Source organism: Nocardia sp. CS682 (assembly GCF_004634405.1).
Taxonomy (GTDB): Bacteria; Actinomycetota; Actinomycetes; order Mycobacteriales; family Mycobacteriaceae; genus Nocardia; species Nocardia ninae.
This window is the reverse complement of sequence record NZ_CP029710.1, coordinates 2178865-2292448: the sequence shown is the minus strand read 5'-3', so window position 1 is coordinate 2292448 and position 113584 is coordinate 2178865. Positions and strand designations below refer to the sequence as shown.

114 protein-coding genes (2 of these 114 running past the window's edge) are annotated in these 113584 nt (G+C 66.1%); 92 read left to right on the top strand and 22 right to left on the bottom strand.

From position 1 onward, the window contains the following. The 4 genes from DMB37_RS10245 to DMB37_RS10235 form a co-directional block, all read left to right on the top strand. On the top strand, positions 1-770 hold the 3' portion of the coding sequence (locus DMB37_RS10245; RefSeq protein WP_135232498.1) for a glutathionylspermidine synthase family protein. It extends 412 nt beyond the left edge of the window; 770 of the gene's 1182 nt are visible here — the last part of the coding sequence; the start codon falls outside the window, past its left edge; its stop codon occupies positions 768-770. Beyond that, positions 767-1222, top strand: a complete 456-nt coding sequence (locus DMB37_RS10240; protein WP_135232497.1) for a DUF350 domain-containing protein — start codon at positions 767-769, stop codon at positions 1220-1222. Before DMB37_RS10245 ends, DMB37_RS10240 begins: the two co-directional genes overlap by 4 nt. A gap of 215 nt (positions 1223-1437) precedes the next feature. Next, complete coding sequence (locus DMB37_RS40445; protein ID WP_167768798.1) at positions 1438-1593, top strand: hypothetical protein; 156 nt, start codon at positions 1438-1440, stop codon at positions 1591-1593. A 25-nt stretch (positions 1594-1618) separates the two neighbouring features. After that, the gene (locus tag DMB37_RS10235) at positions 1619-1939 is read left to right on the top strand and encodes a helix-turn-helix domain-containing protein (RefSeq protein ID WP_135232496.1); all 321 of its coding nucleotides are present in this window, start codon (positions 1619-1621) and stop codon (positions 1937-1939) included. An 80-nt stretch (positions 1940-2019) separates the two neighbouring features. Here DMB37_RS10235 and DMB37_RS10230 read toward each other — a convergent pair whose 3' ends face one another. From DMB37_RS10230 to DMB37_RS10220, 3 genes are all read right to left on the bottom strand, one after another. After that, positions 2020-3180, bottom strand: a complete 1161-nt coding sequence (locus DMB37_RS10230; RefSeq protein WP_135232495.1) for a Cmx/CmrA family chloramphenicol efflux MFS transporter — start codon at positions 3178-3180, stop codon at positions 2020-2022. Between the two features lie 244 nt (positions 3181-3424). Further along, positions 3425-4048, bottom strand: coding sequence for an MBL fold metallo-hydrolase (locus DMB37_RS10225; RefSeq protein ID WP_135232494.1), 624 nt, complete (start codon positions 4046-4048; stop codon positions 3425-3427). Next, the gene (locus tag DMB37_RS10220) at positions 4045-5130 is read right to left on the bottom strand and encodes an S-(hydroxymethyl)mycothiol dehydrogenase (RefSeq protein WP_135232493.1); all 1086 of its coding nucleotides are present in this window, start codon (positions 5128-5130) and stop codon (positions 4045-4047) included. The genes DMB37_RS10225 and DMB37_RS10220 overlap by 4 nt, the downstream gene beginning before the upstream one ends. Positions 5131-5327: 197 nt before the next feature. On the opposite strand from DMB37_RS10220, the gene DMB37_RS10215 reads away from it, so the two are divergent. Next, complete coding sequence (locus tag DMB37_RS10215) at positions 5328-5753, top strand: DUF1707 domain-containing protein (protein WP_135232492.1); 426 nt, start codon at positions 5328-5330, stop codon at positions 5751-5753. A gap of 108 nt (positions 5754-5861) precedes the next feature. Here DMB37_RS10215 and DMB37_RS10210 read toward each other — a convergent pair whose 3' ends face one another. Further along, the gene (locus DMB37_RS10210) at positions 5862-8033 is read right to left on the bottom strand and encodes a hypothetical protein (RefSeq protein WP_135232491.1); all 2172 of its coding nucleotides are present in this window, start codon (positions 8031-8033) and stop codon (positions 5862-5864) included. A gap of 487 nt (positions 8034-8520) precedes the next feature. Between DMB37_RS10210 and smc the strand changes: the two genes are divergently transcribed. Beyond that, on the top strand, positions 8521-12135 hold the full coding sequence (gene smc, locus DMB37_RS10205) for a chromosome segregation protein SMC (protein WP_135232490.1): 3615 nt from the start codon (positions 8521-8523) through the stop codon (positions 12133-12135). Between the two features lie 95 nt (positions 12136-12230). Here smc and DMB37_RS10200 read toward each other — a convergent pair whose 3' ends face one another. Continuing rightward, positions 12231-13142: an NmrA family NAD(P)-binding protein gene (locus DMB37_RS10200; RefSeq protein ID WP_135232489.1), complete on the bottom strand. Its 912-nt coding sequence runs from the start codon at positions 13140-13142 to the stop codon at positions 12231-12233. 105 nt (positions 13143-13247) lie between these two features. Here DMB37_RS10200 and DMB37_RS10195 point away from each other — a divergent pair, with 105 nt between their 5' ends. Further along, positions 13248-14036 (top strand): TetR/AcrR family transcriptional regulator, encoded by a 789-nt coding sequence (locus DMB37_RS10195; protein ID WP_135232488.1) that lies wholly within the window; start codon positions 13248-13250, stop codon positions 14034-14036. Positions 14037-14201: 165 nt separating this feature from the next. Here the strand turns inward: DMB37_RS10195 and DMB37_RS10190 are convergent, their stop codons facing one another. Continuing rightward, complete coding sequence (locus DMB37_RS10190) at positions 14202-14591, bottom strand: DUF2237 family protein (RefSeq protein WP_040737431.1); 390 nt, start codon at positions 14589-14591, stop codon at positions 14202-14204. A 119-nt stretch (positions 14592-14710) separates the two neighbouring features. On the opposite strand from DMB37_RS10190, the gene ftsY reads away from it, so the two are divergent. The 14 genes from ftsY (at position 14711) to trmD (ending at position 29065) form a co-directional block, all read left to right on the top strand. Continuing rightward, complete coding sequence (ftsY, locus tag DMB37_RS10185; RefSeq protein WP_135232487.1) at positions 14711-16438, top strand: signal recognition particle-docking protein FtsY; 1728 nt, start codon at positions 14711-14713, stop codon at positions 16436-16438. Between the two features lie 296 nt (positions 16439-16734). After that, positions 16735-18114: an ammonium transporter gene (locus DMB37_RS10180; RefSeq protein WP_167768797.1), complete on the top strand. Its 1380-nt coding sequence runs from the start codon at positions 16735-16737 to the stop codon at positions 18112-18114. A gap of 5 nt (positions 18115-18119) precedes the next feature. Further along, positions 18120-18458, top strand: a complete 339-nt coding sequence (locus DMB37_RS10175; protein ID WP_107660780.1) for a P-II family nitrogen regulator — start codon at positions 18120-18122, stop codon at positions 18456-18458. Positions 18459-18543: 85 nt separating this feature from the next. Further along, positions 18544-21021 carry a [protein-PII] uridylyltransferase gene (locus DMB37_RS10170; protein ID WP_370465359.1) on the top strand — a complete coding sequence of 826 codons (2478 nt, stop codon included), beginning with the start codon at positions 18544-18546 and terminating at the stop codon, positions 21019-21021. A gap of 117 nt (positions 21022-21138) precedes the next feature. Beyond that, on the top strand, positions 21139-21453 hold the full coding sequence (locus tag DMB37_RS10165) for a hypothetical protein (RefSeq protein WP_306796301.1): 315 nt from the start codon (positions 21139-21141) through the stop codon (positions 21451-21453). Positions 21454-21623: 170 nt separating this feature from the next. Beyond that, positions 21624-23189 (top strand): signal recognition particle protein, encoded by a 1566-nt coding sequence (ffh, locus tag DMB37_RS10160; RefSeq protein ID WP_135232486.1) that lies wholly within the window; start codon positions 21624-21626, stop codon positions 23187-23189. A 136-nt stretch (positions 23190-23325) separates the two neighbouring features. Continuing rightward, positions 23326-24420: an amidohydrolase family protein gene (locus DMB37_RS10155; RefSeq protein WP_135232485.1), complete on the top strand. Its 1095-nt coding sequence runs from the start codon at positions 23326-23328 to the stop codon at positions 24418-24420. An 85-nt stretch (positions 24421-24505) separates the two neighbouring features. Further along, a complete protein-coding gene (locus DMB37_RS10150) occupies positions 24506-25489 on the top strand; it encodes an LLM class F420-dependent oxidoreductase (RefSeq protein ID WP_135232484.1) in 984 nt (327 codons plus the stop codon). Positions 25490-25551: 62 nt separating this feature from the next. Continuing rightward, positions 25552-26298 (top strand): class I SAM-dependent methyltransferase, encoded by a 747-nt coding sequence (locus tag DMB37_RS10145; RefSeq protein WP_135232483.1) that lies wholly within the window; start codon positions 25552-25554, stop codon positions 26296-26298. Positions 26299-26409: 111 nt separating this feature from the next. Next, entirely contained in the window at positions 26410-26961 is a 552-nt protein-coding gene (locus tag DMB37_RS10140; protein ID WP_135232482.1) for a dihydrofolate reductase family protein, read from the top strand. A gap of 205 nt (positions 26962-27166) precedes the next feature. Then, the gene (rpsP, locus tag DMB37_RS10135) at positions 27167-27604 is read left to right on the top strand and encodes a 30S ribosomal protein S16 (protein ID WP_135232481.1); all 438 of its coding nucleotides are present in this window, start codon (positions 27167-27169) and stop codon (positions 27602-27604) included. Beyond that, on the top strand, positions 27604-27846 hold the full coding sequence (locus DMB37_RS10130) for an RNA-binding protein (RefSeq protein ID WP_011210690.1): 243 nt from the start codon (positions 27604-27606) through the stop codon (positions 27844-27846). The genes rpsP and DMB37_RS10130 overlap by 1 nt, the downstream gene beginning before the upstream one ends. After that, positions 27847-28371: a ribosome maturation factor RimM gene (gene rimM / locus DMB37_RS10125; protein WP_135232480.1), complete on the top strand. Its 525-nt coding sequence runs from the start codon at positions 27847-27849 to the stop codon at positions 28369-28371. It abuts the gene before it with no gap. Positions 28372-28378: 7 nt separating this feature from the next. Further along, on the top strand, positions 28379-29065 hold the full coding sequence (gene trmD / locus DMB37_RS10120; protein WP_135232479.1) for a tRNA (guanosine(37)-N1)-methyltransferase TrmD: 687 nt from the start codon (positions 28379-28381) through the stop codon (positions 29063-29065). A 27-nt stretch (positions 29066-29092) separates the two neighbouring features. Here the strand turns inward: trmD and DMB37_RS10115 are convergent, their stop codons facing one another. Next, positions 29093-29941, bottom strand: coding sequence for a LuxR C-terminal-related transcriptional regulator (locus DMB37_RS10115; RefSeq protein WP_135232478.1), 849 nt, complete (start codon positions 29939-29941; stop codon positions 29093-29095). Between the two features lie 86 nt (positions 29942-30027). Between DMB37_RS10115 and DMB37_RS10110 the strand changes: the two genes are divergently transcribed. From DMB37_RS10110 to DMB37_RS10085, 6 genes are all read left to right on the top strand, one after another. Then, a complete protein-coding gene (locus DMB37_RS10110) occupies positions 30028-31650 on the top strand; it encodes an AMP-binding protein (protein WP_135232477.1) in 1623 nt (540 codons plus the stop codon). Further along, positions 31650-33275 (top strand): AMP-binding protein, encoded by a 1626-nt coding sequence (locus DMB37_RS10105; RefSeq protein ID WP_135232476.1) that lies wholly within the window; start codon positions 31650-31652, stop codon positions 33273-33275. Before DMB37_RS10110 ends, DMB37_RS10105 begins: the two co-directional genes overlap by 1 nt. Before the next feature lie 133 nt (positions 33276-33408). Then, complete coding sequence (locus DMB37_RS10100) at positions 33409-33876, top strand: hypothetical protein (RefSeq protein ID WP_135232475.1); 468 nt, start codon at positions 33409-33411, stop codon at positions 33874-33876. Between the two features lie 207 nt (positions 33877-34083). After that, the gene (locus DMB37_RS10095) at positions 34084-36483 is read left to right on the top strand and encodes a Tex family protein (RefSeq protein WP_135237472.1); all 2400 of its coding nucleotides are present in this window, start codon (positions 34084-34086) and stop codon (positions 36481-36483) included. Between the two features lie 24 nt (positions 36484-36507). Then, complete coding sequence (locus DMB37_RS10090; protein WP_135232474.1) at positions 36508-37425, top strand: hypothetical protein; 918 nt, start codon at positions 36508-36510, stop codon at positions 37423-37425. A gap of 146 nt (positions 37426-37571) precedes the next feature. Then, the gene (locus tag DMB37_RS10085) at positions 37572-37991 is read left to right on the top strand and encodes a DoxX family protein (protein WP_135232473.1); all 420 of its coding nucleotides are present in this window, start codon (positions 37572-37574) and stop codon (positions 37989-37991) included. Positions 37992-38084: 93 nt separating this feature from the next. Here DMB37_RS10085 and DMB37_RS10080 read toward each other — a convergent pair whose 3' ends face one another. Further along, positions 38085-38528 carry a hypothetical protein gene (locus tag DMB37_RS10080; protein WP_135232472.1) on the bottom strand — a complete coding sequence of 148 codons (444 nt, stop codon included), beginning with the start codon at positions 38526-38528 and terminating at the stop codon, positions 38085-38087. 74 nt (positions 38529-38602) lie between these two features. On the opposite strand from DMB37_RS10080, the gene DMB37_RS10075 reads away from it, so the two are divergent. From DMB37_RS10075 to DMB37_RS10035, 9 genes are all read left to right on the top strand, one after another. Further along, positions 38603-39169, top strand: coding sequence for a helix-turn-helix domain-containing protein (locus DMB37_RS10075; protein WP_135232471.1), 567 nt, complete (start codon positions 38603-38605; stop codon positions 39167-39169). Positions 39170-39331: 162 nt separating this feature from the next. Next, positions 39332-39673, top strand: coding sequence for a 50S ribosomal protein L19 (rplS, locus tag DMB37_RS10070; protein WP_029893064.1), 342 nt, complete (start codon positions 39332-39334; stop codon positions 39671-39673). Between the two features lie 366 nt (positions 39674-40039). Next, positions 40040-40822 carry a signal peptidase I gene (gene lepB, locus DMB37_RS10065; protein ID WP_370465358.1) on the top strand — a complete coding sequence of 261 codons (783 nt, stop codon included), beginning with the start codon at positions 40040-40042 and terminating at the stop codon, positions 40820-40822. A gap of 80 nt (positions 40823-40902) precedes the next feature. Then, the gene (locus tag DMB37_RS10060) at positions 40903-41658 is read left to right on the top strand and encodes a ribonuclease HII (RefSeq protein ID WP_135237470.1); all 756 of its coding nucleotides are present in this window, start codon (positions 40903-40905) and stop codon (positions 41656-41658) included. A gap of 46 nt (positions 41659-41704) precedes the next feature. Beyond that, a complete protein-coding gene (locus DMB37_RS10055) occupies positions 41705-42010 on the top strand; it encodes a DUF2469 domain-containing protein (RefSeq protein WP_011210678.1) in 306 nt (101 codons plus the stop codon). A gap of 145 nt (positions 42011-42155) precedes the next feature. Next, on the top strand, positions 42156-42512 hold the full coding sequence (locus tag DMB37_RS10050; protein WP_135232470.1) for a YraN family protein: 357 nt from the start codon (positions 42156-42158) through the stop codon (positions 42510-42512). After that, the gene (locus tag DMB37_RS10045) at positions 42512-43945 is read left to right on the top strand and encodes a YifB family Mg chelatase-like AAA ATPase (RefSeq protein WP_135232469.1); all 1434 of its coding nucleotides are present in this window, start codon (positions 42512-42514) and stop codon (positions 43943-43945) included. Before DMB37_RS10050 ends, DMB37_RS10045 begins: the two co-directional genes overlap by 1 nt. A gap of 5 nt (positions 43946-43950) precedes the next feature. After that, positions 43951-45375 carry a recombinase family protein gene (locus DMB37_RS10040; protein ID WP_167768796.1) on the top strand — a complete coding sequence of 475 codons (1425 nt, stop codon included), beginning with the start codon at positions 43951-43953 and terminating at the stop codon, positions 45373-45375. Positions 45376-45622: 247 nt separating this feature from the next. Beyond that, a complete protein-coding gene (locus DMB37_RS10035) occupies positions 45623-45904 on the top strand; it encodes a hypothetical protein (RefSeq protein WP_135232467.1) in 282 nt (93 codons plus the stop codon). A gap of 17 nt (positions 45905-45921) precedes the next feature. Here DMB37_RS10035 and DMB37_RS10030 read toward each other — a convergent pair whose 3' ends face one another. From DMB37_RS10030 to DMB37_RS10020, 3 genes are all read right to left on the bottom strand, one after another. Beyond that, the gene (locus DMB37_RS10030) at positions 45922-46545 is read right to left on the bottom strand and encodes an AAA family ATPase (RefSeq protein WP_135232466.1); all 624 of its coding nucleotides are present in this window, start codon (positions 46543-46545) and stop codon (positions 45922-45924) included. A 116-nt stretch (positions 46546-46661) separates the two neighbouring features. Next, entirely contained in the window at positions 46662-47462 is an 801-nt protein-coding gene (locus DMB37_RS10025) for an inositol monophosphatase family protein (RefSeq protein ID WP_135232465.1), read from the bottom strand. Further along, positions 47459-48319: a DUF5919 domain-containing protein gene (locus DMB37_RS10020; RefSeq protein WP_135232464.1), complete on the bottom strand. Its 861-nt coding sequence runs from the start codon at positions 48317-48319 to the stop codon at positions 47459-47461. Before DMB37_RS10020 ends, DMB37_RS10025 begins: the two co-directional genes overlap by 4 nt. A 187-nt stretch (positions 48320-48506) precedes the next feature. Between DMB37_RS10020 and DMB37_RS10015 the strand changes: the two genes are divergently transcribed. From DMB37_RS10015 to DMB37_RS09905, 23 genes are all read left to right on the top strand, one after another. After that, positions 48507-48740, top strand: a complete 234-nt coding sequence (locus DMB37_RS10015) for a helix-turn-helix domain-containing protein (protein ID WP_167768795.1) — start codon at positions 48507-48509, stop codon at positions 48738-48740. 306 nt (positions 48741-49046) lie between these two features. After that, on the top strand, positions 49047-49499 hold the full coding sequence (locus DMB37_RS10010) for a hypothetical protein (RefSeq protein ID WP_135232462.1): 453 nt from the start codon (positions 49047-49049) through the stop codon (positions 49497-49499). Further along, positions 49496-49831 (top strand): hypothetical protein, encoded by a 336-nt coding sequence (locus DMB37_RS10005; RefSeq protein WP_135232461.1) that lies wholly within the window; start codon positions 49496-49498, stop codon positions 49829-49831. Before DMB37_RS10010 ends, DMB37_RS10005 begins: the two co-directional genes overlap by 4 nt. Further along, positions 49828-50178, top strand: a complete 351-nt coding sequence (locus DMB37_RS10000) for a hypothetical protein (RefSeq protein ID WP_135232460.1) — start codon at positions 49828-49830, stop codon at positions 50176-50178. Before DMB37_RS10005 ends, DMB37_RS10000 begins: the two co-directional genes overlap by 4 nt. Continuing rightward, positions 50175-50561, top strand: a complete 387-nt coding sequence (locus tag DMB37_RS09995; protein WP_135232459.1) for a hypothetical protein — start codon at positions 50175-50177, stop codon at positions 50559-50561. Before DMB37_RS10000 ends, DMB37_RS09995 begins: the two co-directional genes overlap by 4 nt. After that, positions 50558-51676 carry a hypothetical protein gene (locus DMB37_RS09990; protein WP_135232458.1) on the top strand — a complete coding sequence of 373 codons (1119 nt, stop codon included), beginning with the start codon at positions 50558-50560 and terminating at the stop codon, positions 51674-51676. Before DMB37_RS09995 ends, DMB37_RS09990 begins: the two co-directional genes overlap by 4 nt. Beyond that, the gene (locus tag DMB37_RS09985; protein ID WP_135232457.1) at positions 51673-53685 is read left to right on the top strand and encodes a hypothetical protein; all 2013 of its coding nucleotides are present in this window, start codon (positions 51673-51675) and stop codon (positions 53683-53685) included. The genes DMB37_RS09990 and DMB37_RS09985 overlap by 4 nt, the downstream gene beginning before the upstream one ends. Positions 53686-53723: 38 nt before the next feature. Beyond that, entirely contained in the window at positions 53724-54368 is a 645-nt protein-coding gene (locus tag DMB37_RS09980) for a hypothetical protein (protein WP_135232456.1), read from the top strand. A gap of 20 nt (positions 54369-54388) precedes the next feature. Then, positions 54389-55009 carry a hypothetical protein gene (locus DMB37_RS09975; protein ID WP_135232455.1) on the top strand — a complete coding sequence of 207 codons (621 nt, stop codon included), beginning with the start codon at positions 54389-54391 and terminating at the stop codon, positions 55007-55009. A 312-nt stretch (positions 55010-55321) separates the two neighbouring features. Beyond that, on the top strand, positions 55322-55693 hold the full coding sequence (locus DMB37_RS09970) for a hypothetical protein (protein WP_135232454.1): 372 nt from the start codon (positions 55322-55324) through the stop codon (positions 55691-55693). Between the two features lie 36 nt (positions 55694-55729). Continuing rightward, complete coding sequence (locus tag DMB37_RS09965) at positions 55730-57631, top strand: hypothetical protein (protein ID WP_135232453.1); 1902 nt, start codon at positions 55730-55732, stop codon at positions 57629-57631. A 1-nt stretch (position 57632) separates the two neighbouring features. Next, complete coding sequence (locus tag DMB37_RS09960; RefSeq protein ID WP_135232452.1) at positions 57633-57980, top strand: hypothetical protein; 348 nt, start codon at positions 57633-57635, stop codon at positions 57978-57980. 1 nt (position 57981) lies between these two features. Beyond that, positions 57982-58344: a hypothetical protein gene (locus DMB37_RS09955; protein ID WP_135232451.1), complete on the top strand. Its 363-nt coding sequence runs from the start codon at positions 57982-57984 to the stop codon at positions 58342-58344. A 6-nt stretch (positions 58345-58350) separates the two neighbouring features. Further along, positions 58351-59382, top strand: coding sequence for a toprim domain-containing protein (locus DMB37_RS09950; protein ID WP_135232450.1), 1032 nt, complete (start codon positions 58351-58353; stop codon positions 59380-59382). 28 nt (positions 59383-59410) lie between these two features. Further along, positions 59411-60622: a helix-turn-helix domain-containing protein gene (locus tag DMB37_RS40955; RefSeq protein ID WP_206055224.1), complete on the top strand. Its 1212-nt coding sequence runs from the start codon at positions 59411-59413 to the stop codon at positions 60620-60622. Next, complete coding sequence (locus tag DMB37_RS09940) at positions 60622-61458, top strand: DUF5131 family protein (protein ID WP_135232449.1); 837 nt, start codon at positions 60622-60624, stop codon at positions 61456-61458. Before DMB37_RS40955 ends, DMB37_RS09940 begins: the two co-directional genes overlap by 1 nt. Before the next feature lie 734 nt (positions 61459-62192). Continuing rightward, a complete protein-coding gene (locus tag DMB37_RS09935) occupies positions 62193-62900 on the top strand; it encodes a hypothetical protein (protein ID WP_135232448.1) in 708 nt (235 codons plus the stop codon). 130 nt (positions 62901-63030) lie between these two features. Then, positions 63031-63543 carry a hypothetical protein gene (locus tag DMB37_RS09930; RefSeq protein ID WP_135232447.1) on the top strand — a complete coding sequence of 171 codons (513 nt, stop codon included), beginning with the start codon at positions 63031-63033 and terminating at the stop codon, positions 63541-63543. Between the two features lie 57 nt (positions 63544-63600). Further along, the gene (locus tag DMB37_RS09925) at positions 63601-63819 is read left to right on the top strand and encodes a hypothetical protein (protein ID WP_135232446.1); all 219 of its coding nucleotides are present in this window, start codon (positions 63601-63603) and stop codon (positions 63817-63819) included. Between the two features lie 929 nt (positions 63820-64748). Then, complete coding sequence (locus tag DMB37_RS09920) at positions 64749-65660, top strand: hypothetical protein (protein ID WP_135232445.1); 912 nt, start codon at positions 64749-64751, stop codon at positions 65658-65660. Between the two features lie 1100 nt (positions 65661-66760). Next, positions 66761-67114 carry a hypothetical protein gene (locus DMB37_RS09915; RefSeq protein ID WP_135232444.1) on the top strand — a complete coding sequence of 118 codons (354 nt, stop codon included), beginning with the start codon at positions 66761-66763 and terminating at the stop codon, positions 67112-67114. Then, the gene (locus DMB37_RS09910; protein WP_135232443.1) at positions 67095-69101 is read left to right on the top strand and encodes a sigma-70 family RNA polymerase sigma factor; all 2007 of its coding nucleotides are present in this window, start codon (positions 67095-67097) and stop codon (positions 69099-69101) included. Before DMB37_RS09915 ends, DMB37_RS09910 begins: the two co-directional genes overlap by 20 nt. 271 nt (positions 69102-69372) lie before the next feature. After that, positions 69373-69867 (top strand): hypothetical protein, encoded by a 495-nt coding sequence (locus tag DMB37_RS09905; RefSeq protein ID WP_135232442.1) that lies wholly within the window; start codon positions 69373-69375, stop codon positions 69865-69867. Between the two features lie 105 nt (positions 69868-69972). Here the strand turns inward: DMB37_RS09905 and DMB37_RS09900 are convergent, their stop codons facing one another. Beyond that, positions 69973-71073: a hypothetical protein gene (locus DMB37_RS09900; RefSeq protein WP_135232441.1), complete on the bottom strand. Its 1101-nt coding sequence runs from the start codon at positions 71071-71073 to the stop codon at positions 69973-69975. A 573-nt stretch (positions 71074-71646) separates the two neighbouring features. On the opposite strand from DMB37_RS09900, the gene DMB37_RS09895 reads away from it, so the two are divergent. The 3 genes from DMB37_RS09895 (at position 71647) to DMB37_RS09885 (ending at position 76887) form a co-directional block, all read left to right on the top strand. Beyond that, the gene (locus DMB37_RS09895; RefSeq protein ID WP_135232440.1) at positions 71647-71964 is read left to right on the top strand and encodes a CU044_2847 family protein; all 318 of its coding nucleotides are present in this window, start codon (positions 71647-71649) and stop codon (positions 71962-71964) included. Then, positions 71961-76418 (top strand): tetratricopeptide repeat protein, encoded by a 4458-nt coding sequence (locus DMB37_RS09890; protein ID WP_135232439.1) that lies wholly within the window; start codon positions 71961-71963, stop codon positions 76416-76418. The genes DMB37_RS09895 and DMB37_RS09890 overlap by 4 nt, the downstream gene beginning before the upstream one ends. Positions 76419-76605: 187 nt before the next feature. After that, positions 76606-76887 (top strand): hypothetical protein, encoded by a 282-nt coding sequence (locus DMB37_RS09885; RefSeq protein WP_135232438.1) that lies wholly within the window; start codon positions 76606-76608, stop codon positions 76885-76887. 1 nt (position 76888) lies between these two features. On the opposite strand, the gene DMB37_RS09880 is transcribed toward DMB37_RS09885, so the two are convergent. Beyond that, a complete protein-coding gene (locus DMB37_RS09880; protein WP_135232437.1) occupies positions 76889-77209 on the bottom strand; it encodes a type II toxin-antitoxin system PemK/MazF family toxin in 321 nt (106 codons plus the stop codon). Continuing rightward, entirely contained in the window at positions 77202-77408 is a 207-nt protein-coding gene (locus DMB37_RS09875; protein WP_135232436.1) for a hypothetical protein, read from the bottom strand. The genes DMB37_RS09880 and DMB37_RS09875 overlap by 8 nt, the downstream gene beginning before the upstream one ends. A gap of 393 nt (positions 77409-77801) precedes the next feature. On the opposite strand from DMB37_RS09875, the gene DMB37_RS41900 reads away from it, so the two are divergent. The 5 genes from DMB37_RS41900 to DMB37_RS09850 all read left to right on the top strand — a co-directional run bounded on the left by DMB37_RS41900 (position 77802) and on the right by DMB37_RS09850 (position 80893). Next, complete coding sequence (locus tag DMB37_RS41900; protein ID WP_135232435.1) at positions 77802-77897, top strand: hypothetical protein; 96 nt, start codon at positions 77802-77804, stop codon at positions 77895-77897. 71 nt (positions 77898-77968) lie between these two features. After that, entirely contained in the window at positions 77969-79147 is a 1179-nt protein-coding gene (dprA, locus tag DMB37_RS09865) for a DNA-processing protein DprA (RefSeq protein ID WP_135237469.1), read from the top strand. A 60-nt stretch (positions 79148-79207) separates the two neighbouring features. Continuing rightward, positions 79208-79450, top strand: a complete 243-nt coding sequence (locus DMB37_RS09860; protein WP_135232434.1) for a CopG family transcriptional regulator — start codon at positions 79208-79210, stop codon at positions 79448-79450. Beyond that, positions 79447-79881 (top strand): PIN domain-containing protein, encoded by a 435-nt coding sequence (locus tag DMB37_RS09855; RefSeq protein WP_135232433.1) that lies wholly within the window; start codon positions 79447-79449, stop codon positions 79879-79881. Before DMB37_RS09860 ends, DMB37_RS09855 begins: the two co-directional genes overlap by 4 nt. 88 nt (positions 79882-79969) lie before the next feature. Further along, a complete protein-coding gene (locus DMB37_RS09850) occupies positions 79970-80893 on the top strand; it encodes a tyrosine recombinase XerC (protein WP_107658377.1) in 924 nt (307 codons plus the stop codon). Between the two features lie 337 nt (positions 80894-81230). Here DMB37_RS09850 and DMB37_RS09845 read toward each other — a convergent pair whose 3' ends face one another. Further along, positions 81231-82691, bottom strand: a complete 1461-nt coding sequence (locus DMB37_RS09845; protein WP_255508373.1) for an MFS transporter — start codon at positions 82689-82691, stop codon at positions 81231-81233. A gap of 54 nt (positions 82692-82745) precedes the next feature. On the opposite strand from DMB37_RS09845, the gene DMB37_RS09840 reads away from it, so the two are divergent. The 7 genes from DMB37_RS09840 to DMB37_RS09810 all read left to right on the top strand — a co-directional run bounded on the left by DMB37_RS09840 (position 82746) and on the right by DMB37_RS09810 (position 88419). Beyond that, positions 82746-83477, top strand: coding sequence for a TetR/AcrR family transcriptional regulator (locus tag DMB37_RS09840; RefSeq protein ID WP_135232432.1), 732 nt, complete (start codon positions 82746-82748; stop codon positions 83475-83477). A gap of 138 nt (positions 83478-83615) precedes the next feature. Then, positions 83616-84347 carry an acetoacetate decarboxylase family protein gene (locus DMB37_RS09835; RefSeq protein WP_135232431.1) on the top strand — a complete coding sequence of 244 codons (732 nt, stop codon included), beginning with the start codon at positions 83616-83618 and terminating at the stop codon, positions 84345-84347. Between the two features lie 170 nt (positions 84348-84517). Further along, positions 84518-85189, top strand: coding sequence for a DUF3159 domain-containing protein (locus tag DMB37_RS09830; protein WP_135232430.1), 672 nt, complete (start codon positions 84518-84520; stop codon positions 85187-85189). Next, entirely contained in the window at positions 85186-85551 is a 366-nt protein-coding gene (locus DMB37_RS09825; protein WP_135232429.1) for a YidH family protein, read from the top strand. Before DMB37_RS09830 ends, DMB37_RS09825 begins: the two co-directional genes overlap by 4 nt. Then, entirely contained in the window at positions 85548-85856 is a 309-nt protein-coding gene (locus tag DMB37_RS09820; RefSeq protein ID WP_135232428.1) for a DUF202 domain-containing protein, read from the top strand. The genes DMB37_RS09825 and DMB37_RS09820 overlap by 4 nt, the downstream gene beginning before the upstream one ends. A gap of 238 nt (positions 85857-86094) precedes the next feature. Then, positions 86095-88011, top strand: coding sequence for an alkyl/aryl-sulfatase (locus DMB37_RS09815; RefSeq protein WP_135232427.1), 1917 nt, complete (start codon positions 86095-86097; stop codon positions 88009-88011). A 54-nt stretch (positions 88012-88065) separates the two neighbouring features. Then, positions 88066-88419: a hypothetical protein gene (locus DMB37_RS09810; RefSeq protein WP_240772321.1), complete on the top strand. Its 354-nt coding sequence runs from the start codon at positions 88066-88068 to the stop codon at positions 88417-88419. Positions 88420-88454: 35 nt separating this feature from the next. On the opposite strand, the gene DMB37_RS09805 is transcribed toward DMB37_RS09810, so the two are convergent. After that, positions 88455-88973 carry a DUF1990 family protein gene (locus tag DMB37_RS09805; RefSeq protein ID WP_135232426.1) on the bottom strand — a complete coding sequence of 173 codons (519 nt, stop codon included), beginning with the start codon at positions 88971-88973 and terminating at the stop codon, positions 88455-88457. Positions 88974-89057: 84 nt separating this feature from the next. Then, the gene (locus tag DMB37_RS09800) at positions 89058-89582 is read right to left on the bottom strand and encodes a M23 family metallopeptidase (protein WP_135232425.1); all 525 of its coding nucleotides are present in this window, start codon (positions 89580-89582) and stop codon (positions 89058-89060) included. Between the two features lie 1067 nt (positions 89583-90649). Between DMB37_RS09800 and rpsB the strand changes: the two genes are divergently transcribed. The 7 genes from rpsB to DMB37_RS09765 all read left to right on the top strand — a co-directional run bounded on the left by rpsB (position 90650) and on the right by DMB37_RS09765 (position 96838). After that, on the top strand, positions 90650-91528 hold the full coding sequence (gene rpsB, locus DMB37_RS09795; protein ID WP_135232424.1) for a 30S ribosomal protein S2: 879 nt from the start codon (positions 90650-90652) through the stop codon (positions 91526-91528). Positions 91529-91691: 163 nt separating this feature from the next. After that, positions 91692-92516: a translation elongation factor Ts gene (gene tsf / locus DMB37_RS09790; protein ID WP_135232423.1), complete on the top strand. Its 825-nt coding sequence runs from the start codon at positions 91692-91694 to the stop codon at positions 92514-92516. Positions 92517-92769: 253 nt separating this feature from the next. After that, entirely contained in the window at positions 92770-93498 is a 729-nt protein-coding gene (gene pyrH / locus DMB37_RS09785) for a UMP kinase (RefSeq protein ID WP_107658365.1), read from the top strand. A gap of 50 nt (positions 93499-93548) precedes the next feature. After that, a complete protein-coding gene (gene frr, locus DMB37_RS09780) occupies positions 93549-94106 on the top strand; it encodes a ribosome recycling factor (RefSeq protein WP_107660775.1) in 558 nt (185 codons plus the stop codon). A 423-nt stretch (positions 94107-94529) separates the two neighbouring features. Further along, positions 94530-95372: a phosphatidate cytidylyltransferase gene (locus DMB37_RS09775; RefSeq protein WP_135237466.1), complete on the top strand. Its 843-nt coding sequence runs from the start codon at positions 94530-94532 to the stop codon at positions 95370-95372. A 51-nt stretch (positions 95373-95423) separates the two neighbouring features. Continuing rightward, on the top strand, positions 95424-96110 hold the full coding sequence (locus DMB37_RS09770; protein WP_135232422.1) for a MarR family transcriptional regulator: 687 nt from the start codon (positions 95424-95426) through the stop codon (positions 96108-96110). Next, on the top strand, positions 96107-96838 hold the full coding sequence (locus tag DMB37_RS09765; protein ID WP_135232421.1) for a hypothetical protein: 732 nt from the start codon (positions 96107-96109) through the stop codon (positions 96836-96838). Before DMB37_RS09770 ends, DMB37_RS09765 begins: the two co-directional genes overlap by 4 nt. Positions 96839-96869: 31 nt before the next feature. Here DMB37_RS09765 and DMB37_RS09760 read toward each other — a convergent pair whose 3' ends face one another. Then, positions 96870-97238: a lipopolysaccharide assembly LapA domain-containing protein gene (locus DMB37_RS09760; RefSeq protein ID WP_135232420.1), complete on the bottom strand. Its 369-nt coding sequence runs from the start codon at positions 97236-97238 to the stop codon at positions 96870-96872. Between the two features lie 125 nt (positions 97239-97363). On the opposite strand from DMB37_RS09760, the gene rlmN reads away from it, so the two are divergent. The 3 genes from rlmN to DMB37_RS09745 all read left to right on the top strand — a co-directional run bounded on the left by rlmN (position 97364) and on the right by DMB37_RS09745 (position 100693). After that, complete coding sequence (rlmN, locus tag DMB37_RS09755) at positions 97364-98473, top strand: 23S rRNA (adenine(2503)-C(2))-methyltransferase RlmN (protein WP_135232419.1); 1110 nt, start codon at positions 97364-97366, stop codon at positions 98471-98473. A 289-nt stretch (positions 98474-98762) separates the two neighbouring features. Further along, positions 98763-99953 carry a Fic family protein gene (locus DMB37_RS09750; RefSeq protein ID WP_135232418.1) on the top strand — a complete coding sequence of 397 codons (1191 nt, stop codon included), beginning with the start codon at positions 98763-98765 and terminating at the stop codon, positions 99951-99953. Positions 99954-100327: 374 nt separating this feature from the next. Continuing rightward, positions 100328-100693, top strand: coding sequence for an Rv3235 family protein (locus DMB37_RS09745; RefSeq protein WP_135232417.1), 366 nt, complete (start codon positions 100328-100330; stop codon positions 100691-100693). Between the two features lie 241 nt (positions 100694-100934). Here the strand turns inward: DMB37_RS09745 and DMB37_RS09740 are convergent, their stop codons facing one another. Next, a complete protein-coding gene (locus DMB37_RS09740; RefSeq protein ID WP_135232416.1) occupies positions 100935-101411 on the bottom strand; it encodes a DUF6194 family protein in 477 nt (158 codons plus the stop codon). A gap of 61 nt (positions 101412-101472) precedes the next feature. Between DMB37_RS09740 and DMB37_RS09735 the strand changes: the two genes are divergently transcribed. Together DMB37_RS09735 and DMB37_RS09730 are read left to right on the top strand one after the other, a co-directional pair. Further along, entirely contained in the window at positions 101473-102222 is a 750-nt protein-coding gene (locus tag DMB37_RS09735) for a MerR family transcriptional regulator (RefSeq protein WP_135232415.1), read from the top strand. A gap of 214 nt (positions 102223-102436) precedes the next feature. Continuing rightward, a complete protein-coding gene (locus DMB37_RS09730) occupies positions 102437-102727 on the top strand; it encodes a hypothetical protein (RefSeq protein ID WP_107658355.1) in 291 nt (96 codons plus the stop codon). A gap of 85 nt (positions 102728-102812) precedes the next feature. On the opposite strand, the gene DMB37_RS09725 is transcribed toward DMB37_RS09730, so the two are convergent. Further along, positions 102813-103763 carry an alpha/beta fold hydrolase gene (locus tag DMB37_RS09725; RefSeq protein WP_135232414.1) on the bottom strand — a complete coding sequence of 317 codons (951 nt, stop codon included), beginning with the start codon at positions 103761-103763 and terminating at the stop codon, positions 102813-102815. Between the two features lie 177 nt (positions 103764-103940). Between DMB37_RS09725 and DMB37_RS09720 the strand changes: the two genes are divergently transcribed. From DMB37_RS09720 to DMB37_RS09710, 3 genes are all read left to right on the top strand, one after another. Then, the gene (locus DMB37_RS09720) at positions 103941-104636 is read left to right on the top strand and encodes a TetR/AcrR family transcriptional regulator (RefSeq protein ID WP_135232413.1); all 696 of its coding nucleotides are present in this window, start codon (positions 103941-103943) and stop codon (positions 104634-104636) included. 195 nt (positions 104637-104831) lie between these two features. Beyond that, positions 104832-106646, top strand: a complete 1815-nt coding sequence (locus tag DMB37_RS09715; protein ID WP_135232412.1) for an ABC transporter ATP-binding protein — start codon at positions 104832-104834, stop codon at positions 106644-106646. Then, a complete protein-coding gene (locus tag DMB37_RS09710) occupies positions 106643-108367 on the top strand; it encodes an ABC transporter ATP-binding protein (protein WP_135232411.1) in 1725 nt (574 codons plus the stop codon). Before DMB37_RS09715 ends, DMB37_RS09710 begins: the two co-directional genes overlap by 4 nt. 54 nt (positions 108368-108421) lie before the next feature. Here the strand turns inward: DMB37_RS09710 and DMB37_RS09705 are convergent, their stop codons facing one another. Further along, positions 108422-110416, bottom strand: a complete 1995-nt coding sequence (locus DMB37_RS09705) for a glycosyl hydrolase family 18 protein (RefSeq protein ID WP_135232410.1) — start codon at positions 110414-110416, stop codon at positions 108422-108424. Positions 110417-110994: 578 nt separating this feature from the next. Here DMB37_RS09705 and DMB37_RS09700 point away from each other — a divergent pair. The 3 genes from DMB37_RS09700 to DMB37_RS09690 all read left to right on the top strand — a co-directional run bounded on the left by DMB37_RS09700 (position 110995) and on the right by DMB37_RS09690 (position 113309). Next, on the top strand, positions 110995-111231 hold the full coding sequence (locus tag DMB37_RS09700) for a hypothetical protein (protein WP_135232409.1): 237 nt from the start codon (positions 110995-110997) through the stop codon (positions 111229-111231). A gap of 115 nt (positions 111232-111346) precedes the next feature. Beyond that, the gene (locus DMB37_RS09695; RefSeq protein ID WP_135232408.1) at positions 111347-112198 is read left to right on the top strand and encodes an inositol monophosphatase family protein; all 852 of its coding nucleotides are present in this window, start codon (positions 111347-111349) and stop codon (positions 112196-112198) included. Between the two features lie 13 nt (positions 112199-112211). Beyond that, entirely contained in the window at positions 112212-113309 is a 1098-nt protein-coding gene (locus DMB37_RS09690; RefSeq protein WP_206055223.1) for a hypothetical protein, read from the top strand. Positions 113310-113336: 27 nt separating this feature from the next. Here the strand turns inward: DMB37_RS09690 and DMB37_RS09685 are convergent, their stop codons facing one another. Then, positions 113337-113584: the 3' portion of a DUF5997 family protein gene (locus tag DMB37_RS09685; RefSeq protein WP_135232407.1), read on the bottom strand. The gene runs 166 nt beyond the window's last position; the window shows 248 of its 414 coding nt (coding positions 167-414); its start codon lies beyond the right edge, outside the window; it ends in the stop codon at positions 113337-113339.

The window sequence follows — 113584 nt, the reverse complement described above, 5'->3', positions numbered from 1 at the left end:
ACTGGCTGACCGCGGTCTACCCCGGCGGCGATCAATGGAATTCGTTGCACGAGAAGCTCGTCGAGCGCTGGACCGAGCTGCGCGACACCCTGCCGACCGCTCAGCTGCACTTCAGCTGGTCCGGGGCCGACGCCACCGGCGAGGACAACGTCACCACCGCCTATATGCAGGAGACCGCGGCCGAGGCCGGGTTCGACACCATCGCGCTGCCGATCGAAGAGGTCGGATTCGACACGGAGCTGGAGCGTTTCGTCGATCTGGCCGAGGCGCCGATCGAGGCGATCTTCAAGCTCTACCCGTGGGAGTGGGCCCTCGACGACGACTTCGGCAAGCGGGTCGTCGGCAGTCTGCCGCAGACCATGTGGATCGAACCGCTGTGGAAAACGTTGCTCAGCAACAAGGCGATCCTCGCGATCCTCTGGGAGATGTATCCCGGGCATCCGAATCTGTTGCCCGCCTACCTCGACCAGCCCAACGAGCTCACCGAGTACATCCGCAAGCCGAAGCTGGGTCGCGAGGGCGCCAACATGACCATCGTCGGCGCCGGCCTGGAAACCGCCACCGGCGGCATCTACGGCGAAGAGGGTTACGTCTACCAATTGCTGGACCCGCTACCGGAGTTCGACGACATGCGCCCCGTGCTGGGCGCCTGGATGGTCGGCGACACCGCGGCGGGGCTCGGCATCCGGGAGACCGCCGGACTCATCACCGACGACGGCTCGGCCTTCGTCCCGCACCGCATCGTCACAACCACTTCGGAAGGATCATGATGACAGTCGCCCTCGAATCGGGGTACTGGAGCTCGCTCGGCGAGGGCGTAGGAGCCATCATCCTCTATGCCCTCATCGGTCTGGTCCTGATGCTCGTCGGGTTCTACGCCATCGACCTGACCACCCCCGGCCACCTGCGCGGGCTCGTCGTCGCGGGCAAACCCAACGCGATCATCGTCACCGCCGCAGGCATGATCAGCATGGCCTTCATCGTCGTGCTCGCCATCCTGGCGGTCGGCAGCGGCGGCAAACTCTCCGAAGGCCTCATCGCCGCCCTCGTCTACGGCCTCGTCGGCATCATCGCCCAGGTGATCTCGGTCCGCGTCCTCGAAAAAGCCCTCGGCATCGACATCGGCGCCGCCCTGCACGCCGACACCTACACCACCGAAGTCCTGGTAGTAGCCGCCGCCCACTTCGCCCTCGGCCTCGTAGTAGCCTTCGCCATCCTCTGACCCCCCGCATTCACCACGCCGCCGAGCACCGGCACGAATCGTCCGCGCGGCGGATCTGACGCGCCCACCTGGCCCAGCGGGAGCTGCTGTCGCAGTCTCCGTCGATGCTGATCAAGCGCTACGTGTCGGACCCGCAACTTACCCTGCAACGTGATTCGCTCGATCAAGCCTGTTAAGGAAATCCTTGAATTGCGGACGTGGGGGAGGTACCGTCAATGGACGAGTGGGAGATCTTCATAACCGACGAGGTAGAGCAGTTCCTCGATGCTTTATGGCAGTCCGACCGTGCAACGCACACCCTGGTCAACCAAGCGATCCTGCTGCTGGAGCGAAGCGGTCCCGCGCAGGGACGGCCGCCGACGCTTACCTGATCGAGCGAGCTGAGGAGTCGCACCAATGACTACACATCGTCGCTGGCGCGACACTGGTCATCTCGAACGCGCAGTCGACACAGCGGGCGGGCCCGAACGTTTCGAAGAAGGTGTCGAGCACCTGCAAGATCGTGCGCGCGGGTGGCGGCTTGCGGAACTGCGGAAGCATCGTGGCCTCAACCAGAAGCAGGTAGCGGAACAGATGGGTGTGTCCGTGGCCAGGGTGTCGCAGATCGAGCAGGGTGAGGTGTCCACTCGGGACGTGCTGGATCGGTATGTGTCCGCGCTCGGCGGTGTGCTGAAGCTCGTCGCCGACTTCGGCGACGAGCAACTGCGGGTGGGCTGACCGAGACGCAACCTCGAGCGGCGCACCACGGTGTGCGCCGCTCGAGGTTTGCCACTGTCAGGTGGCACTCACGGACGTGGTCAGCGTGTGCAGGGTTGTCGCGTGGGAGTGAAGAGGGTGAGGGCGGTGGCGGCAGCGGATAGTGCTGCGCTGGTCCATAGGGCGGATGTGGTTGTGCCCGTTGCGCTGATGGCCAGGCCTGCGGTGGCTGGGCCGAGGGCGGCACCGATGTTGAGTGCGGCGGTGGCGAAGGCGCCGCTCAGGTGCGGGGCGGTCGGTGTTGCGGTGGTGACGATGCGGCCGATCACGGTGGAGCCGACGGCGAAGGATGCGGCACCGCTGATCGTTGCCATGACGAGCAGGCCGGGTAGGTAGGCGGCGGTCAGGGCGGTTGTGGTCCAAATCGTCAGCAGTGCAACCGATCCCGTCGAGAGAATGATCTGGGCGGATCGATCGGCGTAGTGGCCGGCGAGTGTGACGCCGAGGAAAGATCCGATTCCGAAGAGTGCAAGCATGATCGGCACCCATCCGGGTCCTGCATCGCTGATGTTGGTTGTGATCACCGCGAGATAGGTGAAGGCGGCGAAGGTCGCTGCGTTAACCACGGCACCGAGCATCAGTACGACCCGCACGTGCGGCAGGCCGAGCGTGCGCCACTCTCCCCAGAGGGAACCTCCGTCGGTCGCCGCCTTCCCGGTTTCCGTTCGAACCAGCGACCAAATGCCCAGCAGCGCAGGCACACTCACGACGACGACGGCCCAGAACGCCGATCGCCAGCCGAGTGCCTGACCGAGGAAGGCGCCCGCGGGGACGCCGGCAATGCAGGCGAGTGTCACCCCGGACAGGATGATGGAGGTCGCTCGACCGACTCGATGCGGACCGGCGAGGGCGGGCAGCGCGGCGAGTGCGACCGCGAGGAATCCGGCGTTCGCTATCGCCGCGACCACGCGGGTGGCGAGCAGCACGCCGAAGGTGGTGGTGAGCGCGCCGACGACATGCGCGGCAATGAACAACGACAAGCATCCGGTCAGCGCGTACCGGGCAGGCCAGCGACCGGCGACCATCGCCATCAGTGGCGCGCCGACGATCATTCCGACGGCGAACAACGCCGTCAGCAACCCGGCCGAGCCGAGCGAAACCCCGACCTCCGCTGCGACGGGCTCGAGCAGCCCCGACAACATGAATTCCGATGTCCCCTGCGCGAACACGGCGACACCCAACACGAAAATGACAACAGGCATGCAAAGACTCCCAGACTCTGTTCGACACCACGCCGCCCTCCGGCGCACAGCGGCAACGGAGGGAGGCAGAGCAGAAGTCGCCCCGATGGGACGACGCTCAGGGCCGAACGACCGGGTCGGCAGGTCGATTCGCGCACGGCGAGGGACGCCACCTGGTCGTTCGACAGGTGGCTAGAGTCTGGACGCCTCGGGAGAAGTCACGTCCGGCACCATAGCAACGGCACCGTGGGTGACGGCAAGGGAATTAGTGGCCGCGGGCGATCCAGTCGGCGAGGGACGGCTTTTCGGTGCCGATGGTGGTGGTGTCGCCGTGGCCGGTGTGCACGGTGGTTTCGTCGGGGAGGGTGAGCAGGCGGTCGCGGATCGAGGCGATGATGGTCTCGAAGTCGGAGTAGGAGCGGCCGGTGGCGCCGGGACCGCCGGAGAACAGGGTGTCGCCGGTGAAGAGGGCGGCGGCTTCGGGCAGGTGCAGAGAGACCGAGCCGGGAGAGTGGCCGGGGGTGTGCAGGAGGTCGATGTCGGTGTCGCCCACGGTGATTCGAGGGGTGTCGGCCAGTGAGCGGTAGTCGACGTCGGGGTGGGTCATCCGCCACAGCGGGTCGTCGGCGGGGTGCAGCAGGATAGGGGCGTCGAGCCGGGTGCTCAATTCCGGTGCGACGGTGACGTGGTCGTTGTGGCCGTGCGTGCACAGGATGGCGACGACGTTGCGGGTGCCGACGGCCTCGGCGATCGCGTCCGCATTGTGTGCGGCGTCGACGACGAGGACGTCGTGCTCGTCACCGATGAGCCAGACGTTGTTGTCCACGTCCCAGGTGCCGCCGTCGAGGGAGAAGGTGCCGGAGGTGACGACGCGTTCGATGTTCGTCACAGGACCACCACCGAGCGGAGCACATCGCCGGTGTGCATCGCGGCGAACGCCGCCTCCACCTGGTCGAGGGAGATGCGTTCGGTGACAAAGCGTTCCAGCGGCAGGCGGCCCTGCAGGTGCAGGTCGACCAGGGTCGGGAAGTCGCGTTCGGGCAGGCAGTCGCCGTACCAGGAGGACTTCAGCGCGCCGCCGCGGGAGAACAGGTCGATGAGCGGCATGTCGAGGGTCATGTCCGGCGTGGGGACGCCGACCAGGACCACGGTGCCCGCCAGGTCGCGGGCGTAGAACGCCTGCTTCCAGGTTTCCGGGCGGCCGACCGCCTCGATGACGACGTCGGCGCCGAAGCCGTCGGTGTACTCCTGGATCTTCTCGACCACGTCCTCGCTGGTCGCGTCGACGGTGTGGGTCGCGCCGAAATCGGTGGCCCAGTCCAGCTTCTGCTTGTCCCGGTCGACCGCGATGATGGTCTTCGCGCCTGCCAGCCGCGCACCGGCGATGGCCGCGTCGCCGACACCACCGCAGCCGATCACCGCGACGGTGTCGCCGCGGGACACGTTGCCGGTGTTCATGGCCGCGCCGATGCCTGCCATCACGCCGCAGCCGAGCAGTCCGGCGACCGCGGGGTCGGCGGCGGGATCGACCTTGGTGCACTGTCCTTCGTGCACCAGCGTCTTGTCGACGAAGGCGCCGATGCCGAGCGCGGGGCTCAGTTCGGTGCCGTCGGTGAGGGTCATCTTCTTGCTCGCGTTGTGGCTCGCGAAGCAGTACCAGGGACGGCCGCGCTTGCAGGCCCGACACTCGCCGCACACGGCCCGCCAGTTCAAGACCACGTAATCGCCGACCTCGACGTGGGTGACCGCATCGCCGACGGTCTCGACGATGCCCGCCGCCTCGTGCCCGAGCAGGAACGGGAACTCGTCGTTGATGCCGCCCTCGCGGTAATGCAGGTCGGTGTGGCAGACACCGCAGGCCTGCACCCGCACCACCACGTCGTGCGGGCCGGGATCGGGGATCACCACGTCGACGATCTCGACCGGCGCGCCTTTGCTGCGGGCGATGACACCGCGCACGGTTTCCGACACCTATGCCTCCTAGGAGATTTCGTCGACGCGGACCGTGTGTGCCCGCGAGCTGAGCACCGTCCATACTGCCGCGCTCGGCAGGGCGGCACCACCGCCGGGTGGCATCGGGCGGCCGAAGGGTTGACATTCCATAGTGGAGGGTTCATGCTTGAAGATATTCCACTGTGGAGGGTGGAACCGTCGACAAGGAATTCGGTATGGACATATCGCCCGGTACCCGCGCCTCGAACGCCGAACGTGAGAAGGTGGTGCGCTTGCTCACCCGGCACCTGGAGGACGGCCGGATCGACCTCGCCGAGTACGACGAGCGCGCCGCGAAGGTGTACGCGACCACAACCACGGACGATCTGCAGCTGGTGCTGTCGGACCTGCCCAAGCTGCCGAAAGAGACTGCGGCGAAAGCGGACTCAGGGTCTCGCATCCCGATCTGGCAGAAGATCGAAGGCAGCAGCTGGCTCGGTGTCAGCGTGCTCGTCCTGCTGATCTGGGGTGCTATCTCGCTGAGCGTTGGCGAGTTCACCTATCCGTGGCCGATCTGGGTGATCGGGCCGTGGGGTGCGGTTCTGGTGTTCCGCATGCTGACCGGGTTCGAGTCGGGTCGGTGCTCGCGCTACCTGCGTTGAGTGCGTTCGCTTGGATCGAGGTGCTCACCTCAGTTGAGCGGGGTCACCTGAGGTGAGCATGGTCGCCCGACTGAGGCAGGTCGGTTGAGATGAGTGTGGTCTCCCGGCTTACGGCCAGCGTGGCGTAGCGCCGTGCGATTGCGCGTGCCGGCCGGAGCCCGCGGAATTCGGTGGCGGGCTCGACCGGCGGTGCCTGCGTGCGGGCGGCTCGTCGTACTCGGCGGGCGACTGGTCCGTCCAGCGGGAGTATTCGTCGCGCTGCCGTGGCGGCTCGGGCGGCGCCTGCCGCTGTCGGGGCATCGATCGCTCGGGCCAGGACGGCTCGGCAACCGGCGTGGGCCGTTGCCGGGACGACGAAAGCGGCTCGTAGCGCGGGGCTGCCGGATAATCGTCCGGCAGCGGGGAACTGCCTCTGCGCTGCAACGGCAGGGGATCGTCCGATTCCCTGCGTCGCGAATGGTGCTGGGGCTGAGCGGCATCCCTGCGATACGGCCGCTCCGTCGCCGCGAGCGAGGGGTTTTCCAGCTGCGCCTGGATCGCGTCGAGACGCTCCCGCCGCGCCCGGGCGGCGGCTGGGTCCTCGTACGGCGACCGCGCGGGTTCGGAGTCGTGGTGCGGCCATTCGGTGTCCGGCTGCGCGTGCTGAGACCGTTTGGAGTTGCGCCGCTCGAGTGGGGGACGTGCGGTCTCGTCCCGGGTCGGCCAGTGTGGTGCGGGGTCGTCGTACGACACTGCGGAACTCTCGTAGGCCGGTACGGGATTCTCGTAGGGCAGTGCCGGATTGTCATAGGGCGGTGCGGGATCCTCCTGCCACACTGCCGCAGCCTCGTACGGTGGTGCCGCGGGCGCGAAGTCGTCACGCGGCGAGTATGTCGGTGCGGCGGAATGCCACTGTGTGCGAGCGGGTTCTGGTTCCCCGTAAGGTGACCGGGCGGGTTGCAGATCTTCGTGAGACGGATACGCGGCGAGGCTGGAATTCCACTGTGCGCGTGTAGGTTCCGGCTGCGCGTGAAGTGACCGGGCGGGTTCGTAGTCTTCGCGAGGCGAATACGGGGCGACATCGGAATCCCACTGTGTGCCAGCTGGTTCCGGCAGCCCATAAGGTAACCTGGCGGGCTCGTAGTCTTCGCGGGGTGGATATGCGACGGCCCCGGAATTCCACTGTGCGCGCGCTGGTTCCGGGACCTCGTACCGCGGTCGGACGGGCTCGAAGTCTTCGCGTGGAGTGGGAACCGAGGAGCGCCACCGTGCGGGTTCCGCATGGGGTGTGGGCGCAATGTCGTCATACGGTGCGCCCTCGTCGGCGCGCCACCGCGAGTGCACGGGCTCCGGATCCCGTTGTGGCCAGCCGGGGCCGGCGTCTTCATCCTGAAATGTCGCGGGTGCGAGAGCCTCTCGCCGTGCGCGCACGGGTACGTCCGGCTCGACGGAGTCCTCATCGAATACTGGTGCGACATCGCGGTACTGGCGACCGAGCTGCGCTCGCGCGGAAACGGGTACGTCGCGCCGGGGCGCCGGTTGGGGGAGACCGGGCTGCAGGATCGGCAGTTCCCGAGTTTCCTGAGTGGCGCTGACACCCTTCTCGCGATAGGTAGCCGGAATGTCGTGCGCGCGCAGCCAAGCGCCGGGATCATGCCTGCCGTGCCGATCGAGTTGCGGCACAACCTCTTCGAGCAGTTCCAGGATTTCGCCTTCGTCATCACCGAGGGCGGCGCGGATCTCGGGAAAGGTATCGGGGTGGAAGATCCACATCCATTCGTAGGCCGGATAGGTGCCGCCCAGATCATGACCGTGGAAGATGAGATCACCGGACCGGGCGATCTTGGCGCGCATCGACCAGCCCTCCGATTCGACCAGGAACTCCCGGTTTTCGGCGCGGTCCTTGCCCGCCCCGGCGCGACTTCTCGCCCCCGCGAGACCGTGTGCCCCTGTACGGCCCTTCGCCCTCGCACGACTCGTCGCCACCGCAGGATCTTTGGCCACCGCACGATCTTTGGCGCGCCCCCCGCGCATCTCCGCCCGCCCACTACGGCTTTCGGCCCGCACCGACTGAATCTCGTCCGCATCCTCATCGAGATAGTCGGTCAACTTGACCTCGAACCAGGCCGCCCCCAACCCGGCGGCCAACAGCGTGCCCGCGATGGCGACCTCAACCCACTTGTCCGCCAGCAGCGCGCTCTTGCTGTTCTCACACGCGTAGAGGAACAGCAGGCTACCGAGCAGCAGCAGCGCGATGCGGGCAAGCCGGAACGCCGTACTGGTCCCGGCTGGGGCTGGCATCCTGTGGCGCTCCAAACATTCCCGCTGGCGAATCAGACTGGATCGTATGCGGCGACGTCGCCGTATGGCAGGGTGTGCGGCGAGTCGGTCGGTCTATTGGTGTAAAGGTTCCGCTGAGGTCGAACAAGATGCCCGCATTCGTTACCTGCGAGCGGCACGCGTGTCGCCCGCGCGCGCTATGGTCCCGCATGTGGTGGGCGCGTCGGTCGCGGCATCGGATCCGGTGCGGTAGACACTAGGGACGACGCGTCCGGCAAACTTCGGGCACATCGAAATACGGGATATCGCCGGATGACTCGATAACCTACGTGTGTCGCCGAACCGCCGCGCGGCCACGGGGGTCGTCCCGCGTCCGCGGTGCTCGGCACTCGATGGATACCATGACTGGTCGCCCGCCTCTGTTGATCAGGCAGAACGGGTCGGCGTGCGCGACGGGCCCGGCAACGGGCAGCTTGCGGAACCGACGAAAACGGAAAGGTCGTCGAACTTGCATCTCAAGAGCCTGACGTTGAAGGGCTTCAAGTCCTTCGCGTCCGCGACGACGCTGCGGTTGGAGCCGGGGATCACCTGTGTGGTCGGCCCGAACGGCTCCGGCAAGTCCAATGTGGTCGACGCGTTGACCTGGGTCATGGGCGAGCAGGGCGCGAAGGCGCTGCGCGGCGGCAAGATGCAGGACGTGATCTTCGCGGGTACCGCGGGCCGGGCGCCGCTCGGCCGCGCCGAGGTCACCCTCACCATCGACAACTCCGACGGCGCGCTGCCCATCGACTACGCCGAGGTGTCCATCACCCGGCGGATGTTCCGCGACGGCGCCGGCGAATACGAGATCAACGGCAGCTCCTGCCGGCTGATGGACGTGCAGGAACTGCTCAGCGACTCCGGCATCGGCCGCGAGATGCACGTCATCGTCGGACAGGGTCAGCTCTCGGCCATTCTGGAATCGCGCCCGGAGGACCGGCGCGCGTTCATCGAAGAGGCCGCGGGCGTGCTCAAGCACCGCAAGCGCAAAGAGAAGGCCGTCCGCAAGCTCGAGGCCATGCAGGCCAACCTGGCCCGCCTCACCGACCTCACCACCGAACTGCGCCGCCAGCTCAAACCGCTCGGCAGGCAGGCCGAGGTGGCCCGGCGCGCGCAGACCGTGCAGGCCGACCTGCGCGACGCGCGCCTGCGCCTGGCCGCCGACGACCTGGTGACCCGCCGCGGCGAACTGGAGAGCCAGCAGAGCAAGGAAGCCTACGCGCGCGAACAGCACATCAACGTGCAGAGCGAACTCGACGCAGCCAATGCCGCACTGGCGCAGCAGGAGTTCCAGCTGTCCCGGCTGACCCCGAGCGCCGAGGCCGCCGCCCAGATCTGGTTCCAGCTGTCCGCGCTGGCCGAGCGGGTCAACGCGACCATCCGGATCGCGCAGGACCGAGCCCGCCACCTCGACACCGAGACCCCGGTCGGCAGCGGGCGCGACCCGGAGCAGCTGGAGGCCGAAGCCGAGCGGGTGGAGGCCGAGGAGGCCGAGCTGCGCGAGGCTGTCGAGATCGCCACCGAGACGCTGGAGGCGGCCCGCGACGCGCTGGCCGAACGCGAGCAGTCCGCCAAGGCCGCCGAGCAGGCGCACCTGGCCGCGGTGCGGGCCATCGCGGACCGGCGCGAAGGTGTCGCGCGGCTGGTCGGCAAGGTCGACACGCTGCGCACCCGGGCCCAGTCCTACGACGGCGAGATCGCCCGGTTGACGACGGCGATCGCCGACGCCAGGAACCGCGGCGAGGCCGCACAGACCGAATTCGACGCGGTACAGGCCGAACTCAGCGAGCTGGACGCCGGCGAGGCAGGCCTGGACGCCCAGCACGAGCACGCGGTGCAGGCACTCGCGCTGGCCGATCAGCGGGTGACCGAACTGCGCGAACAGGACCGGGAGGCGAGCAAGCGGGTCGCGTCCCTGACGGCGCGGATCGAGGCGCTCGGCATGGGTCTCGCCCGTCGCGACGGTGCCGCCTGGCTGGTGGAGCATCGGTCGCAGGGTCTGCTCGGGCCGCTGTCCGGACTGCTGCGGGTGCACGGCGGGTTCGAGGCCGCGGTCGCCGCCGCGCTCGGTCCGCTCGCGGACGCCGTCGCGGCGGACACCGGCGAGTCGGCGCACGACGCCATCCGCGCGTTGAAGGACGCCGACGGTGGACGCGCCGCACTGGTATTCGGTGCCGATGGCGTTTCCCGTCCGCAGCTCGGCCCGCTGCCGGGTGCGGCGCGCTGGCTCACCGACGTGGTCGAGTGCCCCGACAGCGTGCGCGGCGCGATCACGGCACTGACCGCCGGTATCGCCGTCGCCGACGACCTCGCCACCGCCAGGGCCGTGGTCGCGGCCCGGCCGGACGTCCGCGTGGTCACCCGCGACGGCGACCTCACCGGAACCGGTTGGCTGCTCGGCGGATCCGATCGCGCACCGAGTCAACTGGAGATCCAGGCCGACATCGACAACGCCAAGTCCGATCTCGTCGCGGCACAGCGGCGAGCCGAAGAGCTCGAGGCGGCGCTGTCCGGCGCGCTCGCCGAACAGGCCGATCGCAAGGACGCCGTCGACCAGGCACTGCTCGCGTTGCACGAATCCGACCAGTCATTGGTCGCCATCTACGACCGGCTCGGCAGGCTCGGCCATGCCGCCCGCACCGCGCAGGCCGACAGCGAGCGGCTGCTCGCGCAACGCACGGAGACCGAGACGGCCCGGGAGGAAGCGCTCACCTCGCTCGCCGAGATCGAGGACCGGCTGCGCAACGCCGAGCTCGAACAAACCGAGATCGACTCCGACGGCGCCACCGCGGGCACCGAGTCCGCGGGCCGCGAACGCGAGGAGGCCGCGGCCGCGCTGGCCGAGGCCCGGTCGATGGAGGTGGAGGCGCGCCTTTCCGTGCGCACCGCCGAGGAACGCGCGGAATCGGTCCGCGGCAAGGCGGATTCGCTGCGCCGGGCGGCGCGCGCCGAACGCGAGACACGGGCCCGCGCCGAACGGGCCCAGGCCTCGCGCAAGAAAGCCGCCGAAGTCGCCGCCGCCGTCGCGGAATCCGGGGCCAAGATCGCCGCAGAACTGGAAAAGGTGGTCGCCGAGGCCGGTACCCGGCGCGACGACCTGGTCCGCCGCCGTGGCGAAGCAGCCGCCCAGGTCGAGCAGGTCAAGGAGCGGGTACGCGCGCTGTCCACCCAGCTCGCCCAGCTCACCGACGCGGTGCACCGTGACGAAGTGGCGAAAGCCCAAGCGGCGCTGCGCATCGAGCAGCTCGAGACGACCATCTCCGAGCAGTTCGGCATCGCCCTCAACGATCTGATCGCCGAGTACGGACCCGACGTGCCGCTGCCGCCGTCGGACCTGGAGTGGCAGGAGTACGAGCAAGCCAAGGAGCGCGGCGAACAGGTCACCGCGCCCGCGCCGATGCCGTACGACCGGCCCACCCAGGAACGCCGCGCCAAACGCGCCGAGAAAGACCTCGCCACCCTCGGCAAGGTGAATCCGCTTGCGCTGGAAGAATTCGCCGCACTCGAGGAGCGCTACAACTTCCTGGCCACCCAGCTCGAAGACGTCAAGAACGCGCGCAAGGACCTGCTCGAGGTGGTCGCCGAGGTGGACGCGCGGATCCTGCAGGTCTTCACCGAGGCGTGGGAGGACGTCGAGCGAGAGTTCGTAGGCGTGTTCGCCAAGCTGTTCCCCGGCGGCGAGGGCAGGCTGCTGCTCACCGACCCGTCCGACATGCTCACCACCGGCATCGAGGTGGAGGCCCGGCCACCCGGCAAGAAGGTCAAGCGGCTGTCGCTGCTCTCCGGTGGCGAGAAGTCGCTCACCGCGGTCGCCTTGCTGGTGGCCATCTTCCGTGCCCGCCCGTCCCCGTTCTATGTGATGGACGAGGTCGAGGCCGCGCTCGACGACACCAACCTGCGTCGTCTCATCGGGCTGTTCGAGCAGCTGCGGGAGAAGAGCCAGCTGATCGTCATCACCCACCAGAAGCCGACCATGGAGATCGCCGACGCGCTCTACGGCGTCAGCATGCGCGGCGACGGCATCACCCAGGTGATCTCGCAGCGGATGCGCGGGGAGAACCTCGCGCCGGTGGGCGCGGCGTAACCGCGCTCAGTGCAACAGCTCATCCACCTCGGTGCGCCCGCCGTCGTCCCCGCCTCTTCTGCTCGAAGGTGCGCCGTCGCCGCTCGGGCGTGTTGTCAGGGCAGCGTGCTCACGCTGTCCAGGAGGGATTTGATCTGAGCGGCACCGGTTTCGGCGAGCCAGGTGTCGAATGTGCGCAGGCCAGGGTGGATTTCGCGGGTGGCCGCGATGTCGGCGCGCCAGCCGCCGGTGGCGCGCACGAGACGCCAGGTGTGCGCGATCATCTCGCCGAGTTCGGCGGCGGCTGCTTCGTCGAGTTCCTGATAGCGAACGGGGTGGCCGGTCGCCGCGGTGATCGCTGCGGCGGCGGCCGGTGGGGTGAGGGCATCGCCCGCGAGCTCGAGGGTTCGGCCGTGGAAGCGGTCGGGGTCGGCGAAAGTCAGCGCGGCGATGTCGGCGATGTCGTCCAGGGCAATGACTTTCAGCGGTCGGTCCGCCGGGAACAGGTGCCGGTGGACGCCGTCGACGATGCCGTCTATCGGCATACCGCGCATGAGGTAGTTCTCCATGAAGCGGACCGGGCGCAGCAGGGTGTAGCGGGCACCCGAGGCGGCGACGGCCTCCTCGATGCGGGTCTTGCCGTCCGCACCCCAGGCGTCGTCGGAGTTGAACGAGGCGATTCCGGTGAACACGATCTGTTCGACCCCGGCCCGGCGCGCCGCGTCGACCAGGGCGATGCCGCGCCGCGCTTCGCGGTCGACATCCCAGCCCTGCGGGTCGTAGACGGCGGGCGGCACCGCGAAAAGTGCTGTGGCACCGGCGAGTGCGGCGGAAAGGGTGTCGGGGGCGTCGAAATCGCCGACGGCGAGCTCCGCGCCGGCCGCGGCCAGGGCCTGGGCGGCGGGGGCGTGCGGGTCGCGGACCAGCGCCCGCACCGCCGTGCCGTCGGCCAGCAGCCTGCGGGCGGTCGCGCCGCCCTGCTTGCCGGTGGCTCCGGTGACCAGGACGAGGTTGTGCTGAGGGGACATGCGTGCCTTCTCTGTCGATAGAATCGGGTCGGGCGACCCGCATTCCGGACCATACGGGCGCTGAGACCCGGTTCGCCAGGTCATGCAAGGAGAGGGCGTAACGAAATGACTGCTCCTGGCGAGGCTGTGTCGAGTCCTGCTGCTCCGAGCCCCGCCGCACGGGCCGACGCCAGGCGTAACCGCGCGCTGGTGCTGGCGGCCGCGCAGCGGGCGTTCGCCGAACAAGGCCCGTCGGTGTCGCTGGCCGAGGTGGCCCGGCGGGCCGGCGTCGGGGCGGGCACCGTCTATCGGCACTTTCCGACGAAATTCGATCTGCTGGAAGCGGTTATGCAGCAGCGGGTCGACCGGCTGGCGAAGCTGGCCGCCGCCTACCTCGATGCGCCGGATCCGGGTGCGGCCTTCTTCGAGTTCTGCACCGAGGTGGTGGTGTCCACACCGGGTAATGAGGCGCTGTGCGACCTGGTGCAATCCGACGACGGCTGGCCGCGGGCTTTGCTGATGAGCGCGGGGGAGCGCTTCCATCGGGCGCTGGGGGCGTTGCTGCTGGCCGCGCAGCGGCAAGGCACGGTTCGCAGCGATATCGAGGTGCCCGATGTGCTGGCCATTTTCACCGGCTGTGTTGCCATTCAACGGCTTCGGCGATCCGTTGGGCGGATCGACCGCGCGGCCGTGTTGGTCCTCGACGCGATGCGCGCCACCCCGGCCGTAACGAATCGCTCGGCGGACGCTGATATGCGTAACGAATCAGCGGATAGTAACGAAACCGGCGACCCGCACTGCCCGGTATGCGACGCGCGGGTTCGGCACACCGGAACCGGCCGTCGCCCCCGCTACTGCTCGGCGGCGTGCCGGCAAAAAGCGCACCGCCGACGCGCCGCCGCCCGGCGACCGTGATCGACGGGGCATAGCGGCGGGCCGGAGCGGCTTGTCGCCGACGCTATGTCCCGTTGATCGTGAAGGGGTTCGGGGCTGTGATGTGAATCGCTTTGTCTGGGGACGGGACCCGATGGCGCATAAGCGACATGTGCCATCGGCGGTCGTGGCCCGGATGGGCGGGCTTTACAAGAGGTCGCTGACGTCGTTGGGGACGTCTACGGCGTACTTGCGCAGGATGTCCATCGAGATCACTTCCAGGGCGTTTTCGTGCGTGGCGGCCAGCACTACGGGTGCGGCGACACCGTCCTCATGCGCGTGTAGCCACCGCACGGCCACAACGCACCACCGGTCTCCTGGCTGCAAGCCCGGAAAGTTGTTCTCCGGGCGCGGCGTACTCAGATCGTTGCCGATAGACGCCTGGTGCTCCAGGAATTCGGCCGTGACGACGGTGCACACGGTGTGGCTACCGAGATCCTCCGGCCCGGTGCTGCAGCAGCCGTCCCGGTAGAAGCCGGTGAGAGGATCGGTGCCGCACTCTTCCAGCGGCCCCCCAAGCACGTTTCGATCGGTCACGTCGCCGATCCTATTGCCACCTCGCGAGAAGTTCCGCAGGACAAGAAATCTCGGGGGTTGTGTCTCTGCGCCGGGGCGGCGTGGTAAAGCGGGTCGGTCCGTTCTGCAAGGATGGGCGCGTGAGTGCCGAAGCCTGGATCCTGATCGCCGTGGCCGCTGCCCTGCTGCTCGTGGTGCTTGTTGTCGGTTTTGTCCGATACAAGCGCTCGCGGGTGTCACTGACGCCGCCAGCCGCCGACAAAGAGCTGACCGACAAGTCGGGTGGCTATGCGGCGTCCGGTGGGTTCAGTTTCAGTCAGGGTGGCACCGCGACCAAGCCCGAGCCGTTGTCGGTGGAGCGAACCGACACCGACGGGCAGCCGCACGTCGGTGACGACGCGGCCATCCCGCGGGATGCGCACAAGCGGGGGATCACCAACGTTCCGCTGCCGGAGGCCGACATTGTCGAGGCGCCGGAAACCGAGTCGGCCGGTGCCGATACCGCCGCTGACACGGAAACCGCGCCGATGGGGACCGCAGGGTCGGTAGAGGCCGGATCGGAAACCGCTTCCGCCGGACCGAGTACTGCCTCCGCGGGTTCGAGCGCCACGGCTGCTGAATCCGATGCTGCGGCGGCAGAGCCTGGCACGGCGGCCACCGGATCCGGCGCTGCGGCTGCGGAATCCGGCACTGCGCCGGTCGAGTCGGGCACCGCGCCTGCTGAGTCGGCCACTGCTGAATCCAGCACCACCCCTGCCGAATCCGCCACCACCGCCGCTGACTCGGGTACCACCCCGGCCGGGCCGAAAGCCCCGACCGGACCCACCAAAGCCCGGAAGGGCACCGGCACGGCTCCGTCCGGCACGGACGCGACCGCAGCCGGTACCGCTCCCGCCGCGCCCGACACCGCCGCCGGTGCCGAAGCCCCCATCCCGCTCGAAGACATCGACCCCACCGCGGGCCGTCTCGTCCGCCTGCGCGGCCGCCTGTCCCGCTCCCAGAACGCGGTCGGCAAGAGCCTGCTCGGCCTGCTCGGCGGCGGCGACCTCGACGACGAGTCGTGGGAGGAGGTCGAGGACACCCTGGTGCTCGCCGACCTCGGCACCGCAAGCACCGCCGCCGTGGTCGCCCGGCTGCGCGCGGAGATGGCCTCCCGCAGTGTCCGTACCACCGAGGCGGCGCGCGCGGTGCTACGCGACGTACTGATCGAGGCCCTGCGACCCGAACTCGACCGCTCGATCCGCGCCCTCCCGCACCCCGACCACCCGTCGATCCTGCTCGTCGTCGGCGTCAACGGCACCGGAAAGACCACCACCACCGGCAAACTCGCGCGCGTGCTCGTCGCCGACGGCCGTCGGGTGCTGCTCGGCGCGGCCGACACCTTCCGTGCCGCCGCCGCCGACCAGCTGCAGACCTGGGGTGAGCGCGTCGGCGCCGACACCATCCGCGGCAAGGAGTCCGCCGACCCGGCCGCCGTCGCCTTCGACGCGGTCACGGCGGGTATCGAACGCGGCGTCGACGCTGTCCTCATCGACACCGCGGGCCGCCTGCACACCAAAACCGGCCTGATGGACGAGCTGGGCAAGGTCAAGCGCGTCGTGGAGAAGAAGGCCGCCGTAGACGAGGTGCTGCTCGTCCTCGACGCGACCGTCGGCCAGAACGGCCTGATGCAGGCCCGCGTCTTCGCCGAGGTGGTCGACATCACCGGCGTGGTCCTCACCAAGCTCGACGGCACCGCCAAGGGCGGCATCGTCTTCCAGGTCCAGCACGAGCTCGGCGTCCCGGTGAAACTGGTCGGCCTCGGCGAGGGCGCCGACGATTTGGCACCCTTCGAGCCGGGCGCGTTCGTGGACGCACTGCTCGGCTGAGTCGGCCGCGCCGAAATATTTCTCCGCGCCCGTGGTGTTTGCGGCGAAACGCATCGCAAACGGAATGTTTGCTAGCTCTACTCGCCAGTAGCCGCAAATCCCTTTTGTCCGGCCTCGCCTGCCGACCGGCGCGAAAACTTGCCGGGAAAACCACGAAACGTGGAAGCAACACAACTGGCCCATCCGTTCACGCAGGCGAAACACGCCAGCTCTGTGGATGAAACACCAAGTGAGGACCCTTCTGTGCAGGTCCATTTGCCGGAGTCGGCAGGGCCCGAGATGAGGAGGACTTCAAGGTGGCATTTCCCCTTACCGGTGCACCGGACACCGGTGACACCGCATGGATGCTGGCGAGCTCAGCGCTCGTATTGTTGATGACGCCCGGTCTGGCATTCTTCTACGGCGGCATGGTCCGTTCGAAGAACGTGCTGAACATGATCATGATGAGCATCAGCGCAATGGGCCTCGTCGGCGTGCTCTGGTCGCTGTACGGATACTCGATGGCATTCGGTGACAACAAGTTCGGCGTTATCGGCGATCCCGCGCAGTTCTTCGGACTGAAGGGACTCATCGGCGGTAACGCGGTAGCCGAGGTCAAGGACGCGAGTGGCACCGTCACCACGGCGGCCACCGACATTCCGCTACTCGGCACGATTCCGATGACGGTGTTCGTCGCGTTCCAGCTGATGTTCGCCATCATCACGGTCGCCCTCATCTCGGGCGCGGTCGCCGACCGCCTGAAGTTCGGTTCCTGGCTGCTGTTCGCCGGCATCTGGGTCACCGTCGTCTACTTCCCGGTCGCGCACTGGGTGTTCGACTTCGACGCCAAGGACGCCGACGGCAACGTCATCCACGAGGGCGGCTGGATCGCCAACAAGCTGATGGCGGTCGACTTCGCCGGTGGTACCGCGGTGCACATCAACGCCGGTGCCGCCGCGCTCGCCCTCGTACTGGTACTCGGCAAGCGCAAGGGCTGGCCGACCACCCCATTCCGCCCGCACAACCTGCCGTTCGTCATGCTCGGCGCCGGTCTGCTGTGGTTCGGCTGGTTCGGCTTCAACGCGGGCTCCGCGCTCACCTCGGGCGGCCTGGCCGGCTCCACCTTCGTCATCACCGCCATCGCGACGGCGGCGGGCCTGCTGGCCTGGATCCTGGTGGAGAAGTTCCGCGACGGTAAGCCGACCTCGCTCGGCGCGGCCTCGGGCATCGTGGCCGGTCTGGTCGCCATCACCCCGGCCTGCTCCTCGGTGAACGTGCTCGGCGCGCTCGCCATCGGCGGCGTCGCCGGCGCGCTGTGCGCCCTCGCGGTGGGCCTGAAGTACAAGTTCGGCTTCGACGACTCGCTCGACGTGGTCGGCGTGCACCTGGTCGGCGGCATCGTCGGCACCTTGATGATCGGCCTGGTCGCCGCGCCCGAGACCGGTGCGGCCAAGACCGGCCTGTTCTACGGCGGCGGCATCGACCAGCTGTGGCGTCAGGCGGTGGGCGCCGGTGTGGTGCTTGCCTTCTCCTTCGTCGCCAGCCTGATCATTGCCTATATCGTGAAGTTCACCATTGGGCTGCGCGCGAGCGACGAAGCCGAGTCGGTGGGCTTGGACGAGTCCGAGCACGCGGAAACCGCCTACGATTTCGCCGCTGTGGGCAACACGGCACGTTCGGCCGTCAAGGAGGCATGACGAACATGAAACTGATCACCGCAATCGTCAAACCGTTCACACTCGAGGACGTCAAGACCGGGCTCGAGCAGGCGGGCGTGCTCGGCATGACTGTCAGCGAAGTCCAGGGTTACGGCCGCCAGAAGGGGCACACCGAGGTCTACCGCGGTGCGGAGTACTCCGTGGATTTCGTGCCCAAGGTGCGGGTCGAGGTGGTCGTCGACGACGCGTCCGTGGAGAAGGTCGTCGAGGTGATCGTGGAGGCCTCGCGCACCGGCAAGATCGGTGACGGCAAGGTCTGGGTGACTCCGGTCGACACGATCATCCGAGTGCGGACCGGCGAACGCGGTACCGACGCTCTGTAGGACAGATATCGATCGAGCGGCGGCCCCGCCTCCCACCGGCGTACCGGTCGGGGCGGGGCCGCGGCGCATGGATGGGCGGTGGGTTGTGGGTAGTGACGAGCACGGCGGTGACCGAACGGTGGCCGCGGACGCCAACGGCGGCAAGGTATCCAATGGAGCGGCCGATCTGGTCCGCGCTCGAACCCAACTACTCGACGGCGGCATGCCGCGCAATCCACGCCTCGATGCCGAGTCCCTGCGGCAAGCCCTGGTCGATCTCTACGAGCTGTGGCTGACCAGCAAAGGCACCGAACTCGGCATCACCAGGGACAGCGGCCTGGCCGTCGTCGCGGTGGGCGGGCTCGGCCGCCGGGAAATGCTGCCGTACTCCGATCTGGACCTGGTGCTGCTGCACGACGACGTGGACCCGGCCAGGGTCGCCGAGGTCGCCGATCAGCTCTGGTATCCGCTGTGGGACGCCCACATCAAGCTTGATCACAGCGTGCGGACCGTCCCGCAGGCGCTGCGGGTGGCCTCCGACGATCTCATCGCCGCGCTCGGCATGCTCGAGGCCAGGCACATCGTCGGCGACCAGGATCTGAGCGACCTGCTGATCGGCGGGGTGCGCCGGGAATGGCGGACCGGCATCCGCACCCGGTTCGAAGAGCTGATCGCCCAGGCCGAGGCGCGCTGGCAGCGCAGCGGCGAGATCGCGCACCGTGCCGAACCCGACCTGAAGAACGGGCGCGGCGGCCTGCGCGATATCCAGCTGCTCGACGCACTCGCCATCGCCCAATTGACCGATGCCATGCCGGGACTCGGCCCCGAGGTGCCCGGTGGTGGTCTGCGCCAAGCACATCGGCGTTTGCTGGATGTTCGCACGGAGCTGCATCGGGTGGCCGGTCGTGCCCGGGACCAGCTGCGCGCCCAGGATGCCGACGAGATCGGGGCCGCGCTGCGCATCGGCGACCGGTTCGATCTGGCGCGCACGCTCAGCGATTCCGCGCGCACGGTGAGCTACTCGGTGGACGTCGGATTGCGTACCGCGGCAAACGCATTGCCGCGCCGCGGCCTGGCTCGACTGCGCCGCATGCCGGTGCGCCGACCACTCGATGAGGGGGTGGTCGAGCACGCGGGCGAGGTGGTGCTGGCCAGGGACGCGCGGCCGCAGCGCGACCCCGGGCTCATCCTGCGGGTGGCGTCCGCCTCGGCGCAGACCGGGCTGCCGATGTCGGCCACCACGCTGAACCGGCTCTCCGAGGACGCGCCCGAACTGCGCGAGCCGTGGCCCAAGGACGCCCTCAACGACCTGCTGGTCCTGCTCGGCGCGGGCCGGGGTGCCATCGATGCGATCGAGGCACTCGACCGAACGGGCTTGTGGGGCAGGCTACTTCCGGAATGGGGTGCCGTCCGCGACCTACCGCCGCGCGACGCGCTGCACACCTGGACCGTCGACCGTCACCTGATGGAGACGGTGTCCTACGCCAGCGCGATGAGTACTCGCGTCGCCCGGCCGGACCTGCTCGCTCTGGGCGCGCTGCTGCACGACATCGGCAAGGGCCGCGCGGGCGACCACAGCGTCGTCGGCGCGGAATTGGCCACCCACATCGGCCGTCGGCTCGGTCTCTGGCCGTCGGATGTGCGCACGCTCAGCGCCATGGTGCGCCATCACCTGCTGCTCCCGGACACCGCGACCCGCCGCGACCTGGCCGACCCGGCCACCGTCCAGCGCGTGGTCGACCTGCTCGACGGCGACCCGGAACTGCTGGAGCTGCTGCACACCCTGGCCGAGGCGGATTCGCTGGCCACCGGCCCCGGCGTCTGGGGCGACTGGAAGGCCTCGCTCATCGGCGACCTCGTGCGCCGCTGCCGCCTGGTGATGGCAGGCGGCGAGCTACCCGAGCCGGAACCGATCGCGCCGGAACTGGTCGCCAAGGCCGCGTCGGGCGGCGTGCACGTCGAATTGAAGCCGGGGGAGGGCAAATACATCTACACGGTCACGGTGATCGCGCCCGACGCCGCGGGTCTGCTCTCCGACGCCGCCGGGGTGCTCGCGCTGCACTCGTTGCGGGTGCTTTCGGCCTCGCTCGGCGTCGAAGGTGACTCCGCCATCGACACCTTCGTGGTGTCGCCGAAGTTCGGTGACCCGCCGGATGCCGGACTGTTGCGCCAGGAACTCATCCGCGCCATCGCCGGTGACCTGGACGTGGCGGCGGTGCTGGCGAAGCGCGAGCGCGAGGCCGGTGGCGTCGGGCCCGGCCAGTACGCCCAGGCGCAACCCAGGGTGCTCTGGTCCGGCACCTCGGTCCCCGGTCAGGTGCTGCTCGAGCTGCGCGCCGAGGACCGGATCGGCGTATTGAGCCGGCTCGCCGCCGCGCTGGAGGCCTGCGGAGCCGACGTGCGCTGGGCAAAGGTGGTGACGATGGGCTCGGCGGTCGTCGATACCTTCTGTGTGGACCTCGGTAGCGAGGACACCCCGGACCGCCGGGCGGCCATCGAAAAGGCGATGCTCGCGGTCGTGCCGCGGCCCGCGCCGAAGAAGCCGGAGAACGGGATGCCGGGACCGGAGATCATCGGTTCCTGACCGGTACCTGCGGTAACCAATCTGTTGCACGTGATTTGCTGGAACCCATATCTCGAGGCCCCCTCACGTTCTAGTATCAGAGCGTCTGGCTATCGCTAGCATGAGGGGAGCACGTCGGTGGCAATTGAAGTTGTTTCGGCGTCGATGATGACGAGCGACGAGACCACGCATATGGCGCGGTGCGTCGGCGGAGATCGCTGGGTCGTTTCCTGGCTACCCGGTCGCACATTGTCCGGACAACAGGCTGTGACCGCCATGACCATCGCCTCCACGGTCGCCAACTCACGAATCCCCACGACCACGGAATGGGCCATTCTCGACGACCTGGCTCTCGAACTGGGATTGACCGCCCGCGAGGCGGTCTACATGGTTGCCCAGGAAAATCACGACTATCGCAAGACCGTCAAACCGCGTCGCCGTTCACTCGAATAGGCGCGCCGCTCGAGTGGGAAACACCTCGACCGGGAAGCGAAGCGGCCCGGTCGATTTCTCGCGTGTTCGCGCAGAGCGCGAATGCGCGAGACCGCCCCGTGCGCGGCCAGGCGGGTGATCCCATTACCCTGGGAGACAATTGACGTCCCCCGAGATCAGGAGCGCGATCGGTGTTCGAATCCCTGTCCGACCGGCTTACCGGTGCCCTCAAGGATCTGCGCGGTAAGGGGCGTCTGTCACCGGCCGACATCGACGCCACCTGTCGCGAGATCCGGCTAGCCCTGCTCGAAGCCGACGTCGCGCTGCCGGTGGTCCGCGGTTTCATCGCCCGGATCAAGGAGCGCGCCAAGGGCGCCGAGGTCTCCGCGGCGCTGAATCCGGCCCAGCAGGTCGTCAAGATCGTCAACGAGGAACTCGTCGGGATCCTGGGCGGCGAGACCCGGCGGATCACCCTGGCCAAGACCCCGCCGACCGTGATCATGCTCGCCGGTCTGCAGGGTGCCGGTAAGACGACCCTCGCGGGCAAGCTCGCCAAATGGCTGAAGGGACAAGGACATCAGCCGTTGCTGGTGGCCTGTGATCTCCAGCGGCCCGGAGCCGTCACCCAGTTGCAGGTGGTCGGTGAGCGCGCGGGCGTGCCCGTGTTCGCCCCGCACGGCGGCACCTCCATCGGCGGTGGCGACAACGCGCTTGGGGTCAGCGCCGCCGACCCGGTCGAGGTCGCCCGCGGCGGTATCGAAGAAGCCCGCGCCAAGCAGTACGACGTGGTCATCGTCGACACCGCCGGTCGCCTCGGCATCGACGAAGAGCTGATGCGCCAGGCCGCGGGCATCCGCGACGCCGTGCAGCCGGACGAGACGCTGTTCGTGCTCGACGCGATGATCGGTCAGGACGCGGTCAGCACCGCCGAGGCATTCCGCGACGGCGTCGGCTTCACCGGTGTCGTGCTCACCAAGCTCGACGGCGACGCCCGCGGTGGCGCCGCGCTGTCGGTGCGCGAGGTGACCGGCGCGCCGATCATGTTCGCCTCCACCGGTGAGAAGCTCGAGGACTTCGACGTCTTCCACCCGGACCGGATGGCCAGCCGCATCCTCGGCATGGGCGACGTTCTCAGCCTGATCGAGCACGCCGAGCAGATCTACGACCAGGAACAGGCCGAGGAAGCCGCCCGCAAGATCGGCAGCGGCGAGATGACGCTCGAGGACTTCCTCGATCAGATGCTCGCCATCCGCAAGATGGGCCCGATCGGCAACCTGCTCGGCATGCTCCCCGGCGCGGGCCAGATGAAGGACGCGCTCGCCGCCGTCGACGACAAGTCGCTGGACCGGGTGCAGGCCATCATCCGCGGCATGACCCCGGCCGAACGGGCCAACCCGAAGATCATCAACGCCTCCCGCAGGCTGCGCATCGCCAACGGCTCCGGCGTGCAGGTCTCCGAGGTCAACCAGCTCGTCGACCGCTTCTTCGAGGCGAAGAAGATGATGGCGATGATGGGCCGCCAGATGGGCATGCCCGGCTCCCGGCGCGCCAACAACAAAAAAGGCAAGAAGGGCAAGAAGGGTGGCCGCGGCCCCACGCCGCCGAAGGTGCGCGGTGGCATGCCCGGCCTGCCCGCGGGAATGCCAGGGATGCCCGCCGGCATGCCGGACCTCTCCAACATGCCCGCCGGGCTGGACCAGTTGCCGCCCGGACTCGAAGGGTTCGACCTGTCGAAGTTGAAGTTCCCGAAGAAGTAGCCGTTCGTCCGCCGCCCCGCACCGAGATCGCCGGTGCGGGGCGGTGTTCTGTCTTACGGGTTCTGCCTGCGATGCGTGACTGTCAGGGGGCGTGGACGTTAGGTTGGAAGGCAGCCGACGTCGTCTGGAGGTTGCTGTGCATCTGCGAGGTGTGGTTCTCCCCGGTGAGGAAGTCCGCGATCTGTGGGTGCGGGACGGGCTGGTGTCGTTCGAACCGGTGCCGGGCGCTGAAACATTGTGCCGCACAGGATGGATCGTGCCCGGCCTGGTCGACGCGCACTGCCACGTCGGGATCCGCTACGGCGGCGGCGACGAGGATCACGACGGCGCCATCGCGCAGGCCGAGACCGAACGCGACGCCGGTGCGCTGCTGCTGCGCGACGCCGGTTCGCCTATCGACACCCGGTTCATCGATGACCACGAGGAACTACCCCGGATCATCCGCGCGGGCCGCCACATCGCCCGCCCGCGCCGCTACATCCGCGAGCTCGGCATCGAACTCGACGACGAACGCGACCTGCCGGAGATCGTCGCCGAACAGGCCCGCTTCGGCGACGGCTGGGTGAAGATCGTCGGCGACTGGATCGATCGCTCCGTCGGCGACCTGCGTCCGCTGTGGAGCGACGCCATCCTCAAGGAGGCGATCGCCGCCGCTCATGCCAACGGCGCCCGCGTCACCGCCCATGTCTTCGGCGAGGACGCGCTACCCGGCCTGATCGACGCGGGCATCGACTGCCTCGAGCACGGCACCGGCCTCACCGACGACACCATCGAGATGATGGTGGAGCACGGCACCGCCCTGGTGCCGACCCTCGTCAATATCGACACCTTCCCCGAAATCGCCGACAGCGCAGGCAAATTCCCCACCTACGCCGCGCACATGCGCGACCTGCACCGCCGGGTCCGCGGCACCGTGGCCAACGCCCACGACGCGGGCGTGCCGATCTTCGCGGGCACCGACGCGGGCGGATCCATCCGGCACGGTCGTATCGCCGACGAGATCACCGCCCTCGCTGGAGCGGGCCTGTCCGCGCACGACGCCCTCGGCGCCGCCTCCTGGAACGCCCGCAGGTGGCTCGGCCGCCCCAGCATCGAACCCGGCACCCCCGCCGACTTCGTTGTCTACCAAGAAGATCCGCGCACCCATCCCGAAACGCTCACCACCCCGTGTGCGGTAGTCCTGCGCGGCCGCTTGTATGCCGATCACACGCCCGTCACCGGCCACCGGTAGTCGACCGGAAACTGGCGGTGCGATTACCGCCACCATTCTCCCGTGATCATGATCGCGTCTCGGGTGCCCGCGTAGGGTCAGGTGAATGAGCATTCGCCTCGGTTATCAGATGCCCAACTTCAGTTACGGCACGCCAGTTCGCGAGTTGTTCCCGACCGTTGTCGCGCAGGCCAGTGAGGCCGAGGCGGCGGGGTTCGACACGGTGTTCGTGATGGACCATTTCTATCAGTTGCCCGGCCTCGGTGAACCGGAGGATCCGATGCTGGAGGCCTATACCGCGCTGGCCGGAATCGCCGCCTCGACGGAGCGAATTCAATTGTCCGCGTTGGTGACCGGCAATACCTATCGCAATCCGGCTTTGCTCGCGAAGACTGTCACCACGCTCGATCTGGTCAGTGCCGGCCGCGCGATTCTCGGCATCGGCGCGGGCTGGTTCGAGCTGGAGCACAGGTCCTATGGCTTCGAATTCGGTTCCTTCACCGAGCGTTTCGAGCGGCTCGGCGAGGCGTTGCAGATCATCGAGCCGATGCTGCGCGGCAAGCGGTCCACCTTCGACGGCAAGTGGTATCACACCGACGACGCCATCAACGAGCCGCGGTTGCGCGACGATCTGCCGATCATGCTCGGCGGAGCGGGGGAGAAGAAGACCTTCGCGCTGGCCGCCCGCCATGCCGACCACCTCAACATCATCTGCAATGCCTCTGAACTGCCGCGGAAGATGGCGGCTTTGCATCAGCGCTGCGCCGAGATCGACCGTGATCCGGCCACGCTGGAAGTCAGCTACCTGTGCTTCCTGATGGTCGACGAGGACGGCGACCAGGCGCGCGAACAACAACGGGACTTCTTGCGCAGCATCGATATCGATCTGTCCACGCTGTCCGAGGAGGAACGCAAGCAGACCGTCGCCGACCGTCAGTTCGTCGGCACGCCCGATGAGGTTGCCGAACAGTTGCAGACCAGGGTGCTCGACCATGGTGTGCAGGGCATCATCGTGAACATGGTGACCAACGGTCACGAGCCCGGCGCGGTCGAACTCGCCGGACGCACCCTTGCTCCGCTGGTCCGCTGAGTATCGAAGGCCCTGAAAAGTGTTGGGGCGCGAAAACTTTTAGGCTCGATAGAATCGGTGTTGTGACGACGACCACCCCGCGGCGCGCGTCCTACGGCTTCGACGCGCCGCCGGTCATGCTCACATTGGGTGTCCTCGCAGTCGGCTTTCTCGCAGCCGCCGTCGGCAACGCGGTGGTCGGCAATGCCGCACCGGCCTGGCTGACCCTGCTGGGCGGTCTCGCCATGGCCGTGCAGTTCGGGCTCTTCCTGCACGCGACCCGGCGCGGGAAGTTCCGCGCCTGGGAACGCCTGCTCGACGATCTCGGCTTGCGCGGCGACGAGCGCCTGCTCGACCTGGGCTGCGGTCGCGGTGCGGTGCTGCTGGCCGCCGCGAAACGGCTACCCGAGGGGCGCGCGGTCGGCATCGATTTGTGGCGCTCCGTCGACCAGTCCGGCAACAGTCTCGCAACCACCGAGCGGAACGCCGTGGCCGAAAACGTCGCCGACCGCATCGAATTGCACACCGGCGACATGACCGCCCTGCCGTTCCGCGACGGCGAATTCGACGTGATCGTCTCCAGCCTCGCCATCCACAACATCAAAGCCCCCGCGCGCCGGGCCGCCGCCGTGCGCGAGGCGCTCCGGGTGTTGCGCCCCGGCGGCCACCTGGTGCTGGTCGACATCGGCCGGACCGGCGAATACGAGTCCACGTTGTCTGCCAACGGTGCGGAGACGCTCACCGCGCGCACCCTCGGCTGGCAGCTGTGGTGGGGCGGGCCATGGACGAAGACGCACGCGCTCACTGCCGAAGCTCCGCCCGCGACTTGAGCGCGAGGCACGGCGGAAATCCGCGGCACCGATGAACCCGCGGCACCGATGAATTCCGTTGGCGCGGCACGTCTCGAGTAGAAGACGCATTCCCGACCGGCAGGAGCAGCGATGCGGGACCTGATAGTGACCGAGAACATCACCCTGGACGGCGTGATCGAAGCCGCGGACTGGTTCGCGGTGGCCAACGCCGACGGGGTGGATCAGTCCGACCTCACGGCGGTGCTCGGCACGCACATGGCGAGCTCCGACGCGGTGCTGTTCGGCCGGGTCTCCTTCGAGCAGATGCGCGGGTACTGGCCGAAGCAGACCGACGACCCGACCGGCGTCACCGACCACCTGAACAAGGCGACGAAATACGTCGTGTCGAGCACCCTGGAAGGCCCCGAGTGGGAGAACACGGTGATCCTGCGCGGTGTGGACGAGCTCAGCGCGGTGCGTGCGCAGCCGGGTAAGGACATCGTCGCGACCGGCAGCATCCAGCTGGTGCACGCCCTCATCGCCGCCGATCTGGTCGACGAGTACCGCCTGTTCGTCTACCCGGTGGTCCAGGGCACGGGCCGGCGATTGTTCGCCGACGCTGCGCGGATCCCGGCGTTGCGCCTCATCGAGACGCAACCGTTCAAATCCGGGGTGGTGCTGCTGCGCTACCGGCGGCGGTAGCGGGCCGGCCTGTCTCGAGGTACGCGATTTCTGGTGGCGGTGACCCATCTGGCACAATGAACAACCGTCCTTCCGGACAAGTGTCAGCCCGTCTCCGGTTACGTACCGCGCGGCGGTCACACACTCCATGCGCTAAACCGGGCTCGCAGACCGTGCGGGTCGCTGAATTGCGCCGTGACCAACCTACGAAAGAGGCAGAACAAGCATGGCTGTTCGCATCAAGCTCACCCGCCTGGGCAAGATCCGCAACCCGCAGTACCGCATCGTCGTCGCCGACGCGCGCACCCGCCGGGACGGCCGGTCCATCGAGTCCATCGGCCTGTACCACCCGAAGGAAGAGCCGTCGCTCATCGAGATCGATTCCGAGCGCGCTCAGTACTGGCTGAGTGTCGGCGCGCAGCCGACCGAGCCCGTCCAGCGCCTGCTGGAGATCACCGGTGACTGGCAGAAGTTCAAGGGCCTGCCGGGCACCGAGGGCACCCTGAAGACCAAGGCGGAGAAGACCTCCAAGCTGGACCTGTTCAACGCCGCGCTGGCCGCCGCCGACAACGCCCCGACCAACGAGGCCGTCACCCCGAAGAAGAAGGCCGCCAAGAAGGAAGAGGCCGCCGAGGCGCCCGCCGCTGCCGAGGCCGCTGAGTAATGAGTGCCGTCGTCGCCGATGCCGTTGAACATCTTGTTCGCGGCATCGTCGCCAATCCCGATGACGTCCGCGTCGAGCTGATCACCGGCCGCCGCGGACGCACCGTCGAGGTGCATGTGCACCCCGACGACCTGGGCAAGGTGATCGGTCGCGGCGGTCGTACCGCGACCGCGCTGCGCACCCTCGTCGCCGGCATCGGCGGCCGGGGCATCCGGGTCGACGTGGTCGACACCGACCAGTAGATGGAACTTGTCGTAGGACGGGTCGCCAAGTCGCACGGCGTGCGCGGTGAACTGGTCGTCGAGATACGCACCGATGATCCTGCGGCCCGGTTCGCGCCGGGCAGCACGCTGCGCGGACGGCTGCCGCGATCCAAAGAAGTCCGCGACTTCACCGTGGAGTCGGCCCGGGAGCACTCGGGCCGGCTTCTGGTGTTTCTCGCCGGTGTCGCCGGCCGGGACGCGGCCGACGCATTGCGCGGCACGCTGTTCGTGGTCGACAGCGAGGACCTGCCGCCGTCCGACGACCCGGACGAGTACTACGACCACGAACTCGAGGGGCTGACCGTCCAGCTCACCGACGCGACCGTGGTCGGCACCGTGCGCGAAGTGCTGCATTCCGCTGCGGGAGAACTGCTTTCGGTGACCGCCGCGGAAGACGGCCGGGAGATCCTGATCCCCTTCGTCACCGCCATCGTGCCAACGGTGTCCCTCGCGGACCGGCTGATCGTCATCGATCCGCCCGAAGGACTCCTCGATCCGGAATGAGGTCGGCGTGAAACTCGATGTCGTCACGATCTTCCCGGAATACCTGGAGCCACTGCGAACGGCGTTGCTCGGCAAGGCAATCGACAAGGGCCTGCTCTCGCTCGACGTGCACGACCTGCGCCGCTGGACCCACGACGTGCACAAGTCCGTCGACGATTCGCCCTACGGCGGCGGACCGGGCATGGTCATGAAGCCGACGGTCTGGGGTGACGCCCTCGACGAGGTCTGCCCCGACGACGCGCTGCTGGTCGTCCCGACACCCGCCGGTGTGCCGTTCACCCAGGAAACCGCGCACCGCTGGGCCGCCGAAGACCACCTCGTTTTCGCCTGCGGCCGCTATGAAGGCATCGACCAGCGCGTCTTCGACGACGCCGCCCGCCGAGTCCGCGTCGAAGAGGTCAGCATCGGCGACTACGTCCTCATCGGCGGCGAGGCCGCCGTGCTCGTCATGACCGAAGCCGTCGTCCGCCTGCTGCCCGGTGTGCTCGGCAATCAGCAATCGCACCAAGAGGATTCGTTCTCCGACGGCCTGCTCGAAGGGCCCAGCTATACCCGCCCCGTCGTCTGGCGTGACCTCGAGGTCCCCTCGGTGCTGCTGTCCGGCGACCACGCCAAGGTGGCCGCCTGGCGCCACGAGCAATCCCTCGAGCGCACCCGCGCCCGCCGCCCGGACCTGCTTCCCGACACCGACTGAAGGTGCTCTCGGGTCGAGAGCACCTGTCTACGGCAGCAAGCCGTGCCGGCGCGCGGTGACCACGGCCTCGTGGCGGGTGTGCGCGTCCAGTTTGGTCATGGCGTTGCGGAGGTAGCTCTTGATGGTCTCCGGTCCGACCGAGAGGCGTTGGGCCGCTTCCTGATTGGTACAGCCGAGCGCGATCTGGGCGAGCACGTCCAACTCGCGCCGGGACAGGTGTGGAGCGTCCGTGGCCGGGTCGCCGACCATCACGCGCGTCAGGCGTTCGCAGACGGTGTGCAGGCGATTGCGGAGGTGGTCGTCGGCCGAGTGGACCATGCCGCGGAGTTCGGCGTGGATGTCGCGCAGCTCCTCGGCCATGGCGGGTGCGGTGTCGGAGGCCGGGTTGGTCGCCTCGAGCAGCCGCAGGCGCCGATCCACCTCGTCGCGGATGGCGATCTCGGTGGCCAGCCGGCGACCCGCCTGGACAACGAGGTCGGCGGTGCGATCGCCCAGCGGGCTCGCACCGCGTGTCGCCGCGTAGAGCACCGCGCGCGAGCGTTGGCCGACCACCACCGGCACCGCGACGATCGAGCGGAGCCCTTCGCCGGAGACCGGCCCGTCGTAGTGGTGGGTGATGCTGGAGGTGTTGAAGTAATCCGAGACCGAGGCGGGGCGGCCGGAATCCATCACGCGCCCGCCGAGGCCCGAGGTGCGCAGCACCGAGAGTCCGCGCAGGCCGTTGGTCAGGGTACCGACGAATTCTGATAGCAGCAGTGCATCACCGTGCACTTCGCCGCCGAACGCCACCGGCACCCGCGCCGTGCCCGCTACCCAGCGGATTTCGGCGCGCAAGGCGTCGGCGTCGCGTGGACGCAACAGTGGACTGTGGGTCATGGGACTCACCCCTTTTCGGGGTAGTGGGTGATCGATGTGACCCACATCCTATTGGGTGAGCTGGATCATGATGAGGAGTGGCGGAAATGGGCACCGACCTGACTGCGCGGGTGCGCGAACTGCTGGACATGTACGACCGGCCCGACGCGTGCGCAGCGGATCTGCTGTGTGACCGGCATCCGGCGGATGCGATCGCCTGCACCATCGTCGATCGCGACCTGTCCTCGATCGATCTCACCTACGGCGAACTGCGGGAACGTTCGGCGCGTTTCGCCACCGGCCTGGCCCAACTGGGGATCCAGCAGGGCGACCGGGTGGCGACACTGATGGGGAAATCCACCGATCTGGTGGTGGCGTTGCTCGGGATCTGGCGCCGCGGCGCGGTGCATGTTCCGTTGTTCACCGCGTTCGCGCCGCCTGCCATCGCGTTCCGGCTGGAGGCGAGCGGCACCTCGATCGTCATCGCCGATGCCGATCAAGCGGCCAAACTGGCGCCCGGCCCCGACATGCCCGCCGACCCGCCGTGGCAGCTCATCGTCAGCGGCGACGCGCCCGAGGGCACGCTGGGCATGGTGGATCTGCTCGCCGAAGACGCGCAGCACGAACCGGCGGCGGTGATCGGCGGCGACGGTCTACTGGTCGAGCTGTTCACCAGCGGCACCACCGGAACGCCCAAGGGCGTGCCGATTCCGTTGCGCGCACTCGCGTCGTTCCAGGCGTATCAGGAGTTCGCGCTGGACGTGCGCGCGGACGACGTCTTCTGGAACGCGGCCGATCCGGGCTGGGCGTACGGCCTGTACTGGGCGATCATGGCGCCGCTGGCCAGCGGTGTGCGCAGCATCCTGTTGCACGCCGCGTTCTCACCGACGCTCACCTGGCAGGTGCTGGAACGCTTCGGCGTCACCAACTTCACCGCCGCCCCGACGGTGTATCGCGCGCTGCGCGCCGACAGCGCCGGGGCGGCGCGGCATGCCGCACTGCGCCGCGCCTCGTCGGCCGGTGAACCGCTGACCCCCGAGGTGGTCGCGTGGTCGCAGGAGCATCTGGGTGTCGCCGTGCGCGACCATTACGGGCAGACCGAGCACGGCATGCTGATCTGCAACTCCTGGCACGAGGCGCTCGACGCCGAGGTCCCGGCCGGCTCGATGGGCCGGGCGCTGCCCGGGTGGACGTGCGCGGTGCTGTCCGATGACAGCGACACCATCGCACCCACCGGCGAGCTCGGCCGGGTGGCCATCGACACCGAAAACAGCCCGCTGCTCTGGTTTCTCGGCTATCTCAACGCCCCGGAGCGCACCGCCCAGCGCTACACCTCCGACGGCCGCTGGTACCTCACCGGCGACGCGGGCTCGCAGGATGAGAACGGTTTCTTCCGCTTCTCCGCGCGTGACGACGACGTGATCATCATGGCCGGCTACCGGATCGGCCCGTTCGAGGTCGAGAGCGTGCTGGTGTTGCACGACCAGGTCGCCGAGGCGGCGGTGGTCGGCATGCCCGACGAGCTGCGCGGTGAGGTGCTCGAGGCGTTCGTGGTGTTGCGCGACGGGTTCGCCGGTAGCGTCGAGCTGGAGGCCGAGCTGCAGGATCTGGTGAAGAAGAAGTTCGCCGCCCACGCCTACCCGCGCACGGTGCACTTCGTCGAGAGTCTGCCGAAGACGCCGAGCGGCAAGGTGCAGCGATATGTGTTGCGGCAGAAGGGAAACAAGTGATGTCGCTCCCGAGTTACGCGTCCGGCACCTCGGAAACCCCGCTGCTCGGTGACACCATCGGCGGCAACCTCGACCGCACCGTCGCCGCCTACCCGGACCGGGAAGCGTTGGTGGACAAGCCCACCGATCGGCGCTGGACCTACCGCGAGCTCGGCGCCGCGATCGACGCGCTGGCCACCGGACTGGCCGCGCGCGGCATCGGGAAGGGCGACCGGGTCGGCATCTGGGCGCCCAACTGTGCGGAATGGTTCTTCGTGCAGTACGCGACGGCGAAGATCGGCGCGATCCTGGTCAATATCAATCCCGCCTACCGCACCAGCGAGCTGGAATACGTGCTGTGTCAAGCGGGTGTACGGGTGCTGGTCGCGGCCCCGGAATTCAAGACGTCGAACTATGTCGCGATGATCGAGCAGGTCCGGCCGAACTGCCCGGCACTGGAGCAGGTGCTGGTGCTGGGTACGCCGGAATGGGATGAGCTGGCGGGCACCGCGATCGACGCGGATCGGTTGGCCGCGCTGGGCGCGGAACTGTCCATCGACGACCCGATCAACATCCAATACACCTCGGGGACAACAGGTTTCCCCAAGGGTGCCACACTCAGCCATCACAACATCCTGAACAACGGCTTCTTCGTCGGCGAACTGTGCGGCTACACCGAACAGGACCGGATCTGCGTGCCGGTGCCGTTCTATCACTGCTTCGGCATGGTCATGGGCAATCTGGCCAGCACCAGTCACGGTGCGGCGGTGGTGATTCCGGCACCGGCGTTCGATCCGGTGGCGACCCTGGCCGCCGTCGAGTCCGAGCGCTGCACCTCGCTCTACGGCGTGCCGACCATGTTCATCGCGCTGCTCACCGAATTGGATTCCGCCACACCGGATCTGTCCAGCCTGCGCACCGGCATCATGGCGGGCTCGCCGTGTCCCGTCGAGGTGATGAAGCGGGTCATCGACCGGATGGGCATGCACGAGGTGTGCATCTGTTACGGCATGACCGAGACCTCGCCGGTGTCCACCCAGACCCGCCGCGACGACGGCATCGACCGGCGCACCGCCACCGTCGGCCGGGTCGGCCCGCACCTCGAGGTCAAGATCGTCGATCCGGCAACGGGTCTCACGGTGCCGCGCGGCGAGCCGGGCGAACTCTGCACCCGCGGCTACTCGGTGATGCTCGGCTACTGGAACGACCAGGACAAGACCGCCGAGGCGATCGACACCGCACGCTGGATGCACACCGGCGACATCGGCGTGATGGACGACGACGGCTACCTGGCGATCACGGGCCGGATCAAGGACATGGTCATCCGCGGCGGTGAGAACGTCTACCCGCGCGAGATCGAGGAGTTCCTCTACACCCATCCCGACATCCTGGATGCGCAGGTGATCGGCGTGCCCGACCCGAAATACGGTGAGGAGCTGATGGCCTGGGTCCGGATGCGCGACGGCGCGGCACCGTTGGACGCCGAGGCAGTGCGCGAGTTCTGCGCGGGCAAGCTGGCGCACTTCAAGATTCCGCGCTATGTGCACGTGGTCGAGGAGTTTCCGATGACTGTCACGGGCAAAATTCGCAAGGCGGAGATGCGCGAATTGTCGCGTGGGCTCCTCGGTTTGCCGCAGGAAGTCTGATATCGCTGCTGGTGAGAGACGTTAACGTCGCGGATGCCCCGAATTGTGTGGTCATGTGAGTTGTCAGTGATCCACATATGGTGGAACAAGGTCATTTTCGGGGATTGACAAATCTGATATCGAAAGGTCTTGCATGTCCATCGGTTCGTTATCACGTGTCCTGACTGGCGTTTTCGTCGGCGCCGCACCGCTGCTCATGGTCGCACCGGTCGCCTCCGCGGCGCCGGACAGCCCCTACAGCTGCTCGGGTATTTATTTGACGAGTGATGGCTCCGCGGAAGTGGAGTCCTGCATTTATGCCGAGAACGGCGTGCCGCGGGCATTCGGTGGAATCACTTTCAAAAACGATTCCATCAATTCGAAGAATTGCACCATGGTGGTGACCGTCGTGGATAAAGACGCGTACGCGAACGGGGGCACCGATGAACACGTCGCAACCAGCGGTCCATTCCCTTGCACCAACGGCAGATACCCCTCCCCGCCGTTGACCGTGGACCAGGCATTGGCGAAGCCGGGACATCGGTATGTCAGTTTCACCGAGGTCACCAAGGACGGCAACGGGATCATCCGGATGTACAGCCCGGAATTGATCTTGCCGTAGGCAATTGGGTCCAGTCGCGCGAACTACCGAACCAGGCCGAGTGTGCTCGGCCTGGTTCGGTGCGTCGTGCCGAAGGCCGGGACCAGCGGTGACACGGCACGTGCGACCCGGTTCCACTGGGTGCGGGCCCCTTGTCGGGTGGTCCCGGTAGTGTCTGCGGACGTGACGACAGCGCCCGAGACTGTAAGTGCAGAGTCCGACCCCGCCGTGCTCCCACCCGCGACGCCCCTCGGTGTCGCGAGCCAAGCGAGCGTGAACCGTCGCATCGCCGACGAGCTCGCGGTGCGGGAAAGCCAGGTGCGTGCCACCGTCGAGCTACTCGACGCAGGCTCGACCGTGCCGTTCATCGCGCGATACCGCAAGGAAGTCACCGGCGGCCTCGACGATGCGCAGCTGCGCCTGCTCGACGAGCGTCTGCACTACATTCGCGAGCTCGACGAGCGCCGCGGCGCCATCCTCGAATCCATTCGCGGCCAGGGCAAACTCGACGACGCGCTGCACCAGCAGATCATGCTCGCCGAGACCAAGGCCCGGCTCGAGGACATCTACCTGCCCTACAAGCCGAAGCGGCGCACCAAGGCGCAGATAGCGCGCGAGGCGGGCCACGAGCCGGTCGCCGACGCGCTGATCAACGACCCGACCACCGATCCCGCGCAGTACAACGCCGAGCAGCTCGACGGTGCGCGGTCGATCCTGGTCGAGCGGTTCGCCGAGGACGCCGACCTGGTCGGCGAGCTGCGCGAGCTGATGTGGAACCGTGGCCAGGTCCGGTCGACGGTGCGCGCGGGCAAGGAGGAGGCCGGCGCCAAGTTCGCCGACTACTTCGAGTTCAACGAGCCGTTCACCAAGCTGCCCTCGCACCGCATCCTGGCGCTGCTGCGCGGTGAGAAGGAAGACGTGCTGTCGCTGCACCTCGAGCCGGACACCGAAGAACTCGAGCCGGGCGAACGCTCCATTTATGAGGGCCGCATCGCCATCAAGTTCGGCATCGCCGACAAGGGCCGCGCCGCCGACTCCTGGCTGCTGGATACCGTGCGCTGGGCGTGGCGGACCAAACTGCAAGTGAGCCTTGGCATCGACACCAGGATGCGGCTGCGGCAGGCAGCCGAGAAGGACGCCGTCGACGTGTTCGCGGCGAACCTGCGCGACCTGCTGCTCGCCGCGCCGGCCGGCACCCGCACCACCATGGGTCTGGACCCCGGCTACCGGACCGGTGTGAAGGTGGCCGTCGTCGACGCCACCGGCAAGGCCGTCGCGACCGAGGTGATCTACCCGCACAAGCCGCAGGGGCAGACCGAGAAGTCCCTCGCCGTGCTCGGCGCGCTGGTCGCCCGGTTCGGGGTCGAGCTCATCGCCATCGGCAACGGCACCGCCTCGCGGGAGACCGATGCCCTTGCCACCGAGCTCATTTCGCGCATTCCGGAGAACAAGCCGACCAAGATCGTGGTGTCCGAGGCGGGCGCGTCGGTGTACTCCGCCTCCGCCTACGCCACCCAGGAACTGCCCGACATGGACGTGTCGCTGCGGGGCGCGGTGTCGATCGCGCGTCGCCTGCAGGACCCGCTGGCCGAACTGGTGAAGATCGATCCGAAGTCGATCGGCGTCGGCCAGTACCAGCACGACGTGTCCGAGACGCTGCTGGCGCGTTCGCTCGGCGCGGTGGTCGAGGACGCGGTGAACGCGGTCGGCGTCGACGTGAACACCGCCTCGGTGCCGCTGCTGTCGCGGGTGTCCGGCATCGCCGGATCGGTGGCGGAAAGCATTGTGGCGCACCGGGATCAGAACGGGCCGTTCCGCAGCCGGACCGCGCTGCTCGAGGTACCGCGGCTCGGACCCAAGGCGTTCGAGCAGTGCGCGGGCTTCCTGCGGATTCGCGGCGGCGACGACCCGCTGGACACCTCCGCGGTGCACCCCGAGGCGTACCCGGTGGTCCGGCGGATCATGGAGAAGACCGGCCGCGACATCACCGAGGTCATCGGCAACACGACCGTGCTGCGCTCGCTGCGCGCCGACGAGTTCACCGACGAACGCTTCGGTCTGCCGACCGTCACCGACATCATCAGTGAGCTCGAGAAGCCGGGCCGCGACCCGCGACCGGAGTTCAAGACCGCGGAGTTCGCTGCGGGCGTGGAGAAGGTCGCCGACCTCGAGCCCGGCATGGTGCTCGAAGGGGTCGTCACGAACGTCGCCGCGTTCGGCGCGTTCGTCGACATCGGTGTGCACCAGGACGGGCTCGTGCACGTTTCGGCGATGTCGCACAACTTCATCAAGGATCCCCGCGAAGTGGTGAACACCGGTGACGTGGTCAAGGTGAAGGTGCTCGAGGTCGACGTCGCCAGGCAGCGCATCGGACTGTCGCTGCGGCTGGACGACGAGCCGGGCGTCGCCGCCAAGGGCGAACGCGGCGAGAACCGGCAGCGTGGCCAAGGTGAGCGCAAGGGTGGCGCGCCGGAGCGGCAGAATGGGCAGGGCAAGAACCAGCAGGGCCGCAATCAAGGTCAGCGGAACCAGGGCCAGGCGCGCGGCGGTGGCAATCAGCGTCGCAACGCGCCCGCGCCGACCGGTTCGATGGCGGATGCGTTGCGCCGGGCGGGTTTCGGGCAGTAGTTCGGACGGAGGATTCAGGCGGCCATGCGACGGTGGCTCAGTGAGGATGTGATCGCGCAGGGCAGGCTCCCGCTGCTGTGCTTCCTTCTAGGGTTCATCGTCGGCTTCCTGTTGATCCGGCTCAGCGTCCGGCTGATCCGCAAACAGGTGCGCTGGTGGCCGGGCAACGTGCGGTCCGGCGGGGTGCACATCCACCACATGGTGTTCGGGGTGATCCTGGTGCTGGTGTCCGGCGTCGGCATGGTCACCCTGTACCAGACCGCCGACACCACCACGGCCGCCGTGCTCGCCGCCGCCTTCGGTGTCGGTGCCGCGCTCACCCTCGACGAATTCGCGTTGATCTTCTATCTGCGCGACGTGTACTGGGAGGAGCAGGGACGCACCTCGGTCGACGCGGTGTTCGTCGCGCTCGCGGTGACCGGGTTGCTGCTGCTGGGCTTTCACCCGCTGTGGTTGCTGGACATCAACGACTTCCGCAGCGACCCGAGCATCGAGGTCCGCGTGTTCGTGGTCGCCTTCGCCGTGGTGAACCTCGGGCTCGCTGCCACGGTCATCGCCAAGGGCAAGATCTGGACCGGCCTGTTCGGCATGTTCTTCCTGCCGTTGCTCGTCGTCGGCGCACTCCGCCTCAGCAGGCCCGGCGCCCCCTGGGCCCGCTGGCGGTACGCCGACCGCCGTCGCCTCATGTACCGCGCCATCGTCCGCGAACGCCGCTACCGCCGCCCCGTCATCCGCGCCAAGATCTTCGTCCAAGACCTGGTCGCCGGTAAACCCGACGTCGAACACGTCCGCACCGCCGCCGAAGCCGAGCTGACCCGCACCGTCGTGCCTGCCCCACCCGCCCCACACCGCCACCACTTGTCCCTGTTCTCCTCGGACCATGAGCCGGTGGCGGACACTCCCGACGCCGAGCCGGTGGTCCACGCGCCTGATCGCGAATAATGAGTGGATCGGTCAGCTACGAGCTGATCGATCACCAGGTGGTCTGGTCGCGCAATTGTCCGACGCACGGGCTGTGACCACTCGCCCTGTTACCTTTTCCCGCCGCCATCCGTCAGACAGATAGCACTGACGGAAGGAAAGCCCTCATGAACACCAGCACCAAGGACCTCGCACTGCGCGTCACCTACTTGGGCGCGACCGGGCTCGTGCTCACCGAATCGGTGGTCGGCGCCTACTGGGATATCGCCCGGACCCCACATGTTCGTGCGGTTTTCGATCGACTCGAATACCCGATGTATCTCGCGACCGTGCTCGGAGTCGCGAAGGTGGCAGCGGTAGCCGCGATCCTGGCGCCCGGCCACCCGCGCGCTGAGGAATGGGCCTATGCCGGACTGACTTTCGTCTACGGGGGCGCGGCGGTATCGCACATGGCGGTCGGTGACGAGCCGAAGACGTGGATCGCGCCACTGGCAATCGTTGGCCTCAGCCTGGCATCCTGCGTACTGCGGCCACCTGCGGGTCGGCGCAGCCCACTGGCATTGCTACGCCGTTCAGCGCACGCCTGACATTCTGAGGAAACAACTCGCCCTCGCGCCGCGTTCGACGGCGACTGCCGGAAGGTCTCGTTGCGCTGTGTATCTGCCCTGAAATGGTCAGGGTCAGACAGTGATTCGCTGCAATCGCGCTGGCATCGCCGAGTCTTCCGGTGTCAGCGCGACCTGCATGCACGCGGCGATCAAGGCGGTCTCACCCACCGCGCAGAGCAGTGATTGGGCGAGTGCGGCACCGGGATCCGCAGTGACCACATCGAACCACATGTCGACCACCGCTGCGCCGGCCACCGCCGACGCGACCAATCGGGCGCGGGAATCATTGCGGCACAACAACATCGTGGTCAGCCCGCAACCGGCGGCCAGCAGGAGATCCAAGCCGACCCACGCGGATGACCAGTTTCGCACCTGAGCGGTACTCGGCAAGGTATTCGAGAGCACGGCCGCCCACGGCACCAGCGCGAGGGCGCTGGCGGCAATGAACCAGCGTGCCTTGGCGCGGGTCAACCGGGTCCGGGGAGTCGACGACGGGAGAAGGGCGGTCATTCGCATGTCGGCCACGGTACTTCCGCAAAGGTTCCTTTGCAAACAAATCTTTGCAAAGGAACCTTTGCTATCTTTGGTCCATGGCACCGCACAGAAGCGACGACATGACCAGCGCCGAACGCACCGCGCTATATCGCACGCTCGCCCACCCGTTGCGCGGTCGCATCCTCGACTACCTGAGCAAGCACGGCGAGGCGAACTCGGCGACGTTGGCGAACGCGCTGGGCGAGAGCACCGGCTCCACCAGCTATCACCTGCGCAGGCTGGCCGAGCTCGGGCTGATCGCCGAGGTCGTGCAGAAATCGACCGGCCGAGAGCGGTGGTGGCGGTCGCTGCCGTTCAGTCACACCACACCCGACCCGGCGAGCATGGAACCGGCGGAGTATGCCGCGGCCGAGCAGTTGGCCCGGGTGAAGTCCGGCCGCGATATCGAGCTGTACCTGCGAGCGGTGCGCGAATGGGCAGGTCCGGATGGCTGGGCGCAGGTCCAACGGCACGGTACGTACCTGACGAAAGCCCAGGTCGGCGAGTTCATGTCGGAGTATCTGACACTGCTCGAGCGATACACTGTCGATCGGGCCGGCGCGCCCGAGGGGGCCGAGCCGATGAACATCCGCCTGTTCGCGGTGCCCGAAACCCCGGCCTGAGTCGGGGGCCGATTTTTCTCGCGCCTCGCTGATCTGGCACAATACTCAGGTTGCCCTGGGTGATCGTGGACCAGGCGCATCCCCTTGAATCGGAGCATGAACCGGCCGAGCACGCACTGTGCCGCCAGGGTCCTCTGTTCGCGCGAACCCATAAGGATGGAAATGAACACCCTTGACTTCGTCGACGAGAAGTCGCTGCGCAGCGACGTCCCCGACTTCCGGCCGGGCGACACCCTCAATGTGCACGTAAAGGTCATCGAAGGCTCGAAGGAGCGCATCCAGGTCTTCAAGGGCGTCGTCATCCGACGCCAGGGCGGCGGCATCCGCGAGACCTTCACGGTCCGCAAGGTGTCGTTCGGTGTCGGCGTGGAGCGCACCTTCCCGGTGCACACCCCGAACATCGACCACATCGAGGTCGTCACCCGCGGTGACGTCCGTCGCGCCAAGCTGTACTACCTGCGCGATCTGCGCGGCAAGGCCGCCAAGATCAAGGAAAAGCGCTGAGCTGACCTGTCGCGCCCCGCGCGACAGTTCGTGGCTGTCGCCACGCATAGACACATCGAATAGCCCGTCATCCTCGGATGTCGGGCTATTCGCTTGTTCGGAGCAAGGCGGGTTGGCCACCGTGCGGCGCAAGCACCTGGCGTGGCCGCCTCGGTCGATGTGCTCGAATCCGTGCGGTCGGCTCGGTGGCATGCCCCTGGGGGGCGGCCTCGCCGCCTACCTGGGGTGGGAACACCCCGCCAGCTCATCGATGGTCGCCGGAACGTCAGGCATGATCAACTGACGGCAGTACTCGAAGGTCGCCTCAGTGGGCATGAACCTGTACTCCACTGCAGCACCCCCAATGAGCGGGCTAATCTAGTCCGCGTGGCAGACGAAAGCGGGTCGATTGCGGTGTCCGGGTCGGACGACGAAGGAAACCGTCCGCGCAGCAGGCGGCGCGGAAAGCAGCGCAAACAGCGACCGTTCTGGCAGGAGCTGCCGATCCTGGTCGTGATCGCGGCGGTGATCGCAGCCCTCATGGTCACTTTCATCGGGCGCCCGTACGTGATTCCGTCGCAGTCGATGGAGACCACCCTGCACGGCTGCGCCGGTTGCACGGGCGACCGCATCTACGTGCAGAAACTCAGCTACTACTGGGGTGATCCGAAGCCGGGCGACGTCGTCGTGTTCGTCGGACCGCCCTCCTGGAACGACACCTACCGGTCGATCCGATCGGACAACGCCGCCGTGCGCGGCGTGCAGAACTTCTTCTCGTTCTTCGGCCTGGTACCCCCGGACGAGAACGACCTGGTCAAACGCGTGATCGCGGTCGGTGGGCAGACTGTCGAATGCTGTGATCCGCAGGGGCGGGTCATCGTCGACGGCAAGCCGCTGGACGAGCCGTACGCCCGCTACATCGTCCCGTACACCCCCGGCCAGCCCTTCGGCGCCGGTGGCGGGCGTGAGTTCAAGCCGGTGAAGGTGCCCGAGGGGCATCTGTGGGTGATGGGCGACAACCGCAACGAGTCGCGGGATTCGCGCGCCCACATCAAGGACGAGCTGCAAGGCACGGTGCCGGTGGACAACGTCCGCGGCAAGGCCGTCTTCAAGATCTGGCCGCCCGGGCGGATCGGTCCGGTGCGTTCGGAAAACGCCCAGGAAAACTAGACCATCAGCGGCCGCAGCATAATTGGACGGTGGGGCAGGGTCGAGTGGTACAGAGCAATGGGTGGCCGCCGCGCGTGGTGATGCGCAAGGCCAGTGGGTTGCGCACGCTGGAAGCGGCATTGATCCGCAGCGGGCTCGGCCCGGTGGCCGGCGTCGACGAGGCGGGTCGCGGACCGTGTGCGGGACCGTTGGTCGTCGCAGCGTGTCTGCTGGCGCCGAAGGCCTACGACAAGCTGGCCGGGCTCGACGATTCGAAGAAGCTCACCGAGCCCGTTCGGGAAGAGCTGTATCCGATCATCACTCGACTGTCGCTGGCCTGGAACGTGGTGGTCATCCCGGCCTGGGAGATCGATTCGATCGGCATCCATGTCGCCAATATCGAGGGCATGCGGCGCGCGGTCGCCGGACTCGGTCAGACGCCGGGATATGTGCTGACCGACGGGTTTCGGGTGCCGGGCATTCCGGCGCCGTCGCTACCGGTGATCGGCGGTGACGCCGCCGCGGCCTGCATCGCCGCCGCCAGCATCCTGGCGAAGGTCACCAGGGATCGGATGATGGTCGAGCTCGACGCGCGGTTCCCGGGCTACGGTTTCGCGTCCCACAAGGGCTACAACACGCCCGACCATATCGCCGCCTTGCAGCGCCTCGGCCCCAGTGCCGAACACCGGCGTTCCTGGCGCAATGTGCGGGAGGCGGCGGGCCTGCGGCCGGTCGCCACGGTGGCCGAGGAGGCCGACGCGGTACTCGCGGGCGAGGTCGACCCGATGATGTCCGAGGAGTTCCAAGTCGTGCGTCCGGATAGCCGAGTGGCTACCGGCGCTACCCATGCGCGATGATGTCAGCACACGACGCAACGCGGCGAGAAGGAGGACGTCCCACCCGATGAGTGCCGAGGACCTCGAGAAGTACGAAACCGAGATGGAGCTCTCGCTGTACCGAGAGTACAAAGACATCGTCGGTCAGTTCTCGTACGTGGTGGAGACCGAGCGCCGTTTCTATCTGGCCAACTCTGTGGAGCTGCGCCCGCAAAACGCCGATGGTGAGGTGTATTTCGAGGTTCGGATGAGCGATGCCTGGGTGTGGGACATGTACCGCCCGGCCCGCTTCGTCAAGCACGTCCGAGTGATCACCTTCAAGGACGTCAACATCGAAGAGCTCGAGAAGCCGGACTTGCGCCTGCCGGAGTAGCCCGCCAGCTCGGCCCGCCGACAACTCCGCGCCACTCGGTGCCTGCGCACCGCGCGTTGTCCACAGGGCCTCGGCTATCAACAGGTTTTGTCTTTGCCCAGGTCGAGGCCCGAAGGCGCGGTGCCCGGCCGGGGACGCTGACCGAGTGACAGACACAAGGGCGCTCGGCGCGTACGGCGAGAAACTGGCGGCACGGTACCTGCAGGCCGCGGGGATGGAGATCGTCAGCAGAAACTGGCGATGCAGATACGGCGAACTGGACCTGATCGCCAGGGACGCCGATGTCACCGCATTCGTTGAGGTCAAGACCCGGTCCGGGCTCGGGTTCGGGATACCGGCCGAATCGGTCACCTTCACCAAACAGCAGCGCATTCGGCGGCTCGCCCTGCTGTGGCTGGCCGAGCAGGACGGGCCGTGGCGGCACATCCGGTTCGACGTCGTCTCGGTGCTCCTGATCCGCGGACACGAACCGCAGATCGACCATCTCGAGGCGGTGTTCTGATGGCCCTCGGCCGGGCTCATTCGGTCGCGGTCACCGGGGTGGACGGTCTGCTGGTCGAGATCGAAGCCGATATCGGGCAGGGGCTGCCCTCGGTGCACCTGGTCGGCTTGCCGGATACGGCACTGCAGGAATCGCGGGACCGGGTGCGCTCGGCCGTGGCGAACTCGGGGGAGAAGTGGCCGGACGGGCGGGTGATTCTGGCCCTCTCGCCTGCGACGCTGCCCAAGATCGGCAGCGTTTACGATCTGGCCCTGGCCATTGCGGTGCTCGACGCGTCGGGTGCCGTTCCGTCGGAGCGGCTGGCGAAGACGGTGCTGCTCGGCGAGCTCGCGCTGGATGGCCGGGTCCGGCGGGTGCGCGGCATCCTGCCCGCGGTGATCGCGGCCCGCAATGCGGGGTGGCCTGCGGTCGTGGTGCCGGAGGCGGCGATGGCCGAAGCCGGATTGGTCGCCGGGGTGGCGGTTTTCGGGGCGCCCAGCCTGCGCATGGTGGTGGCCTGGTTGCGTGGTGAAGGCACGCTTCCCGAACCGAACGGGCAGCTGCCCGATCCGGTGCGTTCCGGCGGTGACCTGAGCGAGGTGGTCGGGCAGGACGAAGCCCGCTGGGCACTCGAGGTGGCCGCGGCCGGCGGGCACCATCTGCTGCTCACCGGTCCGCCAGGGATCGGGAAGACCATGCTGGCGCAACGTCTTCCGGGGCTGTTGCCGCCACTGTCGGAGTCCGAATCGTTGGAGGTGACCGCCATCCATTCGATGGCGGGTGTGCTGTCCGGGGATCATCCGCTCGTCACGATGCCGCCGTTCGTCGCACCGCACCATTCGACGTCGGTGACCGCGATGGTCGGCGGCGGCTCGGGCACCGCACGGCCGGGCGCGGTGAGCAGGGCGCATCGCGGCGTGCTGTTCCTCGACGAATGCGCCGAGATCGGGACCAAGGTCCTGGAGGCGATGCGAACTCCGTTGGAAGAGGGCGAGGTTCGCATTGCCCGCCGCGACGGCGTCGCCCGCTATCCGGCCCGGTTCCAGCTGGTGCTCGCGGCCAACCCGTGCCCGTGCGCACCGGCTCGGGACGTCGACTGCATCTGCGCACCGCTCGCCCGGCGCCGCTACCTCGGGAAACTGTCCGGGCCGCTGATGGATCGCATCGACATCTGGGTGCAGATGCGCGGTCAGTCCGGCGCCGCGTTCAGTACCGACGAGGCCGAGAGCAGCGCGGTGGTGCGTGAGCGGGTCGCCGTGGCGCGGCAGGCGGCGGTGCGGCGCTGGCAGGAGTTCGGCTGGCTGACCAACGCCGAAGTCCCCGGACATATTCTGCGCCAACGATTCCGGCTCCCGCGCGAGGCGATCGCTCCGGTCGAGACGGCGCTGCGTCTCGGTCGAATGTCGGCGCGTGGGGCCGATCGTGCCATCCGGGTCCCATGGACGCTAAGATGACCTCTATGAAGGCGGCCGTTTACCTGCGCCAATCCCAAGACCGGGCGGGTGATGAGCTCGGCATAGATCGCCAACGCCGAGACGTCATGCGGTTGGTCTCCCAGCGTGGGTGGACAGTGCACTTCGAATATGTCGACAACGACACCAGCGCCTCAAGCCGCAAGCGCCGCCCGCACTTCGAAGCGATGCTCGAAGCTGTGGAGCGTGGCGAAGTGGACGTGATCGTGGCCCGTCATGTCGACCGCCTGCTACGTCGCCTCGCCGAGCTGGAGAGGGTGCTGGACCTTTGCGAAAAGCACGGCGCATACGTCGTAACCGCATCCGACGGAGTAGACACGTCAACTGACGGTGGTCGGCTGGTCGCCCGAATCCTCGCTGCGGTCGGGCAGGGAGAGGTCGAGCGTAAAGGTGCTCGGCAACGATCCGCTGCACAACAGGCAGCTGCCCAGGGGAGGTGGATCGGCGGCCGGCGCGCGTTCGGCTACGAGCCGGACGGCATGACGATTCGCGAGGACGAGGCACGGCTGATCAGGCAGGCGTACGACGACATTGTCACTGGAGCGTCCGCGGGTTTCGTTGCACGTCAATGGAACTCACAGGGAAGCAGCACGCCACAGGGGCGCCGTGATGGTTCTCCCAAGCCATGGAATCATGAGAATGTTCGTACGGTACTGGTGAATCCACGCTACGCAGGACTTCGACGTCACCGCACGGCCGAACAGCGGGCTGATACACGCAAGAACCCCACTCTGGGGATCGCTGGAGTTGCCCAGTGGCCCGCGATTGTTTCAGAAGAGAAGTGGAGGGCAGCGGTCGCTATATTGAGTGATCCGACAAGGATGAAGGCTCCAACGGGTCCGCGGCTACTGCTATCCGGCCTGGCGAAATGCGGCGTCTGCGGTGAGACCGTCCATGCTGGATCCCGTTCAAGACGGCTGTCTACGTATAGATGTAGAAGCGGAAGGCACGTATCGCGCCGTGCCGAGCCGATCGATCAATTCGTCGAAGACGTCACTCTCGCTCGTCTCCTTCAGCCTGATGCACTCGAACTCTTCTCGCCGAAGGTCCACAACGACGTTGCCCCCCTGGTTCTGGAGGCTCAGGTGGTCCGTGATCGTCTCGGTACAGTCGCCGACGAGTTTGCCGACGGCTCTGTGTCCGCGGACCAGCTCCGGAGGATCACTGAGCGTCTCAATGGAAGACTCGCCACGCTGGAAGCACAGATCGCAGAGGCGGGGCGCGCCGATGTGATCGCGCCCATCGTCCATTCGGCAGACATTGCGGCCACGTGGGCAGGGCTCGAGACCCACCAGAAACGCGGAATCATCGACTCTCTAATGGTCGTAACGATCGAGTTGATCGGGCCAGGGCGCCGGCCAGACGGGAGCTACTTCGCTGCCGACGGTGTTCGCGTTGACTGGCGCGGATAGCAAGAAACGGTGTGAACTTCGCCGAATTCCGAAACGGAGTAGCCTCACTGTCGAAGAAGAAGTAGTTCTACGTCCCGTGGCCTCGGTGGCCGAGAACCGCGGGGCGATCGTAGCGTTACGCGTCGTTCGCGAAGACGGAGGCGCGTCAGCGTCGTGGTTGCGATCGCGGGAATCGAACATCGCCTGGTTGCTGTAGTCGTACAGTGCTTGGAGTAGATGCGATCGCAGCTGGGATCGAGGTCCAACGATGCCCGAATCGTCAGACGCAGCCGACACCGCCGCGTACCTTGCGGCCGCTGAGCAACTCATCCTCGCACTGCCGGACGGCGAAGAGTTCATCAACGCCGACATCCAGCAGCGAATGGTTGCCGCTGGCTGGGCTGAGCTGCTTGAGCCGCGGCGAATGGGAGGGGTCTTGCTGGCGCTGAAACGCCAAGGCCACCTGACCAAGATCGGTATGCGATCGAGTCCCGCCCGGTCGCACGGCGGGTTGACGTCGGTGTGGCGGCGGACATACCCGAAGACGTAGCGGGATGTAGCCCCTCATCAGGAGTTGTATACGACGTAGTCGACGACTGCCTTGGCAGAATCCTCGATTCCTGAGTCCAAGACGTCCGCCTTGTACGTCGCCCAATCGGCCAGCTTGCTGGCATCTCTCGCCGCTCCGCGGCTTTCCATGCGCTCGCGGATGCGATCTGGAACAGCTGACACCCAGACAGTTTGGACTGAAGGCGGAGAGAAATTGGACACCGACTTGACGTAGTCCGCGAGCGATATTTGTTTCTCGGCGGCGGTGCGGATGTAACCGATGAACGGAGCATCCACCAGGACCGGGATTCGCTGGCCGATTGTCAGCGCCTCGGTGACCAGCGCGCTGTAGATGTGTGGGTTGACTACCCGCATATAGGTTTCGCTGTCCCTATCGTACGGATTCCCGATTAATTCGGTCATCACCGATTCCTCAAGCGCAGGCGCGAATGCGTCTTTGTCGAGAATGACGGCATCGGCATGGCGAGCAAGATAGCGGGCCGCCGACGACTTGCCGGATGCAGGAAAACCGCAAATGATCGTGACACCTGCCATTCTTGCCCCGATTCGGTCCAGTTGGGCAGCGAACGAATGTTCGAAGGCCGAAGGTTGCTGCGTAGCTGATCGGGCTGTCGCACTCATCAATTCTCCCTAGGCACCGAACGAGTGGTGTAGCTCTCTCATTCAACCGAATGCAGGAATCCGTCCCTGCCAGTCTCCCAGGCGGATGGCTCGGCGGCCAACCCGGGGGCGGTCCGCTATGCCGTGGCTGCGATGAGGTCAAGCAGGTCTGGAGCGATCGTTGGGTTGGCGGCGATGGTGTGTGCCGAGCCGAGGGCGTGGTCGCTGCCGTCCGAATCAGTCACGACGGCACCACTTTCGCGCGCGATCAACACGCCGGCCGCCGTGTCCCACGGCTTGTTCGACAGCAACACGCACCCATCGATCCGGCCTTCAGCGACCCAAGCAAGGTCGAGTGCGGCCGAGCCGAACATCCGGATTCTCTCGACATGTTCAGCCAGTGCTGCGGTAACGGCGAGGCGCCGTAGATTTTTTGCAGCGGCGTCCCGCCCGACCGCGTAGTCGCCGATCGATATGATGGAATTCCGGAGATCCTTTGTGCCACTCGTCTTTATACGTGCTCCGTTGCAGAACGCGCCGCCATCGGTATATGCGTGATATTCCAGTCCGAGAAATGGTGCATGGATGACAGCAACAACTGGAACGTCTTCAAATGTAAGTGCTAGGGAAACTGCGCAAAGTCGAATGCCATGAATGAAGTTGGATGTTCCATCAATGGGGTCCAGTATCCACTGGTACGTAGCCTCTGTGTCATCCGTGTTCTGCCCGCTCTGCTGCTCCTCACCTAAGAAATCAAAAAGTGGCGTGCTCTCGGAAAGTCGCTGGAAAACACTCTCTTGGATTTTTAGGTCTAGATCGGTAACAAAGTCGCGGTCCTCTTTGGCGGTTATTTGTCCTGGCGCAGCGCTGTGTAGTAGAGCACTGCCGACCCGGGCTGCGTCATCGGCGACTTTCAAAAGTTCTTTGAGGCAGGTCACTTGCAACTCCTTGCCTTGGCGCTCGCCCACATGCTCTCGAATACGTCTGCGAATGTGTCGAAAATTCCCGCCTTACCTGATTTCTTGGATACAAAGGTAGGCGAATCGACACCCCTTGCCATCGGAAGATACGGCTGCATAACGCAGATTTCCGAATCGACTATTGTGATATTGAACCTGACAGGCTGATCGTAAACCCGGATAGTCAGCGATCCGGGAGTTTCTGGCCTAATTCGTCGGCACACCCGCTCAAGGGTGCGGATATTGGTGTCCGTGAGGTTGGTGAGTAGTCCTGGATCATGTGCCTCTTCGACCTCGCGAGCTCGAATTGCTGTACCCTCCGGGTCTAAAAAGAGGCACCGGATCACGGTCCCATTCTCCAGAAGTCGCAAAATGTCACTGTCTGCGTACTGCTGGCACAACATGTTGAGCGATAGCCCAGCCATATCGATCGTGTGAGCTGTTTTGAACAGTTCCTGTGGAGGCATTGCTCTCAAGTACTCAAGTCGGGTCGGGTACACCGCTTCGACATCGGCTAAATCGCGTTGGGCACTCTCCGGCGCACTAGTGGTGGTGGCAATTTGGGAGGGATGAAGGTCGTCAACGGAGCCGGTGAACGTCTGAAAGAGTTCTGCAATCGTCCAGTCGGGAAACATTGCCTGAAGAATCCTGCAATGGTCAGGATAGGGCAGGCTCGATATATCTCCTGAAAGCCATCGATAAAACTGTGCCTTTTTCGGGCCGTGGCCGATCAGGTCGGTGTCGAGCTTCTTTGCGAGTCGGTCGTATTCGCGATTGAACGCTGAGACGCTTTGAAGGTGACGCTGCTGAAGAAGTGCCTTCAGAACGGTGCTCATGGTCGCCTGCCTTGCCACGAGATCTGATGTGTTGACAGCACTCTATCACGCAGATGAGACACAGAAGAGACTATTTGCGACATTGCTGCTCAAGCCGAGACATCTGCGGCGGCGAGATGAGACTCCCTGAAAAAACACCCTGGGTGAGCAGGTTTTCCGGATTTTTCCACCCAGAGGAGTTGGATCAGTGGACGCAAACGATCAGTCCCTGCCCATCGAGGTTCGCAGCGGACGCGGGCTCATCAGCTTGAAGACGGCGGCGGCGCTCGTCGACGTCGACCAGAAGACGATCCGTATGTGGATCGCCGCTGGGCATCTTCGGGGCTACAAGCTGAACGGCAATATGTGGCGCGTCAGCAGTCACGAGGTGATAGCGCTCGCTCGCCCAGTCGTTCCATCTGATTCCGGTGGTGCGGCATGAATGCGAATGCTGAGAAGCCTTTCGACGCCAGCGGCGATTCTGACCGTATCGCGCATTACGTAGCCAAACTGGTCGCTCAGGCACCACCCATTTCCGCGGTAACCCGAGCGAAGCTCGCAGCGGTCCTCGGTGCAGCCTCGCAGACGAAGCGGGCTGCATGATGCGCGCCAGGACGTTTGGGCTTGCCATCGCCGCCGTGGCGGTGGGGTTCTTGATACTGACTCATCCAGCGGTGGTTGGGTTCATGGTGATGCTGCTCGGCGCGCTGGCGTTGTGGCGTTCGAGTCGTCGCTGGGGGGTTCGGCGATGAGTACGCACGAGCCTTTGCATGAGCCGACGGTTCTGCTGGCTGAGTTGGATTCGATCATCCGCGAGCAGGAGCAGTTGCGGCAGCGGACTGTCGCGTTGCAGGCGCGGTACAAGGCGTTGGAGCCGCGCCCGAACAGCTTCGACGCGGTCGAGATCGATTCGACGGCGAGTCGTCTGTCGTACGTGCACGAGACCTACCTGAACGCCCCTCTAGCTTTCTTGCGCTTGGCTCGGGAAAGCGCTTCCTGCATCCGGGAACGCGAGCAGGTTGCACGCCAGGCAGACGGTCACGAGTCCATCTACGGGCCGGATTCGACCGCGCTGTGGGGCAGTAACGATGTTGCGCGGCATCGTCACAACGGGCCGGTTCCTGTGTCGTCGGGGTTCGCTCGTGCCCGCACGCGTGAGCTTGCTGATCGGCCGCGGGTTGATCGGGGGCGGTCGCGGTGAGCGCGGATTGGCGTGACACGCCGCCGCCGGTGCAGCACGTGACCTATGTCGATCGTGGGCGTGGTCATACGCCGTTGCATTCGATGGCTGGCCCGGAGTTCACCGGTGTGGGTGCGGTGTACGCGCCGTTGGGTTTGTTGCCGCCGGTGTTGCGGTTGGCCGCGTTCGGGTTGCTGTTGTTGATCGCGATGGGTGGTTGCACCGCGGCGTGGGTGGACTACAAGCAGTACACGCCGACGCCGAGTATCTGCCGGTCGGCCAATGCTGGTGTGCCGGTTGAGCGTCCGGGTTCGTGTGTCCCGGCCACGCAGGTGCCGGGGGTGGCTCGATGAACGCCCGCAAGCGTGAACAGTCCGAACTGGCGCTGGCAAAGGCCGAGTACGACCGGATCTCGACCGTGCATGAGGTCCTTTACGACATGTCGATGGCCGCGTCGGATTCCTTGCTGGCCAAGGGCTACGGCGATTGCGCGAACGAGGACGCCAAACACGCCCATTGCGACGCGTTCCAGCCGTCGGTGAAGGAAGAGCGGGCCGTTGCATACGACCGAATGCTGGTCGCTAAGTACGGCCGCGAGGTCGCTGATCAGATGCGTGCCCAGGCTGCTGAACGATCGGCAGCTCTGCGCGCGGAGCTGGACAGGCGGGTCCAGGCCCGCCGGATCGAGCGTTCGCGATGAGCAGGTTTCTTGATCCGGACGGCGAGCGGCACGGGTTGCCGACGTGGCCGTGGGGGATGGCGCCGCAGCATTTGCGGACGTGGCGGCAGCTGGATGCGGAGAACAAGCGGCCGGTCGGTGAGTACGAGGCGCAGGTGCGCGGGGCGGGTTGGCGGCAGGCATACCTGTACGACTCGCGGGAGGTACGGCCAAAGCAGGAACCCTCTGCGGCGCAACTGGAGTCGCTGAAAATCGCGCGCTGGACACGGTCTGTGGACGCGTGCGAGCGCCGCGGGATCGACGCGACCGATATGCGCGAGGTGATCGAGCAAGCTCGCGCCGATATCGCCGCCCAGCGCGCCGCCCGTGAAGCCCCGCGTAGTGGAAGGGAGCGAAGCCGATGAACCACAACAGAAGCAGCCACACCACGGCCGCGGAACGGGCCGGGCAGGGCCGATATTGGGCACTGGAACTGGAGTACGCCGATCAGATCATCACCGGGCTGCGTTCGCACGGTTTGGGCTATCAGGAGATTGCCCGCACCTTGGATATCCGGGCGCGGCGGGTCGAAGCGACGCTCGGAGAGATCAGCGCTCTGCACGCCCGTGGGGTCAGCCTGAGCGAGATCGCTGTGCGGGTGGGGTTGCCACGCAGCACCGTCCACGACATCGCCGGTGCTGCACAACCGCAGTCGACCGCGCGCAAAACTGCTGTGCTGGCAGCTATTTCGGACATGCACGGGATGCAGCGCGACGTGCTGGGCTGGTTTCTGGGCATGGAACGCAACCACGTGCTGAGCCTGGTCAAGCAGCTGCACAAGGAAGGCTCGATCCACAAGCCCGCGCAGGTGCAGGCCGGGGAGAAGTGGGTGGTACCTACGCGGGTGACCGCGGCCCGCTACCTGGGATGGCGTCCAGCCGACTGGCATCCGCCGTTGGGTTTGGCTGAGCATTACCGGGCCGTGGCTCAAGCGCGAGTGATGCTGGTCGGCGCCGATCGCGCGTTGTGGGTGCCTGAGCGGGTGTTGCGGCACCGCATCGGTAAGACCGCCGGCACGAACGGCAAATCGAAATCCGCTGAGCCGCTGTTGTCTTCGGGCCGTACACCGCTGCTGGGTCATCCGCACGTACACGACGGCCGGTTCCTCGGTGTGGTGGAAGGCACCTATGGCTGGTGGGCCTTGGAAGTGGAGTTGTCGAAGAAGGACCCCGAGCACATGGACATCGCGCTCAAAGGCGCGATCCGAGCCGCCCGCGACGCCACCGAGGAATCCATGGTCGGGGTGCTGTATCTGTGCCGGACCTCGGCGGTGATCGACAACGTCAACGCCGCCTACGACCGCCTGCCCGCCAGCGAATTCGGTGAGGCGCTGGCGCTGGATCTGCTGGTCCGCGACTTCGACCAGAAATGGCGCAAGTTCCTCACCGACTACGCCGCGCGCCGCGAAGCCGCCAAAGCTGCGAGCTCCAATCGCCGCCGCCGCACCATCATTCACCTCTCTTCCCGGGAAGCGTCATGAGTAACCAGAACTGCCGACCCGTCCTCACCCCGACCGACTGCGACCCGCTCGGGACCGCGAGCGCGGTCCCCTCGACACCAGCGCCCGTGCCGGTCGATCAGGTACCGGCCCCGATCGAGGTGCATCCGGTGAAACCGCCGATCAAGCAACTCGACGGTATCGATCTGCCGGACCCGAGCGGGCTCATCCACAACGCCGAGACCGCGGTGGTGTGCGGGATGGTCGTGGTCGCGATGCTGGTCATGATCGTGGCCGTCGCCACTTACTGGCCGCTGACCGCGCACCGGTTGCGGAATTTCGCCATCGCGGCGTTGCTGCTGCCCGCCGCCTCGGTGGTGGCCGGCGGTTCGTGGACGACTCCGTTGTCGTTGTTGTGGTCCGGTGCCGAGCGCGTCGCGGATGGGGACTGGGCCGGTATCCGGATGATGCTCGCCCTCGGTGCACCGTTCGCGGCGTTGACCGCGACCTATGTGCGGGCGAAGTTCGTGCACAAGGTGGCCTCGGTCGGGTTGAAGAACCTCGGCCGCACCGAACGCGTCAGTGAGGCGATGCTGGCACGGGAGTTCGCCCGCGCCGCCAAGACCGCACAACGTGGTGCCCCGTACACGACCGGTGAGGGGGTTGTGCTTGGGCCGCTGGTGAAACGGTCGACCTCGGAGACACCGGGATTGTGGCGAGGGCTGACCGCACGCCATCAGCAGTGGATGGTGATCCCGCACAAGCAGGCTCGCCGCAATATCGGGCTGATCGGCACGACCGGTTCGGGCAAGACCGAGGTCATCAAACGCTACTTCGTCGGCATGCTCGACTACGAGTGGACCGCCTGGCAGCGCTGGAAAGACGTTCCCGGCATGCGTGGGCGGCACCTGCACCCGCTTCAGGTAATCATCTCCTGCAAGGGCGGCCAAGACGATCTGGAACTGGGTCGCGAGATCCGTGACATCGCCTTGCGCAAGGGAATCGAACCGCACCGCATCGCGGTCGTGGTTCCCGGTGGGGACCGGCTGGAGTTGTGGCGGGGGCAATCGGCACGGGATCAGCGGGCCGCGGTCGGGGATCTGCTGAACGCCGGGGAAGCGACCACCAGTGAGGGGCAGCACTTCGACGAGATGCGTCGTCGCATCGTGTCATTGGTGTGCATGGCGCCGGTCGGTGCGCCGCAATCGCATCTCGAGTTCTTGGCCCGGCTGGACAAGTCGGTGCTGCTCGACGCGTGGGGTGGCGACGGCAACGTCAAACGGATGCTCGACGCGATGCAGGAGGAGAAGGTCCCCCAGCTCGACGACGCGCTGATCAAAGCATCGAACCTGTTCGAGCTGCTCCAGGACCAGAACGGGCGCATGGTCTTCGACGGCGGCAAGGACCTCGACGACCTCGACGTGCTGTATGTGACCGTCCCCGGTCTCGATAAGGACGCCGCCCGCGCCCAGGTCGCCGCGATTCTGCGGATGGTGATGCAGCGCGCCGGACGCACCGCCGGAGACCAGCGCCGTTCGGTGACGCTGATCATCGATGAGCTTTCGGCGCTGACCACGGCCAAGGGATCGATCGGACTGGCCGACGTGTGCGAGCGTGGCCGCTCCCAAGGGGTGGCGTTGCTGTTCGCCGCCCAATCCCAGGAGGGCCTGGCCGCGGATGCGTGGAGCCTGAACCGGCTACTCAAGGCGTGCGCGGGCGGGCTGATCCTCGGCTACAACGAGAACGCCGGAGACCTGTGCAAACACGTCGGCTCCCTGCGCTCGATGCTGCCTTCTCGGCATCTGATCAAGGGCCAGCGCCACGGCGACGAAGGCCAAGTCTCGGTCGGGGAGAAATGGCTCGTCGACCCCGACGTGCTGCGCCAGCTCGATACCGGCGAATTCGTCTACGCCCGAGGCCGCCGCGCCGACTGGACCCACGTCGTACGCGTCGCCGATCACCCGCTGACCCCAATGCCGGGCACCCCCGCCGCCACCGCCGCTGATTCCGCGGGCAAGCCGCTCATCTCCGGCGACACCGCCGTCGCCTGAACCTCCTTTTATCCGAAATCTGCTGGAAGGCAACCCTTATGCGTAACCGCCGCGAACACAATCACGACGACCACAACGACGACGAGACCCCCGGACAGCCGAGCCGTGATCCAGCCGAGCTGCCAGAGCCGGGCGAGTCGACCGAGATCCGCGACATCCTCGCCGCCGAGTTCGCCGACTACCTCGCCGACGTCGTCGCCAAAGTCCCGCCACCGGACAACCCCGACGACACCGCCCCCGCGCCGCCACCTGCGCGCCCGAACCTGCACCTGATCACCACCGGCGACGACAAGGCCATGACCACGGACTGGGACGAGCCGTTGACCGTCGCCGACGCCCTCACCGCAGCCCGCACCGCACGGCGCCGGGTCGTACGCGGCGCGGCCGGCGGCACTGCCTTTGTGGTCACTGCTGGCGCCGTCGCGGGCTGGGGTGAACCACTGATCGTGACCGGCCCGCTAGCCGTCTACGGCACGGGCTGGCTGGCCTACCTGTGGTGGAACGCCGCACTACGACCCTCAGCCGGTCAAATTCTGGCCGCGAGCACCCACGCCATCAGCGCAGCGTTCGCCGTCGTCATCACCACGATCGCCGCCCTCGTCCACTGGCTCGTCGACCGCGTCGACACCGCTCGTCGGCGCCACGAGACCGCCCGTACCTCACCGGCTTCCCCGTCCGCCTGACCAGAAAGGAATCGATCCTCGTGAATAGCAATGACATTCGACCCATAGCGCTCGGTATTGCCGTCGGGGTGAGCGTCTTCACCGCCCTGATCTGCTGGGTCGAATACCAGCCGTGGGAGGCCGTCGCCGAGCACCTCGCCCGGCGCCAGCTCACCCCCGCCGAGCGTGCCGAGCTGGACCGGCTGATCGCTCAGAAGCAGGACCGCGACATGCGCTACAGCGCCTTGGCCGGGCAGGACAAGCAAAAGCAGGCCGAGCGCGACGCCGAGATCGCCGCGGGCTTCAACCCGGATCTGCTACTCGGCGATCCCGTCACCGGCCCCGGCGAACTGGATTTGACCGCCCTGGTGGCCGAGATCGAACACGCCGAGCACGCCTACCGCCACGCCGACTGCCGCCTGGTGTATCCGCACCGCGAAGCCCTGCACCTCGAGTTCAGACGCCGCAACCACTGGCAGGCACGCTCGACAACCGCGCGGGCGGATCTGCTTCGGCTCGACATCGCGGCCGACCGGATCAACGCAGCACGCAACCGGCCGTTCGTGACCGACGCGCCGCCCAGCCCCGTAGCGACGTATGGCTCGTTTCCCTATCCGGATTTCGCCGGACCCGACCTCAGCGACCCCGAGAACGGGTGGTGAGCGGGCGATGAGCGAAAACAAGCGCGGGCAAGCCGATTACCCCTTCCTGCAGCGGTTTTGGTCCTCACTTACCGGCGGTCGGCTGCCTGACCGGCCCGCTGAACTCGACCCAGCCGAAACCGCCGAGAACCGCGGCACCACGGCACCCTCCGGCGAAAGCACCAGCCGTCACAACCCGCCGACCGCGCGGTCGGCCACCCCGTCATTCCCACTGTTCGCGGCGGACCTCGAACAAGCCCGAACCCGTGCCGCAGCCCGCCGTCGAACGCGCCGATAGCACGAAAGCTCTTATCCCTGAAAGGAACACCCGAAATGAATGACCGTAGCCCCCAGAACGAACCAATCCTGCCGATCCCTTCGGACCTGTACCGGGACATCGCCGGACTCCAGGACCGCATCGACGCGGTGCGCGCGGACCTGACACGGACGGCGATGCGCTACCGCGAGCTGGGGCAATCCCCGGAATCGCTGGCGGTGGACAACCTCGGCGACCCGATCGAACCCGCCGAGGCCAACAACCGGGTCCTTAACGGCTTACAGCTCACCGACTGCGAGTTACAAGCCGCAGCCGAATGGCTCAGCACCACAAGCGGTCGATACGCGAGCCGGTTGAAGCTCACCGACACCGCGGATCAGCACCGCGAACGGCAGATCGCTCAACAACGCCGTCGCCGTACCCGATAGCACCGAAATCCCTTACCTCCGAGAGGAATACCTGTCATGACTGACCGTAGTCCCGAAGACGAACTGATCGCCGAGGCCGTGAAGTTTGGTCGCTCGTTTCAGCAGATGCTGCGCCTGCACGCCCAGGCCGGCGGCTGGCTGGAGAAGCGCCGCATTCGCAAGCAGATCAGCCTGGCGTTGCGTGAGCAGCGCCGCACCGAGCAGGCCACCCGCGATCACCAGCTGGACTGGACTCAGCAGATGGTCGACCGCTACCGGGTGCACGCCGCGACGGTCGCCGACCGCGCGATCAACCCGAACGTCGACCATGCACGCCGCTACCGTGACGCTAAGGTCCTGGCCGAGCACGCGGACTATTTGCGCTCGAAGATCGTCGAGAACCCGCGCCTGACCCCGATAGAGCAGGGTATTGCCCTCGACGGTTTGGACGCGGCGACCACCTTTCCGCAGTTCGAGCCGGGCCGGTTGTTCAACCGCGCCCACAAGGTCAAAGGGATCGAGGCCCTGCGCTACCGGGCGCAGGTCGCTCGCACGAAGACCCGCCTGAACACGCACACCGACCGCGACACCACGATGCGGGAGCGCACCCAGACCGCACCTGGCAGCTCAGGCCGGTACCTCGCGCACCTGTCGTGGGCCGAGCCCTTTACCGAAGCCCGCAACGAATCCAGAGTCCACGACACCGAAGACGCGGCGATGGAGTGGATGCTCTCGCGGATCGACACAGCGACGTGGAAGCCGGACACGCTGCTGTTGGCGCAGATTGGTGAGACCCGTGGCGAACACGGTGTGTTCTATCACGCTCACGGCGAACCCGAACGGATCGCCAACAACCTGGCCCAGACCGTCGCCGCCGCGCCCCGGCCGCTCGACCGCGACACCGCAGAAGACGTCCTCGCCGAGATCGACGAGATCGAGCGCGAGAACGCCAACCGATTCGTGGCCAGTGTCGGCCCCGCCGAGGTGCTGCACATGGACGAGCACGAGTACGCCCGGATTCCACAGGAGGACCGCACGCAGCTGCGCAAGTTCCCCACCCGTGAGCAGGCCTATGACTGGACGCTGCATCAGCTCGACGTGTACCGCGAGACCAGCAACTACCGCAGTGAGCAGTTCAGCGCCAGCATCCGCGATCACGGTCACCCTGATCGCAGCGAGATCGTCGACGGCCCCATCGGCATGGTCACCGACGAAATCCGTGCCCTGCGTGCGCAGCACACCCGCACCACCAGAGGTGACAGCACCGAGCACACCGCCGCGGCCCGGACCGCCGAGCGGCCGGAGCCGAGTACGGAGACGCCGGATTCGCGGATCGCGCAGGTCGAACGTCAGCTCACCGATATGGCCGCTGATCGGGACCGGCTCGGCTCCCGGGTCGAGATTCTTCAGCGTGGCCTGGACGCGGTCACCGCTGATCGTGACGAGATGCGCCGCAAGCTGGGCAATGCCGAGTCTCAGATCGAGTCGTTGAAGAACCGTAACCAGCGACTGGCCGCCGAGATCGGCGAACTGCGCGACCGAAACGGCGTCGATGCTGTTGCCGCGGAACGGGATCGCTACAAGCGTGAACGCGACGAAGCCGTCACCAAACTCGCCCAGCGCACCCCGGCCCAGCAGCGCTACGGCAGCCGCGAACGCGTCGAGTTCGACAAGCTCGGCGACACCCAGCGCTGGTCGCGTGAGACACCGTCCGCTGAGGACGGGCTGACCGAGGCGGACTTCGCCGCACGCAAGGTGTTCGACGAGGCGGTCGTCGAGCAGATGTCGGCCGACTTCGCCAAGGTGCACGGCGATACCTATGACGAGCCGAAGTTGCGTGAGTTCGCCCGCGAATGGCTCACCAACGCCGCCAGCAACCAGCGCGACCAGCAGGCAAGCAGCGACGACGGCGGTGAGCGTAACGGCAAGCGCCGCAACGGTATCGAGCGGAGCCGTTGAGATGGAACGCGAACACGAGGAAGCGATGCGGGAGGCGTTCACCGAACTCGATCGCCTCACCCGCATGGCGTATCGGCCGACCGCGAGCGAGGCAGATATCAACCGCCTCTACACCGAGGGTGCGGCGATCGATCAGGGCTGGCACTTCGGCCCGCACCGCCAGCAGTGGGAGTTCCTCAAAGCGGTTCGCAGCCAATGGGAATGCGAACCCGACACCATCCGCCAGGCACTTCGCCACCCACCCGGCACCCGAGGCGGAGGGCTGGATGCGGTGCAGCGCCGCAGCATCGAACAAGCCCGAATCCTCACCGCAGGCACATCGCGACCTGAGATCGAAAGGAACCGCTGACATGGAACGCGAACACGAAGAAGCGATGCGCGCGGATTTCGCACGCTGGCAGGCATTGCTCGACAGCACGTTTCCGATCGAGACCGAGGCCGAGTTCGAACAACGCGCCCGCGCCGACGAGATCGAACTGCGGTGGTCAGACGGCCCGCACAGCGCGCACTGGCACTACCTCAACGACGCCTTCGAAGATTGGCGGCACAGCCCGGACACCATGCGCCGGTTCCTCGACGGAGTCAGCTACGACCGCGCCAGCGGCAACCACGACGGGATGACCGACACCCAGTACCGCAGCCAGCTCCAAGCCCGCGACGTGACCGAGGCCGAACGTGCCCGCCAGCGCGAACGCTCACCGAGGTATCGGTGAGCGGCGATGAAACCCCAACCACCAGCTGGGCCGTCGTATCAGCTCATCACTACCGCGCTCAAACGAACGATGGGACCGGGTCACGGCAGCGGTGATCCGTTGCGGTGGACCAACTTCCTGTGCCCGGTCCACGAGGGCGACGGCAGGCCGCACACACCGAGCTTGGGTGTGCGCTATGACCCGCAGCAGGCCAAGACGATCGTGCGGTGCTGGGCCACCTGCGACGACGAGAAGGTCCTGCAGCGGTTACCGCATCCGACCGAGAACCGGCCGTTGGGTGTGCGGGACATGTTCGACCGGCTCCCCGAACGCCGCCGCGACACCCCCGCCACCGGTGGTGGCGGGGAAGCCCGGCGGGGGAGCGATGTGGTGTCGCCGGTGGAGAAGGCGATCCTGGCTGCCCGGTTCCCGATCCTGAGCAAACCGGATCTGGGTGTGCAGACCGGTACCCCGGAGAAGGTCGACGCGTATGTCTACCGGTGGCCGGACGGACACGTCGAGGGGGCGGTGGTCCGGGTGCACACCCCGCACGAGTACGGCGTCAAGAAGTCGTTCTACCAGCGGCGCTGGACTGGAACCCGATGGGAGGACGCCGGTTTCGCGCCGATCCCGTTCCAGCTTTCCGACATCCGTGAAGCCCTCGACACCGGACGCGAGATCTATGTGTGCGAGGGCGAAAAAGACGTCCTGCGCGCGAACCGGGCCGGGCAGATCGCGACCTGCAATGTCGGAGGCGCGGGATCGTGGGCTCCCGAGCACGCGCGCTGGCTGGCCGGCGCGGCACGGGTGATTGTGGTCGCTGACCGTGACCGGCCCGGTTACCGCCACGCCGCCAAAGTCGCCGACACCTTGGCTGGGCGTGTGGGGGAGGTGCGGGTGATGCAGGCCCGCGGTGGCAAGGACCTCGCCGACCACCTCGACGCCGGATACGAACTGGGTGAACTCGATCCCGTGCCCTATCTCGACCGACCCCACCCGTATCAGCAGGACAGATTTCGCGCCCCGGCCATGAGCCGGGCGCGGACTCGTAGCCGCTGAACCCATGACAAACGAAGGGATACAACCGATGACGATGACGGACATTTCCGGCGCGCAGGCGTCGGCCGACAAGAAACAACCCGATGCTCAGGTTTCCGGTCGCCCGATCCGGGCGTGGCCGGTGTTGCTGCTGGCGTTGCCGGCGTTTGTGGCGATCTGGTCGGGCTGGGTCGGGCTGGGTGGGCTGACCGGTTTCGGTCCGGTGCGTCCGCTGCCGGGGATCGCCGATGAGTTCACGATCAACACCGCGATTACTCTGCCGATCGGTATGGAGGCTTATGCCTCCTACGCGTTGTCGGTGTGGTTGTCGGGTCGTGTCCGTTCGGACCGAACTCGCGGTTACGCGAAGTGGTCGGCGTTCGGCAGCCTGATCCTGGGCGCGGTCGGGCAGGTCGTGTATCACCTCATGCAGGCCGCGGATGTGACCGTCGCGCCGTGGCCGGTGACCGTGCTCGTCGCCTGCCTTCCCGTCTTGGTGCTCGGCATGGGCGCCGCGCTCGCGCACATGATCCTGCGCGAACACCACCACCCCGCCACACCTTTCAGCCAGCAGGCCGAACCGGTGCCAGGTGGTGCACAACCGCTGCTGCACGATTCAGACCCTGTCATGAGCGACGGCGCCCGCACCGTCGCCGCACCACTGGACGCACCGGGGTCGGCAGTCGCTGCACCGGGCGGTGCACCCAGACCGACTGACGCACCACCTCCGCCGATGGGTGTGATGCGCACGCACCGGCGTGTTCCACGCGCGCGCCGGGTCCCGCGCCGCCGTCCACCGGTCCGAACGATCCGCCCGCGCAGCGAGCAGGTCGAAGCAGGCGTCGTGCCTGATCAGCGCCCGTCAGCACCGATACCCGAACCTGGGAAGTCGAACGCGGGGCAGCCGGTGCCTGCCGATCGGGACGAGCTGATCCACGAACTCACCGCCCGGGGGATGTCGGCGCGACAGATCGGTCCGCTCATCGGTGTCGCCCACACCACGGTGCTGCGTGTCCTCGGCCGCACCGAGAACGCACCAGTCGACGCACCACAGGAATGCCACGCACCAGCCGATGCACCGGCCGCGCCGGTGCCGGTGCGCAACCTGGCCCGGGTTCGGCGCGGCGGGCTGCGCACCGCCCCCAAGCCCGTGGACGAACCGGGTGAGGTGATCGACGCGGAACTGGTCGAGGACACCGAACTCTCGATCACCGAACATCCAGCCGACTCGGGCACCGTTGCTGTCGGGGGTGGTGCGTGATGACCGGAATCGAGTGGACTGAGGTCACCTGGAACCCGGCCACCGGCTGTGATCGGATCAGCGCGGGCTGCGACAACTGCTACGCGCTGGCGATGGCGCGACGGTTGAAGGCGATGGGTGTGGAGAAGTATCAGCGCGACGGCGACCCGCGCACCTCCGGACCCGGGTTCGAAGTGACGATTCACCCTGCGGCGTTGGACATTCCGGTGCGCTGGCGTACGCCGCGGCTGGTGTTCGTCAACTCCATGTCGGACTTGTTCCACGCCCGCGTCCCGGAAAGTTTCGTGCGGGACGTCTTCGCGGTGATCGCCGCGACACCGCAGCACACCTACCAGGTGCTGACCAAGCGGCCGATACGGATGCGGCGAATGGCCGAGCGGGGCTTGGAGTTTCCGCCGAACCTGTGGGTCGGCGTCTCCGTGGAGGACCAGACCACCATCGAACGGGTCACCTACCTGCGGGCTGTTCCCGCCGCAGTGCGGTTCCTGTCGTGCGAGCCGCTGCTGGGAGCGATCGACCTGGACGCGCATCTGTTCCCCGACGAGTGCCCTGGTGGATGCGGGTGCCGTCGCCCCGACGACGCCGACCGCTACAAATGTGGCTGCGGCGGTCCGTGTTCAAGCTGGCGGCCAGCTCCGACAGTGGACTGGGTGATCGCCGGCGGTGAGTCCGGCCCCGGCGCCCGCGGAATGCACCCGGACTGGGTGCGCGACCTGCGCGACCAATGCGTCGACGCCGACGTGCCGTTCTTCTTCAAACAATGGGGCGGACGAACACCCAAACAGCACGGCCGCACCCTCGACGGACAGATCTGGAACCAGATGCCCACCACCTGACCAAACCCCGCCAGCCCGAATCCAAGCCCGCCAGGCACCCGCCAGGCGGGCCTTTTCGTGCGCTGAGTGGCTGCGTCTGTCCGGGAAACATCCGGGACTCGTCCGGGACTCGTCCGGGACACGTCCGGGACTCGTCCGGGAAAATCTAGTCCCGGACAGGTCCCGGACGATAAACGCTCAAACCGGGTTTGAGCTGGGTGTTTCGCGCCGTCCTCTGTCCCTGCCCGGCTGACACTCTCTATGGCTTCGCTGTTCATAGAGAGTGTCAGCCGGGCAGGGACAGAGGACAACACAAAACACAAAGAACAAAAGATCAAATGCAAAGGGAGGGAAGGGAAGGAACCAAAAGAAGAAGAGAGACCACAAAGGAAGGGTTGGGAGCGGGGTTGCGTCAGGCGGGAAAAGTTACGTCTAGAGCTGCGCCACCGGAGGTGGCGTGTTCGCGGCCAAGGCGCGCTCAGTGCGTGGGGCAAGCCAGGTGTGTGCGTGGCGGTTCAGGGCACGCGAGTTCACGACGTGGGGGCCGGTCCGATCGCGCGCAGCGGTACTCGGCGGGCCGGGCGGGGACCATAAGAAGAGGGGGACGTCGAGTTCAGCGGTCGAGCGCGAGCACGGCTGCTGGTCACCGTTGAATCCTAGGTATCAATTTGTTGCCATATAGGGATCAATTCTTCTGTGGCGGTGCGTATTTCGGTAGCATTGAGTTCTAGAAATCAAACTCTGGGGAGGGTTCGATGAGCGTTGTCTCCGCAGCAATGGTCGCCGCGATCGATGAAGCCTGGGCAGGGGTGCGTGCCCGGCATCCGGAGGTGCCGGACGTGATGGTCACGATCGCGGCCGGGTCGGTCGGGCGCCGCGGGGTGCGGCTGGGGCAGTTCGGCCCCGCTCGCTGGGTGCACGGCGATGCACGCTTGCCCGAGTTGTTCGTCGGCGGTGAAGGATTCGCACACGGCCCGCGCGATGTGCTGGGAACCCTGCTGCACGAGGCGGCGCACGGGATAGCGCTCACCCGCGGGATCAAGGACACCAGCCGCAACGGCGCCTACCACAACGGCAAGTACCGCGACATCGCCGTCGAGCTGGGCCTGCGCGTCGAGCGCGGCAAGGGCTCAGGATGGTCGGACACCGACATCACCGACACCGCCGCCAAGACCTACCAGCCGCAGATCCACAAACTCGGCGCACTACTGGTCGCACACCGCCGCTCTGAACATGACTACTTTGACGAACGAGCCGCCGGCGCCGACGGAGACACCGATACCGACGAGGCCGCCGGCGAAGCCGGAACCGGTGGCCCCAGCCCACACAACGGCTACGCCCTCACCTGTTCCTGCGACCCGATACGGCGGCTCCGGGCCTCCCGCAAGTCGTTCGACGCCGGCCCGATCCTGTGCGGAGTGTGCCAGCAGCCATTCGTCATCGCGACCGACGATGATTCCTAGACATCAACAGCGTTGATACCTAGGAATCAATCCTGTTCCAGCGCAATGTAGTTCGGGCAGACTCCGACGACTACGTCGACATCCGCGACCCCGAGGTGTTCGCCACCTGGCAGAGCAAACCGGGGCTACGGTGCCTGGTCTGCCAGCACCCGGTCACCGTCTACCGCTCATCGACGAAGAACCCGTTCGTCCGCCACGGAAGGGCAACGCCGCCAAACGCGACCCGGCCGTGGCGCGATCGGCACGAGAGACCTTTTTGCACTACCGGCTCAAACACTGGGTATGCGCGGAACTTCGGGCACTGGGAGCCGCCGACGCGCGCCTGGAGACCCACCTCGACAAGAGAACACCGGACGTATTCGGGCACATCAACGGCCGCAGCTACGCCGTCGAGATCCAATGGTCGGGCCTCGCCCACGATGTAGCCGAGGCCCGCACCCACGACCTCAAGGCCAGCGGCGCGGGCGAGGTCCTCTGGCTGAGCCGCCCATGCTCATGGGTAGAGAAACTGCCGGTGCTGGGAATCAAATCCTTCAACCCGACCGGCGATGACTACTGGGCGCATACCGGATTCCTCACCTACCGAACAGGACTGGGCCTTCGCCCCGCGCAAATCTCGGTTCGCGCCGCGCTACGCGCATAGGCCGCCGGCGAGCTCGTCTGGGCATATCAAGACAACAAGAAAGCAGGATGGGCAACCGTGACCGACTGGGAACTCCACACCAAAGCCCAAGCCGACGAGATCGCGGCCAAGAAACGCCAGCTCGCCAAAGCGCTCGGTGAACGCGACGAGCTCCACCAGAAGTACCAGGTCGCCCGGAACTCACTCGGCAACCAGGCCACCACGATCACCAAACAGACAACCACGATCGACCAGGCGATCACCCTACCGCAAAGACCTCGAAAAAAAGATCATTGACCTCAACGCCGAGCTACACCGCGCGGATCAAGACGCCAAAGCCGCCGAACAGACCCGGCTGACCGCTCAGCGGCAAATCGTCGAACTCACCACCGAGCTGGCCGGCCAACAAATCGGTCTCCAGCTACGCGCCACCGCGATCGTCCTGCTCGCCGTTGTCTGCGTCGTTCTTGCCGTGATGCTCTTGCTGGCCTGATCGCGTTTGACTCCTAGAAGTCAACGCGCTCCGCATCTCGGCCTCGTCACACGGTTTGGCGACGTGGTGTGCCCCGGAGGACGGCCGGTCGGAGTCGGTGAGCTCCAGTGACAACACACGCCAGTCGATAGCGGGGTCCCCGTCGAAGGCAGCGACACGGGCCCCGACATCAGCAGCTTGCTTCTCATGGCGCCGGACGCGGCACAATACTCGCAGCAGCGAATCTACTCAGCGGTAAGCTTAGATGTGATGTAAATCACATAAATGCTTCGAGTGCTTCAGCCTTCTCGGCGGGTCGAGCTAGCCGGGCGTGTCGGACGGGCGGAATGGCCGTGGCCCTGATCAGGGCAAATGACATCAGTGTGGTTTCGTTACTAGTTCGTGATAGATGTGACCTGCATAACACGAAGTGTGGTCAGAGTTATTGATGATGCGCATTTCAGATATGTGACCACCAACTCTGTCGGGGGGCGTGAGTACGCTGGCTCACAGTTTCGGGCGAACTCCGAGGACCTGGCCACCGTGGGCGACCCGGAAGGCGGGTACCGCTCACGTTGGGAAGCCCGCAACAACAAAGCTGGTCCGGTTCCGCGCCAACGGAACCGGACCAGTGCCCGCTCGAAGACGCGGGGTGTGACTTGGTAGGTCTCATCCAGCGTAACGGAGTTCGTCGCAGGGGACACCCCCCGCACTCCTTTCTTCGGGCCGGCGCCTGTCAGGAAAGGAGGGCTTCATGCCCCTTGTCACGGAGTACTACGGCATCACCGGCCCCGTCCCGTTCGAGGACGTCAAGGTCGAGACCGACAACCGCATCTACATCGATCCGCACGCAGTGCGCCTGTCGCGTGCCCCGCAACCCTTCGCCGACCAAGCGACGCACTGCCTGGACACCTTCTTCGAAATAGTCGCCGGATGCGTCATGTCCACCAGCGCAGCGGAACACCGTCGAGGACTTGATCTTTTGCAACACTTCGGTGAGCCACGGGAGACACGCCTCGGGATGTCCGCGGTCGGCACCAACGGCCACGGCGGGGCCGAGTTGGTCGGCCGGTGGATCTGGGACGCGCTCTGCGATCCGAGCATGGAGCTGTTGCTCCGCGTCGGCATCTTGCGTGAGATCGAGGCGATCCCAATGTTCGTCACAGGAATCGATCGCGACATCACCAGCGACTTCACCACCAGGATCATCTTCTCCCCGCTCGTACAGTTCACTGCCGAGATGATGACGAAGTATCCCGAGTTCAAGACGCACCCCTCAGGGGTTACTACCGTTATGCGCCAGATCTGGGACCCGACGGACTGCGTTTGGGTGGAGAAGTCGGTGGAGTTGCCGCTCGCCGACGGCAAACCATTGCTGCTGGTCCCGAAAGGCTGGGTACGGCGGAACCTGCTGATGTCGGCTGGTCGCTATTACCAGGTCGCGGTGTTGGGCTGGGCACAAGAGGATCAGACCGTCGTGGTGGACGGCAACACGATGAGACCCACGAAGGAAGAACTCAAGCGCCAGGCGGGGCTCGCGCGGGGCCGCGCGACCAACGTAGGGATCACCCGCCAAGCTCACGAGCGCACGCAGGATCTGATCGCTCAGTTCATCGCGTTCGTGGACCGGAAGTGGACGCCGCCGAGTCACGAGGCTGCGGCCTAGCGTTCCTCCGCGTCGTGTGGGGCGCCTCCTGGCCCGCACGCATCCGCACGCCCGGATACCCGGAGCCGCGCTGTGGCTGCGGGTAGCGGGCCGCAGTTGAGTCCGGTCGTGGATTCGCCATGGCCTGGCTCGAGCTCCGAGGGTGCGCTGGCGCAGGGACGGTCTATCCGGATGGGTGTCGTCTTGCGGATGCTTGTCACGCAGACTCGGGTGTTCCGATTGAGGCGCAGTGATTCGCGAGAGCCTCAACGCGGCGTCCGTCGAGCTCGGCGTGCCGCTCGCAGAAGGGATCGGCGACGGAAAGGTCCGCGCCGCGCGCTTGTGCAGCGCTCGCCGCCAAGTAGCGAGGGAGATCGGAGTAGAGGTCGAGATGGAGATGGCACCGTGATAGTTACCGCACTCAGGGCGCTGAATGCCGAACTCGCCAGGGGCGGCGACATGTTCGTAAGGCATTGGTCTGGTGTCAACCGTGCACCGAACAGGCGCGACACGCCGAGCGACACGGCGACACGGCCTATCGCGGAAGAATTTTTTGGAGCCCTACTCGTCGGTAGGCGCTGGCTGGGTCGGCATCAGCATCCTGCCACAGACCGCATTTCGGGCATCCTTCTGGCATACCACCGCTATGGGCTTGCTGGGCTGCGCCGCGCGATAGCTGCGCAGCATGGCCGTCATCCCCAAAGTTGTGGATCTTGAAGGGAATTGGGTTGGGGTACGCCGCCCCAAAAACTCTGCCAGGAGCCGAGGCGGCGTCCCATCTCATTGCTGGATGCAGGAGAACCTGTATCCGGCTAGTTATCGTCCAGGCCTACCGCTCGCCTGGAACTTTCGTGATGCAGATCACAGTATAACTGTGACTCACGCCACATGCTCAGCTCGAAATTAGGTAACGGTAAGGTCTCGGGTCGATCGAGTTGCAGTTGCTTCTGCCGTCTGACCGGGGAAAGATCTCCATCGTAAGAACCGACTGTTCGTTCTTGTCGATCCCAAATCTGCCAGGAGCCGGGATCACCCGAAATGTCTTGTTGCTGGAGAACATCCGGAGTGTCTCGACGTGGAGACCATCCGGACTGTCTTGTTGCTGGAGAAGGAGAACCCTGATGATTCCCACGACCCCTGCCGCCTCGGGCGGGGATGTCAACTTCCGGTTCGAGCGGCGCCAGACCGCCGCTGCGACTCTGGTCGCCAGCGCGGTCTGCAACGAAATCCTCGACGTGGCCGCCAAATTCACCAGCAACGGTGCGGTGGACGTGCTCTCCCATCACGGCGCTTTCGTGGTGGGAGCGTTATGGCTGACCTTCGAGATGGTCCTCCTCGGGCTGGACAAGCGATACAAGAAGGGCTCCAGCACTTCTGAATCCACGCCGACTGGCCGGACTTATCACCGTGACCTGGCGAAGCACGATGATGGCGAGGATGAAGGTGTGAGAGTACGTGGACCTCGCGGAGTCTGACGACGGGGAAGACCGACGGGCCGAATCCGCTGCGTACAAAGCATTTTTCGAATCCCATCGGGAATACATCGTCGCCTACGTCCGCAACAGGCGGGCGGCCTACAACGCCGACGTCGACGCTGTCGTCGACGTCGGCGAGGTGGTGCAGGAGACCATGCTCGCCGCGTTGCTGGACTGGGCGAAAGTTCGGTCGCTCGAGCAACCGCGCAGCTGGTTGCGCAGAGTCGCGCAGAACAAGTTGGTCGACCAGATCCGACGGGCAAGCACGCGCAAGGACTTCGCCACGCCGCCCGAGGAACTCACCGCCGACGAGGACCTCGGCCCGCCGGGCGGGTTGGACAGGGTGCTGGCCCAAGAGGCGCTCATGGAAGTCTTCGGTCTGCTGTCACCACCGCAGCGCGACGTGCTGACCAAATCTATGAGCGGCCTCACAGGCCCTGAGATCGCGACGCAGATGGGCCTGTCGGTGGAATCGGTGTACAAACACCGCGCCAAGGCCCGCCGGGTGATCAGCGAGCTACAGCAACGCCGCGCCCGACCTACTACGACGGTGAAATCGGTCAGCGGTAGCCCTACTCCGGTGCTCTCGTTGCGCACCAACCGGGCGGTAGCCGCGACCAGCGGACTCACCGCCGATCAACTTGCCCAGCGGTATCCCGAACTGGCACGCACGCTGGGAGTGAATCATCCCGGCGATCACGACTTGATCCGCACCATCGAGTTGTATGAGAAGTCGCTGGCCCTGCGGGAGCAGGCCTTCGGAGACGATCATCCCGCGACGATGGCGGTACGCACTGATCTAGGGCGCGCACTTCGAGGGGCCGGCCAGTACAAGCGCGCGGTTCCGCTACTCGAGCATGCGCTCCGCGACCAGGAGCGACTCCGGGGCGACGAGCACCGAGATACCGTAGCCGTGCGGTCTGACCTTGCCGACGCCTTGCGCGCGACTGGCCAGTTCGGTCGCGCTCGTGAGCTGTACAAGCGGGTTCTCACCGCCCAGCAGCGACTGCTCGGGACCTATCACCCTCGGACGCTGACCACTCACGCTCGCCTGGCCCGCACCTGTTTGGCCGCAGGAGATCTGGCGCAGGCGATCGAGCATTTCGAACAGGCCCTGACCCACCGCGAGCGCGTCCTCGGCACCGATCACCGCCAGACCATGGCGGCACGCGCCGACTTCGCCGAAGCCCTGCGCCGTGACGAACAATACCGGCGCGCGATCCCAGTGCTGTCGCAGGTGCTCGCCGACCAGACCGACACACTCAAAGCGGACCATCCCAGGACGCTGGCCACACATGCTCGCCTGGCCCGCACCTATCGGGACGCGGGCGATCTGCCGCATGCGATCGAGCACTTCGAACAGGTCCTCGACGACTGCGAGCGCGTCCTAGGTCCCATCCACTCCGACACCAACTCAGCCCGGGCTGAGTTCGCATCCGTCCTGCACCTCGACAAGCAATACGAGCGAGCGATCCCCCTGCTCAGAATCGTCCTGATCGAGAACGAGCAGTTCCTGGGACCCGAACACCGACAGACGCGCACCACTCGAGCACAACTCGCCACGGCATGCGAAGCGACCGGTCGACTAGATCAAGCATTACAGCTCTACCGGCTCAATCTGCGCCTACACGAACAGCGGATCGGGCCGTACCAACCCGAAACAATGGAGTGCCGCAACGCGGTCGTGCGTGTTCTCTACAAGAACGGAGAGCATGTCCCTGCCTGCCTCGAGCAGGAGCGGGTTATCGCCGATCACGCACACCACTTCGGCAAGAACCATCCAGCAACGCAAACCGCCCGCCTTCTTCTATCCAGGATGCTCATGACGCGAAACTCGCACTTACAAGAGCCCTACAACTTCACGCATCTCTTTGGAAAAGACGATCCCGCGACGCAAAGCGTCGACTTCCCCTACGCGTTGCCCACCGGCAACTGCGCCGAATGCGTCGGAACCCCTTGCTGTGGCGGGCCACCTGACCATGAATAATCATCTGCGCCAGCCCTGCTGCTCCGTTCAGGTTGCCGAGTCGGCCAACCCCCTCTCATTGAAAAGGAATTGAATTACCCATGTCTGCAATAAATATCTGGCGACGCGCACTGGGGCGCGGCATTCCTCCCGCCCCTAACCAAACTAAACTCCAGGAACAAGCCCCCGAGATACCGCTGCCCGATGCAAGCGCAGTGCGCAAGCCGCTTCCCAGCGAAGTTGCATGGATCATGCAACCGGTCCTGCTGGTCGTCAGCTATAGCAATTTCCTGTGAGCGATCAAGGCACCGTATGGCTGACATTCATCGAGAATGAGCGAAAATTCGAACATGATCGTCGTGATTCGCTCAATTCACGTGCGCTACCCACCGTGGCAGGAATCGTGGGTCTCGCAACCGCAACGCTTGCCGGAGTTACCTTTCTGAAGATGCAGGGATTTCACTTTACTGGATGGGCCATCGGATCCCTCATCTCTGCCCTGGTTTCCCTTTTTCTGTCGGCTCTTTATTGCATTCTTGCCGGGGCGGGCCGAAGTTATTCGGCAGCCCATGTGAATGATATGAAGAAAATGCTTACCGACGAGCTGTGGACCAACTGTGACGAGGTTGATGCACGTGCGCACGTTGCCCGACTGCACGTCACCGCTATAGATACTCTTCGGAAGGGAAACGACAAGAAAGCAATTCATCTTTACGGAGCAGCAATCGCGCAGGGCGCCGCCATCATATTCCTGTCGGCGACAATTCTGCTCATCGCTTTCGCCTAGGTGTTCCGTCTCATGAGGTGGGTGCCGCAGAGGCCCCCTCTTCGCCTACGTCGAGGTGGTGCTCGGTGGTTCGACGTTGGCCGCGCTCCGCCAGTCCCGAACTACTCATCCAGGCTGTTGGTACAAGAGCCAGATCGGGAGCGCATCGTTGTCACGGTTGAGATAGTCATTCGGAATGACGTCCCGCATCATTCCTGGGTCGGGTTCATAGTGGAGTGCGAGGAACTCCCCGTCGGCGGCTATGGTCTCCCGTTCGCTCAACAGTGAGTACATCCCACTCAAGGTCCCTATCAGAGCGAATCCCTGCGCAACAATGCGCGCGACATCGATGTCATCCTCGACCGGAGGCTCGACCGTGATCACGATCCGTGTGATCGTTGTGCCATCATCTGCGTACTCCACGATGGAATCCTCCGACCAGCCGCCGTACAACATGAGAATCATGGCGATACGGATCTGGACGGGTTCTATCAGCGCCTGACCAGCTGCGGCAACCTCCACCCCCGCGATTTTGAAGACGGCTTGGTGAGTACCGTCGTCGTTGGCCGGAATACGTTTCTGGTCCTCCGGATCTACGAGGACGGTGAAGGTCAGGGGCGGTGTTGTTCCGACCCAGACATCGCCCAGTCTGCTCATCTGGTTGGCAATCGCAGCGGATTCAAACGTGAGCTCGACGTATTTGTCACCCAGCATCAGCACGTCACCGTCGACAAGGGTCCACATTCGAGCTGCCGACCAATAGTGCGCGAACATCAATCGCGAACCGGCCATGTCCGCATAACGCCGGTGAGCGTCGAAGTCCTTGCGGCGCATCTTAAATGGCTTGGAGATGTCTTGCGGTGCGACGTTCTTGACCTCGACGAGCACCCCATCCCCATCGCTGAGTATGACTTGGAAGTCGGGCGGCTTGACTTCACCCTGGGTATCGTCGACGAAGTAGCTGCCTGTGTCTTCGGGTTTGATCAGCTTGACTGAGCCCAGCGCGACTACAACCGCCTCGAACAGCGCCTGTACCCGAAACCCGTGCAGGCGGCCGGGACTGCCCATGGACGTCGCGAGGGCGGCGGTGAGCTTGTCCACGACTGCGGCAGTGCGAGCAGGATCGTTCACCTTGCTGTGCGCCCGCGGCTCTTGGGCGTCGAGTTGCACAAAAAGTCCCAACGCCTCCAATTCGGCGGAGAGCGGTCGGCCCCGACGCAACCCCATCGTTCCCGTTCCTTTCGAGTGCGGCATGGCGCAATTCATCGGCTTACCATGAAGTGAAGAACTTTACGCTCTACGCCTGTCGTCCTCACCACAATTTCGTACCGGACCGACTTCCAGCGGGCTGGGTATCTCGGCCGCACGGATGACCGGATTTCGGGAACGCCTCAGCTATCGGGAACGCTCGACAGGGTGTGCCCCGACTTTATGTGCATGCGTCACCTGGGTTCGGGTCGAGTTTGTGATGCATACGCATCACCTTGGAGTGGGCATCGCTGGTTGTCGGTCGTTCGTAGGACTCCCGCGGCGGTGGTTGGAGTGTCAGGCTGTGTTCGGAGAAACCTTGCACGGCTGGATGTTTCGCGTAACGAAACATTCGACTGTGGCTGCCTGGGAAGGGTCGGGCCGAGTGGCCGCGATGGCACCATGCGGCGGTCGGTCGTCAGCGCGCCCAGGCGCGGCTCTGGTCGTTGGTGAGTAGTTAGTGCTCGTAGCAGTATTCGGTTCGTTTCGAGATGGGGGTTGATGATGGTTCGTGGACCTGTAACCCAGATGCGGTTCGCTGGGGTCGAGGTGTTGGCGGAGACGGTGATGGTGCCGGGTTCAGAACCCACCGGGACCGGTGCTGGGGTGGCTGATCGGGTGGGTGATGTGTTCGAGCGTGCCCGTACGGTGATCACCGCCGCAGCCTTTCAGACCGCGGATTTGGTGCGGAATCTGGGTGAGCAGGCCAAGCCTGATCGGGTGGAGTTGGAGTTCGGAATCGGGTTCTCGGCCAAGGGCAATATCATCGTGGCCGGCAGTTCGGCTGATGCGAGCCTGAAGGTGAAACTCGTATACGACGGCAGTGCCACTGACACCACCGAACCATCGCACGGAGCACCACAGTCGTGACCACTCCGCCGCCACAGCCCGTCCCTGCTTCGAAGGTCCCTGGCTACCTGGGCCGGATCCTGGTCACCGAGGATTCCCCCGCTGGGACCTGTTTTCAGGCCGCCCCTGGGGTGTTGGTGACGGCGGCGCATGTGCTCGATGAGGTCGGCGCCGGCTATATCGACGCGGTGGTGCAAGTGGACGCGCTGGCCGGCGGCGTTCCGATTTTCGAGGCGACCGTGGCAGGTGTAGACGAGATTCACGATCTAGCGGTGCTTACCACCACGACAGCATTGCCGGCATCGGTGCCGGGATGGGCGGCTACCGACAGCGTTGAACTGGGCGTCTCGGCGGTGGTGACCGGTGTGTCGGTGGTGCCCGACACGCACACCTACCGATTCCTGGATGCTCCTGGCGTCTGGTCCGGCGGAACTATGCGTGACAATCAGGTGCCGTTGGGTCGGTTGCAGTCGCAGTCGGTGATGAAGGGCATGAGCGGCGGCCCGGTGCGGCGCCAGTCCGATGATTTCGTGATCGGGGTGGTTTCCGAGCGCTACAACACCGCCGACGGGTGGGGCGAGCACAGCGTGTGGATCGCCCGCGTCGAAGACCTTCACCCTCTGCTCTCCGGCCTGACTTCGATCGAGGTCACTGGCCCGCCGCCGCTGGACGCCGCTGTCGATGTGACGTTGACTGTCACTGATACGCAGGTCCGGCTGCATGGTCACGGAATCGATGTCACCGCTGCGCACGGCGGGATACGCCCTGGGTTGGTCAACACGCTGCACGACGTGCACCGTGAACGACGCCGCCGCGGCGCCGGCGCCGCAGCCCGCACAGCCCTCGACGAGCGCATCTCTGATGCCGGTGTCGAGACGGTGTCGTTGCGCTATGCCGGACAACTGGCGGCCGAATCCTTTCTGCCGGCAGCGGTTTCCGAGCCGCTGAGCAAACTGCTCGATCAGGCCAGCGCCGCGCATGTGCCGGTGCGACTGGGGGTCGAGCCCGGGCCCTTTGCCCGGATTCCGTGGGAGGCGCTGCCTGCGCCGGGGTCGGCGCGGCCGCTGGCGCTGCATCCGCTGGTTACGGTGTACCGGCGGGTACCAGGTCGGCAGCCGCGGCCGATGGCGGGCCCGTTACGGATCCTGGTCGCGATCGCTGCCCCAGAGGAGAGCAGCGGGGCGGTGCTGGATTACGAGCGGGAGTTGCGCAATGTGCTGGCCGCGGTGAAAGCCGCGCGCCATGGTGCGGCCGAGGTCCGCCTCGTCGAGTTCGCCACCACTGCCGCCATCCGCACCGAGCTCACCCGGTTCGACGCCCATGTTCTGCACCTGAGCGGGCACGGAAGCCCTGGACACCTGATCATGGAAACCGAGACCGGTACAGCCCGGGAGGTGAGTGCTGCGCAGCTCCTGTCTGAGGCGATCCCGGCGGATCGGATACCGCCGGTGATCAGCCTGGCCGCCTGCTACACCGATGTCGCCGCCGAGACCGAGGCGCCGTCGTTCGCCGCGGCGCTGCTGGCCGAGGGGGCGAGTGTGGTGATCGCGACCGAGACCTCGGTGACCGACCGGTACGCCACAGCGCTGTTCGCTCGCATTTATCAAGAACTCGCAAACCATCCTGTCCCTGACGTCGTCGCTGCTGTCGCTGATGCCCGCCGTATCATCCACCGGCAGTGGAGCCAATCGCCCGACCCTCGCGACGTCCATCTCGCAGGCATGGACGAATGGAGCGTCGTCACTGTTCTCGCCCCCGGGCCGCAGGTTCGCCTCCGTGATCCTGACAACGAACGCGGCTTGGACAATGACCCGGACCAGCACCCTGAATCCCAAGCCGGGAGCCGGGTTTCGGGTCTGATCACCCGAGACACCGGCGATTTCGTCGGTCGCCGCCGGGAACTGCGCACCCTGCCCACGTTGCTGGAGAGCAACCAGTACTCCGGGATCGTGCTGCACGGTCTCGGTGGCATTGGCAAAACCACCCTGGCCGAGCAGCTGATCCAACGCCTGCGAAGTCGCTGGCTCATCGTGGTCGTCACCGGCGAGCTCAGTGTCGACCAGCTGCTGGCTGCGGTCGCCAGGAAGGTCCAGCGTTTGCTGCGGGCACAGAATGTCAACGATCACGACATGCCGCCGGCATTGCAGGACGCCCGTGATGTCAGCCAGCCGTGGCAAGACCGCTATGAGGACCTGCGGGACGAAGTACTCGGCCGTATACCGGTGCTGGTGGTGCTGGACAACTTCGAAGACAACCTCACCTCCACAAATGAACTCGCAGACGAACAACTGGCACAACTGCTGGCCGCGTGGGCGAGCAACCCCGGCCGCAGCAAGCTGCTGATCACCAGCCGCTACACCTTCCCGCTCCCCGGCCAAATCCACAGCCGGTTGCTGGCCCATCAGGTGGGGCCGATGTCGAAAGCCGAAACCTTCAAACTTATCTGGGCTCTGCCCGCATTGGACCGGCTCGACGACCACGAACTCGACCGGGTGTGGCAGCTCGTGGGCGGGCACCCACGCAGCCTCGAGTACCTCGACGCGTTGCTCTCCAACGGGATCGGTCGCTACGGCGACATCACTACGCGGCTGACCGCCGCGCTGACCGCCGACCCGACTACGCGCCTGGTCCTGAACAGTTCGACACTTGACGTAGCCCTCGCCGCCGCAGTTACCCTGATCGCCGACGACGTCCTGCTCACCGAGCTTCTCGGACAGCTCAGCGCCAACGCCCGTCACCTACTGCTCGGCGCTTCGGTCTATCGCGAACCGGTAGACACGATCGCCCTGCTCTTCCAGGTCGGTGAGGAGAACCCCCCCGTTGGCTACACCCCCGACCGCCGGGCCGCAGCGGAGGCCATCACCAGCACTCTCACCAGCCTCGGGATCGACCCAAAAGCCGACGACTTCCACCTCGACCGGCTCGCCCCCGAGGTCCTCGACCGCATCGAGCCCGCCTTCAACGAGTACAACGCGCTGCCACGCCCCCCGATCTCTACCACCCTCGACATAGCGGACTTGGTCGAGGAGGTGCACAAACACAGTCTGATCAACTACACCGACGACACGGTGTTCGTGCACCGTTCCACCGCCACCGCCCTGCACGCTCTGCCCAATCAGGATCAGGGCGAACTCGCCGCCGCCCACCGGCGAGCGGCCGACTTCTGGCGGTGGCGGGTCGAGGTCTGGCCTCAAGACCCCGACCACGATCTACACGATCTGCTCGAAACCCGCTACCACCACCTGCAAGCAGGAAACACCGCCGCAGCTATCGAAGTTACCGAGGTGGTCTGCGTACGGCTTCATACGATCGGGGCATGGGATCACGAAACCGCCCTGACCCGCCAAATTCTCGCTGCCCTGCCTCCCGACTCATCGCAGACGGCGCGTTGGGTCCACCGGCTCGGGGTGCTGGCACAGCGGCGGGGGGATTACGCCGAGGCCCAGCGCCTCTATCAGCAGTCGCTGACTATTAAAGAGGAGCTCGGTGACCGCGCCGGCATGGCCACCGGCTACGGCCAGTTGGGGGTTCTTGCTCACGACCGGGGGGATTATGCCGAGGCCGAGCTGCGCCTTCAGCAGGCAGTGACCATCTTCGAGGAGCTCGGTAGCCGCGCCGGCATGGCCACCGGTTTCCACCAGTTGGGGACCCTAGCCCAGGATCGGGGGGATTATGCCGAGGCCGAGCGCCTCTATCAGCAGTCGCTGACTATTAAAGAGGAGCTCGGTGACCGCGCCGGCATGGCCACCGGCTACGGCCAGTTGGGGATCCTTGCCCAGGATCGGGGGGATTATGCCGAGGCCGAGCGCCTCTATCAGCAGTCGCTGGCCATCTTCGAGGAGCTCGGTCACCGCGCCGGCATGGCCACCAGTTTCCACCAGTTGGGGATCCTTGCCCAGGATCGGGGGGATTATGCCGAGGCCGAGCGCCTCTATCAGCAGTCGCTGACTATTGAAGCGGAGCTCGGTCACCGCGCCGGCATGGCCACCAGTTTCCACCAGTTGGGGACCCTAGCCCAGGATCGGGGGGATTATGCCGAGGCCGAGCGCCTCTATCAGCAGTCGCTGACTATTAAAGAGGAGCTCGGTAACCGCGTCGGTATGGCCGCCGGTTTCCACCAGTTGGGGCTACTTGCCCAGGATCGGGGGGATTATGCCGAGGCCGAGCGCCTCTATCAGCAGTCGCTGACTATTGAAGAGGAGCTCGGTAACCGCGCCGGCACCGCCACCTCGTACTCCGCTATGGGCAGCCTCAAGTTCGCGTGTGGTTTGCCCGGTGAAGCGTTGGTGTTGCACATTCGTGCACTCTCGCTCCGCCTCGACATGGAACTCCCAACGGCCAATGGGCCAGATCTGCGTGCCTTACAGCAGATCCGAGCACTGATTGGCTCAGAAGCCTTCCTCGTCCACGTAGGCGAAATACTGTCACTTGAGGATGCACAACGACTCGATGAACTACTAGCCGCCGACAAGTAGGCCCCAGGGCGTTAGATCAGACCCGGCCGGTAGTCTCCGCTGCTTCGTCGCCCATGCGCGTCGACTCCAGGGCACGACGGCAAGCTACGCCGCAGCCTGTGGCACTCGCCCCGCAACACATGTTGATGCAGTAGGACAATTTCTCACACCACCTCCGGTGTCGGTGGCCGGCCGTATGGTTGGTCGCATGACCGATATCACCCCCTTGGCCGCGTCCTCGCGGGCCGCCTTCGGCGATCCGGGCGTGCACGCGGTCGTGCGGGCCGGGCGCACGGTGCACGCGGTCCGCTTCGGCCAGTGGGTCGGTGAAGAGGAAGTACCGGAACTGCTGTGCCGCACCGGGGTCGCCGGATGGTCACCCGCCGCGCTGGAACCGACGCGAGCTGCGGTCACCTGCGCGCGATGCCTGCGCCGGATCGGCGGACAAACCGCTGCCTCGCAACAGCTTCCGCTGTTCGGCGGGGACTGATTCAGAGGTCGAAGCGGGCCCGCAGCCCGATCTTGACCCGCTCCAACACATCCGGGGGCAGGGTGCCGAGCTGTTCGGTGAGGGTGTTTTTCGCGACGATCGCGATGTCGTAGAGCGCAACCACTTCGGTGCCCGTGGCCATCGCGACGGTCAGCAGCTGGTGGCGGGACGGGACCTCTCGGGCTTCGTGGACCGGTGCGACCACCAGCATCGGTCGGGAGCGGATCACCACATCGGAGTCCAGCAGGACAACGGTCGCGCGCCGTCCGGACAGTCGGCTCGTCGCCGCCCAGATCTGGCCTTGCTGACTCGGTTCAGGCACGGTCGAACAGTACGTGCTCGCCAGCCTGCTCGGTCTCGGCCGCCCACTCGGGGTCGACCTCGGGCAGCGTCTTGAGTTCGTCCTCAAGGATCTGGCGACGTACGGCACGAGCGATGTAATCGGAGAGTTTGTCGTCGCTGGCGACCCGCAACCGGGCCGCGAGATCGTCGTCCATCGTGATATTCATGCGCACGGTCATACACCCAACAATACAGCGGAACCGGCCCCTTCAGATGCCCAGGCTGACACGCGGATGGGGTTTCGCGCGGGGTGGGAGGTCGAACCATCAATCCGAACCACTTCCCACGCGGACCGCGCGTATCCAGTGCGGCCGCGGCCCGGCGACACGCGAGCCTCGCGGTATCCCAACCGGCCTGGCATCTCTCTGAGCAGGCGAAATGAACACCTCTAAACTTTCGCTCTTCTGCTGAGTGGAGAGCTGCTAACTCCGTGATCAGCACAGCGCCCATACCGATTGACCTTGTAGGCGAAAGGTCATCAAAGGCATCGTCGGTGGGCATGGTGACATTCGTAGGCAGAGCTGCGGTCTGACGATTGGTGAAGCTATAAGCGCTAACTTGATGTCCATGTAGTGGCTTGGACGATCGCCGATCTGCGTGGCGCGGAGCTGCCGACCTCGCAGGATGTGCTGGCGGCGTTGAACTTTCGTCAGAGGGGTGCGCTGTGAGTACTGGGCAGGTCGCCCGAACGGGTAGCGGTGCGGTGTCGCCCCCGGGGTCCGCCGGTGCAGAGCTGCTGATGGCTGATGCGGAAGGGGGTGCCGCGCCCATCGGTCTCGACGCCTACGAGCGGCGGCTGGCGTGGGTGTATCTGTCCCGAGTGGTGACCGGGCCGTGTGCGGCGTTATCTGCCTTGATCGAGTCGGTCGGCGTGCTCGAGGCGGCGCGGGCTGTGCGCGAGTGCGACCTGCCTGCGTCGCTGCGCGGGCCCACCGAGCAGCGACGCGAGACTGATTCGGCCGCAAGGGATCTGGAGACGATCGAGCGGATGGGTGGGCGCGTCGTCACGCCGGAGGATCCCGAGTGGCCCGCGTGGCGGCTACTGGGACTTGCCCAACTCGATGCCGAACGCGACCGGGACGGCGCGGTGCCGCTCGTGCTGTGGGTGCGCGGCCCGCTGTCGTTGCTGGAGTCGAGCGACCGCGCGCTCGCGGTCGTGGGCGCACGATGCAGCAGTGGGTACGGAAATCAGGTCACCGGCGAGATCGCGGGCGACCTGGCCGCCCAAGGCTGGACCATCGTGTCCGGCGCGGCATTCGGGATCGATGGGATGGCGCATCGTGCGGCTCTGGCGGTAGGCGGACGCACCATCGCGGTGCTGGCCTGCGGCGTGGACCGGCCGTACCCCGCGCAACACGACCGGCTACTGGCCGAGATCGCCGAGACCGGACTGGTGGTCAGCGAATATCCACCCGGAACTACCGCCCACAAGCACCAATTTCTGGCCCGCAACCGACTGGTCGCCGCATTGGCGGACGGTGTTCTGGTCGTCGAGGCGGGATTGCGCAGCGGCGCGCGTAACACGGTGAAATGGGCGCGGCGCCTCGGCCGCCCGGCGCTGGCCGTCCCCGGCCCGGTCACCTCGGCCGCGTCCGTCGGCTGTCATCGGATGATCCGGGAAGGGGAAGCGCTACTCGTCACCCGTGCCGAAGAGGTCATCGACGAGGCGGGCCCGCTCCACCTGCCCATGCCCGGCGTCGCGGGTCCGGTCGACCTGCGTGCAGAAACCCTGTCGGGCGATGAAGCGCTCGTCTTCGCCGCCATGCCGGAGATCGGTTCTCGCCTGCCCCGTGAACTCGCGAACTATGCCGGACTGCCGCTCGCGGTCGTCCGCGCGGCACTGCCCGCGCTCGAACTGGCAGGCATGGTAACCGCCGACGCGGAGGGTTGGCGACGAACGATAACCCTCAGCAAGTAAGTGAATTCCGCTCCTACCAGGAAGGATGTCCAGATGTATGGTACTGGTACCATAACCAGCATGGCTCTCAAGAAGACGACGGTCATGGTCGATGAGGATGACCTCGCGATCATCAAGGCGGCCGCTGCGCGCGATGGCCGTCCGGAGTCCGAATACTTCCGCGAGGCGTTTCACATCGCAGCACTGCGTGCCAAACGGTGGGAAGACGACGACTGGGACATCCCTGAGCTCGACTTCGGTCGTGAAGTGACCAAAGACGACATCAAGAAGGCGGTATCGGACGCGATCGCCGACAAGCTGTGATCGTCATCGCCGACACGTCGGGGCTGGTTGCTGCCTTCAACAAGGTGGTGCGCGAGCACGTGGCGGCCAAGCGATCGATGCAGCGGGCCGCGCTGGTGGTCGCCTCTCCGCTGATACTGCACGAGATCGAGTACATCATCACCCGCGATCTGAACCGCTCGGCGGCGCATGGGATCAACGATTGGATCCTGGCGCAGGAACACGCCGGCAGATTCCTGGTCCCCGGAATCGGGTCCGGGCTGATCCGTAAGGCGCGGCGGATTCAGCACCACTACATGTCGTTGTGTCTCGATCTCGCCGACGCCTTGAATGTGGTGCTTGCGGCCGAGTTCGAGACGAACACGGTGTTGACACTGGATCGCCGGGATTTTCGAGCGATCCGGCCACTGACCGGCGCCAAGGCTTTTCACCTGCTTCCCGACGACCGCTGACCCGTCCACGGAGCAAAGTGGTCGAGCGACTCGGGCGGAACCGGCGCGGTGGCTTGCCAAGGAAGACGACGGTCGGGACGGTGGTGAGATGGACGAGTTACCCGAGGATCTGGAAGCGCTGCTGACGGAGTACGGCAGGCATCTGCGGCTCGGGCGGAACCGGTCGGCGCACACGGTGCGCGCTTACCTGGGGGATGCGCGTTCGCTGCTGGCACACCTGTACGCCAGATCGGCGGATTCCGCGGTGCGCGAACTGGATCTGCTGCTACTGCGGTCCTGGCTCGCACAGCAGTCGACGGCGGGGGTGGCGCGGACCACGATGGCGCGGCGGGCGTCCGCGGCGCGGACCTTCACCGCCTGGCTCACCCAGACCGGACGGTTGGCCGTCGATCCGGGATTACGCCTCGGTTCTCCCAAGGCGCACCGGGTGTTGCCTGCCGTCCTCGGCCAGCAGCAGGCGCTCGGCGTCATGGGTGCGGCGGAATCCGGTGCCGCACAGCATGACCCGATGGCACTGCGCGACCGGCTGATCGTGGAACTGTTGTACTCCACCGGAATTCGGGTCAGCGAGTTGTGTGGCCTTGACATCGACGACGTCGACCGCGAACGCCGGGTGGTTCGGGTGCTCGGCAAGGGCAACAAGGAACGCTCTGCGCCCTTCGGTATCCCCGCCGACGAGGCGATCGGCCACTGGCTGCAACACGGCCGCGCGGCCTTCGCGACCGCCGAGTCCGGACGGGCACTGCTGCTCGGCCGGCGCGGCAAACGCCTCGACCAACGTCAGGCCAGAACTGTTGTGCACGAAGTGGTGTCGTCCATCCCGGGAGCCCCCGATATGGGCCCGCATGGTCTCCGCCACACCGCCGCCACCCACCTGCTCGAGGGCGGTGCAGACCTCCGCGTTGTGCAGGAACTTCTCGGCCACGCCAGCATGGCCACCACTCAGCTCTACACCCATGTCTCCATCGAACGTCTCAAGAAGGTGCACGACCAAGCCCACCCTCGTGCCTGAATCGCGGCAACCGGCCACTGTGGCGAGTGGCAGCTGGGGCTTAATGACCGCGCTGGTCAGACTCACGAGGAACGGGGCCAGCTCTGCGAGCAGCGAATTCGCCGATCGTCACCGGGTCTCTAGTACGGGGCGTTCGTATCCGTACCGCCCACCCTTACTTCAGGGTCCGCACCCTATGACCGGCGGACGAGCCGGTCATAGGGTGCGGGGCGGCCTGTTGTGCTGTCAGGCGCTCGGCCGGATCCGCTGACGGAGGCGGAGGCGGCGCAGATCGACCACCGCCGCCTCCACCCCGAAGAGTGCGGATCCCGAGATGTAGCGCGGTTCCCTATTGGGGTCAGCCGACCTCCACAGTGTCCGCCTGCGGCAGTCCGGCCGACGCCTTCCGCGTCCGCAGCAACGTCAGGCCGAGTACCGCGGCCGCAACACAGAAGCCCGCACTGATCCACGAACCGGTCGACATGGCGGTGGTGAACGCTTCCTTCGCAGCTTCACCGAAGCCGAGTTGGAAAGCGGCACCGATGGATTCACGTGCCGCGTCGGGTGCGTCCGTCGGCATGTGGTCGGTGAACACACCGGCGAGCACGCTGCCGAGGATGGCGATGCTGATCGCCATGCCGACCTGCTGCAACGTGTCGTTCATGGCCGAACCGACACCGGCGTGCTCGAGCGGAATGGCGCTCATGATCGAGGTGTAGGCGGCGGGGCCGGCCAAACCGCCGCCGATGCCCATGACCAGCATGCTGACCAGGATCCACAGGTATCCCTCGCCGATCGCGAGAATCGCGAACGCCCCCGCCATGATCAGCAACCCTGAGACGATCAGCGCCTTGTTGCTGATCTTCTTGCCCAAGGTCGCGCCGAGCCCGTTGCACACCGCGGCGGCCACCGCGTACGGCAGCAGCGCCAGCCCGGCTTTCATCGGCCCGTAGCCGAGCACGAACTGCAGGTACTGGGTGAGCATCAGCATCACCGCGCCCATGCCGAACACCATCAGCAACAACGTGAACGCGGTGCCGGTGAAGTCCCGATTGCGGAACACCGCCAGCGGCAACATCGGATGCGCCGACCGGCTCTCCCACACCACGAACCCGATCGCGGTCAGCACGGCCAGCACGATCATGCCGATATTCCACTCGCGTTCGATGATCACGTAGACCGTCGACACCAGCGCGACGATGGACAGCAGCACGCCGACCAGGTCGACCGGCCGCTGCTCACCGGTGGACTCCGGCATGAGAACCAGCGCGGCCACGATGGCGAGCACTGCCACCGGGATATTGAGCAGGAACACCGACCCCCACCAATAGTGCTGCAGCAGTAGACCACCCAGCGTCGGCCCGGCCACGATGCCGACCATCGAGACGGTCGACCAGGCGGCCATCGCCTTGCGCCGCTCGTCCTCGGCGAAGGTGGTCATCAGGATGGACAGGGTCGACGGCATCAGCAGCGAACCGCCGATCCCCATCGCCACTCGGGCGGCGACGACATGCCATGGCTCGGTGGCGAGCACCGCGACCAGCGAGGCCACGCCGAAGACGGCGAGGCCGTAGATCAGCATCCGCCGCCTGCCGAATCGGTCGGACAGACTGCCCGCGGTGAGCAGGAGTCCGGCGAAGACCAGCACGTAGGCGTCCAGGATCCACTGCACGTCCGACGGTGTGGCGCCCAGCTCCCGGATCAGTGACGGGATAGCGAGATTGAGCACAGTGCTGTCGAGCATCAGCACCAGCAAGGACAGGCAAAGGACCCCCAGAATCCACCAACGGCGAGGGTCTCGTACAACGTTCGATTCCACTCGAACAGCGTACGAGAGACTCGAACAACGTGCGAGCGAATATAGGATCGACCCGTGACCAAGCAGTTCACCTCGGTATGGATCCGCGAACCCCGTCAGCCGAAGACGTCGGGTTTACGCCTCGATCAGATCATCGGCGCTGCCGTCGAACTCCTCGACACCGAAGGACTCGAGTCTTTGAGCATGCGCAAGATCGGCGCCAAGCTCGGCGCGGGCGCCACCAGCCTCTACTGGTACGTGGCCAACAAGGATGAACTGCTGGAATGGGTCCTCGACGAGTTCTGGGGCATGGTGGAGGTCCCGGAACCCGAGCAGGCGCCGTGGCGTGAGGTGCTCACGACGTTCGCCTACAACTTCCGCGCCGCGCTGCGCGAGCATCCGTGGGGCGCGACCCTGATCGGGCAGCTGCCCAGTCTGGGGCCGAATGCGTTGCGGCTCACCGACCGGCTGCGTCGCGCGTACGCCGGCGCGGGCTTCCGCGGCGTCGATATCTACTTCGCCAGTGGCACGGTGATGTCCTACGTGCTCGGGGTGGTGACACCGGAGATCGCCTGGCGGAAGACGTATGGCGACATGGAGATCGACCGGGACCTCATCGTGCAAACGATGGAAGGCGTAGCCGAGGACTATCCCGAACTGCTCGCGGACTATCAGGAGGCGACGCCGGAGGACACCGAGGTCTCGCGAGCGATGGCGTTCGACTTCGGTTTGCTGTGTTTGCTCGACGGTCTCCAGCACCGTCTGCGCGGTTTCCCCGAGGGGGCGGGGCCTCGAGCCGAGGATTAAGGCATCGCCAATCGTCGGCATTCGGGCCGTGGTGGAGGCCGCCTTGTTAAACTGAAACGAGTTCTAGTTTATGGACTCGATGGTCCAGCGAAACGGTGCGCTCCACGGCTCGAAGCGGGGTGCGCGGGAAGGCGTTCGGTGAGCACCCATACCGTCCTCGGCCAGGAAGTTCAGATGCCGGTTCGTATTCGGCTCGCCCACGCTTTCATGGCGACCTACCTGGTTCCCGCGGCCGCGGCGCAGCAGTTGGTCGACTATTCCGGGTTGCGAGTGCTGCGGCTACCGGGCGGTCGTGCGATGTGCTCGCTCGTTTTCGTCGAGTATGTCGACGGTGATCTCGGCCCGTACCACGAGTTCGGCGTCTCGTTCATGGTCCGGCACCACACCGCTGCTGCGGTCGGCCGGTTCGGCGACCTCCGGGCCTTGGCGACGAATCAGGCCGGAGTCTTCATCCATCGACTGCCGGTCGACGGCGACTTCACGCTCGCGGCGGGGCGCGGAATCTGGGGATTCCCCAAGGAACTCGCCGATTTCAGTGTTCGTCACGACACGGAAATTCGTCACGGTGCGCTGCGCCAGGCGGGCGAGCTGATCGTCGACCTGACTGTTCGTCAGGGCTTTCGCACTCCGGAACGTCGAAACGCCGCCGCCTCGTTCGACGCCTACTCGCACATCGACGGCGTCACTCGATGCACGCCGTGGCGGATGGAGCCGTCGGGCATGCGCGCCCGTCCGGGCGGGGCCACTTTGTCCCTCGGCAATCACCCCATCGCCGACGAACTGAAGTCACTGCGCCTGCCCCGTCGTGCTCTCATGACGTCCAGCATCGCCCGGTTGGCGATGACCTTCGAGGATGCCGTTCCGGTGTAGGCCGCCATCAGCGCGAACCGGGTGATAACCGCATGATCACGGCCGTGCGCGGTTCGTGGACGCCCTCAGGAGGTCCGGTTAGGGTGACGTAGCGGATTGTTTGCTCGCCGAATGTGGCGTAGCGGACTATTCGCTCGCAGCCCGAACCGACCTGTGTGGGAGAGGTGCCCGTGAACTCCGACGACCAGCGCGAGGTGCTGGATCCGGGCGACAGCCTGGCGGAATCACGCGGAGTGGTGGCTGAGATGTGGGGAAACTTCCGGGCGATGCACGGCCCGCAACACATTCTGGACGGCGCAGCTCCGGCGATCGGTTTTCTGATCGGATACTCGGCAGCCGGTGCGGAGGTCGGTGTTTTCGTCGCCATCCTGATCGCAATTGTGTTGGGCGCTGTGCGGCTGATGCGCGGCGACTCGGTGCGGGTGGTTGCGGGCGCTGTGCTGGTAATCCTGGTGTTCTCGCTGTTCGTCGAGATCACCGGGGAGGGGCGCGGTTTCTATCTGCCCGAAGTAGCGTTGAGTGTCGTGATGACCGTGCTGTTCGGCGCGACATTGCTCACCGGAAAGCCACTCAGCTACACGGTGAGCCGCAAGATTCGGCTCGAACCGGCCGAGCCCGCCGACGCGGCGACGCGGCTGCGCCTGCATCGCCGAATCACCTTCGCCTGGTTCGTGTTCTGGGCGGCGCACGTGGCGGTGATGGTGCCGCTGTACCTGGCCGACAAAGTGGTCCTGCTCGGCACCTTCGCCCTGGTCTTCGGCAAGCCCGCGCTGGTCGTGATGCTCGCGTTGACCTGGTTGTGGGTGCGCAGCAAGACCGCGGTCCGAGCCGGGGCGGCATGACGCTGCCGAGCCCCGACGCCGTGTCGGAGGACGGGGCAGAAGAGGTCGACTACCGCTTCACCCTCGCCAACGAACGCACGTTCTTGGCGTGGATGCGCACATCGCTCGGCCTGCTCGCCGGCGGCGTCGCGGTGCACACGTTGGTGCAGCCGTTCCGGATGGGCGGCGCGCGGCGTGCACTCGCGCTGAGTTGCCTGGTGCTAGCGGTGATCGTCGCGGTGGGCGCGTACGTGCATTGGCGCCGAGTCGGGGTGGCGATGCGGCGGGGGCGTCCGCTGCCCGACACGGTGATGGTGCCGATCCTGTCCGCGGGCATCGCTGTCGTTTCGGTGCTCGCGGGTGTTGCGGTGTTGCTTCGATGAGCCGCGCCGGGCTCGCCGCGGAACGCACCGCCTTGGCCTGGCGACGGACGGCGGTGGCCGCGACGATCACTGGCGCGTTGTTCGTGAACCATGCCGTGACCAGCGGGTGGCGTCCCGCGATGATCGCGCCGATCGGTGCCGCGATCGCCATGGCCGCACTGGCAGGACTGAGTTACCTGCGCAACCGCAGTTTGCATCGGGGCAACTACGGCCACGGCAGACGAGTTGTCGCCGCGACAACCGTGGCGGTGGTGGTCGTCGCCGTTCTCGCGGCAGCCATCCAGATTCTCGATCCGTGGCCCTAGATCTACACCGGCACAGCGACTTGTACCGACTCTCAGGAGGATGACATGAGCGAACGAAGCGAGCGGATTGTGCCAGCGCGAGTGAGGTATGTCGGAGGCGAGTGTCAGCGAGGTGTGGGTATGCGCAGTCGACGTCAGCGGAGCGTGAGCGAGGTGCGGGCATGAGTGAACGAAGTGAGCGGATCGGGTGCCGGCGCGCAGGTCGCATGACCGTGCCGAGCGCTAGCGAGGTGCACGCATGAGCACAGCGACCGAGCCGAGCGATTTCATCGTTGCGGAGCAGCAGCGTGCGGCCGCCGCGATGCCGTTCGCCGACACCGCCGATCTCGCGGACGCCGATCGCGGGTTCATCGCCGCGCTGGAGCCCGGCGTCGTGACGGCGACCGACGGAACCGTGGTGTGGGACAACGATTCCTACGACTTCTTGCGCGAATCCTGCCCCGCCTCGGTCAATCCCAGTCTGTGGCGGCAGGCCGGGCTGGTCATCAAGCAGGGCTTGTTCGAGGTGACCGAGGGGATCTATCAGGTCCGTGGGCTCGACCTGTCCAACATGACACTCGTCGAGGGCAAAACCGGTGTGCTGGTGATCGATCCGCTGATTTCCGCGGAAACGGCCGCCGCCGGGCTTGCGCTCTATCGGGCGCACCGCGGCGAGCGTCCGGTGACGGGTCTCATCTACACCCATTCGCACGTCGACCATTTCGGCGGTGCGATGGGTGTCACCACCACCGAAGATGTTGCGGCAGGCCGCTGCCCGGTGCTCGCCCCGGCGGGCTTCCTCGAGCACGCCGTGGCCGAGAACGTGTACGCGGGTACCGCGATGGCACGCCGGGCCGGGTATATGTACGGCGCGGTGCTGCCCCGCGGGCCGCTGGGCGCCGTCGGCGCGGGGCTCGGGCAGACCACTTCGGTCGGCACGGTGACGCTGATCCCGCCTACCGTGGACATCACCACGACCGGGCAGGAAGAAACGGTCGACGGGGTCAAGATCGTCTTCCAGATCACCCCCGGCACCGAAGCGCCCGCCGAAATGAACTTCTACTTTCCTGAGCACCGCGCACTGTGCATGGCCGAAAACGCCACGCACACACTGCACAACCTGCTCACCCTGCGCGGCGCCCTGGTGCGCGACCCGCATGTCTGGGCGAAGTACCTGACCGAGGCGATCAACCTATACGCGCGCCGGTCCGATGTGGTGTTCGCCTCGCACCACTGGCCTACTTGGGGCACCGAGCGACTGGTGGAATTCCTTGCGCTGCAACGTGATCTATACGGGTACCTGAACGACCAAACCCTGCGCCTGTTGAATCAGGGCTACGTCGGCGCCGAGATCGCCGAAATGCTCACGCTGCCATCGGCTATCGAGGGCAGCTGGCACACGCACGGGTACTACGGGTCGGTCAGTCACAACGTCAAGGCCATCTACCAGCGGTACATGGGCTGGTTCGACGGTAACCCGGCGCATCTGTGGGAGCATCCACCGGTCGAATCCGCTGTTCGGCACGTGGAATTCATGGGTGGCGCGGAGGAGGTGCTGCGCAAGGCGCAGGAGTCCTACGATGCGGGCGACTATCGCTGGGTGGCCCAGGTGGTCAACTACGTGATCTTCGCCGATCCCACCAATGATGCGGCGAAAGCCTTGCAGGCCAGTACCTTCGAGCAACTCGGCTACGGCGCGGAGAACGCCACCTGGCGCAACTTCTACCTCAGCGGCGCCTACGAACTGCGCTACGGCTCGTTCGGCACGCCGACCAAGGCCACCTCGCCGACCATGCTCGCCGCGCTGACCGTCGACCAGATCTTCGACGCCATGGCGCTGCGCGTCGACGGGCCGAAGGCGTGGAATCAGCGAGTCGTCGCGGAGTGGCAGATCAGCGACGAGGATCGGGTGCACCGCCTCGAACTGCGCAACGGGCGGCTGACCCACTACGACCGGCCCGACGGGGTGCCGCTGCCCGAACCCGACGCGACCTTCACGCTGAGCAAGGCGACACTCATCCGAGTGCTGTTGGCGGGCGAGGACTTCGGCGTCGCAGCGGCCGCGGGCGACATCCTCATCGACGGTGATGTCACCAAGCTGGCCGAGCTCGTAGGCGTATTCGACGCGCCGGACCCGGACTTCTCCATCGTCACGCCGCGGGGCACGGTCGGGTAGCTCGCCGGCGAAAATTGTTCGACTCCGGGAATGACTCTCCTTACGGTGGTGATCATGTCGACCGAACCGGATCCCTTGCGTACGCGCCTGCGCGCCGCGCTGTCCGTGGCGATGAAGTCCCGGGATCGCCAGGCGATCACCGCCCTGCGGTCGACACTGGGTGCCATCGACAATGCGGAAGCTGTGGACGTCGGTGAGCATCGGGCGGGTGCCGTCGAGGGCAGCGCGGTCGGCCTGGGCGTCACCGAGGTCGCGCGGCGCGAGCTGACCGAGGGGGACATCGAACAGATCGTGCGCGCGGAGATCACCGAACGCCGCACTGTCGCCGAGGAATACGACGGACTCGGGCACGCGGAGCAAGCCGAGGAGCTGCGGGTGCAGGCCAAGGCGTTGGCGGACCTGCTCTAGAACAGTAGCCAACCGGAAGTCGGTTGCCTTGCGGGTCAGGGTGCGGTGGTCAGGGTCTTGATGTATCGCCCAGCGACGAAGCGCTGAATGAGGCGAGCTACCGGACCGCCCAGCCGGGTGTACCAGGTCGCCGGTCGCGAGAACGCGGTCACCACGCCGTACACGGCGTCGTCGGCCGGGTCGTACTCGACGGCGAACAACTCCTCGCCACTCTCTGGGTGCCCCGGCAGCGTGCCGTACGCGAAGCCGCGCTGGTTCGGCGCGGCCAGCACGTACACCACCCGGCACGGCGCGGTGATGGCCAACGGCCCGATGCCGAGCCGCACCGTCAGGCGGGTACCCGGCTCGGCCGTCGGGGTCGACGCCTCGTGAAAGACCCCGGTGCCCTTCTGCATCCGATATTCCAGGATCGCCACCGCCGCGTGCTCGAACAGCGCCCGACCGTGCCCGATCTGCCGCCGTAACCGAAACCCGTGATACCCCGCGGGCAGCTCACTGCTCGTGGCACCGACTTCGGAATAGGTGAACGGCGGATCGCTGGGCCCAAGCTCCATGCCTTGATCTTCACCCCGGCCGGCCCGGTTGGGAAGCATTACGCGGCGTCGGTTTCGACACGCGGAGCGCCCAGTGGCACGTACTCATGAGGGTTCCACGGGTTTCAGGCGTAGGGGAGCGAGGTGCAGCAACCCCAGGGGATCCAAGTACTCCCGTCGGCGCCGACCACCACCTTCGCTCCTCAATCCCCAATGCAGACACGTCCCACACCCTTCGTGCCCGGCTTCCAGCGTGCCGATCCGGTCGCCTCGCCCAACCCGGCGCCCCACCGAAACCTCGGCGCGCACAGGCTCATACGTGGTCCGCAGCCCACCCGGATGATCGATCGACACCACCGCCTTGTCCGCCACCGTCCCGGCGAACACCACGATCCCGTCTCCTGCGGCGAGCACCCCCTGTCCGGGCGCGCCGGCCAGATCCACCCCACGATGCCCCGGTAGCCAATTCTGCGCAGGCTTGTCGAACCGCCGCAGCACGGCCGGCCGAGGCTGCAGCGGCCAGCCGAACCCACCGACCGGTGCGGCCGTCGAGATCGGCTCCACGCAGACCAGCACGATCAACACGAGACCGATCAGGACGACAGCCCGGCGGGCCCTGTTGCTACCCATCACGCGAGTTCAGTTGGTTGTGGCGGATGGCAACGCCAGCGGGGCAGGCGAGACGAGGCCGCAGAACTCGGCATCGCTCGGCGACATGAAAAATGGTGCAGGACCGGCATATTCGCAGAACTCCGCGTCAAGCGGAGATATCCCGAACGGGCCGATACCGGATCCTGCGTCCTGCGCCGCCCCATCGTCCCTGACGCGCAACGGCGCCGGACGCACCAACCCGCAGAACGAACCAGTGCACGTCGCGAGCGCTGCGCCCGCGTCGCGCGGCGCCCCGTAGTCGCCGACGAGTACCGGTGCCTGGCGCACCGATCCGCCTACCCCGCAGGACGAACCCGTGCACGTCGCAAGTGGGGCGCTCACGTCCTGCGGCGCCCGCCCGTCCCCGGCTCGTAGCGACGTGAGAACCAGCCCACAGAGCGCGCCCGAGCACGTCGCCGGCTGTCGACCCGCAGCATGCGGCCACATCAACCACACGCGCTCACAGTAGGAACCCACGCACGCCGTGCGCACGGCCCTCGCATGCTGCGGCACCCCACCTACTGCAACCGATGCGCTTGGCACAGGCGGCCCGAGCCCACCCGCTGCAACCGGCGGCGCCGTCAACACAGCGAGCGCGAAGAAAAGCGGGATGACCAGCGTCATCATGGACGAGATCGGTTTCGAAGGCATGCCACAAAGCCTCATCCGACCGAACCGGTCCCGGAACCCCCACTACCCCGAATGTGGACAACTTTCTCGACTGTGGACATTCCCCGTTCCACAGTCGGCGACCACCACCGCGTACCCCCTGACAGGCCGATTTAGTAGCTGGCCTGGAACCCGATAGACTGATCGAGCGGTCTGTGCCTGCATAGACCGACTTCGCGCGCCACCCCGTGCTTGTTCGCAACGGCGCTGTTCGAATCGAGCTCATCATCCATCGATTCGCGACGGTGTCTGTGCGGAGCAGGGAGTCGTCGGCTGGTCCCCACCCTCGCGGTCGGGTCCGACGGTTCGGAGGCGCCAGGGCAACGAATCACCGATTCGCTGCGTCTACCGGCAAACGAAAGAGAGATACGGGAGCTATGGCTGTCGTAACAATGAAGCAGCTGCTGGACAGCGGCGCGCACTTCGGGCACCAGACACGGCGCTGGAACCCGAAGATGAAGCGGTTCATCTTCACCGACCGCAACGGCATCTACATCATCGACCTGCAGCAGACGCTGACCTACATCGACAAGGCCTACGAGTTCGTCAAGGAGACCGTCGCCCACGGTGGCACCGTTCTCTTCGTCGGCACCAAGAAGCAGGCCCAGGAGTCGATCGCGGCCGAGGCGACTCGCGTCGGGATGCCCTACGTCAACCAGCGCTGGCTGGGTGGCATGCTCACCAACTTCTCCACCGTGCACAAGCGCCTGCAGCGCCTCAAGGAGCTCGAGGCGATGGAGCAGACCGGTGGTTTCGAGGGTCGCACCAAGAAGGAAATCCTCATGCTCACGCGTGAGATGACCAAGCTGGATCGCACCCTCGGTGGTATCCGCGACATGGCCAAGGTGCCCTCGGCCATCTGGGTCGTCGACACCAACAAGGAGCACATCGCCGTCGGCGAGGCGCGCAAGCTGAACATCCCGGTCATCGCGATCCTGGACACCAACTGCGACCCCGACCTGGTCGACTACCCGATCCCGGGTAACGACGACGCGATCCGTTCCGCCGCACTGCTCACCAAGGTCGTCGCCTCCGCGGTGGCCGAGGGCGTGCAGGCGCGGGCCGGTCTGTCCTCCGGCGACGACAAGCCGGAGTCGGGCGCGGGCGAGCCGCTCGCCGAGTGGGAGCAGGAGCTGCTCGCGTCGGCCGCACCGGCCGCCGAAGCCGCTGCCGAGACCCCGGCTGAGGCCCCTGCCGAGGCTGCCGCTGAGGCCGCCCCCGCCGAGGCTCCGGTGGAGACCCCGGCCGAGGCCTGAGTCTTCTCAACCCACGGCGGCGTGCGCCGGTAGCCTGCGTAACCACGTAGGGACAGCGAACGCCGCCGTTCAGGCACTGTTCCGGCGGTGATCACGATCGCGTGCGATGGTGATCACCGCTGCCCAGTATTCAAGTACTTTCTCCGAAGGAGGCTCGCCCCCGATGGCGAACTACACCGCTGCCGACGTGAAGCGGCTCCGGGAGCTCACCGGCTCCGGGATGATGGATTGTAAGAACGCGCTGGCCGAGACCGACGGTGATTTCGACAAGGCCGTCGAGATCCTGCGCATCAAGGGCGCCAAGGACGTCGGCAAGCGTGCCGAGCGCACCACCGCCGAGGGCCTGGTCACCGCCAAGGGCGGCGTCATGCTCGAGATCAACTCCGAGACCGACTTCGTCGCCAAGAACGCGGAGTTCCAGGCGCTGGCCGACCAGATCGTGGCTGCCGCCGCGACCGCCAAGCCGGCCGACCTGGACGCGCTCAAGGCGCTCGACCTCGGTGGCCAGAGCGCCGACGAGGCCGTGCAGGCGCTGGCCGCCAAGATCGGCGAGAAGCTCGAGCTGCGTCGCGTGATCTCCTTCGACGGCCCGGTCGCCACCTACCTGCACAAGCGTGCCTCGGATCTGCCGCCCGCTGTCGGCGTGCTGATCGAGTACCAGGGCGAGGGTGACGCCGCGGCTGATGCCGCTCGTGCCGCCGCCATGCAGGTTGCCGCGCTCAAGGCGAAGTACGTGACCCGCGACGAGGTTCCGGCCGACATCGTGGAGAACGAGCGCCGCATCGCCGAGCAGACCGCTCGCGAAGAGGGCAAGCCCGAAGCCGCACTGCCGAAGATCACCGAGGGCCGCGTCAACGGCTTCTTCAAGGACGTCGTGCTGCTGGAGCAGTCGTCGGTCACCGACTCGAAGAAGACCGTCAAGGCGCTGCTGGACGAGGCCGGGGTCACCGTTACCCGCTTCGCCCGCTTCGAGGTCGGCTCGAACTGATCGTGCCCCGCACGGTCGTCCCGGCAACGCCGGGATCCAGACGCGGGACCTGGTCTGAATGCCGTCCCATGGCTACATAGAGCAGACCCCTCGTCGACCGATATGCCGGTTGACGGGGGGTCTTCCTATGCCGCCGAGCACACATAGGGCAGGATAGGGGCCGCTCCGTGTTGAGGAGCCTTTCCGAGCTGCCGAATTCTTTGACGCACTTGCCTGCCGATAACACGTTGACCGCCGAAGGAGAAGAACACCCATGACGGACCCGGGGAACGACCGCCCAGGATATCGCCGGGTGCTTCTGAAATTGGGTGGCGAGATGTTCGGCGGCGGCCGTGTCGGCCTCGACCCCGATGTGGTGGAGACGGTCGCGGAGCAGATCGCCGAGGTGGTCGCCACCGGCGTACAGGTGGCCGTGGTGATCGGCGGCGGCAACTTCTTCCGCGGCGCCGAGCTCGAGGAGCGCGGCATGGAACGGGCCCGCTCGGATTACATGGGCATGCTCGGCACCGTGATGAACAGCCTTGCGCTGCAAGACTTTCTGCAGAAGCAGGGCATCGAGACCCGGGTGCAGACCGCGATCACCATGGGCCAGGTCGCCGAGCCCTACCTCCCGCTGCGCGCCAAGCGGCACCTGGAGAAGGGCCGAGTGGTGATCTTCGGCGCGGGCATGGGCATGCCGTACTTCTCCACCGACACCACCGCCGCCCAGCGCGCTTTGGAGATCGGCGCCGAGGTGGTGCTGATGGCCAAGGCGGTCGACGGGGTGTTCACCGCCGACCCCAAGGTCGACGAGGACGCCACCATGTACTCCGAGATCACCCACAAAGAGGTCATCGAACAGGGCCTCAAGGTCGCCGACGCGACGGCCTTCAGCCTCTGTATGGACAACCAGATGCCGATGCTGGTGTTCAATTTGTTGACCAAGGGCAATATCGCCCGAGCGGTCGCCGGTGAGAAGATCGGCACATTGGTTCGGTCCTGACCCCGCGACCCGCGGATCATGACGATGACGACGCTGTGGAGGAAACGGTCGTGATTGAAGAAGCGCTCTTCGACGCCGAGGAGAAGATGGAAAAGGCTGTCACGGTAGCGAAGGACGATCTCGCAGGCATCCGCACCGGACGTGCCAACCCGGGGATGTTCACTCGAATCGTCGTGGACTACTACGGCTCGCCCACCCCCATCACCCAGATGTCCAGCATTACGGTGCCGGAGCCGCGCATGGTTGTGATCAAGCCGTACGAGCAGGCACAGCTCGGCGCGATCGAGACCGCGATCCGCAACTCCGATCTCGGTGTCAATCCCACCAACAACGGTGACATCATTCGGATTTCGGTACCGCAGCTCACCGAGGAGCGCCGCCGCGAGCTGGCCAAGCAGGCCAAGGGCAAGGGGGAGGATGCGAAGGTGTCGATCCGCAATGTCCGGCGCAAAGCCATGGACGAACTGTCGCGCATCCAGAAGGATGGCGAGGCGGGCGAGGACGAGGTCGGGCGTGCCGAGAAGGACCTCGACAAGACCACCGCCAAGTATGTCGGCCAGATCGACGAACTGGTCAAACACAAGGAAGCCGAACTGCTCGAGGTCTGACGCCGGTGGCGTGAGCGATGGGCACCGGGAATGCCGCCGATGGGACACCGCAGCACGCCCGCCCGGGCGGGGGACGAACGGAACGACGAGTTGAGCGACGGGACAATCGTGGCCGAGAACGCCGCCGCGACCGGTGCGGCTGAGGAGCCGAGGCCGGTGAACGGCACAGCTGAAGCGAGGCAGGAGCACGTGCGCGATGCGGGAGCGTCGGGGCACGAGCCGTTAGCCTCCGCTGCGGCGTCCGGTCACGACGCTTCGGCCGATGGTGACGGTTCGGCCGCCCGTCCCGACGGTGCTGCTGGGCAGCAACCTCAGACCTCCGGCGCGGAAGCGTCCGTGTGGGCATCGAATGACGCGGGCGCCGAACAGGCTCCGGCTGCTTCGGCGGCCGAGCACGATCCGGAGGCGCACGGTCCCAACGCGGTGCTCGCCGCCGCGCCCGCGCCCGGCTCCCGCGCGGGCCGGAATCTGCCGGCGGCGCTCGCGGTCGGCTTCGGTCTCGGTCTTTCGCTCATCGCGATTCTGCTGTTCGTGCCGAAGGTGTTCATCGGCGTTGTCGGTGTGGCTGTGGGCGTGGCGACCTGGGAGGTCGCCAAACGTCTCCGCGAAGCCGACGTCCTGGTGCCGCGCATCCCGCTGATCGTCGGCGGGCAGGCCGTGTTCTGGCTCGGCTGGCCCTACGGAGCCAGCGGGGTCGCGGGCGCGTTCGCGGGCACCGCGCTCACCTGCATGGTGTGGCGCCTGTTCGACCACGGCTTGCAGACCGCGCCGCGAAACTTCCTGCGCGACACCGCCATCGCCCTCTTCACGCTGGCCTGGATCCCGCTGCTCGCCTCGTTCGCGACGCTGCTGCTGCTCGAACCGGACGGCAACCTGCGGGTACTGACCTTCATGATCCTGGTCGTCTGCTCCGACGTCGGCGGTTACGTGGCAGGCGTGCTGTTCGGCAGGCATCCGATGGTGCCGTCGATCAGCCCGAAGAAATCCTGGGAAGGCTTCGGCGGTTCCCTGGTCTTCACCGTCATCGGCGGCCTGCTCACCGTCACCCTGCTGCTGGAGGCCAACTCGATGATCGGCGTCGTCCTCGGCGTTGGCCTCGTCCTGGTCGCCACCTGCGGTGACCTCATCGAATCCCAGATCAAACGCGAACTCGGCATCAAGGACATGGGCACCCTGCTGCCCGGTCACGGCGGCATCATGGACCGCCTCGACTCCATGCTCCCGTCGGCCTTCGTCTCCTGGTTGGTCCTCTCAACCCTGCTCTGACCTGCAATTATAAATTCTTGCCGCCGGGTCGGCAAAATTTATACTCGCAGGATGTCCGAGGAAAAGCTGTCGCGTGCCGAGGTGGCTGTGCTGTCGTTTCTGCTCGGCAGCCCTGCTGCCCAGCGGCAGGTCGGCATCGCGGAAGCTACCGGGGTGACGCAGGCGCGAGTGTCGCAGATCCTGGCTGCCGCTGATGCGTTCGGCTGGACCGAACGCGGCCCGGACGGCTGGCAGGTTCGCCGCCCGCGCGAACTGTTCGAGCGTCTTGTCGCTGCCCGTCCGCCCAAGGTCGACGTCGTCGAGTCCTGGTACAGCCTCGACACCATGCAGAGGCAGATCGAGCTGGCACTGGAACACGCCTCCGATCAACAGGTTTCGCTGCAGGTCTGTGGCGACTGGGCAGCGGACCGGGTCGCGCCGTGGCGAATCCCGGATATCGTCTATCTGCACGCCGATGGGCATTTGGACCTGCAAGCAGCAGGTTTCGTCCCGGTCGAAACGAGCCCCGTCGATGCGACCCTCGTGGTGAACGTCGGCAAGCTCGCGCCCGGATTGCGGCTCGACCCGGCGATCGCCGCGGCGATGGGCGGGCCACCTGCACAAGCGTGGCCGCTCGCACCCATCACCGAGATTGCCCGGCACCTCCTCACCTGCGACGGACCCGACACCGCTGAAGCCGTAGCCGAACTCGAACAACGCTTCCTTGCCGCCCGCAGCGAGCTCGAGCGCGTTGCATGATCGAGCTGGAGGTCTTCAGCGGGTCGCGGGCCGAGGACGGTGCGTATCTGGCGCTGGCCGACGCCGCGGCTGCCGGTGCCGCGCTGGAGTCGTGGGCGGTGATCGGCGGGCACATGGTCAATCTGCACGTGCTGCGCAGCGGGGTATCGGTCCCGTTGCGCGCGACCAGGGACGCTGATCTCGCCGTAGAGCTGGTCACCATCCGGGACGGAGTCCTGCTGGATCGATTGCGCGGCATGGGCTATGACAATCCACGGGCGGGCAACCGATTCGAGCGTTCGATCGGTGGAACTGCCGCGACGATCGACTTGCTGGCGCCGTCGTTCACCAACCGGCATGTCGCCGATCTCGATGCGGGACCGATCGCGGTGGACGGTATCCCGGCGCTGCATGTGGCGTTGGCTCGGGAGCCGGTGTGGATTGCTTTGAGCGCCAAGCTGATCGATGGCGCCCGGACAGCCGCTACTGTCGCGATCCCGGACATCGCGACGGCTATCTGCATCAAGGTCTTCGCTTACTTGCACCGCTTTACTCCGCGTGATGCCGAAGACATCGCACGACTGCTCGAATGCGGATACGCGGACCGGACATCCTGGCCCACCGGAACCACTTTCACCGAGGCGCTCGATCTGCTGCGTGAGCATTTCGACCAGCCGGGCCACGCGCTGCGGCGGTGCACCGGAAATCCGGCGCGCACCCGTGCCCTCGTTCGTGCTCTCGCGCCTTGACGGTCCGGCATTTCCGCCGAAGCGCGATTAGCTACCTCTTCGCGACGCGGCGGAGTTGCAGGATGCGCAGGCCACCGACCAGCGCCATCACCAGTGCGCCGCCGATGACCGACAGCAGCACTGCGACGCCGAGCGGCAGCGAGAAGTGCCAGAAGAAGAAGCCGACCTCGACCTGATCCAGGTTCTGCAGGATGAAGACCAGTAGGACGATGAGAATGAGAGCGCCCGCGATCAGACTCATCCAGGTGGTGCCGGTGCGGGTGGACAGCGATTGGCGGTGCTTGGCCGGGACGGTGCTCGGCGGGGTGGTGGCAGGCGGTGCGGTCGGCGGCGTCGGCGCCGTGCGCTCGTCCGTCAGATCTGGATCGGGCTCAGGCAGGTGTTCTGCATTGGTGGACATGTTCCGATCATTGCCCACTGCTATGACAGTTACACGTATTTCCCGGCGACGATCCGGCCATGTCGGAACTGCCGCGTGCGGGCGAGTGTGCGGCACATTCGCCCAGATGGGAGAATGGAGGAACTATGACCGTCTCCCTGCCCCTCGTTTTCGATGCTCCGCGCCGTGGCATGCCGCCCCGGCACCTCGCCGACCTCGACGCCGAGGGCAGGCGGGCAGCCATCGAGGAGCTGGGACTGCCGAAGTTCCGCGCCGATCAGATCGCCCGCCAGTACTACGGCAGGCTGCAGGCCGACCCGGCGCAGATGACGGATCTGCCCGCGCCCGTGCGCGAAAAAATCGGCGAGGCGCTGTTCCCGCCGTTGATGTCGGTGGTGAAGCATGTCGCCTGCGATGCGGGCGAAACCCGAAAGACGTTGTGGCGCGCGGGCGATGGCACCCTCCTGGAGAGCGTGCTCATGCGCTACCCCGACCGCGCCACCCTCTGCATCTCCAGCCAAGCAGGCTGCGGCATGGCCTGCCCGTTCTGCGCGACCGGCCAAGGCGGACTGAACCGCAACCTGTCCACCGCCGAGATCGTCGACCAGGTGCGCGCCGCGGCAGCCGCGATGCGCGACGGTGAGGTCGCGGGCGGGCCGGGCCGGCTGTCCAACATCGTCTTCATGGGCATGGGCGAACCGCTGGCCAACTACAAGCGGGTCGTCGCCGCGGTCCGCCGCATCACCTCCCCGCCGCCGGACGGTTTCGGTATTTCGCAGCGCAACGTGGTTGTCTCCACCGTCGGCCTGGCCCCCGCCATCCGCAAACTGGCCGACGAGGACCTTTCGGTCACCCTCGCCGTCTCCCTGCACACTCCCGACGACGAACTCCGCGACACCCTCGTCCCGGTGAACAACCGCTGGCCGGTCGCCGAGGTGCTCGACGCGGCCCGCTACTACGCCGACAAGTCCGGTCGCCGTGTCTCCATCGAGTACGCGCTGATCCGAGATATCAACGACCAGCCGTGGCGTGCGGACATGCTCGGCCAGAAGTTGCACAAGGCGCTGGGTTCCCGCGTGCACGTCAACGTGATCCCCCTGAACCCGACGCCGGGCAGCAAGTGGGACGCCTCGCCGAAACCCGTTGAGGCCGAGTTCGTTCGGCGGGTGAACGCCCAGGGCGTCCCGTGCACCGTCCGCGATACCCGCGGCCAGGAAATCGCCGCCGCCTGCGGACAACTCGCTGCCGAAGGCTGAGGTCTCGGACCGCCCTGCTCGTCGGGGTGCCTCGATGCGCCGGCTGTCCGACGAAATCGAGCTCTCGTGCGGGTGACGACCAACCCCGAGGCGGCCGTGATCCATGCAGATTTGTCTGCTGCGCGCATGGCCATGGTCGCAACCAGGTGGATCGAGTTGGTTGAGCATGCGAACTCCCAGCACGGCCCAGCGGATGCAAAACCTACAACAAGAAATCCATAGCTGCGTTTTGGTGGTCAAAAGTAAGCTATGTTGATATCAAGTAGCTTTTCAACCGAGAAAGCACACTATGAACGGGCCACCGCACCGCATCGAGGAGCGTGCTTGGAACCCTCGCCAACGGCAGGGTTCGCGAGCTGACCGTACGCTCGACCGAATCGCGGTGGCGATCCCCCCGCTCATCGGCGACCTCGAGTACGACACCGTCGGGGCCGTAGCTCGCGCGCACGAAGCGGCGGTCATCGCTATCGCCCGTCTGGAGGCGGGTTTCGGGGAGCATCTGGCGCCGCTGGCGGATTTCCTTCTGCGCAGCGAATCGGTCGCCTCCTCGAAGATCGAGCACATCGATGCGGGCTGGCGTGCGTTTGGTAAAGCGGTGGCGGGTGGGAAGGCCAGTGTCGAGGCGCAGTCGCAGCTTGCGGCGGTCAAGGCGCTGATCGCGATGGTCGATACGGCGGGGAGGGGACCTGTCACGATGGACCATCTCCTGGCAGCGCATCGACTGCTGATGGCGCCTGACTTCTACTCGGCACGGGATTCGGGCCAGCTGCGCGACGTGCAGAACTGGATCGGGGGCAGTGACTACACACCCATTGGCGCGGCGTACATTCCGCCGCCCGCCGAGTTGGTTGCCGAGCTGATGGCGGACCTGCTCGTCTTCGTCAATCGCAACGATCTGCCGATCCTCGCGCAGGCCGCTATTGCACATGCCCAGTTCGAGTCCATTCATCCGTTCACCGACGGCAACGGCCGAATCGGACGCGCACTGATCAGCGCAGTCCTGCGTCGCCGCGAGCTGACCCAACGGGTCACTGTGCCGTTGGCTTCGGCGATGCTGGCCGATACCGCCCGATACTTCGCCAAGCTCGGTGCCTATCGTGAAGGACGAGTGGACGCATTCGTCGAGTACGTCGCAGTGGGCGCGCTCCATGCCAGCGAGGCGGCTCAGGAATCCGCCCGCGCACTGGCGGCATTGCCGGCGCGCTGGCGCGAGCTTGCTCGGCCTCGGGCGAACTCTGCGGACGAGACGTTGCTCGCCGCTTTGCTGGACACACCGATCTTCAACGCGGATACCGCACAACGCATCGCGGGGACCACCGATGCGAGCACCTATCGCGCGCTGGGCAGGCTGACTGAGGTCGGCGTCCTCGAGGTCCTGTCGGAAAGCAAGCGCAATCGGGTCTGGGCCGCCGTCGATGTCCTTGCCGAGTTGGACGCGCTCAGTGTGGCCATCGGTAAACGCACGACCGAACATTTGTAGCGACTCGGCAAGCTTGGGAGACAAGGCGTTTCGGGTCTACTTCCGACTGCGCACGGTGCCATCAGTGGTGACGAGGGCGTGCTGGTTGGTTCTACCCGGGCAGGTGTTTGCGGTCGGTCGTACAAGAGTGGTCGCTTGGTTGGTGGACGTGGCGGCATGTGCGTGAGATGCTTTCGCGATTCGATCGCGGGGGACGCGACGTGAGCTGAGGGGGAGTCGAAGTGGATTGCTTTGTCGGACCATCGCCTGCGCTGAATACCGCACCGGTGGAAGACCGCCGGCAATGTGCGGCGGGGTTGTCTGCGAGTCGGTCGGCCGGTGACGCACTGCATTCCGAGCGGTCGCAACGGTCGGTCAGGGCGGCTCCGCGTCGCATGCTGCGGGCTGGGCACCTCGGGGCGCGTCTCGATGACGAATCGGATAGCGAGGCAAAGGAATTCGCTCATCGCGTGTTGCGATGCGCCCTGGAAGTGCTCGATCGTCATCGACCGGTCGCGCAGCTCGGCCACATTGCCGACCCGGCGGTGGTGGCGGTGGTGCGCACAGTGATCAAGGGTGGCTTTGTGCCTGGCGCTGAATTGGGCACGGCGGTACTGAGACGGGTCGACGTCGTGATGGTCAACGGTGCTGCGGCGGAGCTGTGCGCCTCGTACGACCGAGGACACCGTCATTTCGCGCTTGCCGCACGCATTGCTCGCACTCGGGCCGGCTGGCGGCTGACCGCTCTCCGCGTGCTGTGACCGCACGCATTCGGTGTGGTCGTGGCTAATGATTCGGTCGATCTGACGGGCTCAGCGGGTTCGCTGCGTTCTAGCAGGACGTTAGCGTGACGTATTGCGAAGACTGGCTGGAATCGCGCGGGAACCTTAACGTTGCGATAGCAACGATAAGGGCGTCGCCGACGAGATTCCGGGCCACATTCACAGCTAATCGTTGCTATCGCAAGCTCAAGACGCCCGCGTGAGGGGTGGAGACGGGAGATCAGCGCGCGTCTGCTCCGGCCCGCCGCTCGTAGCGGGAACGTGCGCGGAGGTATGCGGTGTGCAGTAGTTCGCGGGTCACGGCGTCGGTGCGGGTGCCGGGGTTCACGACGGCGAGCCAGGCTGCGGTGCCGTAGATGGGGTGGGGGATGACGGTGTCGGTGGCGCTGTGGTCCACGTCCGTGGTGGTTGCCTCGCGTGGTTGGTGACCGGTGTGGTCGATGAAAGCGTCTTTTCCTGCGGCGATATTGACTCGGAAGGTATTCGGGCGGTTCAGGCGCGAGCTCTGGTCGTCGGGGTAGTCCTTCGTGACGATGGTGGCGAAGGGCTGGGTGTTGGTGGGGACGACGCCGTCGGGGGAGTAGTAGAAGAAGGTGTCGCCCCAGCTGATCTCCGGCCACTGGTCGCCGGCGGTGGGGCGGAGGGTCAGTACGCCGTCGAGCGCTGCCACGAAGTCGATGATCTCGTCTAGGGTCATGGTTCCAGCGTGTCATTCAAGTGCTTGTGTGGACTTTGGGCACGGTCTCTAGGAGTTCTGTTTGCGAAACCTCAACTTGCCGGTCACGCGCACCGTCGATGTCGCACGCCGTGTCGGGTACTCGGTGCAGCAGGTGCGCAACCTCGAACGCGAGGGCGTCCTGCCGCCTGCGACACGTACTCCGGGCGGACACCGCGTTTATGCAGAGATACACCTCCATTCGGCACTTGCCTACCGGGCACTCGCGGTCGCTACCGGCCCGACCGAAGCCAAGAAGATTCTTCGGACCGTCCACACGGGCCCGCTCGCGGCAGCTCTTGCCCTGCTCGACGCCGCGCACGCACGTCTGCACGTCGAGCGCGTCGAACTCGGCCACGCCCGGCAAGCCTCCGCATCGATCGCCTTCGAGCCGATCGTCGACGTACGCGGCACCGATTCGATGAGCATCACCGAACTCGCCGACGCCCTCGGCATCCGCACATCGACGTTGCGGCATTGGGACGCAGAAGGTTTGGTCATCCCAGACCGCAGCCGAACCCAACAGGGAGCACGGCACTACACCCCCGCGCAGGTTCGGGACGCCCGCATCGTCCATCAACTCCGCAAAGCCGGCTACCCGATCACCCACCTCCGAGCCGTACTGCCCGAGTTGCGCCAGGCCCACCGATCCGACGACGTGCAGTCCGCCTTGGCTGCCCGGGACGCCACCCTCACGATGCGTTCCACAGCGTTCCTCGACGCCGCCGCAGCACTGCACGCCGTGATTTCGCCCCCTGATGTTCCGCACTCGAACCAGGCCGCTGACCGCTAGCCGACCGGCTGCGGCGAGGCTCACAATTCGCTTCTGAACAGGGGAAACGCTGCCGACCGTGAAAAATATAGTTTCGGGAAGCAGCCTATGGCTACTCCTGAGAGAACGCCGGTATGGCCTGCCGACGCCGATGGGGGCGTTGGTGGCGGTCGGCGGGATCGGAGTTCGCCAAATTCTTGGCTGACTGTCACGACAGCGGGAAGGAACCACATATATGTTGATGCTCACCCCCACCGCCATCGAGGTCGTTCGCACTATTACGTCCGCGGAAGGCACACCGGAGGATGCCGGGCTGCGCATCTCCACGGCCGACGGCGCGGAAACGCTGCAGCTCGAGGTAGCCGCGGTACCGGCTGAGCAAGACCAGATCCTGACCGCCGAAGGGTCACGCATCTTCCTGGACGAGGATGCCGCGGCGTTCCTGGACGACAAGGTTCTCGACACCGGGCAGGACGCCAACGGTCAGGGTGGTTTCGTCATCGCTCAGCAGGCGCAGTACACCTGAGTCTCCGAGTCGCGCGGGTGTCGTGCGGATCGACCGGTCGGTGGTGCTGACGGTTGACCGCGCGACACCGCGAACAGCGGAAGCGCTATGCAACGAGCGTGAGACGCGCCTCTGACCGAACCCCGCTCGCCCGCCTCGCCAACCGAGCAACAGCCTCGGCAACCTGCCCCGGCTGCTCGAGAATGACCGAGTGCCCAGCTCCCTCGACCAGCACCAGATCCGAATACTCGACGCCCGCGGCCATAGCGATGGAGTGCGCGGGTGGCGTCATCAAATCTGCTGTCCCGCAGAGCACCAACGTCGGAATCTTCGAGAGCACCGCGAGCGCATCGGTCCGGTCGTAGTCCATGAACGAGCTCAGGAAACCCGCCATCGTCACGATCGGCGTCTCGTTGTGCATCGCGTTGGCGAGAGCGAGCACTCGCGCGCTGACCTTGCGATCGCCGAATTCAGCCATCCGAATGATCGGTGCGAAAACCTTGCAGGCCAACAACTTCGCATGATGCATCAGCACCGGAGCCCGTCGAACCGCGGCCTGGAACACCGAGATCACCGGGTTGCGCAGCAGACGCCCGAAGCCCGCGTCGGCCAGCCCACTGGCCGCGGTCGCGATGAGTGCGACGCCGACGATCCGAGTGCCGATCTCGTGCGGTCGCTGGCTGACGTAGGTCAGCACGGTCATGCCGCCCATCGAGTGGCCGACGAGCACCACCGGGCCGGTCGGAGCGACGGCGTCGAGCACGTCGCGCAGGTCGTGCCCGAGTTGATCGAGGTGGTAGGTCTGCCTGGACGCCGCGGCGGAGTCGCCGTGCCCACGGTGGTCGTAGCACACGACTCGAGCGCCTGGGTACTGGCGCCGCAGCGCGTCGCGCACGTCGGTCCACGACTCGGTGCGCAGGCAATGCCCGTGCAGGAGAACGACGGTGAGCTCTGCATTCCGCGGCCCGTATTCCCGAACCGCAAGCGCCACACCGTCTTCGGTCGACACCGTCGCACGGCGTGCCGCCGAGGTGGCAATGGTGCTCGAGATCGACATCGGGGGCTCCGGGTTCGCTGGTGGTGACTTCTTCAACTGTCCACCGCAACGTCCGCCGTTTTCAGATCCCCGAGTGCTGGGCTCGATCCCCCAAGGTGGAGCAGACCGCCACCCAGGGTGTGCACGGATCTATGCTCTGGATCGCCGTTCCAACTCCACTCACGATTAGGGATACCGATGCCCGCAGGTTCCAGGCGCGCCTACCGCACCGGCATGTCGCGCGACATGATCGTGGCGGCCGCGACGGCCCTGACGGCCGAGCGGGGGCTCGACGGCTGGAGCATGCGTGAACTCACCGCCCGTCTCGACACGTCGCTGTCGGTGATCTATCACCACGTCGGCGACCGGGCGAAGGTCTGCGCGGCCGTCGTCGACCGGGTGTACGCCTTGATGGACCTGACGATCGACGACACCGACTGGCGGTCGATGCTGCACAGCGTGCTGTCGGCCATGATCGACCACTTGCCGCAGTGGCCCGGTGTCGCCACCTGGCTGTTGCACAACGGTCCGCAGACCGACCAACTCCTGCCGACGCTCGCCACCGGGATGCGGCTGATGGTCGAAGCGGGGTGGGGGGAGGAGTCCGCAGTCGCGTACTCCACCGCCTTCGACACCTGTCTCGGGCTGATCGCGATCGGCGACCAGCAAGCGCACGTCGACACCGGGGCGGGGTTGGCGGGCCTGCTGACCATGCTCGAATCGCATCCCGCCGCGGGAACCGGCACCGAGGAGATGCGGCGGATGGTCGCCCGCTTCGAGGGTGATCGCGCTGTGCGCGACGCTATGCAGCGGGAGTTCTGCCGATACGCACTCGACCGGGTGCTGGACGGGCTCGCGGTGCGGTTGGCGGAGCTCGGTGCGTCGAGGCAGTAGCCGACGTGTTTCGGCCGCCTCGGTGCTCGACCGGAGGCGCCGGATCGCACGGCGGGCGAGGGCAGTCACCACGTAATCCGCAGTCGCCCTGCGTTATCCGACGGCCCTTGGCGGGTTGAATTCAACACTCTTGCATTCGTCGGAGTCATCTATACACTCTGAATTGAAACACTGATCTAATTTGCGAGGGGCCGGATGACTACGGCAGTGCGAGATGACGCAACGGTGGCTGAGGCGGCGCAGCCGGAACACAAGCGCGGCGGATTGGGTGTCGTACTCGCGCCCGTGCGTGGTCGGCTGGCGGTGGCGGGGGTGCTCCAGCTGCTGGGATCGCTGGCCGGACTCGCGCCGTATCTCGCCATCGTCGAGATCGCCCGCGAGTTCCTCGGTGATGACGCGGTGGATCGCGACCGGATCTGGGCGTTCGTGGCGGTGGCGGCCATCGGTTTCGTCATCCGCACGGTGTGTGCGGGGTTCGCGTACACGCTGAGCCACAACGCGGATGCCGATGTGGGCCTGCAGATCCGGCGCAGCACGGCGCTGCGGCTGAGCCGAGTATCGCTCGGCTGGTTCTCCGAGCACAGCTCCGGTCGGGTCAAACGAGCGCTGTCCGATGATGTCACCGCCGTGCACCACGTGGTGGCGCACGCCATCAACGATCTGGTGGCCGCCGTGGTCACTCCCGTTGTGGCACTGGGCTATCTGTTCTTCCTCGACTGGCGGTTGGCGGCGCTGTGTCTGGCGCCGCTGGTGCTGTGGTTCGGCTTGGTGGCGTACATGGAGCGCGGCGAAGGGGCGCGGATGGCGCGCTGGAACGCGGAGGTGGACAAGGTCAACTCGGCCATGGTCGAGTTCGTCGACGGCATCGCGGTCGTGAAGGCGTTCGAGCGAGCCGGGCGCGAGGCCCGCTACCAGCGCGCAGGCGACGATCTCGCGCGCTTCTTCAGCGAGTGGGCCGGACCGACGCGGCGGCTGGATGCGCTTGCGTCCATGATGATTTCGCCACCGGTGCTGTTGGTGGTCGCCCTCGGTGGGGGGATGTGGCTGCGGGCGGACCCGGTCGAGCTCATCGCGTTCGTGATGTTGGCGGTGGGGCTCGGGGCGCCGGTGCTGGCGCTCGGCTTCGGTGCGATCGCAATGCAGCAGGCGACCGCCGCCGCCGGCCGCGTCGCCGAACTGCTCGCGACCCCTGAGCTGCCGCGAGTCGCCGATCCGTCGGTGCCGAGCGAGGCTCGTGTCGAATTCGATGCTGTGCGTTTCTCTTACGACGGGCAGACTTCCGTGCTCGACGGTGTCGACTTGGTGTTGGAGCCGGGCACGGTCACCGCGCTGGTGGGTGCCTCGGGTTCGGGGAAGTCGACGCTGGCGCGTCTGCTGCCACGCTTCTGGGATGTCGATGGTGGCGCTGTGCGGATCGGTGGCGTCGATGTACGGCATATCGCGGAACGGGAACTGTATCGCCGGGTCGGGTTCGTCTTTCAAGAAACGTCGTTGCTGCGCACCAGCGTTCGCGACAACATCGCGCTCGGACGGCCGGATGCCGGCTTCGCTGAGGTCGAAGCCGCTGCGCGGGCGGCGCAGATCCACGAGCGCATCACGGACTTACCCCGCGGCTATGACAGCGTGGTCGGCGTCGACGCGCAGCTCTCTGGCGGTGAGGCGCAACGGATTTCGATCGCGCGAGCGTTGCTCGCCGATGCGCCCGTGCTGGTGCTGGACGAGGCGACGGCCTTCGCCGATCCGGAATCCGAAGCGGCGGTGCAGGATGCGCTGTCGCGCCTGGTGACCGGTCGCACTCTGCTGGTGATTGCCCACCGCCTGTACACGATTCGTGGCGCGGACCGCATCGTTGTTCTCGCACGCGGCCGAGTGCTCGAAGCAGGCACCCACGACGAACTCCTCGCGGCCGACGGCGAGTACGCGCGGATGTGGGCGACTCAGCGGCACGACACGGTCGCTGTTGCTCCCGCCGGCTCGGCCCAGTCGGCCTATGGAAAGGAATCAGCATGATCCGCAAGCTCTTTCGGATCGTCCATCCGGACGATCGAGCACGGTTCATTCGATGGGTGGGGCTGATAGTTGCCTTCTCGGTGCTGCAGGGCGGCTGCCTACTACTCGTGGTTCCCGTGTTGCGTCCGCTGCTGAACGGCGATCGGGACGCCGCGGCACCGTGGTTGACCGCCCTCGCTGCGGCGACGGTCGTGACGTGCGTGGTGTTCTATGCGCAGGCCATACACGGCCAGCGGATCGCCGACAGCCTGCTGGCCGGGATGCATCACCGCGTCGGCGGCCATCTGGCCGAACTGCCGTTGGGCTGGTTCGGTACCGACCGGACCGGTCGGCTGACGCACACCATGACGCAGGGGACGATGAGCATCCTCGGTGTGCCGGCCCATCTGATGCAACCGGTGGTCAGTGCGGTGGTGACCCCGGCGGTCGTGGCCGTGGGAATGCTGCTGTTCGATTGGCGGCTCGGGGTGGCGTTGGCCCTCTCCGGTGTGGTGCTGCTTGCCGCGTACCGCTGGTCGCAGCATGCCCTCGCGCGCAGTTTCGGCGCGGTCGATGACGCTGCGGTCGAGGCGGCCGGGCGCGTGGTGGAATTCGCGCAATGCCAACCGGTGCTGCGGGCCTTCGGCCGCACCGGCACCGACAATCATCTGCTGGACAACGCGCTGGTCGGGGAGCGTCGCGCCTTCGGTGAGCTGAGCCGGAACGCGGTCTCCGCCCTGCTCGTGTTCTCCGTCGCCGTGCAGGCGGTGTTCGTCGCGCTGATCGTCATCGGCGTCGCCCTCGCGTTGGGCACCTCGCTCGATGCCGCCGAGTTGATCGCGTTGCTCGTACTCGTCACTCGGTTCGTCGGCCCACTGGTCGAGATCATGGACCATGGGGCGGCGTTGCGGGTGGCCGCGGAGAACATCGATCGGATCGACGAGGTGCTTGCGGTGCCCACGCTGCCGGAAGGTGCAGTGACACAGGTGGTTACACCCGGCGCGGTGAGTTTCGAGCACGTCGGTTTCAAGTACGGCGATCGACCGGTGCTGCGGGACATCGGTTTCGAGGCAGGGCCCGGCACGCTGACGGCCATCGTCGGCCCGTCGGGAGCAGGTAAGACAACGCTGCTGCGGCTGGCCGCGCGCTTCTGGGATGTCGACGCAGGCACGGTCCGGGTCGGCGGTGTCGACGTGCGTGAACTGACCACCGAGGCGCGAATGAGCCAGCTTGCCATGGTGTTTCAGGACGTGTACCTCTTCGACGACACCATCGAGGCCAACATCCGCCTCGGCCGGCCCGACGCCACCGACGCGGAAATCCGCGACGCCGCCCGGTTGGCCCGCGTAGACGAGATCGTCGAACGTCTCCCCGACGGCTGGCACACCCGCGTCGGCGAAGGCGGTGTCAGCCTGTCCGGCGGTGAACGCCAACGGGTTTCGATAGCCAGGGCATTGGTCAAGCAGGCCCCGATCGTGCTGCTGGATGAAGCCACCGCGGCACTCGACCCGGACAACGAGGCGGCGGTAGTCGACGCGATCCGCGTACTCGCCCAGCAGCGCACCCTCCTCGTCGTCGCCCACCGCCTGCACACCATCGCCGCCGCCGACCAGATCCTGGTGCTCGACAACGGACGAATCGTCCAGCGCGGCAACCACGATGAGCTGATCTCGCAGGAGGGAAAGTACGCCGACTTCTGGCGGGAACGCGAGCGGGCACAGGGGTGGCGGTTGACGGTATAGACGCCACGAAAGGTGGGTCTCGTCGAGCGAGACCCACCTTCGCGTTACGGGTTCCTACTTCAGCGTGATGTCATCCGCGTTGTATGAACCTTGGCCGTACCAACCGTGGACCCAGATGGTGACCTTCGTGGTGGAAGGTCCGGTGGTGAACTTGGTCGAAAGTTGTTGGTAGGCACCGTTGGTTCCCGGTGTCCAGGTGGACGTGTCGGTGGTGCCGGAGCCGGTGACGCCGAGGTATACGTACTTGCCGTTGACCCAGGCCGACAGCGTGTACGTGCGGTTCGGTTCGACGGTGATCTCCTCGGAGCAGCGGGCGGTGTCGCTGTTGCTCGCCGCGCCGGTGAGGGCGTTCTTTCCGCCGTGCACCGCGGTGGTGGTGATCGAGCCGAGGTTGCCCGCGCACGACCACGGGGACAGGGCGCCGGTCTCGAAATCGCCGTTGATCACACCGTTTCCGTTCGGCGGTGTGGTTGTCGTCGTGCTGGTCGGCGGGGTGGTCGTTGTCGTAGAGGTGGGCGGAGTGGTTGTAGTGGAGGTAGGTGGCGTCGTTGTCGTGGAGGTGGGTGGGGTCGTGGATGTCGGCGGGTTGCAGTTCGTCGCGGTACCGTCGACGGTCTTCACCACCTGGTTGAACAGGGTCGACGCCGGATCCAGGTTCTCCAGCGAGTACATCATCGCGCCGCCGAGACCCTTGCAGTGCAGATAGTCCGACTTGGCTTGGATGGATCGCAGCGAGTCACCGCCCCACCAGTTCGTGCCGTCGTAGAAGAAGGCGGCCTGGGCGACGGGGTCGTAGAAGGTGCGCGACGGGTTGTCCACGACGCCGGCCAGCTCCTTGTACATCCGGATGCCGGGGACGTTGCCGGAGGACGGACCGCCGGGTGCCGGACCGGTCGCAGGTTGGAACAACCCATTGCTATTGCCCGCGGGCACACCGGTCCAGCCGCGGTAGTAGAACGGATATCCGATGGTCAGTTTGTTCGCCGGGAAGCCGCCGGGGATGCCGTATGAGCTGTCGCCGGTGGTCCATGCGCTGATCGCCGCGTCGATGTTGTACTTCCCGTTGCCCGGCGGGACCGGTGCCATCGGATCGTCCGGCCTGCTGTAGATGGGATCCTGGAAGTTCGTGGGGCCCTTCGCGTCCCAGGCGCCGTGCATGTCATAGGTCATGACGTTGACGAGGTCCAGGTACTTGCCGAGGTTGTTGGTCTCGTAGTGGCGGATCTTGTCCTGTCCTGCTGCCACCGCAGCGGTCAGTGCGTAGCGTTTGCCGTCGACCGCGCCTTGCGCGTCCAGCTGCTTGCGCAATTCGGCCGTCAGCAGCGTGAAGTTCGCCCTGTCCGCAGCCGAGGCGTGGTTACCCACATGGCCGCCGCCGCCCGGGTACTCCCAGTCCAGGTCGAGCCCGTCGAAAACGCCCTTGCCGGTGCCCGGACCGCCGTAGCCGTCCATCTTCGGCAGGTTGCCCTTGATGAACATGTCGATGCAGGAGGACGCGAACTTCTTGCGCGCGGCGTCGGTCGCGGACACATCGGAGAAGAACTTCGAGTACGTCCAGCCGCCGATCGACAACAGCACCTTCAGGTTCGGATGCTTCGCCTTCAACTGCTTGATCTGCTTGAAGTTGCCGACGATCGGGTCGTCCCACTTGTCCGCGGTGCCGTCGACACTCATCGACGCGTCGTGGGACTTGCCGTAGTCGGCGAACGCGTCACCCGCGCCGTCGCCGGCATTCGGGTTGTTCTCGTCCTGGCTCGCCGCCTTGTTCGCTTCGAAACAGGTGTGTTCGGTCGGGTGGATGTTCGCGAACGCGTACATCATGTAGTCGAGCTTGGCCGCCATACCCGAGGTATCGACGTTCTTGAGGTAGAAGCGGTTCTCGTAGACCGACCACTGGTTGTAGTAGGCGATCTTGACACCGCCGGAGGTCGCGCCGACCGACGCCGTGTGCACCGGCGCGGCATTGGTGAACCCCACCAACACCGCCGATATGCCGATCACCAGACTCGCGACCGTGGCGATGAGCCCCGTATGTTTCGCGGTTCGCATGGGTCCTCCCTATGGGGACGTTGTATCGGTCCCCGATGAACCGAATCGCTCAGGTCAGCGAATCGGCCACCACGACACCCAATTTCGGTGATTGCGCGCGGCGACAGCCCGAACAAAGGAAGCAAGCGAGAACCGAGAACTGTTGTGCAAGAGGATGTCCCGGCCAACAGCAGACCGGTCTGCCGTCACTGCCTGAACAACCGTTTGAATCATGACACGAAAAGTGACCGGTGAATCCCCAGTGTAAGAGTGGGGATTTCGGCACGTCAGTGGGTATTTACTTCCCCAGTTGCACTGACAGGGGAGCTGAGGATTATTGTTCGCGGCGGTTATTCAACTATTTCGACGCGACCGGCTGGTAGCGGCCTTGCTGAGGCCTAGTCGCAAACCTCTGATTTCACGTTCACCATTACCGGGATGGCTTGGTGCTGTTGCGTATTATGCAAACATCGGGGTGTGCTGCCGGAAACCGCAGCCGGGCAAGTCGATCCGTTTCACGATCGTGAGCGGCGAAATGATCGAAAGCCGGCGGGCAATATAAGAACTGTGGCGGAGGGGATTCATGGGCGACGCCGGACATGTACGTCGCTATCACGAATGTCCGCACCGAGGGCGGAGATACGCACATCGAGTCCGTCATCGCCGCCGAACCCTGGCGCTCCCATGATCGGCTACTCACGGTGACCGACGTCGACCGCAGTTACGGCAGCGCCACGGAATGCCACCCAGGATTCGGCTTGCCTGTGTTCGAAGAGTTCGACGCCTTCGCGGGCCGTGGTTACCGCAACCCCGCTGTCTCGCGCCTCTTTCCGTAGTGCGGTCTTGTCGGTGTGCAATGCCCCGTCGGACCTGGTTTGAACCGGCGGGTTACCGCCTTCGATGACCCCCACAGCCGCTACCCTCGGAGGACAACACTGCGTGGGAGGCGCTTTGAGCGACGTCGGATCGTTGTGGAAAGCACTGGATGAGCAGTTGCTGCCGTTGCTCCGCCGGTACCGCCGCAACCTCGCCTCGATGCAAGTCGGTACGAAAGCCGACGACACGTTGTTGTCCGAGGCAGACCTGGCGGCTCAGACGACCATCATCGAAACCATCGGGAGACACTTTCCCGGGTCGCGCTTCGTCGCGGAAGAAGATGAGGCGGAGCTGCCCAGCTCGGGTGAACCGACCTGGATCATCGACCCGATCGACGGTACGAGTGAGTTCATCACACCCGGCGGACGCGAATTCTGCAGTGTTGTCTGCCTTCTCGAAGCCGGTGTGCCGACTGCGGCGTACGTTCTTGCTCCGGAGTTGGGTGTTGATCGCGAACCCATCTCGATCCATTGGTCGGGTGCGGTGATGGTGAACGGAACAACCGCTGAGCCGGTTGGCCCTACGAAGACACCGAGGCGGGCCTCGGTCACGCGTAGTAAGAACACTGTCGCGCGGAAGTTCGAGGCCGATCTCGCCGACATCGGATGCGTCATGAAGACCCGCACCACCTCCCAAACCCTGGACATGGTCAGAACCTGCATCGACCTCTCCGCTTGGTCCCAAGCACCGGAACATCAGTTCGACCTGTTCTACCGGCCCGATCAGAAAGTCTGGGATGGGGCTGCGGGCATCGGTCTGGTGACGGCGATGGGCCGCACCGCGACCGACGGCCACGGGCTCAGCCCGCTACCGCTCGATGAGCAGTTTCTGAACCAGCGCGAGCCGACATTCTCCGAAACGATTGCCGGCGACTCGGATTGCGTGCGGTGGTTCGCCGACTTGCTGGCGGAGTCTCGGAGCGGCTGATGTCTTCGATGAAGTGCTCGTACCGCACCCGACCAAGTTGAATCCGGTGCCCGCCGACTACGGTGACTTTCCTCGAATCCTTCGCCACCTCTTCGACTTGCGCATCGCCGTGCCGATGCCGATCGGCATCGGCGAACAGACCGCCCTCGCCACGGCGGAGCGGACCGCCATCGAGACGCTCAAAACCACCGGTGTCGAGACCATGCTGCGGTTCATCGACAAGACCCGCCGCGCTGATCGCGAAGTGCAGGAGCGCGGCGGTGGCCAGCGGATGCTGGCGAATATCGCGGCGTGGGCGGACTACCAGTGGGAGAACGTCAGAATCGAGGGCCATCACCGGGCGCGTATCGCCAGTGCCGACGGTGTGGAACTCGACCCCTTCGGCCAGTGGGCGCGTGCGTCATCGTTTGCCATGGAGGGGCAATTCCGTAGCTTGATCGAGGACACCGAACAGCAACTGTGGCTCATCGCCACGTTGGTGCGCTCGCTGCGCTACTCGGCGCGGGCGAAGGTGAAAGCTGTTGCCTACACACCGCACCCCCTTCGCCGGGACTTCTCGGTGATGTTCGATCTCTTCGATGACGGTGTTCCCGACAACACGATCGAAGAAGTGATCTCCGCGGTTCGTGGGATACCCAGCGAAATTCGCAAGGTCGCAGGGGCTAGGCATGGTCGCCGACTCCAGCTGTTGGAGTACCAATTGCCGCTGCTGGGTGGGCGATTGTGGTCGCTGCGGGACCGGGGACGACTCAGTGACGAGCGGTGGCTCGAGATGGTGTGCGGGCGTATCGACGAATACCGGGCGCGGGCAGTCGATTTCCGGCGAGCGCTGTCGCGCTGTGATACCGAGGAGGAAGCGCATCGCTTGGAACTCGACGTGGAAGGCGTGCGCGACCAGTTGCTCCGGCGCCTGGGTCTCGAGGCGGCTGAGCCGAATGAGACCGAGGCGACGTTGATCGAGGCGGCGGCTTCTGTGGCGGAACTAGTGGGGCCGGGCATACCGATTACCCGGCCACTGCGCCTCGCCTTGATTCCCTTCCGGCGGCACTCGGGGACCCTGGAAAGTCTGCATCAGAAGTTCCTGTACCGCGAGTTCGTCAGCGGTATGTGAGGGATCCCGAGGACAGTGGTGAAACGCCTATGTGCGGTTCTTGGCGGGGCGGTTGGTGGCGGCGCGGCGCTCGGCTTCCTTGGCGGCGATTCGCTCGTTCTCCTTGAGGACCTCGGCGTAATTCTCGCGTTCGCGGACCAGCCATTCCGGGGGGTCGGCGAGGAGGGCGGCGATCTCGTCGGCGGTGAGGGCGTCGGAGACTTGGGCGCGGGAGAGGCCGGAGTTGGAGACGCCGAGTTTGCGGGCGGTGACGTCGCGGGGGAAGGGGCCGGTGC

Excerpts from the sequence above, each read along its gene's own strand:
- DMB37_RS10240 (WP_135232497.1), top strand. The coding sequence starts at position 767 with ATGATGACAGTCGCCCTCGAATCGGGGTACTGGAGCTCGCTCGGCGAG.
- DMB37_RS40445 (WP_167768798.1), top strand. The coding sequence starts at position 1,438 with ATGGACGAGTGGGAGATCTTCATAACCGACGAGGTAGAGCAGTTCCTC.
- DMB37_RS10235 (WP_135232496.1), top strand. The coding sequence starts at position 1,619 with ATGACTACACATCGTCGCTGGCGCGACACTGGTCATCTCGAACGCGCA.
- DMB37_RS10230 (WP_135232495.1), bottom strand. The coding sequence starts at position 3,180 with ATGCCTGTTGTCATTTTCGTGTTGGGTGTCGCCGTGTTCGCGCAGGGG.
- DMB37_RS10215 (WP_135232492.1), top strand. The coding sequence starts at position 5,328 with ATGGACATATCGCCCGGTACCCGCGCCTCGAACGCCGAACGTGAGAAG.
- DMB37_RS10210 (WP_135232491.1), bottom strand. The coding sequence starts at position 8,033 with ATGCCAGCCCCAGCCGGGACCAGTACGGCGTTCCGGCTTGCCCGCATC.
- DMB37_RS10200 (WP_135232489.1), bottom strand. The coding sequence starts at position 13,142 with ATGTCCCCTCAGCACAACCTCGTCCTGGTCACCGGAGCCACCGGCAAG.
- DMB37_RS10195 (WP_135232488.1), top strand. The coding sequence starts at position 13,248 with ATGACTGCTCCTGGCGAGGCTGTGTCGAGTCCTGCTGCTCCGAGCCCC.
- DMB37_RS10175 (WP_107660780.1), top strand. The coding sequence starts at position 18,120 with ATGAAACTGATCACCGCAATCGTCAAACCGTTCACACTCGAGGACGTC.
- DMB37_RS10150 (WP_135232484.1), top strand. The coding sequence starts at position 24,506 with ATGAGCATTCGCCTCGGTTATCAGATGCCCAACTTCAGTTACGGCACG.
- DMB37_RS10140 (WP_135232482.1), top strand. The coding sequence starts at position 26,410 with ATGCGGGACCTGATAGTGACCGAGAACATCACCCTGGACGGCGTGATC.
- rpsP (WP_135232481.1), top strand. The coding sequence starts at position 27,167 with ATGGCTGTTCGCATCAAGCTCACCCGCCTGGGCAAGATCCGCAACCCG.
- DMB37_RS10130 (WP_011210690.1), top strand. The coding sequence starts at position 27,604 with ATGAGTGCCGTCGTCGCCGATGCCGTTGAACATCTTGTTCGCGGCATC.
- rimM (WP_135232480.1), top strand. The coding sequence starts at position 27,847 with ATGGAACTTGTCGTAGGACGGGTCGCCAAGTCGCACGGCGTGCGCGGT.
- DMB37_RS10115 (WP_135232478.1), bottom strand. The coding sequence starts at position 29,941 with ATGACCCACAGTCCACTGTTGCGTCCACGCGACGCCGACGCCTTGCGC.
- DMB37_RS10110 (WP_135232477.1), top strand. The coding sequence starts at position 30,028 with ATGGGCACCGACCTGACTGCGCGGGTGCGCGAACTGCTGGACATGTAC.
- DMB37_RS10105 (WP_135232476.1), top strand. The coding sequence starts at position 31,650 with ATGTCGCTCCCGAGTTACGCGTCCGGCACCTCGGAAACCCCGCTGCTC.
- DMB37_RS10100 (WP_135232475.1), top strand. The coding sequence starts at position 33,409 with ATGTCCATCGGTTCGTTATCACGTGTCCTGACTGGCGTTTTCGTCGGC.
- DMB37_RS10090 (WP_135232474.1), top strand. The coding sequence starts at position 36,508 with ATGCGACGGTGGCTCAGTGAGGATGTGATCGCGCAGGGCAGGCTCCCG.
- DMB37_RS10085 (WP_135232473.1), top strand. The coding sequence starts at position 37,572 with ATGAACACCAGCACCAAGGACCTCGCACTGCGCGTCACCTACTTGGGC.
- DMB37_RS10080 (WP_135232472.1), bottom strand. The coding sequence starts at position 38,528 with ATGCGAATGACCGCCCTTCTCCCGTCGTCGACTCCCCGGACCCGGTTG.
- DMB37_RS10075 (WP_135232471.1), top strand. The coding sequence starts at position 38,603 with ATGGCACCGCACAGAAGCGACGACATGACCAGCGCCGAACGCACCGCG.
- rplS (WP_029893064.1), top strand. The coding sequence starts at position 39,332 with ATGAACACCCTTGACTTCGTCGACGAGAAGTCGCTGCGCAGCGACGTC.
- DMB37_RS10060 (WP_135237470.1), top strand. The coding sequence starts at position 40,903 with ATGCGCAAGGCCAGTGGGTTGCGCACGCTGGAAGCGGCATTGATCCGC.
- DMB37_RS10055 (WP_011210678.1), top strand. The coding sequence starts at position 41,705 with ATGAGTGCCGAGGACCTCGAGAAGTACGAAACCGAGATGGAGCTCTCG.
- DMB37_RS10045 (WP_135232469.1), top strand. The coding sequence starts at position 42,512 with ATGGCCCTCGGCCGGGCTCATTCGGTCGCGGTCACCGGGGTGGACGGT.
- DMB37_RS10040 (WP_167768796.1), top strand. The coding sequence starts at position 43,951 with ATGAAGGCGGCCGTTTACCTGCGCCAATCCCAAGACCGGGCGGGTGAT.
- DMB37_RS10035 (WP_135232467.1), top strand. The coding sequence starts at position 45,623 with ATGCCCGAATCGTCAGACGCAGCCGACACCGCCGCGTACCTTGCGGCC.
- DMB37_RS10030 (WP_135232466.1), bottom strand. The coding sequence starts at position 46,545 with ATGAGTGCGACAGCCCGATCAGCTACGCAGCAACCTTCGGCCTTCGAA.
- DMB37_RS10020 (WP_135232464.1), bottom strand. The coding sequence starts at position 48,319 with ATGAGCACCGTTCTGAAGGCACTTCTTCAGCAGCGTCACCTTCAAAGC.
- DMB37_RS10010 (WP_135232462.1), top strand. The coding sequence starts at position 49,047 with ATGAGTACGCACGAGCCTTTGCATGAGCCGACGGTTCTGCTGGCTGAG.
- DMB37_RS10000 (WP_135232460.1), top strand. The coding sequence starts at position 49,828 with ATGAACGCCCGCAAGCGTGAACAGTCCGAACTGGCGCTGGCAAAGGCC.
- DMB37_RS09995 (WP_135232459.1), top strand. The coding sequence starts at position 50,175 with ATGAGCAGGTTTCTTGATCCGGACGGCGAGCGGCACGGGTTGCCGACG.
- DMB37_RS09990 (WP_135232458.1), top strand. The coding sequence starts at position 50,558 with ATGAACCACAACAGAAGCAGCCACACCACGGCCGCGGAACGGGCCGGG.
- DMB37_RS09985 (WP_135232457.1), top strand. The coding sequence starts at position 51,673 with ATGAGTAACCAGAACTGCCGACCCGTCCTCACCCCGACCGACTGCGAC.
- DMB37_RS09980 (WP_135232456.1), top strand. The coding sequence starts at position 53,724 with ATGCGTAACCGCCGCGAACACAATCACGACGACCACAACGACGACGAG.
- DMB37_RS09970 (WP_135232454.1), top strand. The coding sequence starts at position 55,322 with ATGAATGACCGTAGCCCCCAGAACGAACCAATCCTGCCGATCCCTTCG.
- DMB37_RS09965 (WP_135232453.1), top strand. The coding sequence starts at position 55,730 with ATGACTGACCGTAGTCCCGAAGACGAACTGATCGCCGAGGCCGTGAAG.
- DMB37_RS09960 (WP_135232452.1), top strand. The coding sequence starts at position 57,633 with ATGGAACGCGAACACGAGGAAGCGATGCGGGAGGCGTTCACCGAACTC.
- DMB37_RS09955 (WP_135232451.1), top strand. The coding sequence starts at position 57,982 with ATGGAACGCGAACACGAAGAAGCGATGCGCGCGGATTTCGCACGCTGG.
- DMB37_RS09950 (WP_135232450.1), top strand. The coding sequence starts at position 58,351 with ATGAAACCCCAACCACCAGCTGGGCCGTCGTATCAGCTCATCACTACC.
- DMB37_RS40955 (WP_206055224.1), top strand. The coding sequence starts at position 59,411 with ATGACGATGACGGACATTTCCGGCGCGCAGGCGTCGGCCGACAAGAAA.
- DMB37_RS09940 (WP_135232449.1), top strand. The coding sequence starts at position 60,622 with ATGACCGGAATCGAGTGGACTGAGGTCACCTGGAACCCGGCCACCGGC.
- DMB37_RS09935 (WP_135232448.1), top strand. The coding sequence starts at position 62,193 with ATGAGCGTTGTCTCCGCAGCAATGGTCGCCGCGATCGATGAAGCCTGG.
- DMB37_RS09920 (WP_135232445.1), top strand. The coding sequence starts at position 64,749 with ATGCCCCTTGTCACGGAGTACTACGGCATCACCGGCCCCGTCCCGTTC.
- DMB37_RS09915 (WP_135232444.1), top strand. The coding sequence starts at position 66,761 with ATGATTCCCACGACCCCTGCCGCCTCGGGCGGGGATGTCAACTTCCGG.
- DMB37_RS09900 (WP_135232441.1), bottom strand. The coding sequence starts at position 71,073 with ATGGGGTTGCGTCGGGGCCGACCGCTCTCCGCCGAATTGGAGGCGTTG.
- DMB37_RS09885 (WP_135232438.1), top strand. The coding sequence starts at position 76,606 with ATGACCGATATCACCCCCTTGGCCGCGTCCTCGCGGGCCGCCTTCGGC.
- DMB37_RS09875 (WP_135232436.1), bottom strand. The coding sequence starts at position 77,408 with ATGACCGTGCGCATGAATATCACGATGGACGACGATCTCGCGGCCCGG.
- dprA (WP_135237469.1), top strand. The coding sequence starts at position 77,969 with ATGGCTGATGCGGAAGGGGGTGCCGCGCCCATCGGTCTCGACGCCTAC.
- DMB37_RS09860 (WP_135232434.1), top strand. The coding sequence starts at position 79,208 with ATGGCTCTCAAGAAGACGACGGTCATGGTCGATGAGGATGACCTCGCG.
- DMB37_RS09850 (WP_107658377.1), top strand. The coding sequence starts at position 79,970 with ATGGACGAGTTACCCGAGGATCTGGAAGCGCTGCTGACGGAGTACGGC.
- DMB37_RS09825 (WP_135232429.1), top strand. The coding sequence starts at position 85,186 with ATGACGCTGCCGAGCCCCGACGCCGTGTCGGAGGACGGGGCAGAAGAG.
- DMB37_RS09820 (WP_135232428.1), top strand. The coding sequence starts at position 85,548 with ATGAGCCGCGCCGGGCTCGCCGCGGAACGCACCGCCTTGGCCTGGCGA.
- DMB37_RS09815 (WP_135232427.1), top strand. The coding sequence starts at position 86,095 with ATGAGCACAGCGACCGAGCCGAGCGATTTCATCGTTGCGGAGCAGCAG.
- DMB37_RS09810 (WP_240772321.1), top strand. The coding sequence starts at position 88,066 with ATGTCGACCGAACCGGATCCCTTGCGTACGCGCCTGCGCGCCGCGCTG.
- DMB37_RS09805 (WP_135232426.1), bottom strand. The coding sequence starts at position 88,973 with ATGGAGCTTGGGCCCAGCGATCCGCCGTTCACCTATTCCGAAGTCGGT.
- DMB37_RS09800 (WP_135232425.1), bottom strand. The coding sequence starts at position 89,582 with ATGGGTAGCAACAGGGCCCGCCGGGCTGTCGTCCTGATCGGTCTCGTG.
- rpsB (WP_135232424.1), top strand. The coding sequence starts at position 90,650 with ATGGCTGTCGTAACAATGAAGCAGCTGCTGGACAGCGGCGCGCACTTC.
- tsf (WP_135232423.1), top strand. The coding sequence starts at position 91,692 with ATGGCGAACTACACCGCTGCCGACGTGAAGCGGCTCCGGGAGCTCACC.
- pyrH (WP_107658365.1), top strand. The coding sequence starts at position 92,770 with ATGACGGACCCGGGGAACGACCGCCCAGGATATCGCCGGGTGCTTCTG.
- DMB37_RS09770 (WP_135232422.1), top strand. The coding sequence starts at position 95,424 with ATGTCCGAGGAAAAGCTGTCGCGTGCCGAGGTGGCTGTGCTGTCGTTT.
- DMB37_RS09765 (WP_135232421.1), top strand. The coding sequence starts at position 96,107 with ATGATCGAGCTGGAGGTCTTCAGCGGGTCGCGGGCCGAGGACGGTGCG.
- DMB37_RS09760 (WP_135232420.1), bottom strand. The coding sequence starts at position 97,238 with ATGTCCACCAATGCAGAACACCTGCCTGAGCCCGATCCAGATCTGACG.
- rlmN (WP_135232419.1), top strand. The coding sequence starts at position 97,364 with ATGACCGTCTCCCTGCCCCTCGTTTTCGATGCTCCGCGCCGTGGCATG.
- DMB37_RS09750 (WP_135232418.1), top strand. The coding sequence starts at position 98,763 with ATGAACGGGCCACCGCACCGCATCGAGGAGCGTGCTTGGAACCCTCGC.
- DMB37_RS09745 (WP_135232417.1), top strand. The coding sequence starts at position 100,328 with ATGCTGCGGGCTGGGCACCTCGGGGCGCGTCTCGATGACGAATCGGAT.
- DMB37_RS09740 (WP_135232416.1), bottom strand. The coding sequence starts at position 101,411 with ATGACCCTAGACGAGATCATCGACTTCGTGGCAGCGCTCGACGGCGTA.
- DMB37_RS09730 (WP_107658355.1), top strand. The coding sequence starts at position 102,437 with ATGTTGATGCTCACCCCCACCGCCATCGAGGTCGTTCGCACTATTACG.
- DMB37_RS09725 (WP_135232414.1), bottom strand. The coding sequence starts at position 103,763 with ATGTCGATCTCGAGCACCATTGCCACCTCGGCGGCACGCCGTGCGACG.
- DMB37_RS09720 (WP_135232413.1), top strand. The coding sequence starts at position 103,941 with ATGCCCGCAGGTTCCAGGCGCGCCTACCGCACCGGCATGTCGCGCGAC.
- DMB37_RS09715 (WP_135232412.1), top strand. The coding sequence starts at position 104,832 with ATGACTACGGCAGTGCGAGATGACGCAACGGTGGCTGAGGCGGCGCAG.
- DMB37_RS09710 (WP_135232411.1), top strand. The coding sequence starts at position 106,643 with ATGATCCGCAAGCTCTTTCGGATCGTCCATCCGGACGATCGAGCACGG.
- DMB37_RS09705 (WP_135232410.1), bottom strand. The coding sequence starts at position 110,416 with ATGCGAACCGCGAAACATACGGGGCTCATCGCCACGGTCGCGAGTCTG.
- DMB37_RS09700 (WP_135232409.1), top strand. The coding sequence starts at position 110,995 with ATGTACGTCGCTATCACGAATGTCCGCACCGAGGGCGGAGATACGCAC.